This window comes from Pedobacter albus (assembly GCF_036324255.1).
GTDB lineage: Bacteria > Bacteroidota > Bacteroidia > Sphingobacteriales > Sphingobacteriaceae > Pedobacter > Pedobacter albus.
In genome coordinates this window covers 909,253-1,024,595 of the sequence record NZ_JAZDQT010000002.1, presented here as the reverse complement: position 1 = coordinate 1,024,595, position 115,343 = coordinate 909,253, and the positions used below count along the sequence as shown (strand labels likewise).

Sequence of the window (115,343 nt, the reverse complement as noted above, 5' to 3'; positions counted from 1 at the left end):
ATGGCTGAGAAGCTGCACGAAAATAACATCAAAATCATTGGTACGGCTTATAGCGATATGGATGTGGCCGAAGACCGTGGCCGTTTCTCAGACTTGTTAAAAGAATTGGATATTCCTTATCCGAAATATGGCGTAGCCGAAAATGCCGAAGAAGCCATTAAAGTGGCTAACGAGGTTGGCTATCCCGTGCTGGTACGTCCGAGCTATGTATTGGGTGGCCAAGGCATGAGCATCGTGATCAACGATGAGGATTTGGAGAAAGCGGTAGTAAAATTGTTGGGCGATTTGCCGGGCAACCGTGTATTGATCGATCACTTCTTGGACCGAGCCGAAGAAACCGAATCAGACTCGATTTGCGATGGCGAAGACGTACATATTGTAGGTTTGATGGAGCACATTGAGCCAGCGGGCATCCACTCGGGCGACTCGAGCGCGGTATTGCCCCCTTTCAGCTTGTCTGACAAGGTAATTGCCGATATGGAAGCCTATTCTAAGAAAATTGCGAAAGCCTTGAACGTCATCGGTTTGCTTAACATCCAGTTTGCGGTTAAGGATGATAAGGTTTATGTAATCGAAGCCAATCCAAGGGCATCGAGAACGGTTCCGTTCATTGCCAAAGCCTACGATGTGCCTTACATTAACATTGCGGCCAAAATCATGTTGGGTATCAATAAACTGAAAGACTTCAGCATTGTACGCAAGCTGGAAGGCTATGCCATTAAAGAACCGGTGTTCTCTTTCGAGAAGTTCCCTGAGGTAACCAAAGAGCTTGGCCCAGAAATGAAATCGACCGGCGAAGCCATCCGTTTCATCAAAGACTTGGAAGATCCTTATTTCCGCAAGCTTTACAAAGACAAGTCGATGTATTTGTCTAAATAGGCTAAAGGAGAAAGACCAAAGCATAAAAACAAAATCCCTTAACGTTAGCGTTGAGGGATTTTTTTATGGGATAGACTTTTAAGGCGCCGTCATCGTGACAACACTTGCGAAGTTTCTAAAACTTCGCAAGTGTAATCGAAAATTACTGTTTCGTCCAAATCCTGGTATTCAAATCGAGCTCTTGTACAATGGCATACATGAAATGAAGCACCGAAAGATCGTCGGTTAATACATCTGCGTTTAACAGACTCTTAAAAAGTGGGGCTTCGAAATAATTTTTGGCCAATGGAAAAGCGATGTACATGTTCGAGCTGACAAACGATACCGAAATGGCATAGGCCGCTCGTTGGTTCAGTTCGCAAAGGCGATCCATGAGGGCAGGCGTGAGAATGTACCGGGCTTCGATCTGGTCGGTGCTGTAAGTGACAAAATGATTGCTAAAAGCTTCGTTTTCCAGTTCCACTACGTTTTTATCGCCAAAGGAATAGATATTTTTGGAAAACCAGGCACCAATGCTCGCGCCGAAATCCTTAGGTCTGATAGCCGTAACGCCGTTAAAGTTTTTGTTGAAATCGGCTACGAATACAATGCCTTTTAAAATATCATGCCAATGCTCCTGTCGGCCGTTTTTGCCTTGGGTTTCGGTTTTGTATTCTGCATGCACCTCGGCAAAATAAATGCTGGTCTTGCCTATGGTTCCGCTAATCAGGTCTTCGGTACTGTAGCGATCGGGGGTGGTCGTAAAAAGTTGCGATTGCCTAAACTCACCTTCCGAGATGCCACTGCTGGGCTGTATGGTTAGGCTTTGGTTTACGTTGCTCAGCAAGGCGCCCACAACGTCCATTTTAAAACGGTTTTTGTAGTCGGTAGCGGCATCGCTGATGCGGAAGAGGATAACGCCTCCAAAAATAATAGCGCCTAAGCCAATCACAATGCCTGCCACCAAAAGTCCCATTATCGCCAGGGCCACAATCAAAACAATGCCTAATATAATGGCACCATAGCCTTGTGTATTGGCGGCTAAAACTTTTTTACGCTCAACTTCTAACGCTTCAAGTACGCTTTGTAGCTTGGCGTTTTGCGTATAATTGGCATCCATTAGCTATTGAAAAGCTCTTTTGCGCTGATGTTTTTGCGTTCTTCTTCGGTAGCGGCCAAAACCTGCATAGGCTGATAGCCCAACATGCCGGCAAACATATTGCCTGGAAACATCATAACGGCGTTGTTGTAAGTGGTTACGCTGGCATTGTAGTTTCTTCTGGCGGCGGCAATCTGCTCTTCGCTTTCGGTCCAGGTGCTCTGCAGGTTCAGGAAATTGGTGTTGGCCTTTAAATCGGGATAGTTTTCTACGCTTACCATCAGGCCTTTTACGGCTGCACCCAATTGCTGGTCTATGGCTAGCTTATCGCCTTCGGTAACATTGCTGCCCATGGCCTTGCCGCGCAGCTCGGTAATTTTGGTCAAGGTATCGCCTTCGTACTGGGTGTATTGTTTAACCACTTCAACCAGGTTGGGAATCAGGTCGAAACGTTTTTTTACCATCACGTCAATGGCCGAAAAGGCATTGGTTACCTGGTTCTTTTTGCTGATGAGCGAGTTGTAAATTCCGATGCCGAAAATGAGGACAAGCCCGGCAATAATAGCTACAATAATCATAATTCAATTTGTTGGTTAGGATAAATATAGAAATTTTAGCCTTTTGTACAGCTATAAAAAAAAGAACCCCGCTCCGGAGAGAGCAGGGTTCAACCAATCAATATTAAAAAGGAGAACCTTTCTAATTAGTTCAAAATTACGACTCCTTTTGCTTCAAACACAATTTCTTTTTTAGGTTCTGTAATTTTTGCTATTTCTTCTGCCGATTTCTTGGCATCTTCTGCATAATGTTTCAAGTCTTCAACCGAAGTTGTTTTTCTTTCGGCAAAGCCATCGATTACCACTTTTTTGCCGGCAATGTCTTTTGGCATAAAGAAAGCATAGTCTTTAAAGTTAACGAACATGGTTTCGCCGTTTGTTAATTTCAAGGTCATGAAACAGCCTTTTTTCTTGCAAACGGTTACTACTTCGCCACTTACTTTCATGTCGGCTTTGGTTTTGTCGCCCAACTTGGCATTCACTTCGGTTGCCGAAATTACGCCCCCTTTTTTAACGCCTTCTCCAAACGATTGGCCTTCAAAGGCATCTTGTGCAAAAGCAAATGCAGCAAATAGGCATAATGCCAAGCTTAAAACTAATTTTTTCATCTGTTATAATATTTGGTGTAAACTCTTATCTCTCACAAAAATATTTAAAATCTTTCTAAATAGTATAGGGTGCAGAGAGAAATTTTAAACCATAAAAAAACCCCACTGCTCTTAGCAGTGAGGTTAATCATCCCTATTGTTGTTTTACCCATTACTGGATAAGAACGATAAGAGTAATACAACAAGCTGTCCAATTTTAAGATTTTTTATTGTATGTTATTTAATTATTTGGTTTTCAGTATTTTACATCTTTTTATTTTTGGTGTGCCAAACTTTTTTTCTGCTTGGTGTGTAGAGAAAAATGCCAATTTACCATAAAAGTGTAGAGAAAATTGCCACCCCAGCATCAAGCTTGGGGGATTTTCAAAGCTTGGCAAGTGTTGCATAGGCTAGCCAAAGAGCAGCGCAAACACCTCTTCGATCTTGCTTACGGTAATCAGCTGGATCTTGAATTTATCTCGATCAACCCCTTTCAGGTTATAGTTGGAAACCACAATTTTCTCAAAGCCCAGTTTCTCGGCTTCGGCTATGCGCTGCTCGATGCGGTTAACGGCTCTGATCTCGCCCGATAAACCCACTTCGGCCGCAAAACATATTTTAGACGAAATGGAAATATCCTCATGCGAAGAAATGATAGCCGCCATGATGGCCAAATCGATAGCGGGATCTTCGACTTTGATACCCCCGGCAATATTGAGGAAAACATCTTTAACTCCGAGCCTAAAGCCACATTTTTTCTCGAGTACCGCCAGCAACATGTTCATGCGTCTGATATCGAAGCCCGTGGCCGAACGCTGTGGCGTTCCGTAAGCCGAAATGCTAACCAAAGCCTGGGTTTCGATAAGCATTGGTCTGGCGCCTTCTAAAGTGGCACCAATGGTAATGCCGCTCAGCTCCTCATCGCGTTGTGAGAGCAAAATTTCTGAAGGATTAGATACCTCCCTTAAGCCGTTGCCCTGCATGGCATAAATGCCCAATTCGGCCGTTGCCCCAAAACGGTTTTTAATGGAGCGGAGAATGCGGTAAATATGGTGCCTATCGCCTTCAAACTGCAACACGGTATCAACCATGTGTTCCAAAATTTTAGGACCGGCAATGGCGCCGTCTTTGGTGATGTGACCAATCAGAAAAACAGGGGTAGCGGTTTCTTTGGCAAAACGCAACAGTTCGGCGGTACACTCGCGCACCTGCGAAACGCTGCCAGGTGTTGATTCGATATGGGCCGAATGCAGGGTCTGGATCGAATCGACAATAACGATTTCGGGTTCCAGTTGTTCAATCTGCTTAAAAATATTTTGGGTAGCCGTTTCGGTCAGGATGTAGCAATCGGCTTTGGGACTGTTGGTAATACGCTCGGCACGCATTTTAATCTGCTGTTCGCTTTCCTCGCCCGAGATATACAGTATTCTTTTGTTGGGCATATTGAGGGCCAGCTGCAGCATCAGGGTCGATTTGCCGATGCCGGGTTCGCCGCCAATGAGGATCACGGAGCCAGCCACCAGGCCACCACCCAGCACACGGTCTAATTCGGCATCGCTGGTCAAGGTTCTTTCTTCGGTAGTAGCTTCAATCTGCTCTACTTTGCTGGGCTTGTTGAGGCGTTGCGTGCCACTGGCCGATTTCCAGGTGGGCACATTTAAAGCGCCTTTGTCGATAACCTCTTCCACAAAGGTATTCCATTGGTTGCAGGATGGACATTTGCCGAGCCATTTGGGCGATTCGTAGCCACAGCTCTGACAAAAATATGCTGATTTAGTTTTAGCCAAAGGATTTTAGATTTTGGATTGACGATTTTAGATTTTTTGTTCGAGCTAAGTTAGCTAAAATATTTAGCAAAATAAATTTTTAATCGATCTGTTTAACATGGGTGCGGTAAAAACGGTAATTGCAAGGGTATTTTCGCCCGCACGAAGCCAAAAGGTCTGTATTAACTTTAATCGTTGACCATTAAAATGACAACCAGCGAAGCCGAAAACTGCATATTGGAAGAGTAGGCAAAAACTTAATCACTATGGGATACGGACCAGACAACAATCTCCAAATCGATTGGGGAAGGACAATTCAATTAAAGGTGCCGAGATATGCACAAGTTAAACTTACTTTTTCTGCTGAGGCGGCTTGGGAAAATGCGATTTGTATCTACGATTCGGCATACAACAAGATTTTTGAAAAGGGAAACCAGGCGGGCAGAAATTTAAACCCGGAGGTTTATGGCCGAAACAGGGTAGAAGAACGCATGATTTTTATTACGGGTTGGCACAAGAACGGGCCTGCTGACGGCGGAAAGCCTTGGTACCAGTCGGCTTGCAGGTTTTCTCCCAATGCAGGCGATAATTTCGGTAGTGGCGTAATTGGCTTTGAAGATGGCGGCGATGGCGACTATAACGATATTATGGTTTCCTACGTATTCGAATAAAAACGAAAGGGAGTTTTTTCTGCTCAGCAACAAGCCGGATTCTCGTATTTGTCTTTGTATCAAATAATTATTAACTTAAAGTTAATTAAACAACCTAACCAAAACTTAAACGATGAATAAGGAAAACCTGCTCAGCAAGGCTGAAATGAAAAAAGTAATGGGTGGCGACGGGCCACCTCCCGAGTCTTGCCTTGGCAAGCCCGAATGCAAAGATTGTTGCAGATACACCGCTAATGTGGGTCGCTGCGAAATGTTGTGCGACATGAACCAAACTACTTAGTTGTTTGGGGCATTAAAAAAAGCCTGATTTCTATTGATGAAATCAGGCTTTTTAATGTTTTGAATAAGCGGGTTACAATTTAATTTCCTCATCTTTTGAAGAAAGAAAATGGAACTCGGTAAGGTGGTAAGAAGATACCGCTTTTACCTTAACGCGCTGGCCAAACTTGAAGAACCATTTCCACTGCAGGGAGAACAGTCCTTTTTTGATGAAGGCCGCTATATAGGGATGAACACACAAAGTGATGTTCTTCTCGTTTTGTTCCTGTAGGATATAGGTGAGGTTGCTCTCTATATCGTCCATCAGCACAATACTGGCTTTGATTTCGCCAGTACCATCGCAGGTTGGACATTTTTCTACCGTTACAATGTTCATTTCTGGCCTTACCCTTTGACGGGTAATTTGCACCAGACCAAATTTGCTCGGTGGCAAAATGGTATGCTTGGCACGATCGAGCAACATAAGCTCGCGCAGGTAATCAAAAAGCACTTTGCGGTTGGCCGGTTTGTGCATGTCGATAAAATCGATTACCACAATGCCTCCCATATCCCTCAGCCTCAGCTGGCGGGCAATTTCTTTAGCGGCTTCCTTGTTTACCTGAAGCGCATTTTCTTCCTGATTTTCCTTGCTGGCCGTTCTGTTGCCGCTGTTTACGTCTATAACATGCAGCGCTTCGGTATGTTCAACTACCAGATAAGCGCCACCAGCCAGATTTACGGTCTTGCCAAAGGCATTCTTAATTTGTTTCTCTACACCAAAATGTTCGAAAATAGGCTCTTTGTGCTTGTAATGCTTGACGATTTTCTCCATTTCTGGCGAAATTTCGTGCACATAAGACTTGATATCTTCGTACAGGTTCGCGTCGTTTACATAAACGTTGGCGAAATCGGTGTTTAAAATATCTCTGATTAGGGTAGAAGTACGATCCATCTCTCCCCAAACACGCTTAGAGGGCTCGGTATCGGGAAGCTTCTTGGTGAAGTTCTCCCATTTAGATACTGAATCCAATAAATCCTTTTGCAGTTCGGCAACGCCTTTTCCTTCTGAAACCGTTCTAATGATGACCCCAAAATTTTGAGGCTTGATACTTTCGATAATCTTTTTGAGTCGATTACGTTCGGTATTGCTCTTAATCTTTTTAGAAATCGATATAACGTTAGAAAAAGGTACGAGTACAATGTATCTTCCGGCAATCGAAAGATCAGAGCTCAACCTCGGTCCTTTAGTGGAAATAGGTTCTTTGGCAATTTGAACCGGCAAGATTAAATTTTTGCTGACGATTTCGGATATCTTACCCGCTTTGTTAATGTCGGCTTCTAATTTAAAATTATCTAATAAAGTGCCATTGACCGTGCCGTTACGCTTAATTTTAGTCAGCTTTATCAAAGACTGTACCTGTGGGCCAAGGTCGAAATAATGCAGAAATGCATCTTTTTCGTAGCCAACATCAACAAAAGCAGCATTTAGGCCTGGCATGATTTTTTTGATGCGGCCCAAATAAATATCGCCTACGGCGTAGTTATTGTTAACGTGCTCTTTATGGAGCTCGACGAGGTATTTGTCTTCAATTAAAGCTATGGTTACCCCCGTAGGAGTAGAATCGATTATTAATTCCTTTACCAAAAGCTACAGATTTTAAGGCAATTGAATGCCCTATTACACTTGGACAAAAAACACATAGAATCCAAAAATAAATACCGTTTAACATGGTATTTATTTTTGGCCAATACACAGATAGGAAAAACCTATTTTTTCTTGTGTCTGTTTTTTCTTAAACGTTTTTTGCGTTTGTGGGTAGCCATTTTATGTCTTTTTCTTTTTTTACCGCTTGGCATAATCTTAAGTTTTAAATGTTTTTATTAATCTGTTAATTAACGTTTATTTTTTAACTCGGCCACTTTCTTGTCTATAAACGACGACAAGGTTGGGTTGGCCGCTAATTTCTTGCTGTTCAAATAAGCGTCTATTGCTTCTTTGTTCTGGCCCAGGCTTTCGTAAGCCGTTGCCAGGTAAAAATAGGCATCTGGTGTTGCTTTAATTTGGCTAATGATATTGTTGAAGCGAACAATAGCTTTGTCAAACTGTCCAGATTTGATGGCGAACATGCCTAAATTCATGTTTGCCTTTAAGTTTTTTGGATCTTTCTCTACCACTTCCCGCAGCATGACAATGCCTTGCATCGGAGCGCCCAAGCCGTTTACGATGGTAATGCCCAATCCGGTTTTGGCATCTAAGCTGGTCGAATCAAGCGCTAAAGCCTTGGTAAACGCATTGTTGGCTTTCTGAAGCATGTTAGGTTGCAAAAGGCTATCCTGTGTATTATCGAAGGCCTTTAAAAACCTATTGCCTGCATTGAGCCAATTCGCTAAAGAAGATTCTCCATTGGCAACCACTTCGAGGTACAGGGCACTAGGTGCCGGCTGTTCCAAATCTTCCCATTTCTGGGCCAGCTTTTGCGCCTCGGCTAGTTTTTCGGCTCCAGAAGCACCTTTGTAGGTGTTTTCCAGTACCGTAATCTCTTTGCTGGAAGCGCTGCTGATCAAGTTTTTTGCAGTGGAAGATATTTCTTCTAGGCTGGGTTGTGCTGTGGCGGTTTGGTCAGCCATGGCAGCCGGTTTGGCCGCTTCTTCTTTGGGTTTGACCAAGCCTTTGATCGGTCTGGTAAACAAAAATCCTGTAAGCAATACAATTGCAACAATGATAAGCGCTTGTTTTGTACGGATATTGTTTGCCATGGCGATACGATTAAGCTTCTGCTTTAACTTTTTTAGAGTTGTTTTTCACTTTGTCAACAAAAACTTTTGCTGGCTTAAAGCTAGGAACAAAATGCTCTGGGATAATGATCGCCGTATTTTTAGAAATATTTCTAGCAGTTTTTTGTGCTCTCTTTTTTACAACGAAACTACCAAAGCCTCTTACGTAAACATTTTCGCCACCAATCATGCTGTTTTTGATCACTTTGAAAAATGCCTCTACTGTTTCTTGCACGTCTACTTTTTCAATTCCTGTCTTTGTTGATATTTCCGAAATAATATCTGCCTTAGTCATATTTTCTATTTATTAAGTTATTGAGTATTAAATATTATAACTGTTTTGGGGTTGCAAAAGTATTGCTTTTTAATGAGATAGGAAAATAAAAGATGATTTATTTACAATTGAACGTATCATGTAAATGCAAGTTTTACCAAAATGCTAGATTAAGGTTGTATTTTTGGCGAAATGAGCTTTCAGCAGGAAATTATAAAATGGTATAAAATCAATAAACGCAGCCTTCCCTGGCGCGATACAACCGATGCTTATGTGATCTGGCTCTCGGAAATCATCCTGCAGCAGACCCGGGTAGAGCAGGGGCTTCCCTATTTCAACAAGTTTCTGGAAAACTTTCCAACGGTAAGCGACTTTGCCAATGCCAGCGAAGTACAGGTGCTTAAACTCTGGCAGGGACTGGGTTATTATTCGAGGGGGCGCAACATGCTGTTCACCGCCAAACAGGTAATGGACGAGCATAGCGGCGTGTTTCCGGTTCGGTATGAGCAATTGGTGAAGCTCAAAGGGGTGGGCGATTATACCGCGGCCGCGATTTCTTCATTTTCGAACAACGAAGCCAAGGCCGTACTCGATGGCAATGTGTTTAGGGTTTTGGCCAGGTATTTTGGCATAGCAGAGCCTATCAACTCCACCCAAGGCAAGAAAACGTTTACGGCACTGGCGCAAAGCCTGATTGAAGGGCAGGAGCCGTCGATATATAACCAAGCCATCATGGAGTTTGGTGCTTTGCAGTGCAAGCCCAAGTCGCCGGCCTGCCAAATTTGCCCCCTGCAGCTTGGCTGTTATGCCCTGCAGCATCAAAAAGTAGAGGTTTTACCGGTTAAGCTAAAAACGGTAAAGGTAAAGGAGCGTTGGTTCAACTATTTTGTGGCGCTTAAGGATGGACATATCCTGACCAAGGAAAGAAAAGCGGGCGATGTATGGCAGCACCTCTACGATTTCCCGCTGATCGAAACGCCGCAAGCGGCTAGCCTTGGCGTCGAAAACTTTAGGCAGGAAATAGAAAATCTATTCGGCAAAGCGGCCAAAATCGGCCTTTTAATGCAAAAGAAGCATGTATTGACGCACCAAATTATATATGTACAATTTTTTGCTTTAGACAATTATATTGTTAACTTTAAGTTGCATACAGAAATTAAATCGGTTTTGCTCGAAGAATTTGAGGCTTTGCCCCACCCGAAAGTAATTAGCGAATTTATGGAACTGCATGTAAGGAACTAATCAAATAGAATATATGTCGGGTATTAACAAAGTTATTTTAGTAGGGCATTTGGGCAAAGACCCAGAAGTTAGGCATTTAGAAGGAGGCGTTACAGTAGCTAGTTTTCCGTTGGCTACGTCAGAGACTTTTAACAAGGATGGCAAGCGTGTAGAACAGACCGAATGGCATAACATTGTGTTATGGCGCGGCTTGGCCGAAGTGGCCTCCAAATACTTGCAGAAAGGCAAGCTGGTTTATATTGAAGGCAAATTACGTACCCGTTCTTTTGAAGACAAAGAGCGCGTTAAAAAATATGTAACAGAGGTTGTGGCAGAGAACTTTACCATGTTGGGCAGAAAAAGCGATTTTGAGGCTCCATCAAGCGGTCAGGAAAGCACCACCACCAAAACAGAAGACGATTATGTTAGTCCTGTAGACGAAACAGGCGATCTGCCCTTTTAAATCTAATATCAAACGCTGTTATGGAAAAGGGCCCGAATTTTCGGGCCCTTTTTCTTATTCTACGGTTACTGATTTAGCTAAATTTCTTGGCTGGTCTACATTGCAGCCTCTTAGCACGGCAATGTGGTAAGACAGCAGCTGCAGCGGAATGGTAGCCAACAAAGGCAAGAAAGCTTCGCTTGCGTCCGGAATTTCGATGCAGTAATCGGCCATTTTCTTCACGTCGGTATCGCCTTCGGTTACAATGGCAATCACCACGCCTTTTCTGGCTTTTACTTCCTGGATGTTGCTGATTACCTTTTCGTACGACGAGTTTTTGGTGGCGATAAAAACTACCGGCATTTCCTCGTCTATCAAAGCAATAGGGCCATGTTTCATTTCTGCTGCCGGATAGCCTTCTGCGTGGATATATGAAATTTCCTTCAGTTTTAAAGCGCCCTCCAAGGCCACAGGGAAACCACTGCCCCTGCCCAAAAACAGACAGTTTCTTGAATCCTTGAATTTTTCGGCTATGGTTTTGATCTGCTCGTTCGATTCTAAGGCGTGGTGGATTTTTTCAGGGATGCAATCCAATTCTGTTAAAAGCTCGACCAATTTCGAGTTAACAATGGTGCCTTTTTGTTGCGCCATATAGAAAGCCATGAGCGTAAGCACGGTTACCTGCGCGGTAAAGGCCTTGGTAGAAGCCACCCCGATTTCTGGTCCGGCGTGGGTATAAACACCCGCATGGGTAATCCGCGGAATAGATGCGCCTACTACGTTGCATACCCCGAATATGGTAGCGCCTTTTTCTTTGGCCATTTCAATGGCCGCCATGGTGTCGGCGGTTTCTCCAGATTGGGAAATGGCAATCACCACGTCTTTTTCGGTAATGATCGGATTTCTGTACCTGAATTCGGAGGCATACTCTACTTCTACCGGTATGCGCGCATACTCCTCGATCAGGTATTCGCCTACCAATCCGGCATGCCACGAAGTGCCACAGGCTACGATGATGATGCGGTCTATGTTTTTGAGCTTTTCTGCAAATTCCTTAATGCCTCCCAGCTGCACCTTTCCTTCGGCGGGATAAATACGACCACGCATACAATCTCTGATTGAACGTGGCTGTTCGTAGATCTCTTTCAGCATGAAGTGATCGTAACCGCCTTTTTCCAGCATTTCCAGTTGCAATTCCAGCTCTTGGATATAAGGTGTCTGCACCACGTTGTCGAGCCTTTTGATCAAAAGCTCTTCACGTTTGATGAAAGCGATTTCGTTATCGTTAAGGTAGATCACGTTTTTGGTGTATTCGATAATCGGCGTTGCATCAGAAGCGATAAAATACTCGCCTTCGCCAACGCCAATCACCATCGGACTTCCTTTTCTGGCTGCAATGAGCCGGTCGGGATGGTCTTGGTCCATAATTACAATGGCATAAGCGCCATTTACCTCGTTAAGGGCCAGGCGTACGGCTTCCAGCAAGTCCATTTTTTCGTTTTGATAGATGTCTTCTATCAAATGGATCAATACTTCGGTGTCGGTGTCGCTGTTAAAGGTGTGCCCTCTTCTCAAAAGCTCTTCTTTCAGCGTAGCATAGTTCTCGATGATGCCGTTATGGATGATGCTGAGCCTGCCGTTGTTGGAGGTATGCGGGTGAGAGTTTCTGTCTGATGGCGCTCCGTGCGTAGCCCAGCGCGTATGGCCCATGCCAATGGAGCCGTTCAGGTTTTTGTTCTCGGCAAAATTTTCCAGCTCTTGAACCTTGCCGGCCTTTTTATAGATGTTGAGGTTGTTATGGTCGATTAGGGCTATGCCTGCACTGTCATAACCTCTGTATTCTAGTCTTTTTAAGCCTTTAATGACGATTGGCCATGCCTCGCGAAAGCCAATATAGCCTACAATTCCACACATATAGTATTGTTTTAAAAAAATAAATCGCTCAAAAGTATTGCTTTTGAGCGATTTAATCAAACGTTTGCGTAGAATATATTTAGCTAGTTGATTTTCGTGTAATAGATGTTCAGTTTCATGACGTTATCGCCTGCAACCGGGTTCTTTTTAAATGATCCGATAACCGATCGTGCGCCTGAAGCCATGGATGGGTTAAGGCTAAATTGGTCTGTAGGCGTTGGAGCCAAAAACGTACCGTAATCTTGCGTCTTTCCGTTCAGCAAATCCTGGATGTAAGCCGTAACCACAAATACGTATTGTTTTTTGATGGCGTTGAAATAGCCTCCAAAAATTGCAGCGGTTTGTGTTACCCTAGGATCAGCCGGGGTAGTTAGGCTTCCCCTGTCGTTATCCGGAATGTTTTTGCGTTGCTCGGCAATATCGTATCGATAAAGGGCCAAACGTGGCGCCGCATTGAACGGAATAGGGTCGGTGCCGCTGCTCAAGTCAATCACCAATTCGGCCTTGTTTACTACCACTTTGCCCACATTGGCTACAAAGTTCTTCAAGTAAGGGAAAGAAATCTTGGTTTTTAAGCCAGATAGGGGTTGCAAATAAGTAACCGGGTATTGTTGGTTTGGATTAGACAACTGCGTGGTAACCGCTGTACTGTAGTTGTGTGTAACGGTAGAGGCCACCGGACTGCTCGAGTTTAAGATCGGGAAGTTAACCGCAATCGTATCTGGCTTGTTGGTGGTAGTATTTTGGTTTTTGTAGTACAGGTACAAGCCAGAGGTTGAGCCAGTAAATTCAAAGAACATCATGCTGCCATTGGTTGCCGCGGTACTGGCCTTAACCTGTAGTCCCCTAAAAAAGCGAACGAAGTTTTGGTTGTTTTTTAAGTTTTCGGCGTTAATGTTGATGATGTTGTTTTCAATAAAGGTTTTGTTCAGCTGAATCCTGATTTGTGGCGAGGCACTTCGGATGGTATCGGCTTTGCCGGTTACGATATCGGTTACCTTAACCCTGGTGTTAGGGTAAAGCTTGCCGCTTTTGCTTCCGATAACGGTGTTCGAGGCTAACCAGCTTTGGTTGCTTAAAAACGATTCGGATGCCGAAAGGTCGTCTACCAGCTGACGTACTTCCAAGTTGAAATTAGAAGTACTGTCGCCATAAAACTCGCCACCATAGTTAAGCACCAAAACAGCCGAGTCGAGGGTTGGTGTGGTGCCAAAGCTATAAGCATTGCTAGGTACGTTAACGGCCATTGACAGGTTGGCTTCGGTTTTGCCGAAAAGCGGATCTGTTAAAAGACCCAGCGGGTTTCGGGCAAGGCCGTTGCTAGAAACGATCTTGTCGCTCAATGTTCTCGAACTGATGGTAACCGTGTCTACCAATGATCCTTGTATGGCTGTATTTGGATCAATTTCTAAACCTATGGTTGAAGTCTTTTCGCATGAAGCGAAAAGAAAAAGACTTATTAACAGGGTCAATAAGTCTAATTTTAAGAATCTCATATTTATATTAAAAATAATGCTGTATTAAGCTACTGAAACCAATTCTTCATTAGAGATCTCTTCGTAAAAAGTAAAGAAGTTCTCGTAATTTTCGGTTAAATTAAAGGCTAAAGTCGGCTTATTAGAATCTTTAACAAATTTTAACACATCATTATCCAGCTTTTCGTCGGCTAAAACCACTGCATCTGAGTGGGTTACGGCGCCAATGTGCATGCTGTTGCAGTCGGCCTTGATAAAGGCTTTGGTGTCCTCTTCGGTCATGTTGCTCATTACCGCCTTTTTATGCAGGTCTGCATTTAAGGTTTCGGCAAAGCAGTTCTCGTAGATTGAATAAACCACTTTCGAGTTTTTGAACGTAGGATCGTTTTTGTAAGTAGTTTTGATATAAGTAGGCACTAGGGCAGTCATCCAGCCATGGCAGTGTACAATGTCTGGTGCCCATCCAAGTTTCTTAACGGTTTCCAAGGCGCCTTTGCAGAAGAAAATCGTACGCTCGTCGTTGTCGGCGTAAAACTTGTTCTCTTTGTCCCTGAAAACGTGCTTTCTTTGAAAATAATCTTCGTTGTCTAAGAAATAAACCTGCATGCGTGCCGCAGGGATTGAAGCTACCTTGATAATTAATGGGTTGTCATTGTCATCAATAATAATGTTCATACCCGATAAACGAATAACCTCGTGCAGCCTGTTTCTTCTTTCGTTAATGTTGCCGAACCTAGGCATCAAGATGCGGATTTCGAATCCTTTTTCCTGCATGGCCTGTGGCAGTTGACGTGTAATTTCAGAAATTTTAGTGAGTTCGAGGAAAGGCGACATCTCGTGGGTAACAATCAGTAGCTTCGTTTTTGCCATCTCCATATTATATATTAAATTATGTTAATTTAAAGATTATCAAGGGGCAAAGGTACGAATAATATTAATATTTATCAATAACTTATGCAAGAGGCTTTGTAAGTTTTGGATAAATGCTCAACTTAGCACCCTTAAAATTAAACCGACAACTTGGAAATTCTACATACCATAACTGCCTTGAAAGCCTGGTTGCAACCCCAACAGGATGCCTCTTCGAAAATTGCCTTGGTACCTACCATGGGTGCGTTGCATAAAGGCCATCTGTCGCTCATCGAAATTGCGCAGCAGCAAGCCTCGATCGTGGTGTGCAGCATCTTTGTGAACCCTACCCAGTTTACCGATCCCAAGGATTTGGAAAAATACCCGAGGCCCCTGGAGCATGATATCAAAATGCTACAGGAGGCAGGTTGCAGCGCAGTGTTTATGCCAACGGTTAAAGAAATGTATCCCCACTACCCAACGCCAGAAAATTGGCATATCGATTTGGGCAGTGCCGAGTTTTTGCTGGAAGGCGAATTTAGAAAAGGCCACTACCAGGGCGTAACCCAAATTGTAAAGAAGCTTTTTGATGCGGTGCAGCCGGATCTGGCCTTTTTTGGCCAAAAGGATTTTCAGCAGGTGCTGATGATCAAAAACATGGTCAAGTACTTTGACCTGCCTGTCGAGATCGTTTCGTGTCCCATTATCCGCGAAGACGACGGTTTGGCGATGAGCTCGAGAAACATCCATCTTTCGGCCAGCGATAGGCAAAATGCTTTGGTGCTGAGCCGTGCGCTACAGTTTGTGAAAGACAACTACCATCGATTGAGCCTCGAAGCATTGTTGGGCCAAGCCAGGCAGATGATCAGTACAACGCCCGGTGTCGAGCTCGATTATTTTACCATTGCCGATCAGGAAACCTTGTTGCCGATTGCCGATCAAACCAATAAAAATGCCATTGCCTTGGTGGCCGCCAAAGTTGGCGAAACGCGTTTGATTGATAATATGTTGTTGGATTAGATTTGCGTATTGCGTATTGAGATGTGAGATGGAAAAACCCTCAGCCTCATTACCTTCAACCCTCAACCTTTTAGCTTTGGTCTTTCAGCTTTCGCCTTCTACCTAAGATATGACCTACCTTTTACCCTAAACCTTTTCAACCCTCAACCTTTATTCCTAACTTTGCATCATGATTATCGAGATTTTAAAATCGAAAATACACCGTGTTAAAGTAACACAGGCAGAATTGAACTACGTAGGCAGCATTACCATCGACGAAGACTTGATGGATGCGGCCAATATCATTGCCAACGAAAAGGTGCAGATTGTGAACAATAACAATGGCGAGCGTTTCGAAACTTATGCCATTCGCGGCGAGCGCGGTACAGGTACCATTTGCCTGAATGGGGCAACAGCCAGAAAAGTACAGGTGGGCGATATCCTGATCATCATGTCGTACGGCTCCTTGCCTATGGAAGAAGCCAAGAAATACCAGCCTATACTGGTATTCCCCGACGATAACAATCACTTGCTTAAATAATAGCGGGCTTAATTAGCCCTGTTTTCCTCTTCGGTTTTTTTGCTTTCCCTGGCCTTGTAGGTCGAACTGCCAAAATTGTAGGTTAAGGCAAATACCAATCGCTGTGCACCAAAATAATGGTAGAAATCGTTGTTAAAAATGGTTTGATCCCTAAAAACCAACCTGCGCTTTAAATTGTCGAAGGCATCGTAAAGGGTAAGCTTGGTATTGACCCTGTTGCCGAACCAGGCTTTCTGCAGGCCGAAATCAATGCCGTAAACGGGTTTCATGAGGTAAAGCCCATTGCCGCTTTTTGATTCATAGCTATAACTTACATCCAATAACCAATCTTTTAAACTGAAAACCTGGCTGCCGTTAAGCGTGTAGCTGTAGATTGGTATTTGATAGCTGCGTCCAAAGTAAGGCCTGAGCTCTTTGTTGTAGTAGAAGCTCACATTGTTGTTCATCCGCCACCATTTGTTGAGGGTAATGGGCAGGCTTGCCAAAAGGTTGACGAAATTCCGATAAGGTATATTGCGTCCCAAAAAGATTAGCTCATTGGTGCTGGGGTTGTACTCGGGATAACGTTCCATAGGGTCGTTCTCGCGACCTGCATTGAGTGATATGTTGAGCGCTTTCCTGCTGTAGGATAGGGAAAGCAAACTGGTTGTGGAGGGCTGCAGGTAAGGGTTGCCTATCCAATAATGCCGCGGACTGTAATAAAACCTGAACGGATTGAGCATGGCGAAAGTCGGCCTGGTCATCCGGCGGCTGTAGCTCAGCGTCAGTTGCTCGGTTGGGTTGATGGCATAGGTGAGGCTTGCACTTGGCAACCATTTCAGGTATTTTCGGTCAGTAACCAAGCCAGTGGTGATAGAGTTGGCCTTGGTACTGGTATGTTCTGCCCTCAAACTGGCGTTGTATTTAAATTTATCCCATTGGCCGCTGTACGAAAGATAAGCTGCCGCAATGTATTCTTCATAGCGAAATTCATTGCTGCGGTTAGGGTCCAGGCTAAAAACGTTGTTGCCTAAGGTATCGTAGCGAAGCTTGTTTTGGGTAGTGGTATAGGCGAACTTGCCGCCAAAGTCTAATTTGCCTTGGCCTAGGTTTTGCGTGTAATCTGCCTGTGCGGTTCTGATCAGGATGTTGTTGCTCGAATTGGTTTTCCAATAGTTCATCAGCTGGTCGCTAAACACATTGCGGTTTTGGATGTCTTCGGTTTGGCGGTTGTCTATCTGGGCAACCGAAGCAATCACATGCAGTTCGCTGTGCCGAAATTGGGCATCGTAGTTAAGGCCGCCTGCGTAGTAGCGCTGCTTGGGCAAGGCATCGTTATCGCTCTTTACCAGCCCGATGGTATTGGCCAAATCGGCGGTTTGGGTAGTCAATAAATTCCGCGAAGTGGCTGTTCTGTCTATCTGGTAGGTACGTACAAAAGCCTCCAGGCTTTGCCCTTTTTGCAGCTCGTAGGCCACTTTGGCCTGTATGTTGTAATTCCGGTTGGCCGTAACGGTGCGTGTGTCGGTAATCATGGCATTGGTGCTGGGCAGAAACTGCAGGGCATGGTATTTATAAAAAGTGCTCCCGGTAGTATGGCCAAGCTTTACATCGTAAATAAACCGATTGCTTTTGTACACCAGCGACAGGTTATTGTCGAGCAGGCTGTAGTTGTTGCGTTGCAAACGAACGTTGTAGGTGCCCCGAAAGCCTAAAGACTGGTTTCTTTTGAGCTTTACATCGATAATGCCCTGATATTCGCCGTCGTATCTTGCCGAAGGCTGATTGATCATTTCAATCGATTCGACCATGTCTGGCGACAAGCTGCTGAGGTAAGTCAATATTTCGTCGTTGTTCATGTTCACGGGTTTGCCATCAACAAATAAGGTTGGCGCGGCGCGGCTGGCCATTTGCATGGTGCCGTCTTGGTTAACCTGCAGACCGGGAAGCTTCCGGAAGACATCCAGTAAATTAACCGACGATTTAAAAAAGGCATTATTGGCTACTCCAATCCTAAGCTGGCCATTTTGGGTGCTAAAGCTGGGCGTGCCACCGGTAATGGTTACTTCTTTCAGCAGGTTGGGATCTTCGGCCATCAGGATATCACCTAGTGCTAAAACCTTCGAGTCTTGTGCAGTGAGGTCGATTTCTCTTTGGATTTGCTGGTAGCCCATTAAAGTAGCCGATAAAAGATATTTTCCCAGTTCAACGTCCTTCAGCTCAAAGGAGCCGGTGCTGTCGCTGGCGGCATATTTAACGGCCTTGGACTGGTTTGGCTTGGTCAAAATCAAATTAACTAGGGGGATGCCTTGCCTGGTTTGGGCATCTATCAGTCGGCCCTTAATGGTTTGGGCGTTTAGCCATAGGCTGGTGCAGGCAAAAAGGCAGCAAAGTAATAACGGTTTCATCTTCGTGTGTTTGGATTTGATGTGATGATCCAAAACTAGAAGAGGGAAGCTGCCAAGAGGTTTTGATTCTCAGATTTGGGAGTTCGGAATTATAAAACAAGACCAGCTTAGCTTGCCACAACAGCCGATAGTTGTTCCTTATAAAGCGTTGGCGTGGTCTGCCGATGCTTTTTGAAAGCGGTATAAAAAGTAGATTTGGAGTTGAACCCAACCTCATAACCTATGGCCTCGAGCTTGATGCCCCTGTCGTTGGCAATAAGTTCGCAAGCCTCTTTGATTCGAAACTCGTTGATGTAGGCCGCGAAGCTTTGGCCCAGGTTATCGTTAAGCAATTGCGAAAGCTGATGCCCCGAAACATTGATTTTTTTGGCCAAATCGTTCAGTTTAAGGTCGGGGTTTTTGTAGAGCTGTTCTTCCAGAAGAATTTTTTGCAGTTTTTCGGTGAGAGCCGAGGCCTGCGCATCGGCAATCTTCTTGTTGGCATAGCGAGCCTGATCTGTTGCGCCCAATAGCAGATTGCCGGTTTTCCTTTGGCTCATAAAAAGGAAAATATTCAGGTAAAGCACGAGCGAGAAAAACAAGGCGCCACTGATGCAGGGGCCGTTAAAGAAATCAAAAATAGACAGTTTGAAAGCTGCGGGAACGATAATGTTGCCCACGTATACGGCCATCAATAGTTTTTCTGCCCTCGAAACTTTTTCCCTTGCGTTCAAGATTTTGAGAAAAGCTGTCCTGAGTAGCCAACCGGTCAATAAAATGCAAACTACTAGCTGCGCCGAAATAACCGTGCCGATAGATTTGTTCCAGAGGTCGGGCTGTTTATCATACGGAACAAGGATACTGGCCGTTGCAATGACCAATGTCCAAAACAGATAGACCCAAAGTTGCTTGCCGGTTATCTTTGTGTCTTGCGCCAGGGTTGCGCTGACAAAGTAGAAAAGCGAAGGCCCTACAAAAGCGCTTCCCCAAATACCTATTTCGATATAGATGCCCGGAAGCCGGGGATAGAAATAAAAAATAAAGGATTTCCCTATTTTCAGGCATACCGCCAACAACAATAAGCCCAGAAAAAAGAGAGATGGTGATTTCGGCTTTTTAAAAAACAAAAGGTAAAGGCTAATGATAAAGCCATTGAACACACCCAAGGCACTAAAGAAAAACAAGATTTGCTGACTCAGGTTCATTTAACAAAAATAATAATCTTGGCTTAACGGCAAACTCATTGCGCAAACCTATTTTGGTTCAGATGTATTAAAGTTGTGATACATGGCCTGCATTGGCTTTTGAGGGCGTTGCTAGATAAAAAATTGCTATGGTAGCATAGTAATTTCGACAAGAAGTACTAAATTTGGAAAATCTAACCAATTATAGACCATAATTATGCATTTTGAATTAAGTGAAGAACAATTGATGATACAACAGGCGGCTCGCGATTTTGCGCAGAACGAATTAAAGCCTGGGGTAATTGAGCGTGACGAACATCAGAAATTTCCGGCCGAGCAAGTTAAAAAATTAGGCGAACTCGGGTTTTTGGGAATGATGGTTGACGGAAAGTACAATGGCAGCGGCATGGATGCCTTGTCTTACGTACTGGTTATGGAAGAGCTTTCTAAAATTGATGCCTCTGCTTCGGTAGTGGTTTCGGTAAACAACTCTTTGGTTTGCTATGGTTTGGAAAGCTATGGTACCGAAGCCCAAAAAGAAAAATACCTGAAGCCCCTGGCTTCTGGCCAAATGATTGGCGCTTTCTGTTTGTCGGAGCCCGAAGCCGGGTCTGATGCCACCTCGCAGCAAACTACCGCCGAAGACAAAGGCGACTATTATTTGCTAAACGGCACCAAAAACTGGATTACCAATGGCAGCACCGCTGGTGTTTATTTGGTTATTGCCCAAACCCACAAAGAATTAAAACACAAAGGCATCAATGCTTTTATCATAGAAAAAGGAACACCAGGATTTACAGTTGGTCCTAAAGAAAATAAACTGGGTATTCGTGGTTCGGATACGCATTCGTTGATGTTCAACGACGTAAAAGTACCTAAAGAAAACCGTATCGGCGAAGATGGCTTCGGCTTTAAGTTTGCCATGAAAACCCTGGAAGGTGGCCGTATTGGTATTGCCGCGCAGGCCTTGGGCATTGCCGCAGGAGCTTATGAATTGGCTTTGGCCTATGCCCAGCAACGCAAGTCGTTCGGAAAACCCATTGCCGAGCACCAAGCTATTGCCTTTAAACTGGCCGATATGGCTACGCAGATAGAAGCTGCCCGTATGCTGGTTTATAAAGCGGCTTGGCTAAAAGACCAAGGACAATCGTATACCTTGGCGGGTTCTATGGCTAAGCTTTATGCAAGCAAGGTAGCCATGGACGTTACCGTTGAGGCCGTTCAGATACACGGAGGCTATGGATTTGTAAAAGAATACCATGTGGAGCGATTGATGCGCGATGCCAAGATCACTCAGATTTACGAAGGCACTACCGAAATCCAGAAAATGGTAATCAGCCGTAATATTTTAGGTTAAAAAGAGAATACACTTGCGAAGTTTTTAAAACTTCGCAAGTGTTAGCTAAAAATGTTTGGCGTTCGGCACCTTGCGCTTAATTCATCGCCATACGCCATACGCTCTACGCAATACGCATATCGCAATACGCTGTACGCCCTGCGCTAATCCCTATCCGTTCCAAATATCGAATCGAGGATCATTTTGATGACCGCAACGGCGATGGCCAAAATGGCAGCCGATAAGAAGCCTGAAGTGTTAAAGCCGGTCATAAAGTGGTCTACCAACAAGATCATCAAAACGGTAATGATGAAAGAAATGAGGCCAAGGGTAAGCACGTTGAGCACAAAAGTGAATACCCGCAGGATAAAGCCGATGGTGGCATTGGCCAAGGCAATCAACAAAGCGGCAATAATGGCGCTGCCAAAGCCGTCAACATGCACGCCCGGCACCAGGTAGGCGCCAGCCATCATGGCAACGCCCATCAATAAAATTTCTAAAATCAATCTCATACAAAAGCAATATTAGGGGTTAAACAATGTTATTTTTTGATAAATGTGATGATGGAATTTTCTTGAGAGGGTTGTAAAATAACGACAAAACGATTGTTTTCGAGCACTTTTTTTCCAAATTGTTCAAGTACCGGATTGCTGTCGACAGGATTGGTCCTTTTGTAGCCTTCCCCGCTCAGGAACTTGCCAAAGGTAATGTAGTCGGTGCCGGCACCAATGTAGCGCAACTGTCGTTTTGTGGCCAATATGGCTTGTTGGCTCCTTTCGTTAATCAAGGTCGAATCTTTGCTGTTCAGTTGCCATCCATAATTTATTTTGTTCAAGGCTTCCAATTTTTCGGTATTGGATCTGTCAAAAAGCAATATTAAATCGAAAGCATTCAGGGCGCGTTCTGCTGTTCCTTTCAGTTCTCTGATGTGTTCTTGGTCGATGAGCAGATCAATATTCTGCGGATTGTTTTTGGCATAGGCCAACTCGATTTTCTGGCCGTTGTAAAACTGTTTAAACTGCGAGCTAGACACGCTCTTGGTAGCGGTTATCGTTTGGCCCGATTTGGTTTCGAACAGAACCGTTATCGTGGCATATTCGTATCTTCTTCCAGAGGCAGCTGTACCCGAAATAACCGTGCCGATGGCGGTTTCCTGCATAACTTTTAATTGGTCGCGCGCAGCGCCCTCGTACATTTGGCTCAGCAAAAAACACAGGATGAAACCGGGAATAAGAAATATAACCCAAAAGCCGTAGTTGACTTTGACTGGGCCGTACTTTTGGAGATATGCTAAGGTCCAGGTCTTATAGTAGGCAATGACATTCATCAAAAAGTAAAGGAACAAAACGGTGCCGATAATGGGCATTACAATATCGTTGCTGGCCAAGGTAGTACTCGGAATGTAGAAAACAAACAGGGCGAAGCAAAGCACGGCAAGAGAGGTCCAGATAATGAAAGCCTTTTTGTGCCGCTGCGGCAGGTAAGAAAGCTTTTCTTCCAGATAGTTGGCTTCGGCGGTTGCTATAATCGATTGGAAATCACCTGGATCTACCCCCTTGCTTTGCAGAAAGGCTTCTATTTCGGCAACGGTGTATTTGTATTTCAAAAGATCAACAACTTCGGCTGTTATTTGTTCTGTGTTCAGGTATGGCATTAATTGGCAGTTTTAAGGTAGTGGCTGATTAAGGTTGAGTGTGGGGCCAAATTCCTAAAAAGAATTTCAGGCGTTAATTTCAATAATTGACTAATTTAGCAAGATGCGTAATAAAATTACATTTTTTGGGGCAATTTGTTTGGGCCTGGCGCTTTTGGGCTGCGGCAATACCGAGAGCAGGCCTTTGTCTATCCGCTTTTCGGCCGACAGTACAGCCATCGTCATTTCCGATATCGGCGAAACGGGTTTGTTCAGGCTCAAAACCAACCTCGAAAAAGATACGGCCTACCAGCAACTGGTTTCGGTGCTGCAAACGCCAGCCGAAGATGATTCGACCGGCATGGAAACCGATTGGCCCGGAAAGTTGCGTATGCAAGGCGATAGCCTATGGTTTGTGCCGGCAAATCCCTTTGTGAAAGGAAAAAACTACTTGGTCGAAACCATGCTCAATACCCAGTTTGCCAGTGGCGGCGATATTGTGCGGGCCAAAGTGGGCCATACGGTAAAGCCACAGCAACAAATTTTGGTGCGTTAGTAGCTCATTTGCAGCGCACTGTTGCATTTTGAAAAAATAATTCGTACATTTGCGTCGTAATAAAGGAAGAAGAGGGGACCGTGTCCCCTCTTTTCTTTTGCAAGAATTTAGGATATGCAGGTAGAAAACAGGGTTAGAGAACTCGTAGAAGAGAAGATTGCAGACAGGCCTGAGCTGTTTTTGGTAGAAGTGAAGATGTTGCCAAACAACAAATTGATCATCCATGTTGACGGCGACGAAGGCATCAACATTCAAGATTGTGCTGCCATCAGCCGCCATGTAGGCTTTCATTTAGAGGAAGAAAACGCCATCGAAAAAGCGTATAACTTGGAAGTCTCTTCGCCGGGAGTTGGCGAACCGCTCCAGCTCAAGCGCCAGTATCACAAAAACATAGGCCGAGAGCTGGGCATTAAGCTGGCCGATGGCACAAAAAAAGAAGGCAAGCTTTTAGAAGTTGGCGAAAATGCCATCGTGATTGAAGAGCAAGTAAAAGAAAAAGGAAAAAAAGCACAACTGGTAGAAACATCGGTTGAGTTTGAAAATATAACAGAAACTAAGGTTTTAATTTCATTTAAGTAGCAAAATGAGCAATATTAATTTAATCGATTCATTTCAGGAGTTTAAAGACTTCAAAAATATCGACCGCCCAACAGTAATCAGCGTACTGGAAGAGGTATTTCGCAGTATGTTGCGTAAAAAATATGGAACAGACGAGAACTGTGACGTAATTGTGAACCCTGATAACGGGGATTTGGAGATCTGGAGAACCAGAAGGGTAATGGAAGACGGGTTTTCTGAAGACGACGACCTGGAGATCGAGCTTGCCGAAGTAAAGCAGCTGGATCCGGATATGGAAGTTGGCGACGACTACATCGAGCAGATTACTTTAGAGAGCTTTGGCCGCAGAGCCATTTTGGCCGCTCGCCAAACTTTGGTGTCGAAGGTATTGGAGCTAGAGAAAGACGAAATCTTCAAAAAATATAAAGACAGGGTTGGCGAAATCGTAACCGGTGAGGTTTACCAGGTTTGGAAAAAAGAAACTTTGGTATTAGACGATGAAGGCAACGAATTATTGATGCCTAAAACCGAGCAAATTCCTGCCGACTATTTCAAAAAAGGAGATGCCGTACGTGCGGTGATTTCTAAAGTAGACATGGTTAATGCTACGCCAAAAATCATCATCTCTAGGATTGCGCCAGAGTTCTTGCAACGCTTGTTCGAGATCGAGGTTCCAGAGATTTTCGATGGTTTGATTACCATTAAAAAGATTGTTCGCGAACCAGGCGAGCGTGCCAAAGTTGCTGTAGAATCGTACGACGACAGGATTGATCCGGTAGGTGCCTGCGTAGGTATGAAAGGTTCTCGTATCCACGGTATCGTGAGAGAGCTTAAAAACGAAAATATCGACGTAATCAACTTTACCAACAATATTTCGTTGTACATCCAACGTGCATTGAGCCCTGCAAAAATCACTTCTATCAAGTTAGACGATGCCACTAAACATGCTTCGGTTTACTTGAAGCCAGATCAGGTTTCGTTGGCTATTGGCCGTGGCGGACACAACATCAAATTGGCGGGTAAATTAACCGGCTATGAAATCGATGTTTATCGTGAAGCAGGCGAGGAAGATGAGGATGTGGATATCGAAGAATTCTCGGACGAAATCGACAGCTGGATCATCGACGAGCTGAAAGCGATTGGCCTAGATACAGCCAAGAGCGTATTGGCCCTGTCTGTTGACGAGCTGGTGAAGCGTACCGATTTGGAAGAAGAAACAATTAAAGAAGTGATTGCCATTTTGCAATCGGAATTTGAATAACGCTTATGGCTTGAATAAGACAAGAATAAACGTTACTTTTGTATATAAACAGTAAAAAAAATAGGATAATAAATGTCAGACGATAAACCCATAATTTTATTTAAAGCAGCTAAGGAACTTAACATCGGAATTGCTACAGCCGTAGATTTTCTGGGTAAGAAGGGCTTTGCTGTGGAAAATAAGCCCACTACGAAACTTTCAAAAGATATGTACGATACCTTGTTGAAAGAGTTTCAGGGGGACAAAATCGTGAAAGAAGAAGCCAATCAGATAGTTATAGGTAAAATTCGTCGTGATGAACCCGAAGCAGCTGAGAGAGCTCCTGAGACGCCTAGAAAAAAACAAGATTTTGAAAACGAAGGTGTTTTAATCAAAAACCTTCATTCATATACTCCTCCCGCAGAAAAACCTGTGGCAGAGAAGCCTGTGGAGGCTCCAAAAGAAGAACCAGCTCCAAAAGCAGAGCCCGTTGAAGAAGGCGCATTGCCAGGCGTTAAGATTGTAGGTAAAATAGACCTCAACGATCTTAATCCTAAAAACCGTGCACCTAAAAAAGAGGAACCAGCTCCAGTAGTTGAAGAGAAAAAAGAGGCTCCGGTTGAGGCTCCTAAAGCCGAAGCGCCGGTAACGCCAGCGCCGGTTCAGGAAGAAAAACTTGTAGAAGCTCCAAAGGTAGAACCTAAAGCCGTAGTACAGCCTCCGGTTCAGCCGGCAGCTAAGCCGGTTGCGCCAGAAGACGAAGTCATCAAAGCACGCTCGGTTAAATTATCGGGACCAAACATTATTGGCAAAATCGAATTGCCGGTAACGCCTGATCGTAGAAACCAGCCTGTAGCTTCATCTGCCGATAGCGAAGCAGCTAAGCGCAAGCGCAAACGCAAGAAAACTGTTGGTGGCAACCCAAATGCTCCTGGTCAGCCAGGAGGCCAGCAAGGTCAAGGACAACCGGGACAACCCCGCAATCCGAATGCACCAGGCGGCAACAGGCCAGATTTTAGGAATAACCCTAACCACCAAGGCGGCAACCGCTCTAATTTTAGAGGCAACAAGCCAGGAGGTCCGGTAACCCCTAAAGAAGAGCCAACAGAAAAAGAAATACAAGACCAAATTAAGGCAACTTTAGCTCGTTTGAGCGGTGCCGGCAAGTCAGGTAAATTTGCCCAACGTGCAAAATTGCGTCGTCAGAAACGTGATGATGTAGCTTTGAATGCAGAAGAATTGGCAGCAGAAGAACAATTGCAGTCGAGGGTGCTAAAAGTTACCGAGTTTGTAACGGCAAATGAGTTGGCCAATATGATGGATGTACCGGTTACCAAAATTATAGGTACCTGTATGAGCTTGGGCATGTTCGTGTCAATCAACCAGCGTTTAGATGCTGAAACCCTGACCATTGTGGCCGACGAGTTTGGCTATGAAATCCAGTTTGTAAAACCAGACGAGGAAGAGGATAGGGTAATTGAAGAAGAAGATGCACCAGAAGATTTAGTGTCGCGTGTACCGGTAGTAACCATTATGGGTCACGTTGACCACGGTAAAACTTCATTGCTCGATTATATCCGTAAAGCAAACGTGGTAGCTGGCGAGGCCGGTGGTATTACCCAGCACATTGGTGCCTACAAAGTAACCACCAACTCGGGCAAACAAGTAACTTTCTTAGATACACCGGGTCACGAAGCGTTTACCGCCATGCGTGCCCGTGGTGCCAAAGTAGCCGATATTGCCATTATCGTAATTGCAGCGGATGATGCGGTGATGCCTCAAACCAAAGAGGCCATTAACCACGCTCAGGCTGCAGGCGTACCATTGGTATTTGCCTTCACCAAAATTGATAAGCCAGGTGCCAACACCGACCGTATCAAAGAGCAGCTTTCTACCATGAACATCTTGGTTGAAGAGTGGGGCGGTAAATTCCAATCGCAGGAAATTTCGAGCAAAAGTGGCTTAAACGTCGATTTGCTTTTAGATAAGGTATTGTTAGAAGCCGAATTGTTAGAGTTGAAAGCCAATCCTAATAAACGTGCTACAGGTACCGTAATCGAGGCTACATTAGATAAAGGCCGTGGTATTGTAACTACCGTTTTGGTACAAGGTGGTACCCTACGTGTGGGCGATCCGATCTTGGCTGGTAGCTACAGCGGTAAGGTAAAAGCCTTGTTTAACGAGCGTGGCCAAAAAGTGGCCGAAGCAGGCCCATCGGTACCGGTACAGGTATTGGGTATGCAAGGTGCACCAACAGCCGGCGATCGTTTCAACGCGTTGGAAAGCGAAGTTGAAGCCAGGGAAATTGCCAACAAACGTTTACAATTAATGCGTGAGCAAGGCTTGCGTACACAAAAACATATCACTTTAGATGAGATCGGTCGTCGTTTGGCTATCGGTAACTTTAAAGAACTGAACTTGATCGTTAAAGGTGACGTGGATGGTTCGATCGAGGCTTTGGCAGATTCATTGCTGAAACTTTCTACCGAAGAAATCCAGATCAACATCATCAGCAAAGCGGTGGGTCAGATTTCAGAATCAGATGTATTGCTGGCTTCGGCTTCAGATGCGATCATCGTTGGTTTCCAGGTACGTCCTTCGCCAGGTGCGCGTAAGTTGGCCGAGCAAGAGCAGATTGATATCCGCCTGTACTCGATCATCTACGATGCCATCAACGAAATCAAGGCGGCGATGGAGGGTATGTTGGCGCCAGAATTCGAAGAGAAGATTGTGGCCAATGTGGAAATCAGGGAAACCTTCAAAATTACCAAAGTGGGCACCATTGCCGGCTGTATGGTATTGGACGGCAAGATTTCTAGAAACAGCAAAATCCGCGTAGTTCGCGACGGTGTGGTAATCTACACCGGAGAACTGGCTTCGCTAAAACGTTTCAAGGACGACGTGAAAGAAGTATCTAAAGGTTACGAGTGCGGTCTGAATATCCAAAACTTCAACAACATCGAAGTGGGCGATATCGTAGAAGCCTACGAACAAGTAGAAGTAAAACGCAAACTGTAACAATTCTACAGATTTAATAAATAAAGGAGCGATTTTTGTCGCTCCTTTTTAATTTAAGTCCATCATCTAAATTAATTAATGTCAGACAACCTTATTTCGCAGCCCGCCAAGAAGAATTTCGATTTTATAGATTCCATCCGCTGCCTCTCTATGATGTGCATTGTATTTGAGCATGCCACCCACGTAGGGATTTACATTTTTCCGAGCGTCGATACCAAAAACATCGTGTATATGTGTCTGGTGCAGCTGGCCAAACTGGGCACTATTTCCTTTTTTGTCCTGGCCGGTTTTCTGATCGGAAGCAATTTTACCAAGTATACGCCACTCGAGTATTTTAAGCGCAGGCTGTCCAATACCTTTATCCCCTGGATCATTTGGTCGCTGATATTTGTGTTTGCCATGACTTATAAGTTCTATTACATCAGGCATGAGGACCCCAGCTTCAATTTGGGCCAAACCATTTCCGAATCGTTTATTACGGTATACTTTTATTCCAATTATTGGTTTATCATTAATTTTCTGATCTGTATCGGCGTGCTTTTGCTGTTTAGGAAACACCTTTATTCTTTATGGCTTGGAGCCATCCTGTTGCTGTTTACCTTAATCTATAGCGTTAACATCTATTTTAGCTGGTTTCCGCCCATGCATACCATGGCCATTTTTGGCTTTGTGTTTTTCTTGTGGCTGGGCGCGCAGCTCAATAAGCATTGGACGGCGGTTGCGGCCTGGATCAACAGCATTCCAAACTATATATGGGCCATTCTCTTCGTAGCCACCTTTGCATTGTCTGTTTACGAAACCATCAACCTTTATCAGCAACACAATATAGATCCCTATAATACCTTACGCTTTAGCAATATCCTTTATTCGCTGGTGTGTATATTGATTTTGTTAAAAATCAGGGATTTTGGTTTTACCAAATATTTTAAGCCCAGAGAAACCACTTTCGGCATTTACCTTATCCATTATATTATTGTGTTTAATGTGCTGCCCGAAATACTAAGGCCTTTCCACTTCCCCGAGCCTAAAGACATGTCTATATTTTTGATGGTTGCGCTATCGCTCCTAAGATTTATTATAGTATATTCGCTTACTTTTGGCCTGGTTGCTCTCCTCAACAAAACAAAACTGAAGTGGACTATTGGGCGTTAGCTAATCTATACTATGGGCTTAAGAACAATTCTCGGACTAAAAAAAGCAAAGAAACACGCGGTTGAAAAAATGGTAAAGGTAGGTAATTACAACCTGCTGGCCGATTACGAGCATAGCATCCAACTGCACCTGGAGCAGTTTAAATATTACTCGAGAAACTTTTCGCGCATAGCCAAATACATCGAAAGCAAGTATCCAAGCTACCAGATTATAGACGTAGGTGCCAATATTGGCGATACCGTGGCGCTGTTGCGTACGGAAAACGTACAACAGTTTGTGCACCTGATTGAAGGAGATCCGGTGTTTGTGGCCTTTTTAGAAAAGAACCTTCCCTTGTTTACCGACGTAAAAGCCTACGAAACATTTTTGGGCGAGGAGAGCATGGAGCAAACCATCGAGGTAGACAACACCAAAGGAACAGCCAAATTGAACGTTGGGTCGGGCAACCAGAAAATGGCCATCGTTAAACTCGACGATTTGGTGAAGCAAAACCAGATCGAAAATATCAAATTGCTCAAAACAGATACCGATGGTTTCGACTTTAAGGTGTTGCGAGGATCTTTTGAAACCATTAAAAGGGATAAACCGGTTTTGTTTTTTGAATATGATTCGGTTTTTCTGAAAGAGCAAAACGAAGACGGCTTGGCCATGTTCGAAGATTTTGTCAACTTGGGTTACAAAACGGCACTGTATTACGATAACTATGGCAAGTTTGTGGTATCGACCGCTATTGACAACAAGGCGCTTGTAGGGCAGCTTTATGCCTACATCAATAAAAAAGAAGGCGCTTATTTATACTACGATGTTTGTCTTTTCCATCAGGATGACGAAGATTTGGCCCAGGCCTGCATCCAAAAAGAAATGGAATTTTATAGCTAGCCTTAGCTTCTCTTCAACAACGTTTGATAAACCTTTACGGTATTTGCTATACAGCTTTGCATGGTAAAATGCGTAAGCCTTTCCTGTCCTTTTGCCCTAAGCTCTTTGGCATAGTCGGGCTCGCTGATGATTTTTTCGACGGTGTTTAATAAGGTGTCGCCTTGCGTAGGGTCGAAATAGCCAACGGCATCGCCGCCAATTTCGGGCAGGCATGAAGCATGGCTGCAGGCAATGGGACAATTGTTTCTGAAAGCCTCGAGCATAGGCAGGCCAAATCCCTCCTGCGACGATGGGTAAACAAAGACCAGGGCGCGTTGGTAAAGCAGCTTAAGCTCCTCGTCGGTAGCATCCAGCTGTTGGCATTGCTGGCTAAGTTGCAGGTTTTCCAAAAGCTCTTTTTCCTCAGCCGTAAACGCTCCGCCACCGGTGCAAAGCAGCATCAGGCTTTTGTTTTGATGCAATAGCGGGGCTAGTGCTTCGGCCATTGGGGCAAAGTTTTTATAATGGCTCCGGCCACCTACAAAAAGTATAAACCGTTCGGGTGTGCTGATGTCGGCTTTTTCTGTTTGTTCTTCGTTGGGCAGGCCATGGTACACCACGCTGGTTTTGCTGGCATATTGGGGGTAAATGCGCAAAATCTCGTTCAGCGTATAGTTGGAAATGGCAATGATCGCTCCGGCGGCATCCATCATCTGCTTCTTTTTCGAAATCACCTCGGCCGCATCGGCAAACATTTCGGGACTGTTTTCGTAAATCATATCGTGCACCGTAACCACCATGGGTTTGCGGTTGTAGGCCAGCGAATAGGTATCGTAATAAGTGGCATGAAAAATATCGTAATCGCCTTTTTTAAGTAGCGACTTGCTGTATTTCCTATTCCAATGATAGCGTTTGTGGGTTTTTCGGAGGAACCACTTGCCCAAAATAGTATTGAACGGCTGCCTCACGTTTCTGATGTAATAGTTTTTGACGTAGAGCACCGCAATTTTTACGCGGAGCGATTGGTCTTTGTTCATCTCGCTGGCCAGGTTGGCAAAATACCTCGAAATGCCGCCATAGCGCTGTTCGCTGAATATCTCGTGATCGAACAAAATCTTAATCATTCCTTTTTTTGGTTTTTATAGTCTATTTTTGGTGCACGTGCCTATGGGCTAAAGATAGAAAAATGACGACAAACAAACCCAAAATATCCATTATTACCGTCAATTACAACAATGCCGATGGACTAAGGGAAACCATCCGATCGGTAACGGAGCAAAGCTACGCTGCCATAGAGTATATTGTGGTTGATGGTGCATCTACGGATGGGGGCGTTGATGTTTTAGAGTCTTTTAGGCCAAACCTCGCACATGCCATCAGCGAAAAAGATACCGGTATTTATAACGCCATGAACAAGGGCATCAAGCTGGCCACGGGCGATTACCTGCTTTTTTTAAACAGTGGCGACAAACTGATCAGTCCCCAAATTATTGAAGAAGTGGTAGCGCAAGGCCTGCATGCCGATTTGGTGTATGGCGATTTGAAGTTCTTTGACGATGCCAAAGAATGGACTTGGAATTTGCCTGATGAATTGACTTTTCGTTTTTTTTATGATTCCACCCTGCCACATCCAAGTACTTTCATCAGCAGGGAACTGTTCGATACGGTGGGCCTTTATGATGAGGAACTGAAAATAGTTTCCGATTGGAAGTTTTTTATGTTGGCAGTGGCTAAGCACAATTGTAGCTATCAGCACATCGGCCAAATGATTTCGGCCTATAATTTTGATGGCATTAGTTCGAAACCCGAAAACGGGCAAGCCATCCAAGTCGAGCGGTCTAAAGTACTGGCCGAAACCTTTCCCTTGTTTTTGGCCGATTACGAAGAACTGGATCGGCTGAAAAAAGAGCTGAAAAAAATAAAGTACTTTATGAAAGTTCGGAAAGCTGTTAAAAAGATATTCAATTCCAAATAGAGCCTGCCCGATGAAGAAGAAAGTGCTATTGATTACCCCAAGTTTAGACCGTACCGGATCGGAAATGCTGTTGTGGTACCTGATTAATAATTTGGATCCCCAACGGTTTGAGCTTTATGTGTTTTCTTTGCGCAAGGGCGAGCTTTATCGCCAGCTTCCAGAAAGGATTGGCAAAAGCGCAGCCTATAGGGTAGGAAAATGGTACCATAAGATTTTCAGGGGCTTGCTTAAGCTGTTTGGTACAGAACCCATCGGTTATCAGCTTAAACAGATCCAAAAAAGCTTTAAGGCCGATTTGTGGTATGCCAACACTATCCTTATTCCGCAGGCGCCACCGGCCGCCAAAGCCATTGGGGTTAAAATGGCTACCCATTTCCATGAGTTTATGTATGCCTATGGTTTCATTAAATCAGCTGCCTTTAAAGCTATTGTTGAACATTCGGATGCCTTGGTTGGTTGTTCTCCCCTGGTATGCGAAAGACTGAAAGCCTTGGGCCACCCCAAAGTGCTGTTGCAAAATAGTTTTATCGATGCACAAAAAATCAAACCCGATGCGCAAAGGGTAGAAGCACTTAGGCAACAACATGGCTTAGCCGAAACAGATTTTGTTTGGCTTATTTCGGGTTCTATGGCCTACATGAAAGGTTTGGATATGGTATTGGCTATTGCCGAGCATTTTAAGGGCCAAGCGGTGAAAATAATCTGGGTGGGTGGCGATTTGCACAATGGATTGGATTATTACGTGAAGACAGTGGCCACGAAGCAAAATGGCCAAAACCTGATTTTTACGGGAGCCATTGCGGCAGATTATTACAATTATTTTGCCCTGGCCGATGCCTATTTATCGCTTTCGAGAGAAGAATGTTTGTCGCTGGCCATGCTCGAAGCCGCGAGCTTGGGCAAACCCATTGTAAGCTTCGATACCGGTATTGCCAAAGCTTTTGTAAAAGAAGGCATGGGTTTGGTGGTGGATAGCTTTAACGTGGCCGATATGATCAAGGCCATGGAAGCCTTTAGGCAAAACCCGAGTCATAACGCGCAGTTGCTTAAAGATGCTGCTGCGGTTTATACGGTCGAGCAGCAGCTGCCCCACTTCGAACAGCTTTTGGAAAGTATTTAGGCCAATAATTGTTTGAGCTTATAGCCCCAGGCATATTTGAGCATGAAATTAAACTTGCTCAGCTTCGATTTCTTTTGGATAAACAGGAGTTTGTCCTGATGCCTGTACATGAAGAAAAATAACGAAAACGAAAAATACGCCTTCATGCGTCGTTCCGTTAATTTTAACAGCCTGCTCTTAAAGGATTGGAAATTATTATGTGCATAGGCTTCGAAAACCTGTATGCGCTTATATTCTTTTTCAATTTGCAGCAAAGCATTCCGCTTTTTAGCCTGCCCTCTGTCCAACCTTAAAATATTGGTATTCGCCTGGGTATGTTGACGGTATTTGACCAAGCAATCGTTTATAAAGCCTACGCTGCCGTTGCAGGCGGCCATGTAAACAATCCACCAGTCGTGGAAACTGTTGGTATCAAAGGCACTGAAAAAAGAAACAAGTTCTTTCTTAAACAACATGGCATGGCCCGAAACGCAATTTTCCATCAAGAATACCCGCGAATCGTTGCCGGCATAAAAATTCCTGATATCGCTCATTTTGCGTCCCATGCTTAGGCCTTCTTCGGTAATAAATTCGGAGTTATGGTACAGCAACAAATTGTCCTTGATTTCGCCCACCATGAGGCTGATTTTGTGCAGCTCCCAGATATCGTCTTGGTCGGCCAGGGCAATCAATTCTCCTTGGCAAAGCGAAATAGCCTTTTCAAAATTCCTGATGTAACCCAGGTTTTGTTCGTTTTGGTAGACTTTGAAAAATGGATAGCGAGCCTCGTAAGTCCTTAAAATCGCCAGGGTATTGTCCTTAGAACCATCGTCGAGCGCCACAACCTCCAGGTTCGGATAGTCTTGCCCAACCAGGGTGTCTAACTGCTCGGCCAGGTATTTTTCGCCGTTATAGGTGCACAAGGCAATAGAGACAAGCTGCATCGGCAATTAATCGTTAAAGGTTTGCATGTCGATCAATCGCTTGTACAGGCCGTTGTGGGCCATCAGCTCCTGGTGCGTGCCGCTTTCGGCTACCTGCCCTTTGTCTATCACCACAATTTTGTCGGCCTGCTGGATGGTGCTCAAGCGGTGCGCAATCACAATCGAGGTTCTGTTCTGCATCAAGTTGTTTAAGGCCTCCTGAACCAGTTTTTCCGATTCGGTATCAAGGGCAGAAGTTGCTTCGTCTAAAAGCATGATTGGCGGATTGGCCAATACAGCTCGGGCAATACAGATGCGTTGCCTTTGGCCGCCAGAAAGCCTGTTGCCCCTGTCGCCCACGGTCGATTGATAGCCTTGGTCTGTATTTAAAATGAATTCGTGCGCGTTGGCAATCTTGGCCGCGGCAATTACTTCCTCTTCGGTAGCGTCGGGTTTGCCAAAGGCGATGTTGTTGAATATGGTGTCGTTAAACAAAAACGATTCTTGGTTAACTGTACCCATTTGCGCCCTGATGCTTTCTACGGTCAGGTCTTGGTAAGGATGGCCGTCTATTTTCAGCGTGCCCGATTTAGGGTCGTGAAAGCGAGGAATCAAATCCATCAGTGTGCTTTTCCCTCCACCCGAAGGCCCTACCAAGGCCAGGGTTTTTCCTTTGTCGATACTCAGGTTGATATTGTTGAGTACCTGCTTTTCGCCATAGCTGAACGATACGTTTTCCAAAACAATAGCATTGCTAAATTGGTCGAGGGTTTTGGCATCGGGTTTATTGGTCAGTTCTGGTTTGGTGTCGATGAGGTCGAGCACCCTTTCGCCGGCAGAGATACCTGAGTGGATGCCGCTGAACGAATCGGTCAATGCCTTGATTGGTTGCATAATCTGCGAAAAAGTGGCAATGTAAACCACGAACTTATCTGGGCTCAATTCGCCTTGTCCGCTTAAGATCATGGTACCGCCATACAGCAAAATGAATACCACCACCAAAACACCCAAGGTTTGCGAAACCGGCGAAGCCAATTGTTGCCTGCGCACCATTTTACGGTTCAGGAAAGAATAGAATTTGTTCTCTTCGTTAAACTTATCTTTTGTTCTTTCGGTAGCGTTAAAGGCCTTGATGATTTTGATGCCACTTAAAGCCTCATCTAAAAAGCCGATCATTTTGGCGAAAGATTCGTGGGCCTGTGTAGCCTGCTGTTTGAGGCGTTTTACAATTTTGCTGATGATAAAACCCGATACCGGAATAACCAGCAAAGAAAAAAGCGTAAGCTTAACCGATATAGAAAGCAGTACGCACACCCAAAATATCAACTGTAAAGGCTCCTTAAAAACAACCTGTAGCGTGTTGGTTACGGTAAACTGCACCACTTGCACATCGGAAGCCACTTTAGAAATCACATCGCCTTTGCGCTCGTTGTTAAAATAGCCTACATGCAGGTTCATCACATTGTTAAAAACCGCTTTTCTGAAGTTTAATAAAGTGTGTACCCTCAAATCTTCCATGTAGCGCTGCGAAAAATAGCGGAAGAAATTGGATAGGAATACCGTAACCGCAATAGCCAGGCTGATCAGTTTTAAGGCGTAAACGCCATCGTGCTGTGCAATTATTTGATGGATATAGTCGCTAAACTTACCTACAATGTCGATTGCCGACCTGTCGCTTACCACTTTGGCCAGACTGTTTTTGCCCGTTGGCAAGAACAAGGCGGTCATTAATGGGCCAAGCAAAGTGAACAATAAGGTATTGAAAACGGTGGCAAACAAGGTTGCGATGATATAGGGAATCGCAAATTTTTCGATAGGTTTTGCGAAGGATAATAATCTGAAATAGGTTTTCATCTAAATATATAAAGGATACAAAGTTACGTTTTTTGTTCTTTGTTTAGGAGGGCAGGATTTTTAGGCCGTTAATATTACATGGAGCAAACGGAAAGCGCGCGCCTAAAGTATACTGAGGCAGAATTGATAAAAATATGTTTCTTTGTAAAGAATAGTTAGCCCATGAATTCGTATTTGACGCTTAAAGAAGGTATAGAAAAAGGAGATTTCAGGATATTGGCCAGGGCCTTAACCTTGGTAGAGAACAATATTGAGCCATCTTTAGCCTTGCTCAAAGCCATTCGGGTTAAAAATGAAATTCCGGTTTTGGGCATTACCGGCCCTCCGGGTGCAGGCAAGAGTACCTTGGTGAATGCCATAACGGCACATTTTGTGGGCCAAGGTAAGAAGGTCGCCATTTTGGCCGTAGATCCTACCTCGCCATTTAATTTTGGTTCCTTGCTGGGCGATCGGATCAGGATGGTGCAACAGTTCAACAACCCCAATGTGTTTATCCGCTCTATTGCCACCCGTGGCGCCTTGGGCGGTATCTCAGTCAAAACCCTGGAAATGGTAGATGTGATGCGTTCGGCCAATTTCGATCTGATTTTGGTAGAAACTGTGGGTGTGGGCCAGTCGGAAGTGGAGATTGCTGGCCTTGCCGATAAAACCTTAGTGGTGTTGGTCCCCGAATCGGGCGACGAAATACAGCACATCAAATCGGGATTGATGGAAATTGCGCAGGGTTTTGTAGTGAATAAGGCCGATAGGGAGGGGGCCGATATGTTTGCCAACAAACTGAAGAAGCTCGTGAGTCAGCAACATCAGGATATCCCGGTTTTTAAAACGGTGGCCGACAAAAACGAAGGGTTGGCCAATTTGTGCAAGTGGATTGCCAAAACAGACAAACCCAACAACGAGCGCCGTAATTTTCTGATGGCCGAAAAAGCTTTTCAGCTTATCCAGCATCGTCGCATGTTGGATATCGATAAAACAAAGCTCCGTCAGGCAGTTGACGAAGCTTTGGTAAAATCAGATTTTAATATTTACAAATTTGCCGAAGATTGGCTTAAGCATTCATAAGCGCCTCAATTTCTTCAACCGCAATCGGAATATTGGCCATCAGGTCGATGTTGCCACCTTCGGTAATCAGGATGTCGTTTTCTAGCCTTACGCCAAAACCTTCTTCCGGAATGTAGATGCCCGGTTCGCAGGTGAGGATATTGCCCACTGCAAAAGGCGTGTACCTGCCCGCAAAGTCGTGCACATCAATGCCCAGGTGATGGGAAGTGCCGTGCATAAAATATTTTTTGTAGGCCGGATAGGCAGGGTTTTGGTTTTTAACCTCTGTAGCGGTAATGAGTTTGAGTTTCAACAGCTGTTCGGTCATAATTTCGCCAACCTGTTCGTGGTAAGTATTCCATACGGCACCGGCAACCATCAGCTTTTTGGCTTCGTGCATCACGTGCAACACGGCATTGTATACCTCCTTTTGACGGTTGGTAAATCGGCCGTTTACCGGAATGGTGCGGGTAAGGTCGGCATTGTAGTTGCCATATTCGGCGCCAAAATCCATTAAAATCAGTTCGCCATCTTGGCAGGTTTGGTTATTGTCGGTGTAATGGAGGATGTTGGCGTTTTGTCCGGCCGCAATAATTGGCGAATAGGCATGCCCCGTGGCGCGTTGCCTGATAAATTCATGGATGATTTCGGCCTCAATTTCATACTCCGTTACACCCGGCTTTACAAATTGAAGCACCCTTAAAAAGGCATCGCGGGTAATGTCGCAGGCTTTTTGGGTCAGTTCTACTTCTATAGGCGATTTGATGGCTCGAAGCTCACGCAATAAAGGCGCCGCGCGTTCAAACTGGTGCAACGGGTAGTTTTGGCGCAGCTGTTCGATAAACCTGATGTCGCGGTAGCTTACCGTATGCAGGTAACGGTCGTTCTCGTTCAGGTTGAGGTAAACCTGATCGGCATAGTTGATAATGCTGTGCAGGATGTTTTCGAAATCGCCCAACCAGTAAATGGCAGTGATGCCAGAAGTCTGACTTGCTTGGTCTTTGGTATATTTATGGCCTTCCCAAACCTTAATGTGGTCATTTGTCTGTCTTAAAAACAGGACTTCTCTGTATTGAGGATTAGGACAGTCGGGATAAATCAATAAAATTGATTGTTCCTGATCGATGCCAGAAAGGTAAAAAAGATCGGCATTTTGCTTGAATTGAAAGTTTTGGTCGCCGCTTCTGGGAAATTCATCATTCGATTGAAATATGGCTATTGAATTGTTTTTCAGTAGTTTACAGAAATTTTTTCTGTTTTCAACGAACAAAGAGTTGTTTATTTGATGATACTTCATACATTTACTGATTTGAATTTGGGTAGTTAGTCCAAATGTAATAAAATACGAACATTTTAGGAAGTTTGGAACGGAGTTTGTAAGGTGTTTTGAGATTATAAAAATTTGTTTAATTTTGTATTGCAAAAAATTATACAATTAATATTTGTTTAACCTTAAAAAAGAAAAATTATGAATTATTCTACTTTAAAGAAAGGTGTTGCGGCCTCTTTAGTAGCATTATTAGGAGTAACAACTCTTGCTAGTGCTCAGGATGCTCCTGCATCATCTTCTGCCAAAGTGTTTGGTGGAAGAGGACAGTACAGAACGTGGTCTTTCGGTATCAACGGTGGTGTTTTGGCGCCAGTTGCTGTTATCGGTGGTACTAACGACTTTACTAACTGGGATGTTAACTTAGGTTACGGAATTTCATTGCGTAAACAACTAGGTCATGCTTTTGGCTTAGAAGGTAACATCTTCCGTGGCAAACTATCTGGCACTAACAAAGATGCTGTAGGTGGTATTAAAAACGGAGTTAAAGAATTCGAAACGGATATTCAATATGCCGCTGACATCAGAGGTGTTGTGAATGTTGCTACTGTAGATTTCTTACGTCGCGAAAATTCAGTTAACTTCTTCGTTACTGCTGGTTACGGTTTAATGGCTTACAATCCAAAAGTAACCTTAGCTAACGGTACTGTTGTTAACAACAAAGGTAAATTTGGTGACAACCACGATAAAGACTTCATCAAAGAAGCTTATATCCCTGTAGGTGCTGGTATCAAATTCAAAGTTTCAGACCGCGTATCTTTCAACTTGGCTTACACCATGAACTTTGTTGATGGCGATAATGTTGATGGAGTTTATGCTGGTGGTACTTCAAAAGATAAATTCTCTTACGGTTCTGCTGGTTTAGAATTCTCTCTAGGTTCTAAAGCTAAACCTAACTTGGATTGGGTTAACCCAGTAGCTATGATGTATGATGAATTGAAAGATCCTTCATTACGTCAAGAAGTTGAAGCATTGAAAAACCGTGTTTCTAACGTTGAGAAATCAGTTGAAGACTTGAAAAAAGATTCTGATGGCGACGGTGTAGCTGATCAATTCGATAAATGTGCTGGTACTCCAGCTGGAACTAAAGTTGATGGTTCAGGATGTCCACTTCCTCCTCCACCAGCTCCTCAGCAAATCGTAACTCCAACTACTTCTACAGTATCTGGTTTCGAGCCAATCCAATTCGAATTCAACTCTTCAGTTTTGAAAACCGAATCTTATCCAATCTTAGATAAATTATCTTCAGTATTGCGTGAAAACGGTGGTAAAGTAACTTCTAAAGGTTATGCTTCTAGCGAAGGTACTGCTGCATACAATTTGAAATTATCTAAAGACAGAGCTAACTCTGTTAAAACTTACTTAGTAAACTCTGGCGTTAACGCTAGCCAAGTAACTGTTAAAGGTTTCGGCGAAGCTAACCCAATTGCTTCTAACGACACTGAAGAAGGTCGTATCCAAAACCGTCGTGTTGAGACTTCAAGAAACTAATCTTGCTTAACTCGATAAGAAAAGAGCCCCGAAATTTCGGGGCTCTTTTTTTTTATCCTTACATTTGTATATGTACTTCTTTAGAAAGAATAACCCAGACAGACCAAAAAATACCAATATCAAGATTATGCATGCTATCAATGCCATAGCCATTATCTTGTTTTTGGGTGGCATTATCTGGAAACTGGTACAGTGGTTTATCCTGAAAAAATAACCAGTCGACTATTCACGCGATCGATAAAAACCAATAGATGAAAACAATAATCAATACCAGTAATGCCCCGGCCCCAATTGGTCCCTATAGTCAGGCCGTAATGGCCAATGGATTTCTGTTCGCCTCTGGCCAAGTGGCCATCAATCCGGAAAACGGAGAACTTAACCAGACCTCTATTGCCGAAGAAACACATCAGGTGATGCGCAATATCAAAGCCGTGTTATTAGAAGCTGAGTACGATTTTGAGCATGTGATTAAAACCACCATCTTTCTGTCGGATATGAGCCTGTTTGCCGAAGTGAACGAAGTATATGGCTCTTACTTCCAGTCGGAATATCCTGCCCGCGAAACGGTTGCCGTAAAAGGCCTGCCTAAAGGCGTCAATGTAGAAATATCGGTAACCGCCTATAAGGCCTAAGCCATTGCAACAGGCTAAGACCAAATATCTGCTGGCCGGATTTCTTTCCGTAGCCATTTGGGGCTTCTTTGCCATTCCGCTCAGGAATATCAAGGCGTTCCCTTCGCAGGAAATCCTCTATTACCGCATATTTACTTCTTTGGCGGTGATATGGCTGGTTATTCTCTTGTTCAGAAGAAAATCGATGGCGCGAGATATCCAATATTTCAAGTCGGCCTTGCCCAAAGAAAAACGAATCATCGTTTACCAAATATTAGGGGCCACGGTGCTGCTTTCGCTCAATTGGTATACTTATATCTATGCAGTTAACAATGTGAGCCTTAAATCGGCGGCATTCGCTTACATGGTATGCCCACTGATTACTGCCTTTGGTGGATTTCTGATTTTGAAGGAAGAGCTTTCGAAGCTCAAGCTGATTGCTTTGGGGGTTGCCTTGCTCAGCATCGTAATGTTGGCCACTGGCTCATTGATAGAAGTAACCTGGTCGGTAATTATTGCGGCGCTATATGCGTTTTACCTGATTATCCAGCGCAAAATGCAACACTTGGATAAACTCAATGTATTGGCGGTGCAGATTGCCATTGCGGTATTGTTGATGCTGCCTTTTTATTTAAGTAGCCATCAAGACGTTCCTACAAGCGTTTGGTTTTGGGGCAACATCGTGGTCATTGCCGTGCTGTTTACCATCATCCCATTGTTTTTGAGCCTTTATGCACTAATCGGTATTCCTTCTTCTACTTTGGGCATTATCATTTATATCAATCCCATTATTGCCTTTACGGTGGCCATTGTTTACTTTGGAGAACGGATAGACCTGCACCAGTTGCTGGCCTACCTCTTGTTGCTGTTTGCCGTTTTGCTATTTAATTGGAACTTGATGAAAGATATTTTTACTTTTAAGAGAAAATAGGTTCATTTTGCAGGCTTCAAATTTAGATACACCTCTTGTTTACCTTAAGGGCGTAGGCCCTAAGCGTGCGGAGCTTTTGCAAAAGGAATTGGGCATGGCCAGTTATAAAGACCTGCTTTACCATTATCCTTTCAGGTATATCGACCGCACCCGTTTTTACCAGATCAGAGAGCTCGATCCCGAAATGCCCTTGGTGCAGGTGGTGGGGAAAATACTGAGCAAGGAAGTAATCGGTGAAAAGCACAAAAAACGCTTGGTAGCCAAATTTGCCGACGAAACGGGCGCCATTATGGAGCTGGTCTGGTTTCAGAGCATTAAATGGGTAGAAGACCATGTAATGCGTGGCAGTACCTACATCGCCTTTGGCAAACCTACTTTTTTTAATGGAAGCTTTAGTATTTCGCATCCGGAGCTTGAAAATTATCCCCGTCCGCCAGGCTTAACGGGTAACCTTACCCTACAGCCGATTTATAGCTCTACCGAAAAACTTAAAAAGAATTTTCTCGACAGCAAAGGACTGCAGAAGCTGATCCAACATGTTATCGAACTGCATATTAACGAGGTGCGGGAGACCATGCCTGCTTATGTGCTCGAAAAATATAAGCTCATCAGCCGGAAAGAAGCTTTGGTGCATATCCATTTTCCTGCCAACCAGGCCAAGCTGCAACAGGCCGAAAGGCGGCTGAAGTTTGAGGAACTGTTCTTTATCCAGCTGCAATTGCTGTACAACAAACAGGTCCGTAGCCTCAAGTTTAAGGGGCTTTTGTTTGATACGGTTGGTGAGCGCGTCAATACTTTTTACAAGGAAATGCTGCCTTTTGACCTGACCAATGCCCAGAAACGGGTGATTAAAGAAATCAGGATCGATACGCAGAAAGGCAGTCAGATGAACCGTTTGGTGCAAGGCGATGTGGGTAGCGGCAAGACCGTGGTGGCCCTCATTAGCATGTTGTTGGCCAATGATAATGGCTATCAGGCCTGTATGATGGCGCCAACCGAGATTTTGGCTAGGCAACATTACGAATCGCTGGTTTCGCTGTTAAAAGGCGAGCTGGTCAATATCTCCATCTTAACAGGCACGACCACCAAGAAACAGCGTACGGTTTTGCATCAGCAATTAGAAAATGGCGAAATCGATATTCTTGTAGGCACTCACGCGCTGATTGAAGACAAAGTAAAGTTCAAGAATTTGGGATTGGTGGTTATTGATGAGCAACATCGGTTTGGTGTAGAACAAAGGGCCAAACTGTGGAGGAAGAACACAATTCCTCCTCATATTTTGGTGATGACGGCTACGCCTATTCCGCGCACCTTGGCCATGACTCTGTACGGCGATTTAGATGTATCGGTTATAGATGAACTTCCGGCTGGCAGAAAGCCTATTGAAACGCGACATTTGCTCGAAGGACAACGCCTACGGATGTTTGGTTTCATGAAACAGGAGATTGCCAAAGGCCGGCAGGTTTATGTGGTTTATCCATTGATTAAGGAAAGCGAAAAGCTCGACCTGATGCATTTGGAGGCGGGCATAGAACAGTTCCGATTTGAATTTCCGTTACCTAATTATCAAATCAGCATCGTACACGGACAAATGCCCAATGCCGATAAAGAGTTTGAGATGCGCCAGTTTATTGAGGGCAAAACACAGATCATGGTAGCCACAACCGTAATCGAGGTGGGGGTTAACGTGCCGAATGCCTCGGTGATGATTATCGAGAACGCCGAGCGATTTGGGCTTTCGCAATTGCACCAGTTGCGCGGACGTGTAGGTCGTGGGGCCGAGCAATCTTATTGTATTTTGATGTCGAGCAATAAACTCAGCGAAAATTCCAAGTTGCGCCTCAACACCATGGTGAAAACCAACAATGGATTTGAAATTTCGGAGATAGATTTGCAGTTGAGAGGACCTGGCGATATTACCGGAACACAACAGAGTGGCGTACTCGAACTGAAGGTAGCCAACTTGGCCAAAGACCAAATTATTCTGCAAGAAGCCCGAAATACGGTAATCGAAATATTTGAGCGCGACCCGATGGTAAACCTGCCAGAAAACAGCCTGCTTAAAACCTATCTCGACAGAAAAAATCAAGGGATTGCTTTTGACAAGATTTCGTAAAAGCCGAAATGTTTAATATCGGTTAAAATGTTCACCACCTAAGACACCTAAGTGCCTGTTTCGTGAGCTTTGTCCCTGCATCTCCAAAAAATAATCCTTTTTTAACTTAAGCTAAGGGTTCTTAGGTGGTTGAACAGATAGGCCACCAATAACCGTTGCTCGGATTCCATAATAGCCGAAGTGTTTTAATGCTAATTAAAATGTGCACCACCTAAGACACCTAAGTGCTTATTTTACTAGGTTTGTAGCCGTATTTAAAAACAACTCTTTTTTAGCCTAGCCTAAGGTTTTTGTGGTGGTTGAATAGATAGACTGTAAAACCCAAGGCTTATCAGTAAGGCTATGGCACTATTAATCCTCGTCGCTTCCTGGCAACGAACCAGCGCCGGTATAGGCTCCTTTGCGGATGATCGGCATCTTTAGGTATTTATACAGATCGTCTAGGTGCATTAAGCTGCCATTGGTAAGGTTGCCCAAAAATATCACCACAACATCCTTATCTAAATCGCGTACATAAATGTGGCGGAAACCATGCCACCAGCCAGTGTGGTAAACCACTTTGTCCATGCCTTTGCCATCGAACATGCGCCAGCCATAGCCGTAGTTGAAATGGCCATTTACAGGCTTGTTGCGACCTACATAAGCCGAATCGAGGCTTTTTTGGCTCAACAATCGGCCGTTTTTAAGGTATTTGTCGTACAGTACCAAATCGTGCAAAGTGCTATAAATCCCTTTGTCGCCCACAGGGCCATCCAAAAAATTCTGAACCACCGAATAGCGCCAGGTACGATCGTGGCCAACTACATCAACCGGAATTTTTTCGTATTCTGTGGTCGAGTAAACATGGGTATGTTTCATTCCTGCCGGCTTAAAAATATGCTCCATCATGTACTGCGAATACCTTTGCTTGGTTACTTTCTCTATAATGGCACCCAATACCATAAAGTTGGAATTGTTGTAGTGGAAAACCTTGTTGGGTTTGGTGTAAGGGTTAGGTTTTTTATCGGCTATAATGTCCATTACCTCTTGGTTGGTCACACCCTTTTTCATGTTGAGTTTTTCCTTGCGGTAAATATCATCGATGAAATACACATAGTTCATCATGCCGCTGCGGTGCGATAGCAACAGCTCTATGGTAATGCCGTCGTAAGGGAAATTCGGGAAGAACTTTTTCACATCGTCGGTCAGTTTAAGCTTGCCTGCCTCTACCAATTGCATAATGGCCACGCCGGTAAAGGTTTTGCTAATAGAGGCCAACTCAAATTCCGAATTGATTTTCAAACTGTCGCGATGCAGGTAATCGGCCCAGCCAATGGCTTTTTCGTAAAGGATTTTTCCTTTGCGGGCCACGAGCATATTGCCGTTAAATCCGTATTTTTTGTGCAGGTTCTGTACAAAATCGGCAATCCATGGATCTCCTTTTTTAGGGTCGTAGGCAATGAGCAGGCTATCGGCCTTATCGTCTTCCTTGGTTCTTATTTTCTGTTGCGCAGCCGCTTTTTTGGCTTTTTCTTCTTTGCTGGTACAGGCCGAAACCGTGATGAGAGAGAGCGCAACGGCGGTTAGGAGTAGACGAAACTTCATGTAATAAAATATACGGGTTTAAAAGCCAGCAAAATAACGATAATTGGGTTTTTAAACCTAAAAGAGTTTTAAACATTGCCTTAATACTGGCTTAACCTGATCAAGCTGTTGCTTTTAACCTTCCTTTTTGAGCAGCGCAATGCCATTCGAATCATTGTCTACATCGCCCCTAACCATGGCCTTGATGATAAACGAGGCACCAGTTTCGTATTCCTTGATATTGAACTTGTAAACATTGTCTTTTTGCGCCGAGCCCGTACTTCCTTCGTGTATGTCTTCAGCGATTTTTACACCGTTTTTCCATACGGTAATCGATTGGATTTCGAGCTTGGTACTGCCTCCAGTATACATAAAGGTAAGGGCATAGTTGCCGTTTGCGTTGATTTTTCCAGTGGCATTGATTTCAAACGTACCGAAATCCTTGCCTTTGATCTTGTTGGGATTCCACTCGGCCACTACTTCGCCGTATTTTTTAAATTGCTCATATTTTTCTGGAAAATAAAGGGGCAATGAAAACTGTTCCCTGTTCAGCACGGTAATGGCCATCAGGTCTTTAAGTTCGCCAACGGTTACGCTTTGGTTATACACCGGAGAATAAGGATTAGGATAGGTACCATCGGTGGTATAACGAATTTGGGCGCCATCAACCACGTTTTTGAGCTTAACCAAATAGCCCTTGTCGGTTTTTTCGGCACTGATTAATTTAGGTTGTGGCAAGCGGAAACCATAGCCCGCATTTTGGTAGCGCAGGTAATGGCTGGCCAGTCTTTTTTCAAAATCCTCCCAGTTTTGCTGGGCAAGGGGTGTCCACACTACCTCGGCCAATGCCGATAGGCGTGGAAAAGTAAGGTAATCGAAATATTTCTCGGAACGGTTTTCGTTCAGCGGGCCTATTTCCTGCAAAATGGTGCCGTGTATAAACTGATCGGCCCAAAGCGTAGCCGAAGCACCCAATACCTGTTTGCGGTATTTCTCGTCAAGACCCGGTACCAGCGGATTGAGCTGGTAAACTTTTTCGAGCGGAACAAGGCCAACCCAGGTAGCGGCTTTTACTTCGCCCGGAATATTGCTTTCGGCCATATCAAAATAACAGAATTTAGTTAGCGACATTACCACATCGTGGCCGTTTTCTACCGCCTTGAATGTTTTTTTAGGATCGTGCCAAACCATGCCTACCACTTTTTCTTTCAAGCCATCCTCAATAATTTCGTCCCAGCCCACAATGGTTTTTCCATAAGGCTTTACCATATTTTGTACGCGCTGGTTAAAATAAACCTGTAAAGCAGCCTCGGTTTTCAGGCCCAGATCAGTTTTGCGTTTTTGACAATAGGGACAGGCCGCCCATCTGGTATAAACAGCTTCGTCGCCACCGATGTGCACATACTTAGACGGAAACAAGGCAAATACTTCCTTAAAAACATCGGCCAAAAAATCGAAGGTGGTTTCCTTGCCTACACAATACAATTCTTTGCTGATGGAGTGCTGCGTAGGCATTTCGAACTGCTGCCCCGTACAGCCGAGGTAAGGATAGGCCACTACTGCGGCCAAAGTATGGGCCGGAAGCTCTATTTCTGGTATCACTTCTACATTTCGAGCCGAAGCGTAGGCTACAATTTCCTTAATGTCTTCTTGGGTATAGTAGCCTCCGGTACGTTCGGCCCCTTTGCCGCGCCAGGCACCCATGGAAGTGAGCTTAGGGTATTTTTTGATTTCCAATCGCCAGCCTGCATCGTCAATGAGGTGGAAGTGCAGCATGTTCATTTTGTACATGGCCATGATATCGATAAACCGGAGCACATAAGCTTTGCTGAAAAAGTACCTCGATACGTCGAGCATCATGCCTCGCCAAGGGTAAAGTGGCGCATCTTGAATGTCGGCTCCCTTAACCGTCCAGGTTTTGCCTTTTTGGCGTTGCGGATTATAGATTTCGGCAGGCAACAACTGTAGCAACGTTTGTATGCCATAAAATACACCCTTACTGGTATTGCCCACAATGCTAACCTGATTGGCACCAACCGTTAGGCGGTAGGCTTCTGGGTTTGCAGCTGCTGTTTTGCCCAAAGTCAGCCATATTCCATCCTTGGCCGATTGGGCTTCCAGCAACTTAAAATCATAGCCTGTGGCAGGCGATAAAGCCGATGCCAATAATTCGGCCTGTGCTTTAAGCCCTTTTTGGTAGTAGATGTTGGTTTGAGGCTTAATGATAAAAACAGTTCCGTTTGCTTTGACCGTTTGTGGCAAAGGAATGATGTTGAGTTGCGAAAATGAATTCAATGTCCCAGCAAACAGGCATAAGAATAAAAGACAGGCGACTTTGGTACGCATAAAAATAGTTTTGGTTGGCTACAGTTTCCGATTTTAGCCTTAAAGTAAGGATAGCAGGCCAGCTTTTAAGGCTTTAACAGTGCGCAAACGTTTGTTCATGTGGCAGTAATGTTGCAAATTATCTAGGTTAAAAGAAGGCTCGTTTAATCAAAAAACTTAAATTTGCCAAAAAAACAGCAAACATCATGAGTTTCAGAATAGAACACGATACCATGGGCGAGGTACAAGTGCCCGCCGATAAATATTGGGGCGCTCAAACCGAACGTTCGCGTAATAATTTTAAGATTGGACCAGAGGCTTCGATGCCAAAGGAAATTATACATGCTTTCGGCTATTTGAAAAAGGCCGCGGCTTTGGCCAATACCGAGCTGGGTGTTTTGCCACAAGATAAAGCCACTTTGATTGCAAAAGCCTGCGACGAGGTGATTGCCGGTCAGTTGGATGCCGAGTTTCCTTTGGTAATTTGGCAAACCGGATCGGGTACCCAAAGCAACATGAACGCCAACGAGGTGATTGCCAACCGTGGCCACGTGATTAACGGAGGCAGTTTAGGCGATGACAAAAAAGTGTTGCACCCGAACGATGATGTAAACAAATCGCAATCTTCAAACGATACTTATCCAACCGCGATGCACATTGCCGCCTACAAACAAGCGGTAACCGTAACCATTCCGGGATTGGAGAAACTAAGAAATACCCTGGCACAAAAGGCTGCTTCGTGGAGCGATATCGTAAAAACCGGTCGCACGCACTTTATGGACGCTACCCCGTTAACCTTGGGCCAAGAGTTTTCTGGTTATGTACAGCAAATCGATAACGGCATCAGGGCGATTAAAAACGCTTTGGAAATGATCAAGGAATTGGCATTGGGCGGTACTGCAGTAGGCACCGGCTTAAATACGCCAAAAGGTTATGATGTATTGGTGGCCCAAAAAATTGCCGAATTGACCGGTCTGCCTTTCGTAACGGCTCCAAACAAATTCGAAGCTTTGGCCGCGCACGATGCCATGGTTGAATTGTCAGGTGCGTACAAGCGTGTTGCCGTTTCCTTAATGAAAGTGGCTAACGATATCAGGATGTTGAGCTCAGGCCCACGTTGTGGCATTGGCGAAATCATTATTCCTGACAACGAACCAGGATCATCGATCATGCCGGGCAAGGTAAACCCAACCCAGCCAGAAGCCTTAACCATGGTTTGCGCACAGGTAATGGGCAACGATGTAGCCGTAAGCGTAGGCGCTAGCAACGGCCATTTCGAACTGAACGTATTTAAACCGGTTATTGCAGCTAACGTATTGCAGTCGGGCCGTTTAATTGGCGATGCCTGCGTTTCGTTTAACGACAAATGTGCCGAAGGTATCGAGCCAAACAGGCCGGTCATTAAACAGCACATGGAAAACTCATTGATGCTGGTTACGGCTTTAAATCCGCATATCGGTTACGAAAACGCTGCTAAAATTGCCAAAAAGGCACATAAAGAAAATAAAACTTTGCGCGAAGCTGCAATTGAACTGGGCTTGCTAACCAGCGAGCAGTTTGACGAGTGGGTTCGGCCAGAAGATATGGTAGGAAGCTTGAAATAAGGTTGAAGGCGGAAGGTTAAATGTGTAAGGGTGATTAGATTTAAAAACTAATTGAAATAATAAGAAATCTATGTATTCGTATTTTCGGCGCTTGTACCTTCTGCCTTTTACCTTCTGCCTCATTGCCTTATGGAGTGCCTGTACCCGCTTGCCCAATGTACAAGGTAGGGGCGAAACCATGTTGCAGGGCGTATGGAACCAAGACAGCGTGGCCAATGCCAAAGACCTGCTTTCGTATACGCAGCACCATTTCAAAATCAGTTGCGATTCGTTTTATGTAGACCTCACTACACATTCGAAAGTAAACTACTATTCTGATTCGTGCTTTAACAATGGCGTTTGGAAAGAATACGCAAAAGGTACTTATGCCGTTAAGGGCGATACCCTGATTTTGAACGGAACTTTTACCAAAGCCAATTACAAGCAAAAGGTTTCGGGCTGTTATCGCAGCGGACGCTACCTGAACAATTTTAAAATCATATCATCCAGTGGAAGCAGATTGGTACTTGAAAACCTGGCCGACCAACGCGAATGCGTATTGGAGCTAAAACAAGCCATTACCTGTGTCCCTAAAGAATTGTAATCCTAAACAGATGAAAAAATTAAACCTATTCAAAAAATTAGCCATTGCTTTTGCCTTGGCTTATGTTCCTTTCACCGCTGGTGCATGGGGCGTATTGGGCCATCGTATTGTTGGCGAAGTAGCCGATTATTACCTCAGCCCTAAGGCGCGCAAAGCCGTGCAGCAGATTTTGGGAACCGAAAGCATGGCCATTACGGCCAACTGGGCCGATTTCATCAAATCGGATACAAGCTACAACTACCTGAGCAATTGGCATTATGTGAATTTGCCTGAAGGATTGTCGCAAAACGATGTGTTCAGCTTTTTAGACCATCAACCTGGCCCGAATATCTATAACAAAACCAATGAAATGATCGAGGTGCTTAAAAACCCGAAAAGCACAGCCGAGCAAAAGAAATTGGCCTTAAGAATGGTGATCCATTTGATGGGTGATATGCACCAGCCAATGCATACTGCCAGAAAAGACGATTTGGGTGGCAACAAGATTTTGCTGACCTGGTTTGGCGAAAAATCTAACCTGCACCGGGTATGGGACGAAGGATTGGTTGATTTTCAGCAACTGAGCTATACCGAATACACCAAAGCCATTAACCATCCTACGGCATTGCAGCTGGGTGCTTGGCAAAAAGCCAGTTTAAAAGATTGCGTTTACGAATCGTACCAAATCTGCAACAAGATTTATGCAACCGGCGTTAAAAACGACGACAAATTAAGCTATAAATACAATTTCGATTGGATCAACACCGTAAACGAACAATTGTTGAAAGGCGGTATTCGTTTAGCCAAAGTTTTAAACGATATTTATAAGTAGTTTAAAACTTAACCGGAATACCATGAAAAAATTATTGTTGTTGGCTTTGGTCTGTATGGCCTTGGCTTGTAAAAAAAGTGCTTCCGATAACATGACGAAGTATAATTGGACAATCAGTTCGGCTGTAGTAACGCCGGCAATGACCATTGATGGAAAAACGTCTACCGATTTCCTAGCCATAGGCAATGCAAGTACCTGTTTAACCGGACTTACCTACATTTTTAACGAAAATGGAACCTTTGTAACCAGTAGCAACGGTCCGCTATGCGACAGGGCTCCAGAAAGCCCGAGTCAGAAATGGACTCGCAATGGCAATATCGTTAAATTGAATTATGGTGGTGGCGGTAGAGAAGCAGCGCTAAACGGAGATAAGCTGATTATTGTCGACAAAAGCACCAAGGATAATGTAGAGTACACCATCGTAACTACCCTAATAGCCAAACAAAAATAAGTGAGAATTTTAATGGTTTGTCTGGGCAATATTTGTCGTTCGCCTTTGGCCGAGGGCATCATGCGCCATTTGGTCAACGAACAGCACCTGGGCTGGCAAATTGCTTCGGCAGGTACAGGTAGTTGGCATGTGGGGCAAGCGCCAGATAAGAGAAGCATCGCCATTGCCCAAAACTTTGGCTATGATATTTCAACCCAACGTGCCCGTCATTTTACCAAAGCCATGTTCGACCACTTTGACCATATTTTGGTGATGGACAGGAATAACCTGAAAGATGTACTTGCCCAAGCCAGCACGACGGCGCAACGCCAAAAAGTGAAGCTGTTCCTAGATGATGATGAAGTAGTCGACCCTTATTACGACAATGCACTTTTCGAGCCTGTTTGTGCACAGATTGAAAAACGGTGCAAAGAATTGATAACTATATTTAAAGCCTAGTACACTTGCGAAGTTTTTAAAACTTCGCAAGTGTATTCCTATCAAACTTCGCAAGTGTACTTCCCTTACCTTTGGTCTTTAAGCTTTCACCTTTAGCCTTTCTGCCCTTGTTTCCTGCGTTAAATAAATATAATTGAACATGCAGAACGAGGCGATGGCACCAAAGGTATGCCACAAAAAGTGTGTTCCCGTGCTTAGCCATTCCCATTTATCGGCTATGCGAAACGTAAGCGCAACGACAAAGGCCAATAAAGCCATGCCTACCCATTTGCCGTTTTTCCAATGGGTGCTGATCAGGTAACCCCATACCGGTAACAGTACCAAGGCGGCCATCATGGCGTAGTTGATGTTGATGAACAATTGGATGTTATTGTGGGTAACCATGCTCCTGAAAAAGAACTGCAAAGCCACATAGGCCAGCACCAGGAGCACCGCATAATACCATTTGAACAGCTGTGCCAAAAAATAAACCCCAGCCGATACACACAGCAACATAATGGGCATCCAATCCATCATGATAAACATCCGCCACTGCCTAAAAGCATGGTAAGTGGTGCCCCCAATGCCTCCAATATAAAGCAGCACCAGACAGTAAGTCAAAAACACATGCGATTTATAGTCTTTCCACAACCTAATGGTCCAGTAAAAGGCAATGGCCAGAAAAAAGCAGGAAGTAATGGCATTGAGCGGTTCCGGAAAAAAGTGCTGCAGGTTGGTTTCTGTGTAAAGCGTTCCGCCGTCGGGCGGGCGTTGAAGTGCTAGCATAACAATGATGGATTTCTTTTAGAAACGCAGCGCGATTCCAAATGTTTTGATTTATTTTTATGAACGCGTACAATTGACAAAATTGTGCCTTTAAAATACTCAATCGCTCAAGCAAATGCAAAACCCACAGCTGTTTATGGTTCTTTTGGGTTGTCGGCCGGCCAAGAGGCATACCGAACAACACGATGTTTTTTTTGGCATTGCCAACTCCCTGAAAGAGCTGGTTCCTGAAATGGTAGAATTTTGGCCCGAAGCAAAAGGCAAAATCCACATCGATGCCTGGCGCGTAGTGAGCAAGGTGGGCAACTATAAGGTAGAAGTAGTTGAAAAAGGCCATCCCAAAACAGACCTGAACAGCCTGTTCTTCCTCAACCTAGGGGGCTATCGCAAAAACGAATTCGACGAACTGCATTATAAAATGCTGGTCGTATCAGATCAAAAGGCAGTAGCCATTGCAACAGCCAAGGAAACGGCTTTTTATAAACACACCTGGTTCGATGGGGCCTCATCGCACATTGACGACAAGTATGGCGTAGATGTAGACGATATTTTCGAAATAGAAGATATCCTGAGTTCGGCCACCAAAAAGAGATACAGCCTGAAATTTACGCCAGGCAATATCGAAGCCGAAGACGAGATAACCTTAGGCTATTTCCCTTTGGCTAAAATTGTAAAAGGAGAAATTTAGGGTAGCTAAATATATTTTGTTGTTTCTTGAATTGAGCTAGTCCTTTTGTCTTGAAACAAAAGTGACCAAAAATTCAAGGCGTTGCATCTTCGTTGTGCTAGCCGTGTTGATTTTTGAAGGCGCAATATGGAGACGCGGTACTATTGTGCCAGCTGATGGTTTATGCTCTTTGCTTCGGCCATCTTGCTTGTATCTGCTAGGACCAGGTAATTGCTAAAAATAAACCCGCTATCACTACCGAACCTGCAAAGGCCGTTGTTGGAGTATCAAGCCTATTGTATCTGAGCAATTATGAACTAGCACTTGCGAAGTTTGCGAGACTTCGCAAGTGTAGCTTATCTATTCTGCAGGTTGCAAATGAGTGCTGATGGCAATTCTGTTCCAGGCATTGATGGTAACAGCCACCATAATTAGCTGGGCAATGTAATGGTCGTCAAACAGGGCTTTGGCTTTTTGATAGGTTTCTTCCGAAAGTCCGCCATTGGCAATCAGTGCCATTTCTTCGGCCAAGGCCAAAACAACCCTTTCCTCTTCATTAAACAAATTGGTTTCGCGCCAGGCATTTAAAAGATAGATGCGTTGCTCGGTTTCGCCATATTTGCGGGCATCTTTGGTGTGCATATCAATGCAAAACGCACAACCGTTGATTTGAGAAGTTCTGATTTTGATCAGCTCCTTGTGCATTTTGTCTAGTTTGGTCGTAGCGAGGTAGCTTTCTAAACCAAGCATGGCTTTATAGCCTGCTGGTTCTAATGTTGCCATATTAAATCGTGGGTTCATAACTTTATTTTTTAAATGATGAACCAAAGTTAGGCGGGTTTATACAGCAAAAACTTAAACCAGTTTAAGAAATGAAAAAAGGCTACTGTTTTTTGCGAAGCTCGCTGAGGTATTCGGGGGTGATGCCCAAATAGGAGGCCAGCATGTATTGTGGGATGCGTTGCGCGAAATCGGGAAACATACGGATGAAATGCAGATAGCTTTCTTCCTTGGTAAAATCGTGGAAGAACTTGACCCGCATTTGTGCTGCCGCGTAAGCTCGTTGCATCATGATCCTGAAATAGCGCTCCAGTTGTGGCAATTGCTTAAAAAGCTCATCTTGCTGACTGTACGCAAGGCCAACAATTTGGGAGGTTTCTACCGCCTGGATAGAAAAGTTGGATGGACGCTGCATGCCGAAGCTCATGTAGTCGGCAATCCACCAGTTTTCGAGCGCAAATTGTACAATCTGTTCGGTGCCTTTATCGTTCACAAAAAACATGCGCAGACAACCTTGCTCCACAAAATAATTATACCTGCAAACCTGGCCTTCCTGCAAAAGAAATTCCTTCTTTTTAGGCGTTAAAGGTTTTATTTGTTGCAGCAAGAGGGAAGTTTCATCGTCGGTTAGCGATACATAACGTTTAATATGCCGGATAAAGTTGGGATACATGGCCGTAAATATATCAAAGCTTTCCCAATTTGAACCCATTCCTAAATGCGCTAAGCTTATTTAAACTTTTAACGTCAGGGCTCTGTTGTTTAACTACGCCAAAAGCAGTAGGATTATGGTTGAGGCAATCGCACGACGAAATTAAAAGATGGAAAGACTCCCAAGCGTAGTTTTGAAAACTCCCTAGAATCACAAAGTCCCGATGTTGTATCGGGACTCTGTTTTTTATTTTTGCTCCAGTTCCTTGTCCAGGTAATGGGTTACTTTTTTAATCGCGTTATCGATGGTATCGCTTAAAATGGTAATGAAAGAACCCGGTGTGGCGGTATTGATCAGGTTTTTCAGGCAGTCGTCGCCATGGTTGTTAATGTCGATCTGCATGTCTGGTTTGACTTCCCTCAAGCCTTTCAGCAACAAATCAATAAGCTCCTGTTGCTTGCGGCCACGGAGGTATTTCTCCTGACAAATGACTACCCTGTCAAACATCTGCGCGGCAATGCGGGCCGTTTCGATAATGTCTTCGTCCCTTCTGTCGCCGGTACCCGAAATTACGCCCACATGCTCGCTTGCCTCCACGGTTTGCAGGTAGGTTTTTACGCCGTTAAAGCCATCGGGATTATGCGCAAAATCGACCAGCACCTTAAATTCCTTGAACTTGAAAATGTTCATCCTGCCTGGCGTAAGTGCCGCCGAGGGAATAAAGGTTTCTAGCGAGGTGCGGATATCTTCGGTTTTATAGCCCCACAAAAAGGTGGTGAGCGTAGCGGCCAATACATTTTGGATCATGAAATCGACCGTGCCGTTAAAAGTAAGCGGAATATGCGTGGCTTTTTCAACGCGAATTTTCCAATCGCCTTTTTTAATGGTCACAAAACCGTTTTCGTAAATGGCGGCAATGCCCCCTTTTTTGCAGTGCTCCTTAATCACCGGATTTTTTTCGTCCATGCTAAAGTAGGCCACATTGCAATCGGCGCTGGCCGCAATCTTCAGGCAATAAGCATTATCGGCATTGAGCACCGCCCAACCGTTTCTTTTGACGGCACCGATAATTACCGCTTTCACTCGGGTCAAATCGTCGAGATTGTGGATATCTGAAATACCCAAATGGTCTTCCTGAATATTGGTCACCACGCCAATATCACATTTGTTGAAGCCCAGTCCCGAACGTAAAATGCCACCACGGGCTGTTTCGAGTACGGCTACTTCAACCGTTGGATCTTTCAGGATAAACTCTGCGCTAAAAGGCCCAGTGGTATCGCCTTTCATCAACATGGTATTCTGTACATAGATGCCATCAGAAGTGGTAAAGCCTACGCGGCTGCCGTTGTTTTTTACAATGTGCGCAATGAGGCGGGTAGTGGTGGTTTTACCATTGGTGCCCGTTACCGCAATAATTGGAATACGAGCGTCTTTGCCCGGTGGGTACAACATATCAATTACCGGTGCAGCCACATTGCGGGGCAGGCCTTCGCTTGGTGCGAGGTGCATCCTGAAGCCAGGCGCGGCATTGACTTCTAAAATCACACCGCCGTTTTCGGTTAGGGGTTCCGTAAGATTCTGTGCCATAATATCGATGCCACAAATGTCCAGGCCTATAATTCGCGAAATACGTTCGCAATTGAATACGTTTTGTGGATGCACCTGGTCGGTTACGTCGATGGAAGTACCACCGGTGCTCAAGTTGGCCGTCGATTTGAGGTAAACCACTTCGCCTTTCGGAGGTACGGTTTCCAAGGTATAGCCTTTCTTTTCGAGCAAGTCTAAAGTATCACGGTCTACATTGATTTCGGTGAGCACGTTTTCATGGCCATAGCCACGGCGCGGATCGGCGTTTTCTTCATCAATAAGTGCCTGGATGGTCTGTTTGCCATCGCCTTTGACATGGGCTGGCACGCGCAATGCGGCGGCTACCATTTTATGGTCGATCACCAATACCCTAAAGTCGTGGCCGGTAATGAAGCGCTCTACAATAATTCTCCGCGAATGTTCTTTGGCATAATGGAAAGCGGCAATGGCGGCCTCTTCGGTTTTAACGTTAATGGTGGCCCCCCGTCCGTGGTTGCCATCCAAAGGTTTAAATACCAAAGGGAAGCCCACTTTTTTAATGGCTTCGTGCACATCGTCGAGGGTGGTAACCGTAACGCCTTTGGCCACCGGAATGGCGGCATCTTCCAACAAGCGCTTGGTTTCGTCTTTGTTGCCGGCAATATCAACTGCAATGCTGCTGGTACGCTCGGTCATGGTGGCGCGGAAACGCACCTGGTTCTTGCCATAACCCAATTGCACTAAAGAGCCTTTGTTGAGCCTGATCCACGGAATATCGCGCGAAATGGCCTCATCAACAATAGAGCCGGTACTTGGTCCGAGGCGTTCCGATTCGCGCAGTTCGCGCATGCGGTGGATATCATGTTCCAAATCATATTCCTTATTGTCGATCAAGGCTTCGGCAATGCGCACCGAGGCTTCGGCGGCATAAACCCCTGCCTTTTCTTCCAGGTAACTGAACACCACGTTGTAAATGCCCTCGGTTTTGGTCTGTCGGGTGCGGCCAAAGCCTGTATCCATGCCCGCCAAGGTTTGTATCTCGAGCGCAATATGCTCAATCACATGTCCCATCCAGGTTCCCTCTTCAACACGGGCCAAAAAGCCACCCGGAGCACCCTTAGAGCACCTGTGGCTGTGCAAGGTGGGAATCAGCTTTTCAATACGTTCCCTAAATCCGTCGATGAGGTTGGTGGGCTTCTGCTCCATATCTTCGAGGTCCAGGCGCATCTGGATCAATTTTTTTCTATTCACCGACCAAATATTTGGTCCCCGTAAAACCTGTATGCCTAATATCTTCATTTATTGTATAAAATTGTTTTTTTTGAATGCGTTGTTGGGGTGGGGAGATTATCGGTTTCGGGCGAGCCCGGGAAACCTTAGCTTAAAGTATAAAAAAAATTTCAAATTAACTGTGGCCCCCTGCAATTAAACTTGTTCATCAAGCTTCCAAATTCTGCTTTGATTGTTAATTAAAAGTATAATATTGATAAAAATACTGTTAAATATTAGGCTAATGCGCATATATTTGGCATTTTAGCAACATTTACACAGGTACGATGGCTCCAAAAGGAAAATTAATCATCATAGGCGGCGCAATAGATACGGGAAGCTTTGCCGAAACGCAATTCGGATTGCCGCAGAACATGAACTTTTTTGAGCGTGGAATTTTAAAGCGGATTACCACTGAATCAATTAAAGGGAACGATTCGCGTTTCGAAATCATGACCACGGCATCGCTTATTCCTGAAAAAGTTGGCGAAGAATACATCAAGGCATTTGCGCAGCTCGATGTGCATAACATCGGCGTGCTGAATATAGGCAGCCGCGAGGAGGCCAACAATCCCGAAAATGCGGCCCGTATTAAACAAGCCGACGTTATTATTTTTACCGGTGGCGATCAATTGCGCCTATCGTCTATTTTTGGTGGCACCGAAATCCACCGTATTTTGCTAGACAAATACGAAAACACCGATTTTGTGATTGCCGGAACGTCGGCAGGTGCGGCAGCCAGTTCTAAGAACATGATTTACCAAGGCAGCAGCAAAGACGCACTGCTGAAAGGCGAAGTAAAGATTACCGGAGGCCTGGGCTTTATTGACGATGTGATTGTAGATACCCATTTTGTGCAGCGTGGCCGTATTGGCCGTTTGCTGTACGCTACGGCCAGCAACCCGGGTATTTTGGGCATTGGCTTGGGCGAAGATACCGGACTGTACATCCACAACAATACCATGGAAGCCATTGGTTCGGGTATGGTAATTTTGGTGGATGGCCGTTTTATGGCCGATACCAACCTCACCGACGTAGAAATGGGACAGCCGGTTTCGATCAAGAACATGGTGGTGCATGTGATGTGCGACGGCGATATTTACGATTTGGTAAGCCATCAATTGGTTATCCATCATCCAAAAGTTATACCTACGGCCTAGCGTTTCGCGTTTAAGCGATTAGCGTATGGCGTGAAGCATTTTAATCCAAGCGCATACGCAATACCCAATACTCACTACGCAATACTCCAATGAAACTAATCATACACGGCGGATTTTTCAGCGAATCGGCCACCAACCAGGAAACCAAAAAAGCCAAGCAAGATGCCTTGGCCCAGATTGTAACCCAAGCGCATCAGTTTTTGGCCAATCACACGGCTTTAGAAACCGTGGTGTATGCTGTTGGCCTCTTAGAAGACAATGAACTTTTTAATGCGGGCATCGGTTCGCAGATCCAAAGCGATGGCAAAGTGAGGCTCAGTGCCGCTTTGATGGATGGCCAGACCCAAAAATTTAGTGGTGTCATCAATTTAGAGGATGTAAAAAACCCGATTGAGGTAGCCGAAAAATTATTGGCCTATGATGATCGCGTACTGAGTGGCGAAGGGGCGCAAGCCTTTGCAAGAGCCAACAACTTCGAATATTTTAACCCCATTACCCCGCAACGCCAAGCCGAATATGAGGCTAAACTCAACCAACAGGGCCGAAAAGGAACGGTAGGTTGTGTAGCTTTAGATGCCAACGGAAATTTGGCTGCGGCCACTTCAACTGGTGGCAAAGGTTTCGAAATTCCTTGCCGGGTGAGTGATTCGGCCACGGTAGCCGGTAATTTTGCCAACAGTTTTGCCGGAATTTCCTGTACCGGTGTGGGCGAAGACATTGTAAGCGGTGCCCTGGCGGCTAAAATCGTGACCCGCGTTACCGATGGCTTTAGCCTGAAAGAGGCCTGCGACAAATCTTTTACCGAACTGCAGGCATTCGACGGCTTCGCCGGTGTTATCGGAATCTCGGCCAAAGGCGAAATTTACCATTGCGACTCTCATCCCTATATGGTTTGGGCAGCTTTTGATGGTAGTTTACAGGTGTTTAACTAAAAAATAGTTACCTTTATCAGATGAATAAGATTCACCTGGCTCTCGCATCCCTATTTTTTGCTTCTGCCGCCTTTGCCCAAAATGTGAATTCTGGGCCTCAGGAAACACAAAATGCGGTAGGGAATGCTATTAATATCGCGGTTTCGCTCAAAGACGAAACGGATGGAGATGAATTTTTTGCCGATGCCGAACGCAACGAAAGGCAAGGCGACCTGAACGAGGCGCTTACGCTGTTTGGCAAAGCAGCCTTCGAATACAACAACGACCGTAAATTTAGCCGTTATGGCGCTGCGCTATTGCGCATGAGCAACATTCACCTATTGCTTTCGCATTATACCGAAGCCGAACAGGTGGTGTTGAATGCCGCGCTTAAAACCTATGCCAAAATAGGCAGCAAGGTAGGCCAGATGGCGGCTTACAACCAGCTGGGCAAAATCTATTTTGCCGCCAACAAATTAACCCAATCGCTTTGGTTCTATACCCAACAGGGCATTTTGGCGCAGCAGCTTCGCAACAATACGTCCTACATCGATTCGGTGCTGGGCATTGCCATGGTCAAGATCAAAAAGAAAGAATACGTATTGGCAACCAAAGATGTGAACCGTGCCGAACTGCTAGCCAAAAACGCTAAAATTACCCAGTTCAGTCAGCAGATAAAAAACAGCAGGACACTGATTACCGAAAAAACAGGCGTTAAAAAATAAACAAGCTAACTAGCTGAATAATAAAGTTTACAAAAAAGATACAGATAATTGCTGTATCTTTTTTGTTTATTTAAGAAATTGGTATCATATTGGATGATGATTTTATAAGAATGGATTTTAAAACTGTTAAAGAGATGTTGAGAAGAGTATTGATGATTACGTTTACAGCCGCGGCCTTGGCCTGTAGCGCATCGCCAAAACCACAGAAAATGGTTGATGGCGTACAAAATATTAAGCCAGATGAGCAACAAAGCCTGGTGCTAAGGCAAGTGGTTAACCTGATCGAAAGCTATAACTATAAGAAGTTGGAAATCAACGATTCGATTTCTTCTATCATTCTAGACAGGTATATCAAGGCCTTGGACCCTTCCAAATATTATTTCTTGGCCAGCGATATCAAAGACTTTGATAAGTTCAGAACCGAGCTCGACGACGATTTCAGGATCGGCGACTTGAGCGCTCCTTTCTACATCTTTAACGTTTACCTGAAAAGATACAACGAACGCATCAATTATTCGATAGCGCAAATCAAAGGCAAATACGATTTTAACCAAAACGACACCTACGTTTACGACCGCGAAAAAATGCCGTGGATTACCACAACTGCCGGTTTAGACGATGTGTGGAAGAAAAGGGTGAAATATGAGCTGGTAAACCTGAAAATTGCAGGTACGCCTGATGCCAAGAACATAGAAACGCTAACCAAAAGATACGAAAACCTGAAGTCGCAGGCCGCCAAGTTCAACAACCAGGATGTTTTTCAGATCATCATGGATGCCTTTACCGAAGCCATCGATCCGCATACCAATTACTTTAACCCTAGAAATGCCGAGGTGTTTAACCAAGAAATGTCGCGCTCTATCGAAGGTATTGGTGCTACTTTGCAATTGGAAAACGAAGTAACCAAAATCGTTTCTATCGTACCTGGCGGACCTGCTTTTAAAAGCAAACAGCTGAATGCCGGCGATAGGATTGTGGCAGTTGCCCAAGGTGCCAATGGCGAATTTGAAGATGTAATTGGCTGGAGGATCGACAATACCGTGTCGAGAATCAAAGGCCCTAAAGGCACGACCGTAAAATTGAAAGTAATTCCGGTAGGAAAAGAGCTTTCTTCAAAACCTGTAATTATTACCTTGGTGCGCGAGAAAGTGATTTTGGCCGATCAGTCTGCCAAAAAATCGGTAAAAACCATTCAATCTGATGGTAAACCTTATAAAATCGGAATTATCCAGGTGCCAGCTTTTTATGCCGACTTTAAAGCGGCCAATGCAGGCGATCCAAATTATAAAAGCACCACCCGCGACGTGCGTTTGTTGATTGATACCCTTAAAAATACCGATAAAGTTGATGCCATTATCATGGACTTGAGATCTAACGGCGGTGGTTCGTTGGTAGAAGCCATCGACCTGACCGGCTTGTTCATAGACAAAGGTCCGGTTGTACAGGTAAAAGACTTAAGAGGCAGTGTTGAAGTTGACGAAGACAAAAATGCAGGCGCCGCTTGGACTGGTCCAATGGGGGTAATGGTTGACCGTTTGAGCGCATCGGCTTCAGAGATTTTTGCCGGTGCGATACAAGACTACGGCAGGGGCATTATCATGGGTACCCAAACCTATGGCAAAGGAACCGTGCAGTCGTCTATAGACCTTAACCGTTTGGTTAATCCGTCTATCCTGCAAAAAATGGCAGCGCTGTTTAAAAGAGATAGCAAAGGCGTTATTGTATCGCCTCAGGGCAGCAATGCAGTGCTCGATAAGGATGGTATTCCGCAGTTGGGTCAAATTAATTTGACCATGGCAAAATTCTATCGTGTAAATGGCAATAGCACTCAACATAAGGGTGTAATTCCTGATATCAATTTCCCATCGGTTTATCCATTGGATAAAATTGGCGAAGATACAGAGCCATCGGCCTTGCCATTTGATATGATTAAGCCGTCTAACTACAGGGCTGTGGCCGATTTGACTGACATTAAAGCCAATTTGCTTAGGTTGCACGAGCAAAGGATGAAGAGCTCTTTAGACTATAAAGTGCTGAATGAAGATATTGCCGATTCTAAAAAACGCGATGGCGAAACTTCAATTACTTTGAACGAAACCAAGCTCAAAGCAGAAAGAGATGCTTTGGAAGCCAAAAACCTGACCCGCTTAAACGAATTGAGGGCATCGAGAGGTTTGGCGCCAGTTAAAAAAGGCGATAAAATTGCGAAAGATGAAAACTACGACTTGGTGGAAGACGAAAGCATTAAGGTGATGATCGATTTGATGAAAATGACCGAGGGTAACCGATTAACCAACGTACCCAAAACTTTTGAGAAATAGAAGATCTTGATTCGATAATCATGAAAAGCCTCGGCCATTTGGTCGGGGCTTTTTTTAAGTTGCGAATTTAAGTTTTACCATTAATCTTAAACGCTACACGCCTACCGCCATACGCCTAACAAGTTTAACCATTGAGGCATTAAGAAAATTAAGTTGGTTGTTTCCAAAGATGCGAGTTAATCCGTGGCTCTCAGTGTGAACGTTATATGCCTAACGCTAAGCGCAAACAAATATGGTAGAATAGCAGTACTCATAAACGAAAAAGAGCAATCCTAACCAGCTGGTCAAGACTGCTCTTTTATCCATCCCTCATTATTAGGAGGGAAAATGGCGATGGTTTATTTTTTCCCTTTATTCGGGTCTACTTGCATGGCCATCATTTCTTTCATGGTTTTGTTCATCCCTTCGGTGCTACCATCCAAGAAAATTACGTTGCCTTCGCTGTATTCGGCAAATTGTTTAATGGCTTCTGTCCACATGGTAAACAAAATAACCGAAGTATCGAGATTGGCCTGTTGCATTTCGTGGGCGGCATTGGTCATACCCTTGGCCACCTCTTCCCTAAACAGGGCGATACCTTGTCCACGCAATTGAGCAGCCTCGCGCTCGGCGGTGGCCGCAATTTTAATGGCATTACCATCGGCCTCTGCGGCTTTGGTTTTGGTGATCAATAAAGCCTGGCCTTCGTTTTCGGCAGCCGCTTTCAAGTTGTTCGAAGCTACCACGCGGCTCATCGAGCGCATAATTTCTTCGTCGAAAGTGATATCGTTTAGCTGTAAGTCCTGTAGATGGTAGCCCCAGCTTTCCAATACCTGGTCTATCTGGTGTTTTACGTGCTCTACAATTTCGTTTCTTTGCGCCAATACGTTGGCTTGTTTTTGGGTGGCCACATAAGCCCTGATCGAACCTTCGATGGTACGGATCAAAGCCTGCATCAGGTTGCTGGCATCCACAAATTTAAAGGCTACGTTTTTAATGGTTTCCTCGTCGTGGTTCAGTACCGAATAAAGCAGCATGGCCTTGAAATATACATTGGCCTGGTCTTGCGTAACCGCTTGGAAAGAAAGCTCTACCGAGCGGTTCTGTATCGAAATTCTGGAATGGATCTGTTCAATCAATGGGATTTTTAAATTCAAGCCTGGGCGCAATTGCCTGCGGTATTTCCCGAAAATGGTAATCACGGCAATGGTGCCTTGCCTTACGGTAACAAAAGAGCTTAGAAGGATAATGAATCCGAAAAAAAGCAGTCCATAAAAAAAATAGTCCATAGAATTTGATTTAAATTATAGTCAATATTACTAATAAATTGATTTTCTGTGTAGCTTTATTTTAGATATTTTATAATCAATCATTTATGAAACTGAAATTAGGTTTACCATTAATTGGTCTGGCGCTACTGGCGGCCTGCCAAAATAAAAATACCGAAACCGATACACGGACGGTATTTTTAGACAAAGCCGGAATGGACACAACGGTTAATCCCGGAGACAATTTTTTCGAATATGCCAACGGTAAATGGATGAAAGCCACGGTTATTCCAGACGACCAGAGCGGCTGGGGCAGCTTTTATACTTTGTACGAAGATAACCTCAAAAAACTAAAAGGAATTGTAGAAGATGCCGAAAAGGCAAATGCGCCAAAAGGAAGCATCAAGCAAAAGGTTGGCGATTACTATGCCAGTGGCATGGACACGGTAACCATCGAAAAATTGGGGGCCGAACCTTTGAAGCCGGTATTGGCCAAAATTGATGGTGCCAAAAGTTATAAAGAATTGGTGAGCCTATTGGCCGAATTGGCAAAAACCAACGAAGCCGGCCTATTGGGTATGGGCGTAGGCGCCGATGAAAAAAACAGCGTGAAAAACATTGTTTCTTTTTACCAATCGGGATTGTCGCTACCAGAAAAAGACTATTATTTTAAAACAGACAGTACTTCTAAAGTAGCCCGTGAAGGTTTTGTAACCTATGCAACCAAACTGTTTAGCCTAACCGGTGCCGATGCCGCTACGGCAGCTAAAAATGCGAATGCCATTTTGGCCTTGGAAACAGAAATTGCCAAATCTCACCGTAGCCCTGAGGAGCTGAGAGATCCGCAAAAGAACTACAACAAAATGAGCGTAGCCCAGCTGTCGCAGTTGGCTCCAAATTTGGATGTGCCTTCGCTTTTTACGGCCATGCAGATCAAAACCGATAGCGTTAACGTAGGTCAGCCGGCTTATTTCAAAGCATTGAGTACCTTATTGGCCAGTCAGCCCATAGAAGTTTGGAAAACGAAGTTCAAATACGATTACATGGCCAGAAATGCAGGTTTGTTGAGCAAGGCTTTTGTGGATGCTTCGTTTAACTACAACAAAATCTTCAATGGCCAGAAAAAACAATCAGAAAGATGGAAGAAACTGGTTAATGGTATCGACGCCAATATGGGCGATCTTTTGGGCCAGCTTTACGTAGAGAAATATTTTACGCAAGAAGCCAAACAAAGAATGGACGAGTTGGTAAACAACCTGCAAAAAGTATTCGCCACCAGGATTTCGAAACTGGATTGGATGAGTGCCGAAACCAAGGCAAAAGCCACCGAGAAACTGAACGTCTTTTTAAAGAAAATCGGCTACACCACCAAATGGAAGAACTTTGACGATGTAACCATCAACAAAGGCGATTACTTGGGCAATGCGCGCAGTGCTAGGATGCATGCCTACAACGAAGAAATCAGCAAAATCGGCAAGCCGGTTGATAAAACAGAATGGGGTATGACTCCGCCAACGGTAAACGCCTATTACAATCCAACGTTTAACGAGATTGTGTTCCCGGCAGGTATTTTACAGTTTCCATTCTTTGATGCCAAAGCCGACGATGCCATCAATTATGGCGCTATTGGTGCGGTAATTGGCCACGAAATGACCCATGGTTTCGACGATCAGGGTCGTCAGTACGATGCAACGGGCAACATGAAAGACTGGTGGACCAAAGCCGATGCCGACCAGTTTAAAACCAGGGCGGATAAAGTAGCTAAATTGTACAGCAGCTTTACCTTGTTGGGCAACGAGCATGTAAACGGCAACTTAACACTGGGCGAAAACCTGGCCGATATTGGCGGTTTGGCCATTGCCTACGATGCTTTTAAACTCACCAAGCAAGGTCAAGACAACAGTCAAAAAATAGATGGCTTTACTCCAGATCAACGTTTCTTTTTGAGCTTTGCGCAAGTTTGGCGTATCAAAGACAGAGATGAAAACATGCGCGTTCGTATCAAAACAGATCCGCACTCTCCAGAAATGTTCAGGGTAAATGGCCCGGTTTATAACATGGAAGCTTTTTACAAGGCATTTAACATTCCGAAAACAGCCAAAATGTACGTAGCCCCAGAAAACAGGCTCGGCGTTTGGTAAGCATTATTGCATTAACAGATCTAAAGGCGGCATCATTAAATTGGTGCCGCTTTTTTTTGAAACAAAACGGCCATTGCCATGTTTTAATGCTACAACATTGCTTTATGAACGTAAAAAGGATTTTTGGTACCCTGTTAACCCTGCTGGGTGTGGTTGGGCTGGTTTATGCGGGAATAGGTTTTGTAAATCATAGCCAGAATTCGCGCGGCCTGATTGTTTATGGAATTATCGGCTTGATTTTCTTTGTTTCGGGCATCGGATTGATCAAAAATACCAAAGACGAATCATAGCGGAGCTATTTAAGCTTGCGCTTATGTTTGATGATCATGAACTGGCTGATGCCTACAAAGGCTCCGGCAAAAACAACAATCAGCTTAGAGTTCAGGTTCTCGTCGGGATCGGTGGTAATGAGGTAGGCGGCTACCGCAGCCAGTGCAAGCCCGGCAACAAATAAAATATAATGAACCGTTAAGCCTTTCTTCATCGTACTAGTTTTTTAACCTGATTTGATTGTTTTCAAAGATAAGGTTATGTCCGGCAAAATCGATATCGGTTAAAGTCTTCATTTTGTCAAATGCAGTATGGTTTTCGTCTAAGGTTAGGCGATTAACCTTGTCTTGTTTAACCGAAACGACATCGGCATACAGAAAATCACCCTTCCGGTTAATTTTTAGCTGTAAAAGCGGCGCAAAGCCATTCGGGCCCTTCAGGCTAAACATGCCATAGGTACAGAAATTGCCCAGGCTATAGGCGATAAATTTATTGCGATACACTTCAACGGCGCGGGTTACATGTGGCCCATGGCCCAGCACCACATCGGCACCAGCATCTATTACCGCATGTGCAAAAGCATAAACATTGCCTCGGTTTTCCTTGAAAAAGACTTCGGTTTTGCGCGTTACATGTTCAAAACGGGCGCCCTCGCCACCACCGTGAAAAGACACGATCACGATATCGGCCTGTTTTTTCAGTTCGGCTACCAAAGCCTTGGCGCTATCGATGTTCTTGATAGAAACCGTATTCTCATTGGGTGCAAAGGCACAAAAGGCATACTTAATGCTGTCTATCTCAAACAAATCGAAAGGCTTGTTCAGTTGACCGGCATAATGGATTTGGAGCGAGTCTAACAGTCTGGCCGTATTTTTTCGCCCCTTGGCATCAAAATCGCCTACATGGTTGTTGGCAATGCTCAGCACGTTAAAGCCCGCCTTTTTGTAGATGCTGGCATAACGATCGGGCATTCTGAAGGCGTAGCAGTTGTTGGGATTGATGCCTTTGCATTTGTTGGAATTGCCCGAATTGAGAAAACAGCCCTCCAGGTTGCCGAATACAATATCGCCCTTTAAAAAAGTATCGACCGCGGCAAAGCTGTTTACCGCATCATCGGGTGGCAGGTTCAGTTTGCTCGGAAAGGCAGAGCCCAGCATCATATCGCCCACAGCGGTTATGCTCAAAGTATCCTTTAGTAATTTGACTTTTGGCGTGTCTGTTTTAACCTGTTTTACCTCTGCCTGGGTTTTGTTTTGGCAACTCATCAGGGTATAAGCGGCCAAGCCGGTTAAAAAAGCGATGCTGAGGAGTTTTTTCATGGGTGTTTGTAAAAGATGCAAGTTTAATGGAAGCAAATTTAAGCCTAAGCATGAGAAACAAAACCATTTAAGAAATAATAATACATTAAGGCGAGGCACTTAGTTTAACTTATTTGTCTTATATGGTAAAGGAATTCCATTTAATCCTAACAAAAAATCCCTCCCGGTTTTATGGGGAAGGATTGGAATATTTTTAATCGGATGCCAGAGGCTATTCTTCGATGAATTCTTTGTTTGCCGGATCTAAAATCCGTCCGCCCTTATAAAAATAGCGGCTGTAGTAAGGTTCGTTCAGGTTGCTGATGCGTACGCCTTTTACCGAGGCATGTGCAAAGCGGTTATCGCCCAAGTATACGCCCACGTGCGAAATGCTGCGGCTTTTGATCTTGAAGAAAACCAAATCGCCTTCTTTCAGTTCGTCTCTCGATAAAGGATCAACCATGCTGAAAATATCGCGCGAGTTGCGCAAGATGTTGGTGTTAAAAACCTTGTCGTAAATGGCTTTGGTAAAGGCCGAGCAATCAATCCCTTTTTTGGTATTGCCGCCGTAGCGGTATGGGGTTCCAATCCACTCGTAAATAAACTTGTATAGCTTCAGGTTCGATGTCGCATCTACGGCTACACCCATTACCTGCGAGAAATATTGCGACGCTAAGTTGTCAGGATCTTCTAGTTTGGCTTCTTTGGTCTTATTGCTTTGTGCGAATGTAGCGGTGTAGCTACCGAGAACGATAAGAGTAGAAAACAAAATCTTTTTAATCATGTTATGCTGTTAAGTTTGGGTAAACGGGCACTTACACTTAAACGTACACCACAAGGGCTTATTGTTAGGGTAGCAAAAATATGTCTTTTGCAAATGTTATCCAAATGAATCTCAGTTAAATGTAAAAGTTATTAACATTTTGCGCGTTCTAAGGCGCTGAAGCTACTTTCCTGAAGTCACATTTGTTGATAAATCGTTTAAGCCAAGGCGAATGATCCGGGTTTGGTTCATGAGGACTTGACCTGTGGAAAACGTAAGGCGCTTTCGATGAGGTGCAGACAATCCTCATTTAATTTTCCTTTTCTCTTCATTTCTTTGCTTGCCCAAAGAAACGAAGCAAAGAAAAGGCCCCGCTGACCCGAGGTGCCTTTTGCTCAAGCCCTATGCTCAACTGTAAAAGCGGATCGCTTTGTGCTGCTGATTCGGTTTTGCTTTAAAGCAAGTGCGCAAGTGATGCAGCACCGCTTCGCTTCAGGCTCGGCATTGCAAAATTAAGGGCTACTGCTTCGCTTTTTCCGTTTTTCCTGGCACTGGCCAGCGGATGGCGTGCTATCAATGAGATTGCACCATGAACATTAGCTAGTTCAGTGACTGTAAAAAAGAACAGGAATTTAGGCCACAGCACAAGTATTGTAACTTCGCCATACGGCCTTTGCAAATTAGGCAGGGATAGCGGGTCGATCTTTTGCAGGTCATCTCACATTGCATCGCACAAGCAAGATGGCCGAAGCAAAAAGCATAAACGATAACCCAGCACTACAGCATCGCGTCTCCATATTGCGCCAATTAAGATTGGCACGGCTAGCGCAACGAATATGCAAAAGCCTTGAACTTTTGGTCACTTTTGTTTCAAGACAAAAGGACTAGCCCGCAGGCTAGGAGACGAAAAACAAGTTTCTTTGTTTGCCCAAAGAAAAACCACCCCGCCCTTCGGGCACCCCTCCAGCGGAGGGGAATAGCTAAAAATCTTTCGAAAACACCTTATTTTTCAAAATCCTTTCGCCCTTTATAGCCAACAGAATAAAATTTTTTTGTTTTTGCCAATCGAGCATCAAAAAATGGGGCTAAGTTATCGGCAGAAAAATATTAATGCCCACTTAGACCTCCTTACAGTCTATATTAGTGTAATTCAGACACTAAAACGGTGCTAAATCCCTTGTGTTTAGTGCTCGGCACGGATAATTTTACATACGATGATGTAAGAAAATATAATAAAAAAATTAAATTTGTTCCCGTAAATAAAAATCAATACCCAAACATGAGTGCAGTAGAAATAAATAAGGATACCTATTTGAAGTGGTTTGAGTCGATGTTGCTGATGCGCAAGTTCGAAGAGAAGACCGGACAACTTTACGGACAGCAAAAGATACGCGGATTTTGTCACCTTTATATTGGTCAGGAAGCAGTAGTTGCCGGTGCCATTTCAGCAATGGAAAAAGGCGACTCGATGGTTACCGCTTATCGCGACCACGCCCATGCCTTGGCTCTTGGCGTTAGTGCCGACAGCATTATGGCCGAAATGTACGGCAAAGCTACAGGCTGTTCAAAAGGTAAAGGCGGTTCTATGCACATGTTCAGTAAAGAACATCATTTTTACGGTGGCCACGGTATCGTAGGCGGTCAGATCCCGCTTGGAGCTGGTATCGCTTTTGCCGAAAAATACAAAGGCACCAAGCACGTAAATATTTGCTACATGGGCGATGGAGCCGTTCGTCAAGGCGCCTTGAACGAAGCTTTCAACATGGCTATGCTATGGAAATTGCCGGTAATTTTTGTTTGTGAGAACAATGGTTATGCCATGGGTACTTCGGTAGAACGTACCACCAACATGACCGATATCTATAAAATTGGTTTAGGTTTCGATATGCCATGCGCACCGGTTGACGGGATGGACCCAGTTGCGGTTCACAATGCCATGGACGAGGCCATCCAACGTGCCCGTGCAGGCGAAGGCCCAACTTTCTTGGAAATGAGGACTTACCGCTACCGCGGACACTCGATGTCTGACCCGGCAAAATACCGTACCAAAGACGAGTTGGAAGAATACAAAGCTAAAGATCCAATCGAAAGCGTAAGGGAAACCATTTTGAAAGAGAAATATGCCGATGAAAACTGGATCGCCGAAATCGAAGAGAAAGTAAAAGGCATTGTAGAAGATTCTGTAAAATTTGCAGAAGAGTCGCCATGGCCAGATGCATCGGAACTTTACACAGACGTGTACGTGCAAACCGACTACCCTTACGTAAAAGATTAATTTTTAGAACGCATTTCATTAGATTTATATAGATGGCTGATATAGTAAGAATGCCTAAGATGAGCGACACCATGACCGAAGGGGTAATGGCAAAGTGGCATAAAAAAGTAGGCGATAAAGTAAAAAGCGGCGATGTTTTGGCCGAAGTGGAAACCGATAAGGCAACCATGGACCTAGAATCCTATTGGGATGGAACATTATTATACATCGGAGTTGAAGAAGGCAAAGCTGTTCCAATCGACGCGGTAATTGCCGTTATTGGCAAGGAAGGCGAAGACTACAAAGCTGCCCTGGAAGCCGAAGGAGGCAATGCAAAAGCAGATGCGCCTAAAGCCGAGGCTCCAAAAGAAGAAGCCAAAGCCGAAGCACCAGCCCAAGGCGGTGGCTTAAGCGAAGAAGAATTGAGCAAAAAAGGCGTTACGGTAATCCGCATGCCTTTGTTGAGCGATACCATGACCGAAGGCGTAATTGCCGAGTGGCATAAAAAAGTAGGCGATAAAGTAAAAGACGACGATATCCTGGCCGACGTAGAAACCGATAAGGCTACGATGGAGGTAATGGGTTACGCTACCGGTACTTTGTTGCACATTGGCGTAAACAAAGGCGAAGCCGCCAAAGTAAACGGCATTATTGCTATTGTTGGTCCAGAGGGAACAGATATTTCTGGGATTTTGACTCAAGGCGATGCTCCTGCGAAAGCAGCCAGCGCAGCAGCTGATGCACCAAAAGCAGCCGAAGCCCCTCAAACAGAAGAAAAAGCACAAGCCGTTTCAAACGCTAACGGTGGCCGTATCATTGCGTCGCCATTGGCTAAGAAAATTGCAAAAGATAAAGGTATCGACTTAAGCCAGGTTGCGGGTAGCGCAGAAGGCGGTCGTATCATCAAAAAAGACGTAGAAAACTTCAAGCCAAGCCAAGCAGAAAGTGCCAAATCGAAAGACCAAAGCGCTCCTGCCGCAAGTGCAGCTCCGGCGATCCCTACTTTTGTTGGCGAAGAGAAATTCAGCGAAAGACCAGTTACGCAAATGCGCAAGGCCATCAGCAGACGTTTGTCTGAAAGCTTGTTTACCGCACCGCATTTCTATGTAACCATGAGCATCGACATGGATCAGGCTATTGCAGCCCGTGCCAAAATGAACGATTTTGCTCCGGTTAAAATCTCTTTCAACGACTTAGTGGTAAAAGCTGTGGCTATTGCCCTGAAACAACACCCTGCCATTAACTCGTCGTTCCAAGGCGATACCATCCGTACCAACGAACACGTACACATTGGCGTAGCCGTTGCAGTTGACGAAGGTTTATTGGTTCCGGTAATCCGTTTCGCCGATGGCAAATCGTTGAGCCATATCTCTGCCGAAGTAAAAGACTTTGCCGGAAAAGCCAAAGCCAAAAAACTGCAACCTGCAGAAATGGAAGGCTCTACCTTTACCATCTCTAACTTGGGTATGTTTGGCGTTGACGAGTTTACAGCCATTATCAATACACCAAATGCTTGTATCTTGGCCGTAAGTGGCATTTCGCAGGTGCCGGTAGTTAAAAACGGTGCAGTGGTTCCAGGAAACATCATGAAAGTAACCCTAAGCTGCGATCACCGTGTGGTTGATGGCGCTACTGGTGCCGCTTTCTTGCAAACCTTAAAATCGTTGCTGGAAGAACCGGTAAGATTGTTGGTTTAAAATCAGAAACGTATTGTCCACAAAGTTTTGGAGCGACAATCTAAAATAGTAAAAGGCTACCTGAAAAGGTGGCTTTTTTTGTTGGCTGGATTGGCCGGAAGCTCAGAAGGCCTTGCTCAAAATTTAATATCTTTAACCGCTTACCCCAGAAATTAATGGAATAGCTGACAAAGAGAGAACCAGATGATTTTAGCTTTCGATACCTATTATTTTGACGATAAAGGCAAAACCGTGTGCGTGGCTTTTGAAGATTGGAGTGCCAGCGAAAAATTCGAGGTGTATACCGAAACGCTCGAAAATATAGCCGAATACGAATCGGGCGCCTTTTACAAAAGAGAACTGCCCTGTATTTTAAGCCTGCTCAGCAAAATAGACTGCCAAACGGTTGAAGCCATCATTGTAGATGGTTTTGTGTACCTCGACGATGAAAACAAGCCTGGCCTAGGCGCCTATTTGTTCGAAAGCCTCCACAAAAACATTCCTGTTATTGGTGTGGCCAAATCTAATTTCGCAACCCTCCAAAAAAACAAACGAGCCTTGCTAAGAGGCGAAAGCCAAAAACCGATTTTTATAACGGCTATTGGAATGGAATTGGATAAGGCCGCCGAGCAAATTAGGCAGCTTTCGGGCCCCTATCGAATGCCAAGCATCCTCAAAGCGCTTGATCGGTTTACCAAAGAGCTATAAACCGGGTTGGGCAATTTGACCCGAAAAACATTATCTTTAGGTTAATCAACCTATTGAAGATGAACGACCTTTCCAGCCAATCCCTCCAGCTTAGCCAGCGCACCGTAATTGTTGATATATTAAGAGGATGGGCGCTTTTCGGCGTAGTGCTCATGAACTATTACGATTTCTTTACCATTGGCAGAAACTGGGAAACTTTTAAGCCCGATCTGCTGACCAACATCATCATGTATACCGCAGGCTTTGTTTTCGCTGCCAAATCGTGGACCATGCTCAGCATGCTTTTTGGCTATGGCTTTGCGGTTTTAATGAACAATGTAAGCAACAAAGGGCATAATCCTTATGGCTTTTTTGCAGGGCGGATGTTCTGGTTATTGGTGCTTGCATTTATAAACAGTGCTATCTTTTTTGGCGATATTTTAAAGGATTATGCACTCCTGGGATTGTTGCTCCTGTTGTTTTACCGTAGCTCGGCCAAAACTAGCTTTACGGTCAGCATCATCTTGCTACTGATTATTCCTGGTTTAAATTCTTTTATCCACTCGCTGGGCGATAGTGGCTGGAAACACATGACGGCTATACTTCCCCTCTATCAAAGCCACAACCTCTTGGATGTGCTTTATTTTGGGCTAAAAGGCACCTATTTGGCGCAGATGATCAGCAAACCTTATTTGTACACCGTGCATGTGGTTATGTTTTGCTGTTTCCTTTGGGGCTTTACGCTCTATCGCATCAACTTTTTCAGCCAATTAGCCACCAAGGTAAAATACGTTAAAAAAGCTTTCTGGATTTCGCTGGGAGCCAGCTTGTTGTTCATGGCCATTTTGATACTGGATCAGCACCTTAAATGGAATATGCTGAACCGTTACTATAATATTACTTATTGGGTGGTACTGAGCACCATGCTTTTCATTAGTTCGGCTATTTGTTGGCTGTATGTGGCGGGCAAGTGCAACCGTTTTTTTGCCAGTCTGGCCATTATGGGTAAAATGACGCTGACCAATTACATGGTGCAGAACCTCATCGGGATGCTTGTTTTTTCTGGTTTCGGCTTAGGTATATTTAATTCGATGCCTATTTGGTTTTATTTGTTGCTGGCCATAGTGGTGTATACGGTACAGGTATATTTGAGCCATTGGTGGCTATCGCGCTATAACTATGGCCCTATCGAATGGATTTGGCGCCAACTCAGCTACCGAAAACGATTGCCGTTGAGAAAGTAAGGCCATGTTGGCGAAAAACACCTACAACAACGTTACTTGGATAATGTAAACCGAAAGCAGTAAATTAGTTTGTAAATAACCAATCCTACACCAAATGAAATTGATAAACAAAAGATTAGCCATCGCCCTTGTGGCTATTGGCGCACTCCATGCCTGCAAGCCATCAGGCCAAGCGACAGGCAATGCCGAAAACAAGAACTTTGCTGCGCTTTGCGAGCAGTATTATCAGGAAGGCCTTAAACTATCGCCTTTGGACGCCACCTTTGCCGGCGACGACCGCTACAACGATTTGCTGCCCAACACGGGTTCAGAGGCTTTTATTGCCGAATCGAAAAAATTCAACGAACGCTTTTTGGATAGTTTGGGCCACTACGACCGCGAAAAACTGAACGATAACGACAAGCTGTCTTACGATTTTTTGAAAGACCAGCTCAACATGAATATCGAAGGCTTTAAATACCACCAAGAGTATTTGCCTTTTAACCAGATGTTCGCCCTGCCGTTAACCATCGGCCAGTTTGGTTCGGGAACGAGCGCACAGCCTTTTAAAACGGTAAAGGATTACGCCGATTGGCTGAAAAGGGTTTCGGCCTTTTCGGTATGGGCCGATACGGCCATTGGCAACTTCAAAAAAGGAATGCAGACAGGCATTGTGCTCCCTAAAGCCCTGGTGGTTAAAATGATTCCGCAAATGCAGAGCATGGTTGTGGCCAATCCTGAGCAGAGCTTGTTTTATGGGCCGGTAAAACTGATGCCAAAGGATTTTAGCGAAGCCGACAAAAAGAAAATTACCGAAGAATACAAACAGGCCATCACCAACGTAATCGTACCAACCTATAAAAAGCTGGGCGATTTCCTGCAAAACGAATACCTGCCAAAGGCAAGAACCACTGCTGGACTTTCGGCACTGCCAGGAGGCAAAGCCTGGTACGAATATCTGGTGAGGCAGCAAACGACCACCAACAAAACGCCCGAAGAGATTTATCAGACAGGCTTAAAGGAAGTAGCCAGGATTAAAGGCCAAATGGACAGCATCAAAAATTTGGTAGGTTTTAAAGGCGATTTGAAGGCCTTTTTCGAATACATGAAAACCGACCCTAAATTTATGCCTTACAAAACACCAAAAGAGGTATTGGATGCTTTCGAGAACATTCACGAGCGCATGAAGCCAAACCTGAAAAAAATGTTCGATCACGAGCCTAAAACGCCTTTCGAAATCAGGCAGACCGAGGCTTTTAGGGCGGCTTCGGCCAGTGCCGAATACAACCAGGGCTCGGCCGATGGCAAACGTCCGGGTATATTTTATGTGCCTATTTTAGATGCTAAGAAATTCAATACCACTTCGGGCATGGAATCGCTGTTTTTGCATGAAGCTATTCCGGGTCACCATTATCAGATTTCGCTTACCCAAGAAAATACTTCTTTGCCAAAATTCCGCAGGTTTGGTTTCCACAATGCCTATGTGGAAGGCTGGGCCTTGTATTGCGAGTCGCTAGGCAAGGAGTTGGGGCTTTACCAAGATCCTTACCAGCACATGGGTGCCTTGGGCGACGAAATGCACCGTGCCATCCGTTTGGTGGTTGATGTGGCCATCCATACCAAAAACATGACCCGCGAGCAGGCCATTAAATACATGATGGACAACGAGGCCATTAGCGAAGAAGGAGCCACTGCCGAAATTGAGCGCTACATGGGTATCCCTGCACAAGCCTTGGGCTATAAAATCGGGGCCATGAAAATACGGGAATTGAGAAGCAAATATGAAAAGGAATTGGGCGCTAAATTCAAACTATCGGCTTTCCATACCGAAGTGCTTAAAGACGGCTCGTTGCCGTTGAGCGTTTTCGAAGCCAAAATGGATGCCTGGGCGGCGAAGCAGTAGTTTTGCGACAACACTTGCGAAGTCTTTAAGACTTCGCAAGTGTCCCTGGCCAACGGCTAACTGTCGACTGAAAACCGGCTTTGGCCTTTAGTCTTTAAGCTTTGGTCTTTAGTCTTAATGACTATGGACTATTGACTCTGTTTTCGTACTTTTGCGACATGTCTATTACCAAGCCAAGCCTACCCAAAGGAACCAGGGATTTTTCGCCACAGGAGATGGTGAAACGCAACTATATTTTCGATACCATTAAAACCGTATTCAAGAAATATGGCTATGCCGAAATACAAACACCGAGCATGGAAAACCTGGCTACTTTAACCGGTAAGTATGGCGACGAAGGCGATAAGCTCATCTTCAAAATCTTAAACAGTGGTGATTTTTTGGCTAAGGTAGACGAACAGTTGTTGGCCAATAAAAACTCGCAGCTGGCCACTTCAAAAATTTCTGAAAAAGCCCTCCGCTACGATCTGACGGTGCCTTTTGCCCGCTACGTAGTGATGCACCAAAACGATATCGCCTTTCCTTTCAAACGCTTTCAGGTACAGCCGGTTTGGCGTGCCGATAGGCCCCAAAAAGGGCGTTACCGCGAATTTTACCAATGTGATGCCGATGTAGTGGGTTCGCCATCGTTGTTGAACGAGGCTGAGTTTGTGCTCATCTATCATGAAGCGTTAAGCAGCTTGGGCTTGAAAGACTTTAACATCAAAATCAACAACCGTAAAATCCTGTCGGGTATAGCCGAAATTATTGGCAAGCCGGAACTGATTGTCGACATGACCGTGGCTATTGATAAGCTCGACAAAATCGGTTTGGATGGCGTAAGTAAAGAATTGTTGGAGCGTGGCTTTACCGAATCTGATATCGAGCAATTAAAACCGGTGATTTTATTGGAAGGTTCGAACGTGGAGAAGCTGGAGAGCCTGAAAAAAGTGTTGGCCAATTCGGCCACAGGCCTAAAGGGTATCGAAGAAATCGAAACGGTTTTCAATTATGTAGCCAAACTGACAACCAATAGCGTGGCCTTATCAACAGTACTCGAATTAGACATCACTTTAGCTCGAGGTCTAAACTACTATACCGGCTGTATTTTCGAGGTTAAAACCAACGAAGTAGCCATGGGCAGCATTGGCGGTGGTGGCCGTTACGACGACCTGACAGGTATGTTTGGTTTAAAAGACCTCACTGGCGTAGGCATCTCTTTTGGTGCCGACCGTATTTACGATGTTCTCGAAGAATTAAATCTTTTCCCTGAAACTGCTGCGCAAGGTACCAAAGTACTAATTAGCAACTTTGATGAAGCAGCCGAATTATTTGCTTTGCCTATTTTGCAACAACTAAGGGCTGCAGGTGTAGCTGCCGAGCTTTATCCATCGGCGGCCAAGCTTAAAAAGCAATTGGGCTATGCCGATTCGAAAAATATTCCTTTTGTGATCTTAATTGGTGCAGATGAAATGCAAAGTGGCCTACTTACACTCAAAGACATGAAAAGCGGCGAACAACAACAGCTTGATGTAATCTCATTAATCGAAAAATTAAGATAGAAGGTTTACCACCTTAGACACCTAAGACAAAAAGAGACATTTACAGGCTAAGATTTCTGAGGTAGTGAAACCCTATAAACGATTTGCTGGTTATAAATCTTTAAGGTTGCCTTGTTACTTGAAAAGCCAAGCTGGAAAAGGTTTTACCACCTTAGACGCCTAAGGCAAAAAGAGACATTTACAGGCTAGGGTTTCTTAGGCGGTGAAACCCCATAAACTATTTACTCGCCATAAACTTGCTCAGGCGTTGTCCATAGCTTGCTTTAAGGTTGCCTTGTTACTTGAAAAGCCAAGCTAGAAAAAGGTTTACCACCTTAGACGCCTAAGACAAAAAGAGACATTTACAGACTAAGGTTTCTTAGGTGGTGAAACCCCATAAGCTATTTACTCGCCATAAACTTGCTCAGGCGTTGTCCATAGCTTGCTTTAAGGTTGCCTTGTTACTTGAAAAGTTAAGCTAGAAAAAGGTTTACCACCTTAGACACCTAAGACAAAAGAGATAGTTACAGACTAAGGTTTCTGAGGTGGTTAAAAGGCCATAGGTTATTTACTCGCCATAAACTTGTTCAGGTTGTCCATGGCTTGCTCCCTTACTTTTTGATGCAGATAGCCTGTCCAGCCCAACAACCAGCCGCTAAAACCCAGCGCCTGCCTGGCCCAGGTATAAAAATCGAACTTGTCGGTATGTTTGACTATCTTGCCATCAGCCAATTCAAAACTGGCATTGATGCGGTTTACCACGTTGCGTCCGGTGGAAGAAAAGACATAATAAGCATCCCAATGTGCCTTTCCATGGCCATCATCAGCACTTACTTCGCTAAATTCGATGTTAAAGTCCTTCGCTCTCGACAGCAGCATTTCCCACATGGCCTTTACCTGTTCGGCATTGAGGTTTTGAAATACGGGATCGCTAAAAACAGCATTATCGGCATAGCAAGCCTGCATGCCTTTGTAATCCTTGCGCTTAAAGCAAGTATAAAAATGCTCGATTAATTGTTGGTTGGGATGATTCATTAACCTAAGTTACGGAAAATGAACCAGCGAAAAAACTAATAGGTTTTGCCCGCCAATATGCCTTCAATCTTGTCGAGCAACTCGTCTATATCGAAAGGCTTGGCCAAAAAGCCATTGGGTTTATAAGCACCATGCTGAATGGTTTTGTCGGTATATTTGGCCGAAATCATCAAAACCGGAATATGCGCTGTGGCTTCGTTGGTGCGCAACTGTTCCAAAAGTTCTCGGCCATCGGCATCGGGTAGCATAATGTCCAGGATCATCATGTCCGGCTCAAATGCTTGGATGTGTTCCATCATGTGGCCGCCTTTGCTCAATCCCGACACTTTGTAGGCCTCGCTCTGCAAAATTAAGGTAATCACGTCTAAAATAGCGTGGTTGTCCTCTATAACCAGTACTTTTTTGTATCGCTTATTACTTGTTGTCAACGTTTGATTAGGGATAAGGATGATTAACAAAGATATTAATGTGCTGCATATTTCCAGCATAAATAGTTGCAGAAAATATGGTAAATTTATTGTCAGATCAGTGGCAGGGGCAAACATTTGAGCGCGAAATCATCTTTATTAAAAAAACAATCGATATGAAAAGAAATGCAACAGCCGTTTGGAATGGCACCGGAAAAGACGGAAAAGGTACCCTGACCACGCAAAGTGGCACCTTGAACCAAACCCAATACTCTTTTAAAAGCCGTTTTGAAGAGGGAATAGGAACCAACCCCGAAGAACTGGTAGCTGCCGCACATTCGGGCTGCTTTACCATGAAACTGAGCTTCAACATCTCGGCCGAAAATATTACGCCCGACGAAATTACCACCAAGGCTACGGTCGACCTTAACCCCGAAAAAGGCGAAATCGTAAACATCCATTTAGAGGTAAAGGTAAAAGCCGATAGCCTGTCGAAAGAGAAATTCGACGAGCTGGTTGCCGATGCCAAGGCCAACTGCCCGATCTCTAAATTGTTGAACACCAACATCACCATCGAAGCCACTTTGCTTTAACATAAACAGCTAAAAACCTAAAGCCATTTCTCTAATTGGGAAGTGGCTTTTTTGTTAAAGAATGTTAAATTCGGCCCAGCACAACTCTACACGTAGTGGTCCAGATTAGGATGCGAAGCAAATATTGTTAACTTTGGTTCTACACCATAGAATTATGAAGAAAATCTTTACCCTCTCGTTGTTTTTATTGTTCAGTACAGTTGCCTTTTCGCAAAATGTAATCAGCCTTTTTGGTAAGGCGGGCCAGTTTTTCGACCTATTGGAAACACAGAAATATACCGAAGCTCATCAGTTTTTTTCTGAAACGGAGCAGGCTAAAATTACAGCCGATAACCTGAAGGACCTTTGGGCGAATATTAAGACTAAGTTGGGTGCCGTAAAATCAATCGATCCGATCCGCAGCAAGGTGCAGGGCGATTACTATACCGTAACCTGCGATGGCCAATTTGAAAAAGACGAACAGGAATTTCTGTTGGTGTTTGATAAAACCGAGAAACTGGTAGGTATTTTCATGCCGCCAAAAGCAGCGGCCTATACTTTGCCAACTTACGCCGCAGATACCACTTTATATCACGAAAAACAAGTTTACCTTACTTCGGGCAAGCACCAATTGGCTGCCGTTATTACCACCCCTAAAAAAGCCGTGAATTTTCCGGTAGTGGTATTGGTACATGGTTCGGGCCCGAGCGATATGGACGAAACCGTTGGCCCCAACAAGCCATTAAAAGACATTGCACTTGGTTTAGCGGCCAAAGGCATTGCCTCGGTGCGTTACGTAAAGCGTACTTTGGTTTATCCAGGCGAATTTAATGGCGCTTTTACGGTAAAAGAAGAGGTAGCCGACGATGCCTTGGCTGCGGTGGCATTAGCCAAAACAGTTAAGGGTGCCGACCTTAAGAATATTTACCTGCTGGGCCATAGCCTGGGTGGCATGCTGGCCCCTCGTTTAGGTGCCCAGTTGCCAGACCTGAAAGGCATTATCATGCTATCGGCGCCATCGAGAAAGCTAACCGATGTCATCGTAGAACAAAACAACTATATGTTCTCGCTAGCCAAAGACACCACGGCCGCTAGCAAGAAAAGCCTCGACGAAGTGCTTAAAGCGGTAGGACAGACCAGGATAACCAAACTGGATAAAATGAAACCCGATTCGCTTATTTTGGGCTTGCCGGCATCTTATTGGATAGACCTGAACAATTATAACCAGATAGAAACCGCCAAAAAACTAACCAAGCGTATGTTTATCGCACAGGGTGGAAACGATTTTCAGATTACCCAAAACGACTACAACTTGTGGAATGTGGCTTTGAATAAAAAACCAAACGTACGCTTAAAATTTTATCCAGAACTGAATCATCTGCTAAGCCCGCAAACGGCCAAGGGAGATATGTCGCAATACCAAGTTCCGGTGAATGTGTCTGAACAGTTGGTTACGGATATCGCCACGTGGATTAAAGGCAAGTAAGTGTAAGGCGCTAAGCGATTGGCGATCAGCGTTTGAGGTTATCTCACTTCTCAAATCTACAAAATCGTTGTTAGTCGGCCATTTTTGCTGTCCATTGTTCCCAATCGGCAACCTTAAAAACGTAGTTTAATTGGGCTGGTAGCTTGATGCTCTCTATTTGTTTCCAAGCTGTTTTTTCCGACAGAAATTCGGGGCTTTCTAAGCCATTAACCAAACAGGCTTGGGTGTAAAATTCGGCTCGGCTTGGATGAAAGGGCGATACTCCGTGATAAATATGCCCGAATGCTTTTTGTTTGATCAGTTCGAGGCTAATTTGAATGCAATCGTCCAGGTGGATGAGGTTAATCGGTGCCAAGCCATTGGCGATAGCCTTGCGCCCTGCAAAATGTTTAGCCAGGTTTCTGTTGGGACCAAATAATCCTCCAAACCGGATAATGGTCGTGGTAAAGGCTAAACTGTTTTTGAAAAGTTCTTCTGCGCCCAGCAAGGCCTTTCCCGCTGGGCTGTCGGGTTGGGGATTAACAGTTTCATCCACTATAAAATTCCCATCCTCAAATACCCCTGTCGAGCTGATGAAAACTACCTGTTGCACCTGCGATTTTTCAGCAGCCAGTTTAATAGCTTCCATTTTGCGAAGGTAGTCTTCGGGTTGGGGCAAATTGCGCTTAGGCGGAATGCTGATGAACAAAACATCGCTTGTAAAGAAATCTTGATGATCAGGTAAAGTAGGCCCATCAAAGTTGATCAGGTAAGACGCAATGCCTGCTTCTTCCAAAAGTTTCAACTTGTTTTCGCTGGTGGTAGAGCCTTTTACGCGGTAGCCTTCGGCAAGCAGGGCTTTACTCAAAGCCAAGCCGTACCAGCCACAGCCCAAAATGCTGATGGTTTCTTGTTGGCTATGCAATGGATTTGGTTTGATCATGGTAACCAAAGGTAAGGCATTCACTGCTGTGCTGTAGCCGTTGATGCTGAATTGATTTTTGGCTGACAAAGATTCGCCTGGCAAACATCGCTTTGTGTAGGGATATGTTTAATTTTATCCAGAAAACTTAAAACAAAAAAGAGATGAAATTTACAATCAAATCGGCATTGTTGCTTTTGCTGGCCATCGGACTGTATGGACAGGCCAACGCGCAAGGCATTAAATTGCCTCAGGCCAGCAGTGGCCAAACCATTGTGCAAGACTTTGGTTTGGGCAAAATTACCCTAACCTATTCGCGACCAAATACCAAAGGTCGCAAGATTTTCGGTGCATTAGAACCTTACAATGTGGTTTGGCGTACCGGTGCCAACAGCGCCACGACCATTAAATTTACCGATGCGGTAAAAATTGAAGGCAAAGATGTTCCGGCCGGCGAATACGGTTTGTTTACCATTCCGGGTAAAAATGAGTGGACATTTATCCTCAACAAAACAGCCAAACAATGGGGTGCCTACGATTACAAAGAATCTGATGACGTTTTGCGCGTAAAAGTAAAACCGATGGCCACCAAAGGCAAAGTAGAAACCTTTACCATGCAGTTTGCCGATGTAACGCCTACCGCGGCTCAATTGCACATCATGTGGGAAAATACGGCAATTGCGATTAACATCACCACCGCAATCGACGCCCAGGTAATGGCCAATATTGCCGAAGCCATGAAAGGCGACAAAAAGCCTTATATGGCCGCTGCACAGTATTATTATGAAAACGGTAAAGACCTGGCCACCGCATTGAGCTGGATGAACGAAGCCGAAAAAGCCGATCCGAAAGCCCCTTGGGTTAAGTTATGGAAAGGTCGCGTGCAATTGAAAATGGGCGATAAGGCCGGTGCGCAAGCCAGCGCCAAAGCAGGCATTGCCATTGCTACCGAAACCAAGAACGACGAGTATGTTCGTTTAAACTCAGAACTTTTGGCGCAAGCCTCGAAATAATGCCTTTGCCAACACCTGCGAAGCTTCCAAACTTCGCGGGTGTTTAGCTTATCGTGCTTTTCTCCCTAATGGCAATTTGGATCAGGTAAGCCAGTGCCACTACCAACAGGCAGCCAATTACGTTTAGCCATAAATAAGCCACCACTTCGTTAAAGCCCAAAATACAGACTATAAACTCTGCTAAAATCGCAGCGATAAAAACAGCCATTCCGCGTACTTTTTTCAGGTAAAAAGCCACGAGGAAAACGCCTAAAATGGTACCGTAGATGTACGAACCCAAAATGTTAACCGCTTCAATCAGGTTGCCGATCTTGCTCGTATACAAAGCCATCAGGATGCAGACGCTGCCCCAGCCAATGGTGGCCCAGCGCGAAGCTTTGACGTATTGCTGGTCGTCGGCATTTTTGTTGATGAGCCTTTTGTAAATGTCGACCACACTGGTTGAGGCCAAAGAATTCAAGGCACTGGCGGTAGAGCCCATCGATGCCAGGAAAATGATGGCAATCAGCAAGCCGATCAATCCCTTGGGCAGGTATTGCGTTACAAAACTCAAAAAGATATAGTTGTTGTCGTTGGTGCTGGCTTTTTTGTCGTTTTTCAGCATTAGCTCCTTTAAATCCTCGCGGATTTTCTTGCTCTCATCATCTGCCTTTTTTACCGCTATGCGTTGCTGATCGATGGCTGACTGATCGTGGTTGGCCAGGGCACGGTCTAATTTCTCCACCTCTACTTTCTTGCTTTCGAAACTTTGGTCGTAAGCCGATTGGATTTGTTGCAGTTCGGCTTTGTAAGGACTTTCCTGCAGCTTGTTCAGCTCGTAACTGTTAAAAAACAGAGGGGCTTTATTGTATTGGTAAAAGGTAAAAACCAATACGCCGATCAATAAAATCAAAAACTGCATCGGGATTTTAACCAAACCATTCATCAGCAGGCCCAGTCTGCTTTGTCCAACCGACGAGCCCGTAAGGTAACGTCCCACCTGACTTTGGTCTGTTCCGAAATAAGAAAGCTGCAAAAAGAAGCCCCCAATCAGGCCACTCCACACGTTGTACTGGTTGTTCCAATCGAAATGGAAATCGATGGCATTGGTACGGCCCATTTTGCCTGCGATGGAAATAGCCTTGCCAAAGCCTACGCTGTTGGGCAACAGGTGCACCACCATAATGCCCGCCGCAAACAAGCCGCAAAAAATAATGCTCATTTGCAACAGTTGCGTATAAGATACAGCTTTGGTGCCACCGTAAACGGTATAAAAAATTACCAAGCCACCAATAAAAAGTGTGGTATAGGTGGTGTCGATGTTCAGGATGGTGGATAGGATGATGGAAGGCGCATAAATGGTAATTCCGGTCGATAAACCCCGTTGTACCAAAAATAAAAATGCGGTGAGCGCCCTTGTTTTGAGGTCGAAACGTTGTTCAAGATATTCGTAGGCCGTATATACTTTGAGCCGGTGAAAAATCGGAACGAAAGTAATACAGAGCACAATCATGGCCAAGGGCAACCCAAAATAGAACTGCACAAAGCTCATGCCCGACGAATAGGCCAATCCCGGTGCCGAAAGAAAGGTAATGGCGCTAGCCTGTGTAGCCATCACCGAAAGACAAACCGTATACCAAGGCAGGCTTTGATTGCCCAAAAGGTAGGCCTGCATGCTCTGTGCGCCACGGCTTTTGTAAACGCCGTAACCTACAATAAGCAACAAAGTGCCCAGCAATACCATCCAATCTATCGCGCTCATTTAAAATATTGGGTAAAGGCGTAAAACAAAGCGATAAGCACAAGCAACCAAACCGCCAGCAAGACATAGAACTGTTTCCAGGTTTTAACAAAAGGAGGAAGGTCTTTTTGTTCTTCTTTCATGTTAAGGCTGTTTTGGAGCTAATAAATTGGCAAATAGGCGATAGGCACCCGGAACACCCGCCGGCAGCTCTCTAAAGAAAACCAGCGAAGTATAAACGAATTTGCCTTTGCCATAATCGGCTACCAGCAAAGAACCATCGCTGGCGCTTTCGCCTGGATCGTTCATGCTTAAAATCGTGGCATATTGAGGGGCTATATCGGTAGCGAAGTAAATGCCCCTTTCCTGCACCCAGCCTTCAAAATCCTTCCCGGTAATTTTATTGGGATAGTTGAGCGCCGGATGGTTTGGCGCAATAAATTTAACCGGAGCATTTTCGTCGGTTACGCGTTTGTTGGCCAGCTTAAACGGGTATGGTCCTAAATTATTTAGCTTTAAATTGGTATTTACATTGTATTGAACCACCAAAGTGCCTCCATTTTGTACATAGGCCATTAATTTGGGTTGCAGACTTTTGGCTTCGTCGTTGATATTGTAAAGACGTACGCCGGTTACAATGGCATCGAAAGCCGAAAGATCGTTGTTCAAAACCTGTGTGGTGTTAAGGTGTGTTACTTCGTAGCCGATTTGTTTCAGGGCATCGGCAACCAAATCGCCTGCGCCATCAATGTAAGCAATACGTTTGCCCACCATTTTAAGGTCTACTTTTTCTAAACGTGCACTGGCTTCTGGAAAGAGCGTAATGCTTGGAATATGTTCGTAGCTGATGGTTTTAAGCCCTTTGGCCTTGGTGTTGTTTAGCTCCATGACGATTTGGCCGCTAGTCGTGGTGTCGGCAGGCGTAATGGTAAAGCTGATTAGCTGTTCGTCGCCTTTTTTGTCGAGCTTAAAGTTAATGGCTGCCGGACTGCTTTGCCAACCTGCTGGCAGTTGAGGTTTAATGGTGCCCGTGCTGTTGCTGCGGAAGCTTTTGAGCTGTACGGTAATGGTTTTGGGCGTATTGCCGTTAAAAATATAGGCTTTTTCGCTCAGCGTAGCCGTAACGGCCGGCGCAATCACCAGGTTTTGGTAAACTTCGCCACGTATGGGGTCGGTCGATTTAAAAGTTACCGGCGTATTCAGGTTAAATTTTTCGCCACCTAGTTCAATTACCGTATTTACCGCCAGTTTTTTAGGATTTTCGGGATAACCCACCTCATCTTGCGAAGCAATATGATATTGCCCTATCGGATGGTTTTCGGCCAGCCAATAAGGTTGCGTAAGGTCATCATTAGTGGTGGCTAGTTTAAAGACCAGATTAGTGGCTTTGTTCGGCTCAAGCTGACGCGATTGATTGCCTACCATAATCTTTATAGGCATGGAAGCATTACTGCGGTAAATGGCCGTATAATTGACGGCAACACTGTCGCCGGCAGCATAGGTGTTCTCGGTCGCGTTGGCATCAATCCACAAGCCGGCGCAGGCAAAAATCAGTTCATCGAGCAATTGATGGTTAAAAGGCTTATCCTGGGACAGTTTTTTGAGCTTGAGCAATTCGGGCAGCGATTTAGAAGGCGCATCAACCTGATAGTTTTTTTGGATTTGTGCCAGCAGCGCTAAAACGGCCTGGTCTTGCACCAGGATATCGATGCCATCAAACAGGCCTGTTTTGGCAGGTTCGCCAGCGGTTGGACTAAAATATTCGATGGCCTCGCCACGCTGCAAAGTAGAGCCGAAACCTTGGCTTTTGTGGTTGGTGCGACTAATGGCCGCAATTTCGCCGTAGCTTTTGCCCAGCAGCGGATTAAAAAGGCCTACATCTATTTTAAGCTGATCAGGGGCGGTGGTATTGGTACTTCCAAAGTTGAAGGTATTCCAAAGGATACGCTTGGCTTGCCACACTTTTACATACTTGAGCTGTTCTGGAAAACGTTTGGGGTCGGCAGCGGCACTAAAGGCCTCACGAGCCAAAATGGCCGAACCCGAATGGTGTCCATGCCCAGCTCTCGAATCTTCCGGAAAACGGGTAATGATAACATCGGGTCTGAATTTTCTGATGGTCCAAACCACATCGGCCAAGATTTGTTCCTTGCCCCAAATCTGAAAACTTTCTTCGGGTGTTTTAGAAAAGCCAAAGTCGTTGGCCCGGGTAAAAAATTGTTCCGCCCCATCAATGCGACGGGCGGCCAACAGCTCCTGGGTTCTGATGAGGCCCAGCAATTCGGCCTGCTCATTGCCGATCAGGTTTTGTCCGCCATCGCCTCGGGTCAGCGACAAATAGCCGGTTCGCACCTTGACTTCTTTAGCCAGGTAGGCCAAAAGGCGGGTATTTTCATCGTCGGGATGCGCAGCAATGTACAATACGCTTCCTTTTACATTCAATTTGCTGAGGCCCAAGGCAATTTCGGCCGAGTTGGGTTGGGGCATTTGTGCTAAGCCCATAAAAGGCCATGCCAAGAGTAAAAGTAGAGATGCTCTTAGGTTCATAAGGGTTTGGTTGTCGGTCTAAATTAGTGAAATTTTCTAGATGTGGGGCGCAAGTGGCGAGATGTGAGATTGCGCTGATGGTTTTTAGGACCGAATGCCTACAAATTAAGGCCATGAGCGCATACATTGGCCCAAGTTTATACCTTTGGCATCAAATATGCGTTAAATCAATCATGAACAAAATAAGTTTCTTCTTGCTTTTGCTGCTGGGCCTTTCTTCTTGCAGCATCAATAAACAGGCGCAACAAATCAAGGCCCTCGAAAAATGCGACTACCGATTGGTCAATGCTACGCAGGTGAGTTTGGCGGGTACCGATATCAGGAAGCTCATGAACGAGCAATCGATAAATTTGGTTAATCTGCCAGGCTTGGCTTTAGGCTACCTGAGAAAAGATATTCCGTTGAGGGCAACCCTCAATCTCGAAATCAGCAATCCATCGTCTACCCTGGCGGCCATTAATAACTTCGAGTACAAAATACTGGTCAATCAACAAGAGGTTGCCACCGGAACGGTCGATCAACGGGTTAGCATCGATGCCGGCCAGCGCATCCAAGTGCCAGTACAGGTCAATGCCAATGTGTACCAATTTGTTTCAAACAACAAGGTGCTGAGCGATATCGGCGATTTTTTGTCGAGCGCAGGTAAAGGCGAAGAAAAGAAGGGTATGGTTACTCTAAAAATCAAGCCTTCTATCCTGGTAGGTGGCAATTTGGTTAAATACCCGGGCTTCATTACCATCGACAAGCAAGTGAGCAGCAAGATTTTGTTGTAGCCAGAAAATAGGTTGAATCGGAAGCAGTAGATTAACCATTGGTTAAACTACCCAAATTGATTATATTTATTTAACTAAAAACTAGTTATATGAAAATAGTCAAAACCATTATCTGCGTGCTTTTTGGACTGATGTTCATTAACGCGGGACTTAACAAGTTCTTCAATTACATGCCTACGCCTAAGCTTAGCCAGGAACAACTGGATGTTTTTGGCGCCTTTATGAAAATTACTTGGCTGATGCCTTTGGTAGGTACTATTGAGGTGCTGGGTGGTTTGTTGTTTGCCATACCGAAAACCCGCGCTTTGGGTGCCCTTGTAATTTTGCCCGTCATGGTTGGCATTTTGGTCCACAGCATGACGATGGACCACTCGGCTTTGGCCATGGTTTCGGTGCTGGCACTTATCAACCTCTGGATGATTGCCGATAATTGGAATAAATATAAGCCGATGGTAGCTTAGCGCACTGTCGCAGCCGTTTTTAGTGCCCTTGCTGGCGGTTAAAGTCTTTTTGGCTCCATACTGTTGTCGGGTGTGAAACTGTTTTGCCAAAATTTTTTATCTTGTGGTGCAAATCTAATCCCGATGAAAACAATCCAAAAATTGAGGCTAGGCGCGGTGCTGTGCCTTTTGATAACCAACCTGCAGGCACAAACCAATACTTGGGTTACGCTAAAAGGCCAACTGAAAGGCTTTAACAACCAAGTAGAGGTTCAAGACATGTCCGAATTTCAATACCTGTTGCCTCCAAGCACTACGCGTATGATCTTGGCCGATTCTATGGGCCATTTCAGCATCAGGTTCAAAGTAGCCAGCCCTAATTATTTCCGCCTGGGACGGAACCAGCTCTACCTTTCGCCGGGCGACGACCTCGAGGTTTTCATCGATTACGGCGACCCTAAAAAAGCAAGCTTTAAAGGCAAAGGCGCCGAAGCCAATGCCTATTTAAAGGCAACTCCCTTTCCAAAAGGTGGCTCGTTTATAGAAGCCGGCAGTCAGGTAAAGCCAATGATGGAAGAAACCTTTACCGCGATAGAAGCCATGGCTGCACAACGCGGACAGGAACTGGCTAAGCTGAGCAAGGTTTCGCCAGAGTTTTTGCGTTTGGAAAAGGCACGGGTCAAAGCCGATCTCATTAACAGTTACCAGAGCGGCAAATTTTACAGCACCTATAAGCTTAAGCTGAAAGACGAGAAAGCCAAGGAATTTGAAGCGCAATATGAAAAAGCCATCGAGCCCAAGGTAAAAGCCCTCAGCCAAAATTTTACCGATGCCTCCCTGATGAAACTGGTGGTTTACCGCGACGTGGCCGAGGATGTGGTGAAACAAGGTGGCAAACCAGCTGATATCCAAGCCATAACCGATTGGTACAAGGCAAGCGACTTGGTGAATGCTATGCAAAAGGTAAAAGACAAGCAACAGCTCGAAGCCTTCAAAACCCAAATAGCCACCCTGAAAACAACGGCCTTTAAAGAAGCTGCCAATGCCTCGCTCAAGCAACTGATGGCTTTTGGCAAAGGCGATTTGGCCGTTGATTTTGTGGCTACCGACCTCAATGGCAAAGCTGTAAGCCTAAGCAGTTTGAAAGGCAAAGTCATTTATGTTGATCTTTGGGCAACCTGGTGCGGACCTTGCATGCAGGAAATGCCACATTTCGAAAAGCTAAAGGCGCTGTATAAAGATAACCCCAATGTGGTGTTGCTTTCGTTGTCTATTGATGATGATGCCTCGTTATGGAAAAACAGCGTGAACGAACGCAAGGCCAACGGTTACCAATGGCTCATTAACCGAGCCAAGCTGCAGGCCTACAACATCGTGGGCATTCCGAGAAGCCTCTTGATTGATAAGAACTTTAAAATGGTAGAAATGTCGGCGCCCATGCCGTCTGAAGCCAATGCGGCCAAAGCCATCAATGCCTTGCTTGAGTAGAGTAGATCCTGAAATGGGGTATAAATGTCGTATCCGTCACATTTAAAAGAGGGTTCATCACATTTTCGAAAATCTCTTTCTGCTATTCTTCATTTTTGGTTAAATGTTAAAAATTTGGAATTGTAATTATTTACGAATATTTTCGTAATACGAATTATTTCGTAGAATAAGCCAACAATTTTGATACACTACTATTTTTTTAGTTTTTGTTGCAACATTTAAACGAACTGCCCGTCTTATCCGTACTTAAAACTCTTATGAAGAAAACCCTACTTATTGCCATTTTTACCTGTCTGGCTACACTTGCTTTTGCCCAAAAGGGAAGCATTAGTGGCGTATTGGTTGATAGTGTAAACCAAAAAACCACCTTAAATTATGCCACGGTATCGGTGTATAAAGCCAATGATACCGTATTGCACACCTACCGTTTGTCTGACGATAAAGGGGTATTCAAAATCCCTGGCCTCGAAACGGGCATCAAATACCGTTTGGTGGTGAATGCTTGGATGTACAACATTTTGCGCAAGGAAGTGATGCTTACCGCCGAAACGCCCAATTTAAATTTGGGCAACCTCTTGCTGAACGAAAAACACAACAATTTGAACGAGGTGGTGATTTTGTCGGAGCGCCCGCCCATTATGGTGCGGAAAGATACCATCGAGTTTAATGCCGAGTCGTTTAAAACGCTGCCTACGGCTGTGGTTGAAGATTTGCTGAAGAAACTGCCTGGCGTTTCCATCGCCTCTGATGGCTCCATACAGGTGAACGGCAAAACGGTTAGCAAGATTTTGGTGGATGGCAAAGAGTTTTTTGGTGGTGACCAGCAAATAGCGACCAAGAACCTGCCAGCCAATATTATTGATAAGATCCAGGTAAACGACGATCCCGAAGCCAAACGCCGCGATCCCGATCTGTTGGCTGCCAATACGCCTCAGATCATCAACCTCAAACTGAAGAAAGCCATTAAAAAGGGAGCGTTTGGCAAGCTGTATGCGGGTGGAGGCCCCAAAGAAATGTACGAAGCCGGTGCCATCATGAACTTTTTTAGAGATACCACACAGGTAAGTGTTTTGGCTTATGGCAACAACATCAACAAACCCGGCTTTAGCATTGGCGATGTATCGAGGATTGGCGGCTTTTCGAGATCGGGCATCAACTCGGTTATGATCAATACCGACGGCGGCTTTTCGTTGAACAACATCTCTTTTGGGGGTACTTCTAATGGCGTGCAGACTTCGGCCGGTGCCGGCGCCAACTTCAATACGCTGACCAAAAACGGCATCAAAATAAATGGCAAGTATTTCTTCGGCCAAAGCAACACCTTAGCCGAACAGCTGATTAATGTAGAACAGAATTTGGGTAGCAACAAACTGTTTACCAACAATAACCTGAACCAGCGCAACAAGGCTTATAACCATAACATCGGCGCCAGACTTGAATGGAAAATAGATACATTGACCACGCTGACCATCGAGCCTACGGTTACGCTTAACCTGTTGCGCAATAGGGGCCTGCAACTGACCCAAAGCAAAGACGGCAGCGGAAACCTGCTTAACGACGGGGTAAACAACACGCACTTAAAAGGCGACAATACAGAGTTTAACCTGAATTCGTACTTGTGGAAGGACTTTAAAAAACGCGGACGCTCGCTCAATACCAGTATCAACATCACCAAGCGTCAAAACCTGAGCGATAATTTTAACACCACGGTCAATAATTTTTATTCGCCTTCGGCCAGTACCACCAACCTTGATCAGTTACGTGATAACAACATCAAGAACCTTAACTTGTATGCCAGTTCCAATTACAACGAACCGATCAGCAAAAAGCTCAACCTTAATGTGAGTGTAAATGCCAATTATCTCGACAATGAGAATGCCTTGGTTACTTTTTATAAAAATCCTTTAAACCAGGCTTACGATGTTGAAGATGCAACCTTGTCTGAAACAGTTAACCAAAGCGGTTTTAAAACCAATACGCGTGCCAGCCTGCGCTGGAAAATAAGCGATAGTTGGGGCATACAGCCGGGGCTTGTGTTTAACACCATCGATTTAAAAAACAACTTCCGCAACTACCCTTCGTTTGAGCAGCATTACCAGTTTATAGCGCCTTCGTTAATGATTAAATATAAAGACCTGACCATTACCTACAGCCCGTCGTTTAGGGAGCCTGATGTCAAATACATCCAGCCGGTGGCCAACAATACCGACCCGCTGTTTGTACAAAAGGGCAATGCCAATCTGTTGCCGGCCAAGTCGTACCAGGTCAACGCCAATTTATATAAATACGATACCAAGCGATCGTTGAACTACAACTTTAACGCCAGTGGCAGCGTGCAAGAAAATGCCGTGATCATGTCGCGTACCATTTCTACCAGCGGTGTGCAAACCAATACACCGATTAATGCCAACGGGATTTGGCAGTTTTATGCGGGTGCCAACATTGGAAAGGATTTCAAGAACGGAAAGAACCAGTATTCGGTTGGTGTAGGCTTCTGGTCTAACTATACCCGTAGCTTGGTGATGGTGGATAACATCAAGAGCGATTACAATAATATTTCCTTCTCGCCATCATTTAGGGGCAGGATTAACCTGAACGACAAATTCGAACTGGGCGAAACCTATTACCTGTCGATCAACAAAAGCACCTACAAAAATAATTTCTACAATAACCTGAATACCTTAACGCACAACAGCGAAACCGAACTGATTTTGCGTTTGCCGAAGAAAATGGTTTGGGAAAGCACCTATCGTATCCAGCACAACAACCAAACGGTGGGTGGCTATAGCAACAACATTCAGATTTGGAATGCGGCGCTTACCTTCCTTTTCATGAAGAACGACAGAGCGCAGCTGAAATTTGCAGTGAACGATATCTTGAATACCAATACCAGAAGATACATCACCATCAACGAAAACTTTATCCGCGATATGCAAACCAATAACCTGGGTCGCCATGGCCTGATTACCTTAACCTACAATATCCAGAATTTTGGTGGCAAAGTAGGAGGCAAGGACACTTTCTTTAGGTTTTAGGGGATACACTTGCGAAGTTTTTAAAACTTCGCATTGTTTGTTGGAATCTAAAACTTCGCAAGTGTACATGTTCAAAACAAAAAAGCCTGACGAATTTCGCCAGGCTTTTTTGTTAGTCTATTTTTTCTCCTTTTTGTAGTTTTTCACGGCGATGCTCCTGCCATAAATAGTGGAGCAGGGTGTTCAGCACTACGGCATTCCAATTATCGTGCAGGCTTAGGGTGGCAATTTTGTTGTAAGAGCCAATACCTTCTAAATGCAGGTTGCCTTTTTTCTGGAAGTACCTCACGTCAGACCAAGGAATGATTGCGGTTTTGGTTTTGCCAAAGAACCAGGCCTTATAGTTAACGGTAAAACCTTCGAAGTTGAATTTGGCTGTACCCAATTCTATGGTTTGTTGTTCGTTCAGCGCGTCGATATAATCGTTTACCAAGCGTTTTTTCACATATTGCCATAAACCCGACATGATGTAGTAATACGTATGGTCTTCGGCCAACAGCTCGCCAACCTGGTTGCTGTTAAACTGAATGCTCAGCGTGCGTCCGTCTTTGGCTTTAACATCGATGGTGTATTTTTTGTATTTCGGGTTCTTTACAGCGCCAATCAACGAAACACCATATTTAATGGCAGCTACGTCTGCACATGCAATTTTGGTCTGGTTTACTTCAATAAAATCTGCATTGATCTTCACCTTTTGGCCAGAAGAAGGAACGGTAATATCTACGTCGAAATTATGGTTTTGCATGGAGCCGAAAATAGGAGATTTAGATTAAAAAATTATAAAATAATAGCTTTTCTTTTAAACAGTTGTGTCGTCAAATTGATTTAGACTTTGCCAATTAATCGTCTAAGCCCAATCGATGTTTCCTCAAGGTGTCTTTGGCAATATCGTAGCCTGCATCGGCATGCCTGATTACGCCCATGGCCGGGTCGTTGTGCAATACCCTTTTTATGCGTTTGGCTGCATCGTCGGTTCCGTCGGCCACAATCACCATTCCGGCATGGATAGAATAGCCTATGCCTACGCCACCACCATGGTGCAGCGATACCCAGCTGGCGCCACCTGCGGTATTGATCAATGCGTTTAAGATCGGCCAATCGGCTACGGCATCAGAACCATCGAGCATGGCCTCGGTTTCGCGGTTTGGCGAAGCTACAGAGCCTGTATCAAGGTGGTCGCGACCAATTACAATCGGTGCTTTTACTTTTCCTTCGGCCACCAATTGGTTAAAGGCCAAGCCTGCCTTTTCTCTTTCGCCTTGGCCTAGCCAGCAGATGCGGGCAGGCAATCCCTGAAAAGCAATACGCTCTTGCGCCATGGTAATCCATTGGCGCAGGCTCTCGTTTTCTGGGAAAAGCGAAAGAATGAGTTTGTCGGTTTCGTAAATGTCTTGCGGATCGCCACTTAAAGCCGCCCAGCGGAAAGGCCCTTTGCCCTCGCAAAACAGCGGGCGGATATAAGCCGGAACAAAGCCCGGAAAATCGAAAGCGTTTTGCACCCCAACTTCGAGGGCACGGCCCCTGAGGTTGTTGCCGTAATCGAAAGTGATGGCGCCGCGCTTTTGCAGTTCGAGCATTTGGGTTACGTGCTTGGCCATGGTGGCATAAGAACGTTTTACATATTCGTCGGGATTGCTGGTACGCAGGTCGGCTGCTTCGGCTACGCTCAATCCTTCCGGGAAATAACCAATCAACGGATCGTGTGCCGATGTTTGGTCGGTTAAGGTGTCTGGCGTAATGTTGCGGTCTAGCAGTCTTTGCAACAGTTCAACCGCATTGCAAACTACACCGATGGATAAGGCCTTGTTCTCTTTTTGATATTGCAAAGCGCGGTCTATGGCTTCATCTATATCGTAGGCAATTTCATCAATATAGCGCGTTTCCAAACGTTTTTGAATGCGCCATTCTTCTACATCGGCGGCCAAACAAACACCCTGGTTCATGGTAATGGCCAAAGGCTGTGCGCCTCCCATGCCGCCCAAGCCAGCGGTAACGTTCAGTTTGCCTTTCAAGTTGCCATTAAAATGCTTTTTGGCTAAGGCCGCATAAGTTTCGTAAGTGCCCTGCACAATACCTTGCGAACCGATATAGATCCAAGAACCGGCGGTCATTTGGCCGTACATCATCAGGCCTTTGTCCTCCAGTTCGTCAAAATGCTGTTGGGTTGCCCATTTTGGAACCAGTTGCGAGTTAGAAATCAGCACGCGAGGTGCATCTTTATGGGTGGGCAGTACGCCTACCGGCTTGCCCGATTGGATGAGCAGCGTTTCGTCTTCCTCTAAATTCTGAAGCGCCTTCACAATGAGGGCAAGGGCTTCCTTGTTGCGTGCCGCTTTGCCTCGGCCGCCATAAACGATGAGGTCTTCGGGACGTTCGGCAACTGCCGGATCAAGGTTGTTCAACAACATACGCAAGGCGGCTTCCTGCACCCAGCCTTTGCAATTCAGTTCACTTCCAGTTGGTGTTTGACTTACTTTTAGGTTTAAACCTTCTATTTTGTTTGCGGTCATATCAAGGCAATGTTACAATTTCAAATGTAGGAATTTTATGTTATTTGCTTAGGTTTGTCACGAAATTGAAAAAGAAGCGCCAACATATCCATCAAATCCTGTCCTTGGCAATGCTATGGGTATTTTCCCTGGCCATTACGCCTTGGAGCGCTTTGCATCACCACGAACAAGCACCCGAAGTTGCCGTTGAAAAGCACTGTACCCACAAGGTCCATGTGAAAACGCAGCAGGAAACCTGTTTGATTTGTGCAGCCCATTTCGAAAAAAACTACACCACTACGGAGAATACTTACATCACTTACCTGAGCAGTAAGCTGATGAGCAAAAATATTTCTTCAGTCAGCAGTTCTTATGCCGAGCTGATTGCCACATCGCTTCGCGGGCCTCCGGCTTTTTCATAAACATCTACCTGTAGCATCAACTTCGGCTGATGCAATTTACATTTCAATTTACGGATCCATAAATGGCTGATCGGCTTTGCCTGTTGCTGTTTGTAAAAATAGATATTATGAAAAAGATACACCTTTTACTGGTTGTACTGTTAGCTTGTTTTACGGCCCCTGCCTTGGCCGCAAATTTGGCAGATTTTAAGGGAAAGGTACTTGATGCCAGCACCAAAGAACCGCTTTCTGGAGCCACGGTTTATATTTCCGACCTGAAAGCCACCACAACCACCAACGCCAATGGCGAATTTAGTTTTAGCAATATCCCATCGAGGGGCAAGTTTTTGGTAGAGGTACGTTATGTGGGCTATAAAACCGCCTCGCAACAGGTAGACCTGGCTGCGGGAGCCCAAATTGTTTTCGCTTTGGAGGCCTCGGTCATCGAAAGCGCCGAAGTAGTGATTACCGGTACGCCATACAGTGCCAACAACAAAACCAACAGTTTGGCGGTAGTTTCCATCAGTCGCGAAAAACTGGCACAGGCGGCGGGAACCAACATTGTTGATGCGATTGCCAAAGTGCCTGGGGTTTCGCAGGTCACTACTGGTGGTGCCATTTCAAAGCCTTCTATCCGTGGTTTGGGCTATAACCGCGTGTTAACCATTGTTGATGGAGCACGTGAAGAAGCCCAGCAATGGGGCGACGAGCATGGCGTGGAGGTCGATCAGTTTTCGGCTGCACGTATCGAGGTGCTCAAAGGTCCGGCCAGTTTGCTTTACGGTTCTGATGCTTTGGGCGGGGTAATCAACATTATCGACGACCTGGTGCCTGCTGCTGGCGATTTTAACGGCAATTTTACCACTAACTACAATACCAACAACGGCTTGACGGCTTCTTCGTTAATGCTGCAAGGCAATAGCGATGGCTTGGTTTATCGCGGACGTGTTTCGTATAAAAATGCCTATGGCTTTGGCTATAAAGACCATACTGTGCCTAATTCGGGCTTTAACGAAACCAATGTAAGCGGGATGATTGGCCTGAACAAGACCTGGGGCTATGCGCACCTGAACCTGTCGAGGTTTAACACCAACATTGGCCTAGTAGAAGAGGGGCCAGATGACAATGGCGATTATTTAGACGATGACGGCAACGTGATTTCGAACAGCGAGGCCAAAAAGAGGAAGCTGAACTTGCCGTATCAGAATATTAACCATTATCGCGCGGCGCTAAACAGCAATATTCTTTTGGGTGGCGGACAATTGAAAACCACTTTGGCTTTTCAGCGTAACGTAAGGAAAGAGTTTCAAGAAAGCGCAACCGAACCAGGTTTGTACCTCAACCTGAATTCTTACACCTACGATGTAAAATATTCTTTTGCCAACAATGGAGTTTGGGAACCGACCATCGGGGTGCAGGGTATGCACCAAACCAATGCCAATAATGGCGACGAGTTTTTAATTCCGGATTATACCAGCGATAACATCGGTGCTTTTGCCTACCTGAAACGCAACTTTGCCAAAGGAGCCATTAATGCAGGTATTCGCTACGACCATAAAAATATAGATGGTCGCGATTTGGTTGATGCCGATGGCAAGCAGGTGTTTACAGCATTTAACAATAAATTCTCTAACGTTTCGGGATCGATTGGTTTTGCTTTCGAAATTGCCAAAAACCTTAACCTGAAAGGAAATGCAGGTTCTGGCTTCAGGGCACCTAACATTGCCGAGCTGGGCGCCAACGGCCGTCACGAAGGTACATTCAGGTACGAAGTGGGCAACAGCAATTTGAAACAAGAAACCAGTTTGCAGTTTGATTTGGGCTTAGAATACAATGCCGAAAAGGTTACGCTTGGCTTAAATGCTTATAGCAACAAAATCTACAATTATATCTATCCGGGCAATTTCAATAACGAAACCATCAATTTTCAGGAAGCAGACGGAAGCACTACCGTATTGCCCTTGTACCGCTATGTACAAACCAATGCTACTTTGATGGGTGGCGAGGCTTCTATCGATTTCCATTTGGTTAAGGCTTTACACTTTGAAAATACTTTTGCCTATGTAAAAGGAACGAATAATGCTACCAAGGCACCACTTCCTTTTATTCCGGCCGCCAGCCTAAACAACGAGCTTCGTTTCGAACCACAAATTAAGGGCTTAAGCGATAGCTATATTAAAATTGGCTTAACCAATGTGTTTAAACAAGACCGTTTTGATAGCTTCGAAACCGAAACCAATGGTTATACGTTAATAGATGCAGGCATTGGTACGTCTGTAAAAGTGAAGAAAGGAAAAATCAACTTATGGATTACAGGTCAGAACCTGGGCGATAAGCTATATTTTAATCACCTGAGCAGGTATAAACCGGCAGGTATTTACAACCCGGGACGCAATTTGAGTTTTGGTATCAGCGTACCGCTATTATAAAGGATTAGGTTTAGGTTAATCACCCACCCCAGTTGAGCGAAAGCAGGCTGGGGTTTTTTATTGCTGGTTGTTTTCAGTTACCAATTAATCGTTTTCAGTTTCCGAGATGCTTAGGCGCGCTGAGGTGTCTAAGGTGGTAGTATTTATGTTTTCCACCATTTAAGACATATAAGTTCACCTAAGTTGTTTGTCGCATTGCTTGGTTTTATGAATATGTTTGCTGGTTAACAATATGCTTAGGCGCTCTAAGGCGTCTAAGGCGGTTAACACTTTATGTTTCACCATTTAAGACATATAAGCTCATTTAAGTTGTTTGTCGCATTGCTTGGTTTTATGAATACGTTTGCTGGTTAACAATATGCTTAGGTGCTCTAAGGCGTCTAAGGAGGTTAATACTTTATGTTTTTCACCATTTAAGGCATCTAAGTTCATCTAAGCTGTTTGTCGCATGGATTGGTTTTGTGAATGGGGGCGCTGATTTTCTATATCCCTTAGTTGGTCTTAGGTGTCTAAGGTGGTTCGCGCTTTAGGTTTTCACCATTTAAGACGTATAAGTCCATTTAAGCTGTTTGTCACACTAATTGATTTGTAGATGGTTGCTAGTTTCCAATATATCTTAGTTGGTCTTAGGTGTCTAAGGTGGTTCGCACTTTAGGTTTTCACCGAACAATTCAGCCATTAAAAATCATTTTGACTAAAAACTGCCTTCACGTTCTTTAAACCCGCTTTTGGAAAAATAATTGAAAATAAATTTGGAGTCGATTACCTGTATCAATAATTTAGTGTATTATTTAACTAATACAGTAGAATATGATAAAGATAAACAACCTGAATTTTGGCTATAGCAAGAACCGACCATTGTTCAGTGATATGAGCATGCAGCTCAGCTTTGGCCACATCTATGGCCTGTTGGGCAAGAATGGTGCAGGCAAATCGAGCTTGCTAAAAAACCTGGCCGGATTGGTCTATGCCCAAAGCGGCCAGCTGGATGTGTTAGGCTTTGACCCTGCCAAAAGACAGCCGGCCCTGCTGCAACAGATTTGCTTCATCCCGGAAGAGTTTTACCTGCCGGCGGTAAAAGTAGATGCCTATGTAAAGGCAAATGCGGCTTTCTATCCTAACTTCGACCACAACTACTTCGCCTCGCTATTGGCCGAATTTGATATCCCGGTTGGACAGAAACTCATCAACATGTCTTACGGACAAAAGAAAAAAGTGATCATCTCCTTTGGCTTGGCCACACAGGCCAAATTGGTCATCATGGACGAACCAACCAACGGCTTGGACATCCCATCAAAAGCGCAGTTCCGTAAAATTATGGCCTCGGTACTTACCGACGAACGTTGCATCATCATCTCTACCCACCAGGTGAGGGATTTGGACAACCTCATCGATACCGTAATTATGCTCGACGAGAACAAAGTAGCCTTAAAGGCATCGGTTGACGAGATTACCGACAAACTTTGCTTCAAACGCGTAAAAGAGCTAGACGAAACGGTAATTTATGCCGAGCCTTCGCTTGCTGGCTATAATGCCGTAATGCCAAACTATCACCAAGAAGACAGCAAGCTTGACATTGAGCTGTTGTTTAACGCCGTGTTGGCAGAGAAAAACAAATTGAAACCCATTTTTAACTAAAACTTAAGCAACATGAACAATACTTTTAATCTACATCGTTTTGGGCTATTGCTTAAAAGACAATGGCTAGAGTTTGGCAAGATCTTTTTGATCACCCTCTTGGTGGTACTAGGCGTTTTTATTGCCTTTTACGGTTATAACCTCTTGCCGGTGAGCGATAGCCTGGGTTACAACGTGCTCAATTTCAGAGAGCCGCTATTCATGGTCTTTGGCTTTTTGTTTATCAGCATTATTGCCAGTACCTATTTTGCCCACTTGGGTCAAAAATCGAGAGCGGTAATCGATTTGATGATTCCGGCTTCCGTTTTCGAGAAGTTTTTGGCAGGGGTATGCTTTACCGGAATTTTGGCTTCGCTCAGCTTCATCATCCTGTTTTATTTAACAGATTTGGCCTTTGTGTCTTATGTAAAAGGCCATCTTCACGATATGGGCGCCACAACAGATAGCGCGACCTACTTTTTTACCAGAAACAACCCTAACCAATTCAAGCCACTTTACCTGGCACCGTTTTTTATAACCAGCGTGTTCTTATTGGGCTCTGTTTATTTTAACCGCTTCCATTATATCAAAACGGCTATTTCGGTGATGGTTTTCTCGGGCATCTGGACCTACATCATCGTAAAGGCAACCAAAGCACTGCTATCGGGCAAAGTGCCTATCCACGAAAACGCGAACAATGGCAAAGAAACGGCAGAGTTCTGGGTATTTATAGGACTATCGGTACTCACGCTCATTATCTGGAGCATCACCTATGTGCGCCTAAAAGAAAAAGAGGTTTAATATTAATCGGTATAGACATGGAATTTAGAGACAACAAGGCAATATACCTTCAGATTGCAGAATACGTTTGCGAACATATCCTGTTGGGCAAATGGCAAGCCGATCAAAAAATACCTTCGGTAAGGGAAATGGCCGTAGAGCTCGAGGTAAATCCTAATACGGTAATGCGTACTTACGAGCTGCTACAGAACAAAAATATAATCAACAACAAAAGGGGCATTGGTTTTTTTATTGCCGATGATGCCATAGGTAATGTAAAAGCCTACAGAAAAGGCCAGTTTATGGACGATGAATTGCCATCGGTTTTCAGGAACATTTATTTGCTGGGCATCGGCTTCGATGAGCTGCAATCCCGCTACAACACTTTTGTTAAAGAAACTTTTAATGCTTAAAACAGATGAAAACAAGTAATAAATTATTAATCGCATTTGCGGCCTCGCTGATCCTGTTGCCAATTTTAGGCATGGTGTATAGCTCGCAGGTATTGTATACCGATGCCAAAAACTGGAAGGCGGAAGCCAGAAAAGACGACAGCTTTAGCCAAGCTTCGGCCAATATGGAGAGCAAGACATTGTCGGCCTTCCAATCGGTAAATATTGCCAACGGAAAAGGCATGTATTTCAATATCCGTTTGATTAAGGATGACAAATACGGCGTAAAAATCCCAAACAACGATAAAGATCTGATAAAGTTGGAAGTTGATGCACAAGGCAAGCTACAGGTAACGCTTAACGATAAGGGCAACGAAAACAGGTACGTTACCCTGCTTATTTATGCGCCCGATACGAAAAGCATCAGTTTAGAAGAAGCTGATGGCGTAGCTCTTAATGCCAAAGCCGATTCGCTGGCCATTAGCCTTAAAAAAGTAAACCGATTGGTTTTCGACGGCGAAACAGCCATCAGCAAATTGAGTGTAGCTACCGAAGACGTAAGCGAAGTGAACATAGAAAAAGAGATAGCCAAATCTTTATACCTCAATCTTAAGAATACGGCATTTACCAGCGAGTGGGCCTCTTATCAAGACCTAAACATTACAACTGCCGGAAATTCGACCATTACCGTAAAAGGCGACGATCGCCAGGCAAAAGGATATAGCATCCAAAACCTGACCTTAAATACGACAGAAACCGCTAAGATAAACTTAGAAAACATGACCGTTAGCAATTGCAAGGGCTCGCTTTCTGACCAAACCTTGGTGAGCATGCCTGCCGTAAACCTGAAGCAGTTGTTTAACAAGTAATAACCGCCAAATAAACTAATCAAAGCTAGGCTTGCCACAAGCAGGCCTGGCTTTATTTAAAACTAAACAAAATGATTTTTCTGCTGCTCATCATCATTATCATCTGCCAGTTTTTGTAACTACAAGGCAGCTTGGCGCATGAAAAGGATAGAGGCCTGGATATCTTTGGCCAACAATCTATCCGCATCGTTAAAGGCAACAGTCTGACGATAGGCGCTTACCAGTTGCTCCACCTTGGGCGATGACTGTTCAGGTCGCCTTAAATCGAGTGCCTGACTTGCGGTAAGTAGTTCTATCGCTAAAATTCTTTCCAAATTATCGCAAACACGCAGGCACTTGGTAGCCGCATTGGCACCCATGCTCACGTGGTCTTCCTGGCCGTTGCTGCTCACAATGCTATCAACAGAAGCAGGTGTACACAGCTGTTTATTCTCGCTGGCAATAGAAGCCGCGGTATATTGCGTAATCATCAATCCCGAATTTAATCCGGCATTTTTTACCAAGAAAGGAGGCAAGCCTCGTGTGCCCGAAATCAGCTGGAAGGTTCTTCTTTCCGATATCGAGCCTATTTCGGCCAGGGCTATGCACAGAAAGTCGAGGGCCAGGGCCAAAGGCTGCCCGTGAAAGTTTCCGGCAGAAATGATCATGTCTTCGTCTGGAAAAACATTGGGATTATCGGTCACCGAATTGATCTCTGTTTCGAAAACAGAAGTTACATAATTGATGCTGTCTTTACTGGCGCCATGTACCTGGGGTACGCAACGGAAAGAGTAGGGGTCTTGGGTTTGTTTGCCTTTTCTGGCCATCAACTGACTTCCTGCCAACCAATTTTGAATGTTTTTGGCGGTGTCTAGCTGACCTTGATGTGGCCTGATCTGATGGCTGAGGTTTAAGAAAGGATCAAGTCGACAATCGAAAGCATCCAGGGCAATCGCAGTAATGGCATCGGCCCAAGCCGTCATGTTTTGAGCTTTTAACAGGCAATAACAGCCATAGGCACTCATAAATTGCGTTCCGTTAATCAGGGCCAATCCCTCTTTGCTTTGCAGGGTAAGGCTGGTCCAGCCCAATTCCTGATAAAGGGCTGTCGTGCTTATTTTCTGGTTCTTGTACCAAACTTCTCCCTCGCCAATTAAAGGCAGGGCCAGATGGGCCAAAGGCGCCAAATCGCCAGAAGCACCCAAAGAGCCTTGGGTATAAATAACCGGTAGTATGTCGTGGTTGTAAAAATCGACCAAACGCTGTACGGTTGACAAGGCTACTGCCGAATGGCCATAGCTTAATGATTGGATTTTGAGCAACAGCATTAATTTAACGATCGGCTGCGGTACTTCGGCACCGGTACCACAAGCATGCGAAAGCAACAGGTTATGTTGCAGCTGGGTTAAGTGTGCCGAATCTACCTTGACGTTTTGCAGGTAGCCAAATCCGGTATTGATGCCATAAATCGGGTCTTCGTTATCATTCAGTTTATCGTCCAGGTATTTGCGGCATTTTTCAATGCGGGCAATCGCCGTGTGAGAAAGGCTGATGTTTTTTTGCGCGTTAACCAGTTGTTGGATAACGGCCAATGATAGCGGTTGTACGCCGATTTCGTAATTTGCCATGGGTCTTATATTTGGTGCCCAAAAGTATAAATAATGCTTAATTTAACACAATTGGAGCGTATGATTTTTCGAGTTGGGTTGGAAATGCTAACACTTGCAAAGCTTTACGAACTTCGCAAGTGCTGCAGGGGCTTAGTGCTCCAAAATCTCTAATTGGGTAATAATATCGGCTTCGGTTATTGGATAAGGCACATCGTTTACAATGTTCTGGTAAACCGCTTCAAACAAGCCTGTGTAATCTCCTTTTTGAGAAGGGATTAAAGAAGTTTCGCGGTCTCCATCGGCGGTTACTACCGTGAGCTTGCCTTCGTTGTTCGGATATTCCCAGCCATATTGCACATCGGTAGGTTTGATGCCTTTTAGCAACTGTTCCTCCTGTACGTCGGCATGGTTCTTTAAAAACGAGCCCTGCATACCATTGAGCACAAAGGCTGGTTGGATGTCGGCGACCAGCATGCTGGCCGTTAAAAAAACATTGAGCTCGTTGGGATAACTGAGCTGGATGGCAAAATAATCGTCCACCTTGGTGTTTTCCCTGTTGTGGCTCAATACCTTATGAAAACTCTTCGGTTGGCCAAATAAACTGATGGCCTGATCAAGCAAGTGCGGTCCCAGGTCGTATTGCAGGCCGCTGGCGGCCATAGGTTCTTCTTTAAAGGTTTTGGGACCAATTTCGTTGCGGTAACGGTCAAAACGGAAATGTACTTCAACCAACTTGCCCAGCATGCCACTTTCTATGATTCTTTTTACCGAATTGAAGCCGCTGTCGTACCTTCTGTTCTGGTAAACCAAGGCTTTTTTGCCCTGGCTTTTGGCCAGCTCGAACAGTTCTTTGGCCTGGGCACTGGTTGCGGTAAAAGGCTTCTCTACCAAAATATGCTTTCCGGCCAATAAAGCCTGCTTGGCATAGTCGTAATGCGTATAGTTTGGGGTATTGATGATAACCAGTTCAATCGAATCGTCGGCAATGAGTTCGGCTACGCTGTCGTAGCTTTTTACTGTCGGATAATCGAGTACCGCCTGTTTTTTGTTGCGTTCGGTAACGGCCGATAGCTGAAAGCCGGGGTGCGTGCTCACAAATGGGGCATGAAAAACCTTGCCCGACATGCCATAGGCCAAAAGGCCGGTGTTGATTTTACGGTTCATAACACAAAGCTAAAAAATTGACGTAGATGTGCGTTAACGATGGCGAGGTAAACGCCTATAAATGTATATTTGTGACATGAAACCAGCAGAAACACATGCCAAATGGAAAGTTTTGCAGGAAAGGATCGCCAAAGAGTTTGATTCTGAATTACCAGATCTAAAAGTCGTACTCTTTTTAATCGGCGTTCAGGAGCTGGGTCAGGGACCAAGGAAATACAGCAAGAGGCAAAAAGAAGAGCTGATGCATATTGCCACCTGTAGGCTGCTGAGCGAGATGGGCTTTTACGAGCTCGAGGGCCTGGACCAAGACGGCTGGCCGCATTGGAAACTGGTTAAGCCGGTTCCGTCTTATGCCATGATGGAACAGGAGCTATTGCTCAAATCGCTGGCGATCGGCTATTTTGCAGACATCTATGAGTAAAACTCAAGAAGGCAACAAATAAAAAGTCCCGATTTTGTCGGGACTTTCTGTTATATAGGTAAATAGAACTCGCTATGATTAACCTGCTTTTTGGGCTTCTTTTTTCAATTGGTCGTTAGCTACGATTACAATCTCTACCCTACGATTGGCGGCTCTGCCAGCATCGGTTGCGTTATCGGCAATCGGCTCAGAGAAACCTTTACCCACTGTAATTAAACGAGCAGGAGGAACACCTTGTGAAACGGCATAAGCTTTAACGGCTGCAGCTCTTTTTTCTGAAAGGGTCATGTTATATTGCTCGGTACCACGGCTATCGGTGTGGCCGATTACCTTGATGTCGGTACCTGGATATTGGTTGATCGAAGCGGCCAAGCTTTGAACGTTTTGTTTGGCGGCGTCTTTAAGGTCAAATTTGTCGAAATCGAAAAGAATACCGCTGTCAAATTTCACAATGATACCTTCGCCTTCGCGGATTACTTCTGCATTTGGAATAGCATTTTGGATTTCGGCAGCTTGTTTATCCATACGCTTGCCAATAAAACCACCGGCAGTACCGCCAACAGCTGCACCAATAATGGCACCTACAGCAGTATTACCTGCTTTTTTACCAATAATACCACCAATTACGCCACCTGCTGCCGCGCCAATACCTGCACCTTTTTGCGTATTGGTTAAACTGTCGCAACCTTGAAAAGTCATTGCGCCTATAGCAAAGGCTACACTTAATGTTGCTATTTTGAATCTTGAAGTCATCATTTTATTACAATTTTGATTTAATGTTTGTTATTTATTCAAAGGTAATGCCAATTCTGCAATCTTGCTTAAAATAAAAGCCAATTTGCGGGTTATCGACTGTAATACCGTATTTTAATTGTATCACCCAAGGCATTAGCCTTAAGGAAACTTGGTCAACCTCTACCTCAGGCAAGGTACAGATTGACCATATTTGTATACATGTTTGTTACATGCAGTCGATTTATTCCGAGAAGTAGGCTTCCAGTTCTTTCAGCGTATTTTCGTCGGTTTTAAAGTCTTTGATGACTACGCCTTTTTCCAGCAGGATAATCCTGTCGCATACATCGGTTACGTGGTTCAGGTCGTGGCTTGAGATCAAGGTGGTAAGGCGATGCGTAGCCTTTAGCGATTTAATCAGTGTTTTGAGCCTAATCTGCGTTGTAGGATCGAGGTTGGCAAAAGGCTCATCAAGTATCAAGAGCTCCGGTTTTTGCATCAAGGCGGCTGCTATGCCTACTTTGTTCTGGTTGCCTTTCGAAAAATCGCGGATATATTTGCCACGGTTCAGGATTTCGCCGTTAAAAAACTCTTCGTATTGTTTAAGGTAATCGGCCACGTGCGCTGCGCTCAGGTTGTGCAGGCTGCCAATAAACATGAAATATTCTTCAGGTGTCAGGTAATCAATCAAAAAGCCTTCGTCCAGGTAAGAAGCGGTATAGTCTTTCCATTTGTCTGTAGAGGCCACGTTTTCGTTTTTTGAAAGCACCTCGCCGGCATCGGGTCTGATCAAATCGAGCAGCATCCTGAAAAGCGTGGTTTTACCAGCGCCATTGTTGCCAACCAGGCCAATGGTTTCGCCATCGCGGATGGTCAGGTCCGGAATATTAACTACGGTGCGGCCACCATAATGTTTCTGTAAATTTCTAATTTCTAACATATATCTTATTCTCTAAAGCCTTCGGCTATTTTGTAACGTTGTTTTTCAAATCTTTTAACAATATAATTAACCCAGAATCCGCGCATCAGCAACATGATGAGGCCGAACAAAGAAACGACGATCAGTCCGAGGTAAGGCTTGTTCATGATGCCGAATGGAACATAAAGCAAAATCGGGGTCAACACATAAGGGAACATCAGCAGCCATTGGGTTGCGCCTGTGCCCTGATAATTGAAACTGGCGGCTTTGGTAATATCCAGTCGCTTGTAATTTAAAGTGGCCAGGTAAAGCACGATCACCGTTCCGAAACCAATATTATACAGGTAGGCGGCCAGGTGCAACAGCAACAGTTTCGGACTGATGAAACCATAAAAACTGGCCAACAGGGTAATAATGGTACAAGAAATGGTAAAGAGCAGGAATTTGGCCTTTATAAAATCCTTGAAGTTGATTTTGTTGCTCAAAATACCGTCAAAATGGGCGCTTTGCCAAGCAAACATGAACTGCCCGTAAATAATGATGGAGATACCTGTCATAAAAATGGCGGCAAACATCATTTGTCCGAAGGCATTTTTGGCAATCACGGGTTCCTTGTAAAAGATAAAGCCATAGCACAAAAACAAAAAGCTCATGAAAAGCGCCGAACGCGGGCGTTTATGGCGCAAAATTAGTTTCAGCTCTAAAGCCGCCAATTCGCCAACACGGCCAAAACGGTTCAGGAAAGCATAATCGGTACTTACCTTTTTCTCTTGTCCGCTGCTCAGCTCTTCGGCATACAGGTTGTTGCGCAGGTAGGTGGAGTTGATTTTGAAGATGACAAAGGCCAGCAACGTAAAAACAAAACCGATATAAGGATACAAAGCCAATTTGGAGAAAACAAAGTTACTGGCCGCCATTACCGAAATCACCTTGTAGTATTCCAAAGCTGCAAATCCGGCAAAAATGGCCAGGCCTACCACCGTAAACCAGATGTTGGCAATCGATTTTCTTTTAATGTACAGCACCAGGTAGTTGTTGAATACTGCCAACGATAGCACGGAAACAATGTACATCAGTAGGGTAAACACGCCGTAGGCTGGTGCAATCTTGATAAAGAAAAACGGAAAAAAGATAAAGAACGGCCAAAGGTTAAAAGCCGAAAACAGCGCCTTGATATTGAGGAACTGAATGATTTTACTTTTCGAAATCCGGAGGTGCAGGTAGGGAATAATACTCAGCGTAGGCAATTCCTGTAGCTGTAGGCGCATGATGAAATCGAAGGCAAAATAATAAAGGATCAGCCCGTTAAAACTGACAATGACATCTTGGCCAGGAAAGAATTTGGGCAGAAACTTGGTCATGCCAAAGCCAACGCCAATAGCTATGGCCAAGAAATAGAGCATAAAAAAGACCAGTACAATTTGTGCCGCAATGCTGCCAGCCTTGTTTCGGCTGCGCCAAAAGGCCTTCCTTTGATGGTCTAAAAAAATAGTTAGCATAGATTAGTAGTTATATTTGTTTTTCCAATTCTGTTTTAGTTTTTCCCGCAGTTTTTCTTCTGCCGGATTTTTGCCCGGATCGTAAAGCTTGGTGCCGCTCAGTTCTTCGGGGAAATATTCCTGTTCGGAGAAATTGCCTTCGAAGCCGTGCGAATATTGATAATCCTTGCCATAACCGATGTTTTTCATGAGCTTGGTTGGCGCATTGCGGATATGCAGGGGTACGGGCAGGTTGCCGGTTTGCTTAACCAAGGCCTGCGCTTTGTTGATGGCTTCGTAAGAGGCATTGCTTTTGGGCGATGAGGCCAGATAGGTTACGCATTGCGATAAAATAATCCTGGCTTCGGGATAGCCGATTACATTGACCGCGGCAAAGCAGTTGTTGGCCAGCAACAAGGCATTGGGGTTAGCATTGCCAATATCTTCCGAAGAAAGAATAACCAGCCTGCGGGCAATAAACAGTGGATCTTCGCCACCTTCTATCATCCTGGCCAGCCAATAAACCGCGGCATTGGGGTCGCTGCCTCTAATAGATTTGATAAAGGCCGAAATAATATCGTAGTGTTGCTCTCCGGCTTTGTCATACAGCGCCAGGTTCTGCTGGGCATGCGCCAATACGTTTTCGTTAGTGAGCGTAATTTTGTCACCACCAATGCCGTTAATGGCAATTTCGAGTACATTGAGCAGCTTGCGAGCATCGCCACCCGATAGGCGGATGAGGGCTTCGTGCTCCTTGATTTTAATCTGCTTTTTTTGAAGGATTTCGTCCTTTTTGATGGCAGTTTGCAATAAAGAAACCAGCTCTTCTTCGGTCAGTGCCTTTAAGATATAGACCTGGCATCGCGAAAGCAAAGCCGAGATGACCTCGAAGGAAGGGTTTTCGGTGGTGGCGCCAATCAGCGTAACCAAGCCCCGCTCAACTGCCCCCAGCAAACTGTCTTGTTGCGATTTGCTGAAACGGTGGATCTCGTCAATAAACAAGATGGGCAGGCCCATGAAACTGTCTTTCAGCGCAGCTGCACGGTCAATCACATCGCGAATATCTTTTACCCCCGAATTGATGGCGCTGAGGTTAAAAAACGGCCGGTCTAGGTTTTGCGAAATGATAGAAGCCAAAGTGGTTTTGCCTACGCCCGGAGGCCCCCAAAAAATCATGGAGGGCAATTGTCCGCTTTCAATGGCTTTGCGCAAAACCGCATCTGGACCAACCAAATGCTTTTGTCCCACATACTCGTCCAAATTTTGTGGACGCATCCGTTCTGCTAAAGGAGGGAGGTTCTGCATAGCCTAAAGGTATAGAATTTGAACCAAAAATTAGCAAGCAATTGGCATATTGCAAGTGCTTTTCTATTTTTTTAGCTGGCTGCAGGCTTCGGTTTTTTCTTGAAGAACTTCTTTTTCTTTTTGTAAGGTTTCTTCTCGGCCATGGCCTCTTCTTTGGGTGCTTCGCCCAGGTGCTCGGGTAAAGGCATGCGGTCTATCTGGCGTTCAATCAGTTTTTCGATGTTGGCCAATTTGCGTTTGTCTTTGCCGTTAACCAGGGTAATGGCGGTGCCGGTGGTGGCTGCCCTTGCGGTTCGGCCAATCCGGTGGATATAGTCTTCGGCATCGTGCGGCGCATCGTAATTGATAACCAGGTCTATGCCAGTTACATCAATGCCGCGGCTCAGCACATCGGTGCCGATCAATACGTTCAGCTTGCTGTTCTTGAAATCGAGCATGATGGCTTCGCGCTCCTTTTGCTCCAAATCGCTATGGAACGAGGCGGCTTTTAGGCCCATTCGTTTAAACACCTTGCCCAGTTCCTTTACTTTTTCCTTGCGACCGGCAAAAACAATGATGCGGTTGTAAGTGGCCGATTTTAATATTTCGGTCAGCAAAGGCACTTTTTGGTCGTCGTGTATCAGGTAAACCTGTTGGTTGATGCCTTCGGCAGGTTTAGATATCGAGATGTTGATCTGCTCGGGTTCGGTTAATAAATTGCTGGCCAGTTTCCTGATTTTGGGAGGCATGGTAGCCGAAAACATTACGGTTTGACGTTCTTTGGGCAGATAGCCTACAATTTTCATGATGTCTTCGTAAAAGCCCATGTCCAGCATCCTGTCGGCTTCGTCAAGCACCAAATATTGCAATTGGTCCATTTTAAGCAGGCCCGACGAGAGGTGCGCAATTAAACGGCCCGGGGTGGCAATAATAATGTCTACGCCTTCGCGCATCGATCTTTTTTGCTGTTCGTAGGCAATGCCGTCGCCACCGCCATAAACGGTTAGCGAACTGATATTGGTAAAATAAGAAAGCGCTTCTACCTGAAGGTCTATCTGCTGTGCCAATTCGCGGGTTGGGGCCAATATCAATGTGGTATTGTGTCGCTCATGCTTTTCGGTCAGCATGTGCATAATCGGCAAAAGATAGGCGCCGGTTTTCCCGGTGCCGGTTTGGGCACAGGCAATCAGGTCTTTTTTTGCTAAAATTAGTGGAATGGCCTGTTGCTGTATGGGCGTTGCATTGCGGAAGCCCATGGCCAATAAACCCTCTAAAAGCTCGGGGTTGAAGTTAAAATCCTTAAAATCCAAATGTTTATCTGTAAAATACTCGATAAAAGTACCTCAAATAAAAGCCAAAAACAAATTAAACGCCCGTTCGAATTGTTGTTTTTCTGTTAATAATCACTTTATACGGATTGGGTTTCTTTGTAAAAATTGCAAAGGTAACCAGATTAATATCATCGAAGCCGGGCCGAGAGGCCTGGCTTTTTGGTATCGGTACATGTGGCCGTGGACATAGACAATCATAAAAGAATGGCCAAAACATAAAAAAGCGTCCCAATTTTGTCGAAACGCTTTTCTTTAACTGTTGGTTAGGTATGCTTTGCCTGCCCTACACGGATCGCCCGTTCACAGGACTTTTTTTCGTTGATTGTTGTTGTTTTTTCTATAGGTGGCTTCTTCTTTTTTTGATAGAACAAGCTAGCAAGAATTTGGTTTTAATTGGTGAAATTTTTATTAACAAATCAACAATTTATGGGTGGCAGAAAGCGTAGCCCCAATAGTTGTACTTTATTTCTTTTTATTGTCGGCGTAGCCAAATACCTTTTGCAGCAAAGTGGTAGAGCGGGCATTGAGGTTGTCCCTAATCTTAAGCTCTTCTTGCGCTACTTGAATAAACATGCCGTCAATAGCTTTTTGTGCCACATAGTTCGATAAATCGGTATTTACCGGTTTCACCAAAGGCAGTTTGTTGTAGGCCGTAGCAGCATCGCCCCAGTATTTGGTAGCCCCTACCTTGCCTAGGCTGTTGTTGATTACCGGCTTGAATTTTTCCATCAGCTGTGCAGTGGTTACGCGTTTAAAATATTGCGTAGCTGCATCTTTGTCGCCCAGCAGAATGTTGGTGGCATCGGCAATGGTCATTTGCTTAACCGCCGAAAGGAAAATAGGCTTGGCTTCCTTGGCAGCATCTTCGGCTGCGCGGTTAATGCTCAGGATTACATTGTCGGCCAAAGCATTTAAGCCTACGCTTCTCAGTGTTTTTTCAACTTTTTGTGCTTCAGGCGGAAAAAGGATCTTAACGGCCAAGTTGCCAAAAAAACCGTCTTTCGCCGAAAGCTTGTCGGCTCCCTCCGAAGTTCCGATTTCGAGGGCCTGTTTAATGCCCTGCCCGATTTCTAAGGAGGTAGGGGTACCACCAGTAGGAATTTGTTTTAAAATGTTGCCGATTTTCGATTGGCTCTGCACGTCGCAGCTGCTGAGGCACAATATCGCTCCAGCGGTAAAAAATAAACCTAGTTTTTTCATCATCATCTTTTCAATGGTTAAAGAGCGGAAAAGACGGATGGCTAGCGTTTATGCAGTGCCCTCCTCATCGCCGTTTCTATCGGCAATATTAAGCAAATCTTTTGCCAAGATAAATACTCGCCAGATTTTTAAATAATATAGCTCGAAATGGTGCTATTTTGTGACGGTTGCCAAGCGTAGCTAAATAGATTCCTGCCTATTTTCCGCCTACAATTATGGTATGCTTGGGGTCAATCGGGTTGGGCTCGAGTTTGATTTCGATCTTTTTCTTTCTGGTTAAAGTAAGGGTCTGTGTTTTGTAGCCGAGGTAAGAAACCACGAGGATTTTATCCCGTTTGTCGATGTCGAGCTTGAATTGGCCGTTGCGGTCGGTTGCTACTTGGGTTTTGCTGGGCATGGCCTTCACGCTGGCCGAGGGGATCCCAGAACCATCTGATTTGTCGATTACCGTTCCAGTAATGGTTTTGGTAGTCGAAGTTTTAAACCCAAACAGGATGAGCAGGATTAAAATAGGGAGTAATAATTTTTTCATGAGCCTCAGGTTTTAGGAGATGATGGCAGCTTTCTCAGATTTCCATAGCCACAACGGAAAATATTTTTTATAATTGGATAAGATTTAGCAGCGGCCCACATTGAAGTTTATCAAAAATACCACCAAGATTAATCAGCACGACGATTCTGAACTGATTGCAGCCTATCAGAAAAGCGGTGATTTGGAGGCATTGGGCTCGCTCTACAACAAATACATGCACCTGGTTTTTGGGGTTTGCTTCAATTATTTTAAAGACGAAGAGCAGAGCAAAGACGCCGTGATGCAGATTTTTGAAGAACTGGTCTTGAAACTGAAGCTGCACCAGGTACAGAACTTCAAAAGCTGGCTCCATGTGCTTACCCGAAACCACTGTTTAATGGCCTTGCGCAAGTCTGCAAAAAATCCTACCGTAACTTTGGAAGATAATTTTGTGGAAAACGAGGATTTTGTGCATCTAGCTATTGACGATGCAAAAGAAACGCAGCTTACCCTGATGGAAAAGTGCATGGAAACCCTGTCTGAAGAGCAAAGGAAGAGTGTTGAGCTGTTCTACCTGCAGGAGAAATGCTATAAGGAAGTTGCCGATATAACCGGTTACGATATGCTCAAAGTGAAGAGCTATATCCAAAATGGGAAAAGAAATTTGAAAATTTGCATAGAAAAGAACAGTGAGCTATAACGAGTGGATAGATATTGAAGTATTGGAAGATTACCTTGATGGTAAGCTCGATGCCAAAATGATGCATCAGGTGGAAAAACTTTCGCTTGAGGATCCCTTCGTGGCCGAAGCCCTAGCCGGCTTGAGCCAATCGCCCAAACGTGCCCAGTCTTTATCCCTGCTCCAAAAACAATTACAGGAGCGCATTGCCCAAAAACCGATTGAACAAAAAAGATGGCGCCTAACTTCGCAACGCTTAAGTATTGCGGCTGCCGCTGCCGTACTTTTTGTGGTGGCTAGCCTCTTGTTTTGGATGAGGGAAAGCAACAACCGCGAACAATTGGCCAAGCAGCAGCCTAAGCAGGTAGAAGTGAATGCCGCGCCTCAAGTTGCCGATAACAAAGCCGAAAAACCTGTTGCGCCAGTCGCCGATGTTGCCGTGGCAACCGAAATTGATAAAGCCTTGGCCACTGTCAAAACCAACAGCCTCGCCAAACTCAACGCCAAGGAGAAAGCCATTGCCAAAGCCAATGCAGCTGATATGTTGGCCAAAAAAACGGTTGCAGAGGCAAGTGACAGAAGCGAAGCAAGCGTAGCGGCAGCTGCGCCAGCGCCAGTGGCTATGCAGGCCCGTGTGCTTAAAGTAGATAGCCTGAGCAACGTGGCCGTGGCCAAAAGAGAAGCCAGGCCTTTAAACCAAACCCTGAGTGGCCGGGCACCGGGCATTACCTTTGCCCCTGATATTTTTAGTGGCAAGGTCATTTCCAAAATAGATGGTTTGCCAATTCCGGGTGCCGATGTGAAGGTACTGAACACCAACATCAGAACCCTGACGAACAGCAAAGGCGAATTTAGCCTGCGCCTTGACAGCAGCAACAGCCAAAGCCTAACCGTTAATTATTTGGGCTTTAATGCCAAAGAAGTAAGTACCAAAGCCAATAAAGCCATCATCGAATTGGAGCCGAGCGACAAAGCCCTGCAAGAAGTAGCGGTGGTTGTTGGCAAGGCTAAAATAGAGGCGCCTACGCCAGTCGATAGCTGGGCCAAGTATAGAGAATACCTGAACAACAACAATAAGCTTTACAAAGGTACGGTGGCCAATAGAAACGTATTGCTCAGCTTTGAGGTCGATACCAAAGGCAGGCCAAGCAACATCAAAGTGGTAAAGGGTTTAACCAAGGCCGAAGACGATGAAGCCATCCGTTTGGTTAAAGAGGGGCCAAATTGGGTCCGGCATCATCCTTCAGATTCCAAAGTAGAATTGAGCATCGAGTTTTAGTTGCTGCAATTTCTGGTCTGTTGTTCATGCAAATCCCCCTTTAAAATGTACAAAAGTTCTAAGTTTGAAGAAAAAGATGCCCAAAAAGTAGGGGCGTTTATGCAGGCGCATCCTTTTATCACCTTAATCGGTTTTGATGGAATTTGCCCTGTAGCTACCCAAGTACCGGTTCAGGTTTATCAAGATGAGCAAGGCCTGCGCATTGTTGGCCATGTGATGAAAAAAACCGACCATCACGAAGCTTATGCCCGAAATGAAAACGTGTTGGCCTTGTTTACGGGTGCTCATGCCTATGTAAGTGCCTCGGTTTACGAAAATCCGGCAGTGGCCTCCACTTGGAACTATAGCTCGGTGCAGGCCAAAGGCAAAATCAGGCTGATGGACGAAGCCGAAACCCGAGAGGTGATTAAACAGCTAACCAACAGCTACGAAGATCCGGCAACGAGCAAAGCGGCGTTTCACCGCATGACAGATGATTACATTGAGAAGAACCTCAAAGCCATCAGTGGTTTCGAAATCAGGGTAGAGCACTTGGCCAATGTTTTCAAGCTGAGCCAAAACCATACGGAAACCAACCGCAAACAGATCATCGAAAACCTGGAACAGCATGGCGATGCCGATGCGCAACAGGTAGCCCTTGAAATGAAAAAAAGGCTTTAAGTTAAATCTTAAAGCCTTTTTATATTAGTGGATAAATATGCTTAACAGGTAGTAGACCAGTGCCGCCAATACCGCCGAAACAGGTATGGTGAGTATCCAGGCCCAAATCAGTTTTACGGTTACGCCCCATTTTACCGCCGATACGCCCTTGGTTAAGCCAGAACCGATAATTGAACCGGTAATGGTGTGCGTAGTACTTACCGGAATTTTAAGATGCTCGGTAAAATATAAGGTTAAGGCACCTGCAGTTTCAGAAGTTACACCCTCGAATGGCGTTACCTTGGTAATTTTAGAACCCATGGTTTTTACAATCTTCCAACCGCCGCTCAGTGTTCCGGCTGCAATGGCGCTGTAACAGGCCAATGGAATCCAATCAGGCATTTGTCCGGCAATTTCTTCGCCGTTGGCTCCTTTTGAAGGCAGGATTACGTGTAGCCATGAAGGCAGGCTGTCCATAGATACGCCGCTGGTATGGATGTAAACCACTACGGCAGCTGCGATAATACCCATTACTTTTTGCGAGTCGTTGCCACCGTGGCCCAAACTAAACGAGGCTGATGACAAGAGTTGCATC

Annotated in this window: 103 protein-coding genes (2 of these 103 only partly in view); 57 read left to right on the top strand and 46 right to left on the bottom strand. The window is 44.8% G+C overall.

Annotated features, from left to right (window positions below):
• On the top strand, window positions 1-879 hold the final stretch of the coding sequence (gene carB, locus VRU48_RS14260) for a carbamoyl-phosphate synthase large subunit (RefSeq protein WP_330108589.1). Its footprint begins 2,019 nt before the window's first position; 879 of the gene's 2,898 nt are visible here — the last part of the coding sequence; its start codon lies beyond the left edge, outside the window; the stop codon is at window positions 877-879.
• A 142-nt stretch (window positions 880-1,021) separates the two neighbouring features.
• Here carB and VRU48_RS14255 read toward each other — a convergent pair whose 3' ends face one another.
• From VRU48_RS14255 to radA, 4 genes are all read right to left on the bottom strand, one after another.
• Window positions 1,022-1,978, bottom strand: a complete 957-nt coding sequence (locus VRU48_RS14255; RefSeq protein WP_330108588.1) for a DUF3137 domain-containing protein — start codon at window positions 1,976-1,978, stop codon at window positions 1,022-1,024.
• Window positions 1,978-2,535 (bottom strand): LemA family protein, encoded by a 558-nt coding sequence (locus VRU48_RS14250; protein ID WP_330108587.1) that lies wholly within the window; start codon window positions 2,533-2,535, stop codon window positions 1,978-1,980. Before VRU48_RS14250 ends, VRU48_RS14255 begins: the two co-directional genes overlap by 1 nt.
• Before the next feature lie 125 nt (window positions 2,536-2,660).
• Complete coding sequence (locus VRU48_RS14245) at window positions 2,661-3,122, bottom strand: DUF4920 domain-containing protein (RefSeq protein WP_330108586.1); 462 nt, start codon at window positions 3,120-3,122, stop codon at window positions 2,661-2,663.
• 389 nt (window positions 3,123-3,511) lie between these two features.
• Window positions 3,512-4,888 carry a DNA repair protein RadA gene (gene radA, locus VRU48_RS14240; protein WP_330108585.1) on the bottom strand — a complete coding sequence of 459 codons (1,377 nt, stop codon included), beginning with the start codon at window positions 4,886-4,888 and terminating at the stop codon, window positions 3,512-3,514.
• Window positions 4,889-5,133: 245 nt separating this feature from the next.
• Between radA and VRU48_RS14235 the strand changes: the two genes are divergently transcribed.
• Both VRU48_RS14235 and VRU48_RS14230 read left to right on the top strand, forming a co-directional pair.
• Window positions 5,134-5,538 carry a hypothetical protein gene (locus tag VRU48_RS14235; protein ID WP_330108584.1) on the top strand — a complete coding sequence of 135 codons (405 nt, stop codon included), beginning with the start codon at window positions 5,134-5,136 and terminating at the stop codon, window positions 5,536-5,538.
• 112 nt (window positions 5,539-5,650) lie between these two features.
• Complete coding sequence (locus VRU48_RS14230) at window positions 5,651-5,818, top strand: hypothetical protein (protein ID WP_330108583.1); 168 nt, start codon at window positions 5,651-5,653, stop codon at window positions 5,816-5,818.
• A gap of 72 nt (window positions 5,819-5,890) precedes the next feature.
• On the opposite strand, the gene VRU48_RS14225 is transcribed toward VRU48_RS14230, so the two are convergent.
• The 3 genes from VRU48_RS14225 to VRU48_RS14215 form a co-directional block, all read right to left on the bottom strand.
• Entirely contained in the window at window positions 5,891-7,441 is a 1,551-nt protein-coding gene (locus tag VRU48_RS14225) for an Rne/Rng family ribonuclease (RefSeq protein ID WP_330108582.1), read from the bottom strand.
• Window positions 7,442-7,689: 248 nt separating this feature from the next.
• Complete coding sequence (locus VRU48_RS14220; RefSeq protein WP_330108581.1) at window positions 7,690-8,553, bottom strand: tetratricopeptide repeat protein; 864 nt, start codon at window positions 8,551-8,553, stop codon at window positions 7,690-7,692.
• Between the two features lie 10 nt (window positions 8,554-8,563).
• Entirely contained in the window at window positions 8,564-8,866 is a 303-nt protein-coding gene (locus tag VRU48_RS14215) for an HU family DNA-binding protein (RefSeq protein WP_055133196.1), read from the bottom strand.
• Between the two features lie 171 nt (window positions 8,867-9,037).
• On the opposite strand from VRU48_RS14215, the gene mutY reads away from it, so the two are divergent.
• Both mutY and VRU48_RS14205 read left to right on the top strand, forming a co-directional pair.
• Complete coding sequence (mutY, locus tag VRU48_RS14210; protein ID WP_330108580.1) at window positions 9,038-10,087, top strand: A/G-specific adenine glycosylase; 1,050 nt, start codon at window positions 9,038-9,040, stop codon at window positions 10,085-10,087.
• 13 nt (window positions 10,088-10,100) lie between these two features.
• A complete protein-coding gene (locus VRU48_RS14205; RefSeq protein WP_330108579.1) occupies window positions 10,101-10,529 on the top strand; it encodes a single-stranded DNA-binding protein in 429 nt (142 codons plus the stop codon).
• A gap of 54 nt (window positions 10,530-10,583) precedes the next feature.
• On the opposite strand, the gene glmS is transcribed toward VRU48_RS14205, so the two are convergent.
• The 3 genes from glmS to VRU48_RS14190 form a co-directional block, all read right to left on the bottom strand.
• Window positions 10,584-12,422: a glutamine--fructose-6-phosphate transaminase (isomerizing) gene (gene glmS / locus VRU48_RS14200; RefSeq protein ID WP_330108578.1), complete on the bottom strand. Its 1,839-nt coding sequence runs from the start codon at window positions 12,420-12,422 to the stop codon at window positions 10,584-10,586.
• An 83-nt stretch (window positions 12,423-12,505) separates the two neighbouring features.
• Entirely contained in the window at window positions 12,506-13,894 is a 1,389-nt protein-coding gene (locus VRU48_RS14195; RefSeq protein WP_330108577.1) for a DUF4270 domain-containing protein, read from the bottom strand.
• Window positions 13,895-13,942: 48 nt separating this feature from the next.
• Entirely contained in the window at window positions 13,943-14,767 is an 825-nt protein-coding gene (locus VRU48_RS14190) for a glycogen/starch synthase (RefSeq protein WP_233165844.1), read from the bottom strand.
• A gap of 150 nt (window positions 14,768-14,917) precedes the next feature.
• On the opposite strand from VRU48_RS14190, the gene panC reads away from it, so the two are divergent.
• Together panC and panD are read left to right on the top strand one after the other, a co-directional pair.
• Window positions 14,918-15,766 carry a pantoate--beta-alanine ligase gene (gene panC, locus VRU48_RS14185; RefSeq protein WP_330108576.1) on the top strand — a complete coding sequence of 283 codons (849 nt, stop codon included), beginning with the start codon at window positions 14,918-14,920 and terminating at the stop codon, window positions 15,764-15,766.
• 169 nt (window positions 15,767-15,935) lie between these two features.
• The gene (panD, locus tag VRU48_RS14180; protein ID WP_330108575.1) at window positions 15,936-16,286 is read left to right on the top strand and encodes an aspartate 1-decarboxylase; all 351 of its coding nucleotides are present in this window, start codon (window positions 15,936-15,938) and stop codon (window positions 16,284-16,286) included.
• A gap of 8 nt (window positions 16,287-16,294) precedes the next feature.
• On the opposite strand, the gene VRU48_RS14175 is transcribed toward panD, so the two are convergent.
• Together VRU48_RS14175 and VRU48_RS14170 are read right to left on the bottom strand one after the other, a co-directional pair.
• Entirely contained in the window at window positions 16,295-18,673 is a 2,379-nt protein-coding gene (locus VRU48_RS14175; RefSeq protein WP_330108574.1) for a TonB-dependent receptor, read from the bottom strand.
• Between the two features lie 107 nt (window positions 18,674-18,780).
• The gene (locus VRU48_RS14170; protein WP_330108573.1) at window positions 18,781-19,857 is read right to left on the bottom strand and encodes a helix-turn-helix domain-containing protein; all 1,077 of its coding nucleotides are present in this window, start codon (window positions 19,855-19,857) and stop codon (window positions 18,781-18,783) included.
• A 196-nt stretch (window positions 19,858-20,053) separates the two neighbouring features.
• Here VRU48_RS14170 and VRU48_RS14165 point away from each other — a divergent pair, with 196 nt between their 5' ends.
• Entirely contained in the window at window positions 20,054-21,193 is a 1,140-nt protein-coding gene (locus VRU48_RS14165) for an acyl-CoA dehydrogenase (RefSeq protein ID WP_330108572.1), read from the top strand.
• A 143-nt stretch (window positions 21,194-21,336) separates the two neighbouring features.
• Here VRU48_RS14165 and VRU48_RS14160 read toward each other — a convergent pair whose 3' ends face one another.
• Window positions 21,337-21,684, bottom strand: a complete 348-nt coding sequence (locus VRU48_RS14160) for a phage holin family protein (RefSeq protein WP_330108571.1) — start codon at window positions 21,682-21,684, stop codon at window positions 21,337-21,339.
• A gap of 29 nt (window positions 21,685-21,713) precedes the next feature.
• A complete protein-coding gene (locus VRU48_RS14155) occupies window positions 21,714-22,826 on the bottom strand; it encodes a DUF3592 domain-containing protein (protein WP_330108570.1) in 1,113 nt (370 codons plus the stop codon).
• Between the two features lie 103 nt (window positions 22,827-22,929).
• Here VRU48_RS14155 and VRU48_RS14150 point away from each other — a divergent pair, with 103 nt between their 5' ends.
• The 6 genes from VRU48_RS14150 to VRU48_RS14125 all read left to right on the top strand — a co-directional run bounded on the left by VRU48_RS14150 (window position 22,930) and on the right by VRU48_RS14125 (window position 30,208).
• Entirely contained in the window at window positions 22,930-23,361 is a 432-nt protein-coding gene (locus VRU48_RS14150; protein ID WP_330108569.1) for a hypothetical protein, read from the top strand.
• A 114-nt stretch (window positions 23,362-23,475) separates the two neighbouring features.
• Window positions 23,476-23,940 carry a ribosome assembly cofactor RimP gene (rimP, locus tag VRU48_RS14145; protein WP_330108568.1) on the top strand — a complete coding sequence of 155 codons (465 nt, stop codon included), beginning with the start codon at window positions 23,476-23,478 and terminating at the stop codon, window positions 23,938-23,940.
• Window positions 23,941-23,944: 4 nt separating this feature from the next.
• Window positions 23,945-25,180 (top strand): transcription termination factor NusA, encoded by a 1,236-nt coding sequence (nusA, locus tag VRU48_RS14140; RefSeq protein ID WP_199139972.1) that lies wholly within the window; start codon window positions 23,945-23,947, stop codon window positions 25,178-25,180.
• A gap of 72 nt (window positions 25,181-25,252) precedes the next feature.
• Window positions 25,253-28,177 carry a translation initiation factor IF-2 gene (infB, locus tag VRU48_RS14135; RefSeq protein ID WP_330108567.1) on the top strand — a complete coding sequence of 975 codons (2,925 nt, stop codon included), beginning with the start codon at window positions 25,253-25,255 and terminating at the stop codon, window positions 28,175-28,177.
• Window positions 28,178-28,255: 78 nt separating this feature from the next.
• Complete coding sequence (locus tag VRU48_RS14130; protein WP_330108566.1) at window positions 28,256-29,329, top strand: acyltransferase; 1,074 nt, start codon at window positions 28,256-28,258, stop codon at window positions 29,327-29,329.
• A 12-nt stretch (window positions 29,330-29,341) separates the two neighbouring features.
• Window positions 29,342-30,208 (top strand): FkbM family methyltransferase, encoded by an 867-nt coding sequence (locus tag VRU48_RS14125; RefSeq protein ID WP_330108565.1) that lies wholly within the window; start codon window positions 29,342-29,344, stop codon window positions 30,206-30,208.
• A gap of 2 nt (window positions 30,209-30,210) precedes the next feature.
• Here VRU48_RS14125 and VRU48_RS14120 read toward each other — a convergent pair whose 3' ends face one another.
• A complete protein-coding gene (locus VRU48_RS14120) occupies window positions 30,211-31,311 on the bottom strand; it encodes a glycosyltransferase family 4 protein (protein WP_330108564.1) in 1,101 nt (366 codons plus the stop codon).
• 62 nt (window positions 31,312-31,373) lie between these two features.
• On the opposite strand from VRU48_RS14120, the gene VRU48_RS14115 reads away from it, so the two are divergent.
• Window positions 31,374-32,162, top strand: coding sequence for a glycosyltransferase family 2 protein (locus tag VRU48_RS14115; RefSeq protein ID WP_330108563.1), 789 nt, complete (start codon window positions 31,374-31,376; stop codon window positions 32,160-32,162).
• Between the two features lie 10 nt (window positions 32,163-32,172).
• Window positions 32,173-33,282: a glycosyltransferase family 4 protein gene (locus tag VRU48_RS14110; protein ID WP_330108562.1), complete on the top strand. Its 1,110-nt coding sequence runs from the start codon at window positions 32,173-32,175 to the stop codon at window positions 33,280-33,282.
• On the opposite strand, the gene VRU48_RS14105 is transcribed toward VRU48_RS14110, so the two are convergent.
• Both VRU48_RS14105 and VRU48_RS14100 read right to left on the bottom strand, forming a co-directional pair.
• Complete coding sequence (locus VRU48_RS14105) at window positions 33,279-34,205, bottom strand: glycosyltransferase family 2 protein (protein WP_330108561.1); 927 nt, start codon at window positions 34,203-34,205, stop codon at window positions 33,279-33,281. The genes VRU48_RS14110 and VRU48_RS14105 overlap by 4 nt on opposite strands.
• A 6-nt stretch (window positions 34,206-34,211) precedes the next feature.
• On the bottom strand, window positions 34,212-36,038 hold the full coding sequence (locus tag VRU48_RS14100; RefSeq protein ID WP_330108560.1) for an ABC transporter ATP-binding protein: 1,827 nt from the start codon (window positions 36,036-36,038) through the stop codon (window positions 34,212-34,214).
• 162 nt (window positions 36,039-36,200) lie between these two features.
• Between VRU48_RS14100 and meaB the strand changes: the two genes are divergently transcribed.
• A complete protein-coding gene (gene meaB / locus VRU48_RS14095) occupies window positions 36,201-37,100 on the top strand; it encodes a methylmalonyl Co-A mutase-associated GTPase MeaB (protein ID WP_330108559.1) in 900 nt (299 codons plus the stop codon).
• Here meaB and VRU48_RS14090 read toward each other — a convergent pair.
• The gene (locus VRU48_RS14090) at window positions 37,087-38,376 is read right to left on the bottom strand and encodes an aminopeptidase P family protein (RefSeq protein ID WP_330108558.1); all 1,290 of its coding nucleotides are present in this window, start codon (window positions 38,374-38,376) and stop codon (window positions 37,087-37,089) included. The two genes, meaB and VRU48_RS14090, sit on opposite strands and share 14 nt — an antisense overlap.
• 171 nt (window positions 38,377-38,547) lie before the next feature.
• On the opposite strand from VRU48_RS14090, the gene VRU48_RS14085 reads away from it, so the two are divergent.
• The 5 genes from VRU48_RS14085 to recG all read left to right on the top strand — a co-directional run bounded on the left by VRU48_RS14085 (window position 38,548) and on the right by recG (window position 43,555).
• A complete protein-coding gene (locus tag VRU48_RS14085; protein WP_330108557.1) occupies window positions 38,548-39,897 on the top strand; it encodes an OmpA family protein in 1,350 nt (449 codons plus the stop codon).
• Between the two features lie 70 nt (window positions 39,898-39,967).
• Window positions 39,968-40,111: a DUF6728 family protein gene (locus tag VRU48_RS14080; protein WP_330108556.1), complete on the top strand. Its 144-nt coding sequence runs from the start codon at window positions 39,968-39,970 to the stop codon at window positions 40,109-40,111.
• A 37-nt stretch (window positions 40,112-40,148) separates the two neighbouring features.
• Entirely contained in the window at window positions 40,149-40,529 is a 381-nt protein-coding gene (locus VRU48_RS14075) for a RidA family protein (RefSeq protein ID WP_330108555.1), read from the top strand.
• 4 nt (window positions 40,530-40,533) lie between these two features.
• Window positions 40,534-41,439 carry an EamA family transporter gene (locus VRU48_RS14070; RefSeq protein ID WP_330108554.1) on the top strand — a complete coding sequence of 302 codons (906 nt, stop codon included), beginning with the start codon at window positions 40,534-40,536 and terminating at the stop codon, window positions 41,437-41,439.
• Between the two features lie 7 nt (window positions 41,440-41,446).
• Window positions 41,447-43,555 (top strand): ATP-dependent DNA helicase RecG, encoded by a 2,109-nt coding sequence (recG, locus tag VRU48_RS14065; protein ID WP_330108553.1) that lies wholly within the window; start codon window positions 41,447-41,449, stop codon window positions 43,553-43,555.
• Window positions 43,556-43,906: 351 nt separating this feature from the next.
• Here recG and VRU48_RS14060 read toward each other — a convergent pair whose 3' ends face one another.
• Window positions 43,907-45,139 (bottom strand): serine hydrolase domain-containing protein, encoded by a 1,233-nt coding sequence (locus VRU48_RS14060; protein WP_330108552.1) that lies wholly within the window; start codon window positions 45,137-45,139, stop codon window positions 43,907-43,909.
• A gap of 114 nt (window positions 45,140-45,253) precedes the next feature.
• Window positions 45,254-47,464 (bottom strand): beta-N-acetylhexosaminidase, encoded by a 2,211-nt coding sequence (locus tag VRU48_RS14055; RefSeq protein WP_330108551.1) that lies wholly within the window; start codon window positions 47,462-47,464, stop codon window positions 45,254-45,256.
• A gap of 185 nt (window positions 47,465-47,649) precedes the next feature.
• Between VRU48_RS14055 and fumC the strand changes: the two genes are divergently transcribed.
• The 5 genes from fumC to VRU48_RS14030 all read left to right on the top strand — a co-directional run bounded on the left by fumC (window position 47,650) and on the right by VRU48_RS14030 (window position 51,330).
• A complete protein-coding gene (gene fumC, locus VRU48_RS14050; RefSeq protein WP_330108550.1) occupies window positions 47,650-49,047 on the top strand; it encodes a class II fumarate hydratase in 1,398 nt (465 codons plus the stop codon).
• A gap of 70 nt (window positions 49,048-49,117) precedes the next feature.
• Entirely contained in the window at window positions 49,118-49,630 is a 513-nt protein-coding gene (locus tag VRU48_RS14045) for a fumarate hydratase (RefSeq protein ID WP_330108549.1), read from the top strand.
• 10 nt (window positions 49,631-49,640) lie between these two features.
• Window positions 49,641-50,441: a S1/P1 nuclease gene (locus VRU48_RS14040; protein ID WP_330108548.1), complete on the top strand. Its 801-nt coding sequence runs from the start codon at window positions 49,641-49,643 to the stop codon at window positions 50,439-50,441.
• A 22-nt stretch (window positions 50,442-50,463) separates the two neighbouring features.
• Window positions 50,464-50,892, top strand: coding sequence for a hypothetical protein (locus VRU48_RS14035; protein ID WP_330108547.1), 429 nt, complete (start codon window positions 50,464-50,466; stop codon window positions 50,890-50,892).
• On the top strand, window positions 50,893-51,330 hold the full coding sequence (locus VRU48_RS14030) for a low molecular weight protein-tyrosine-phosphatase (protein WP_330108546.1): 438 nt from the start codon (window positions 50,893-50,895) through the stop codon (window positions 51,328-51,330).
• Between the two features lie 78 nt (window positions 51,331-51,408).
• Here the strand turns inward: VRU48_RS14030 and VRU48_RS14025 are convergent, their stop codons facing one another.
• Entirely contained in the window at window positions 51,409-52,095 is a 687-nt protein-coding gene (locus tag VRU48_RS14025) for a hypothetical protein (protein ID WP_330108545.1), read from the bottom strand.
• Between the two features lie 115 nt (window positions 52,096-52,210).
• On the opposite strand from VRU48_RS14025, the gene VRU48_RS14020 reads away from it, so the two are divergent.
• Window positions 52,211-52,783 carry a DUF1543 domain-containing protein gene (locus VRU48_RS14020; protein WP_330108544.1) on the top strand — a complete coding sequence of 191 codons (573 nt, stop codon included), beginning with the start codon at window positions 52,211-52,213 and terminating at the stop codon, window positions 52,781-52,783.
• A 339-nt stretch (window positions 52,784-53,122) separates the two neighbouring features.
• On the opposite strand, the gene VRU48_RS14015 is transcribed toward VRU48_RS14020, so the two are convergent.
• The 3 genes from VRU48_RS14015 to cphA form a co-directional block, all read right to left on the bottom strand.
• Entirely contained in the window at window positions 53,123-53,545 is a 423-nt protein-coding gene (locus tag VRU48_RS14015) for a carboxymuconolactone decarboxylase family protein (protein WP_431311636.1), read from the bottom strand.
• Window positions 53,546-53,645: 100 nt separating this feature from the next.
• Entirely contained in the window at window positions 53,646-54,254 is a 609-nt protein-coding gene (locus VRU48_RS14010) for a Crp/Fnr family transcriptional regulator (protein ID WP_330108542.1), read from the bottom strand.
• Window positions 54,255-54,440: 186 nt separating this feature from the next.
• Complete coding sequence (gene cphA, locus VRU48_RS14005) at window positions 54,441-57,011, bottom strand: cyanophycin synthetase (protein ID WP_431311635.1); 2,571 nt, start codon at window positions 57,009-57,011, stop codon at window positions 54,441-54,443.
• 305 nt (window positions 57,012-57,316) lie between these two features.
• Here cphA and VRU48_RS14000 point away from each other — a divergent pair, with 305 nt between their 5' ends.
• From VRU48_RS14000 to VRU48_RS13985, 4 genes are all read left to right on the top strand, one after another.
• A complete protein-coding gene (locus tag VRU48_RS14000) occupies window positions 57,317-58,189 on the top strand; it encodes a cyanophycinase (RefSeq protein WP_330108540.1) in 873 nt (290 codons plus the stop codon).
• Window positions 58,190-58,278: 89 nt separating this feature from the next.
• Window positions 58,279-59,121, top strand: a complete 843-nt coding sequence (locus tag VRU48_RS13995) for an isoaspartyl peptidase/L-asparaginase (RefSeq protein ID WP_330108539.1) — start codon at window positions 58,279-58,281, stop codon at window positions 59,119-59,121.
• A gap of 20 nt (window positions 59,122-59,141) precedes the next feature.
• On the top strand, window positions 59,142-59,825 hold the full coding sequence (locus VRU48_RS13990) for a tetratricopeptide repeat protein (protein WP_330108538.1): 684 nt from the start codon (window positions 59,142-59,144) through the stop codon (window positions 59,823-59,825).
• Between the two features lie 134 nt (window positions 59,826-59,959).
• A complete protein-coding gene (locus VRU48_RS13985) occupies window positions 59,960-62,146 on the top strand; it encodes a carboxy terminal-processing peptidase (protein WP_330108537.1) in 2,187 nt (728 codons plus the stop codon).
• Between the two features lie 338 nt (window positions 62,147-62,484).
• On the opposite strand, the gene VRU48_RS13980 is transcribed toward VRU48_RS13985, so the two are convergent.
• Window positions 62,485-63,414, bottom strand: a complete 930-nt coding sequence (locus tag VRU48_RS13980) for an SPFH domain-containing protein (RefSeq protein ID WP_330108536.1) — start codon at window positions 63,412-63,414, stop codon at window positions 62,485-62,487.
• An 86-nt stretch (window positions 63,415-63,500) separates the two neighbouring features.
• Here VRU48_RS13980 and VRU48_RS13975 point away from each other — a divergent pair, with 86 nt between their 5' ends.
• Together VRU48_RS13975 and VRU48_RS13970 are read left to right on the top strand one after the other, a co-directional pair.
• Complete coding sequence (locus tag VRU48_RS13975) at window positions 63,501-65,534, top strand: M13 family metallopeptidase (protein WP_330108535.1); 2,034 nt, start codon at window positions 63,501-63,503, stop codon at window positions 65,532-65,534.
• Between the two features lie 104 nt (window positions 65,535-65,638).
• Window positions 65,639-65,824, top strand: a complete 186-nt coding sequence (locus VRU48_RS13970) for a hypothetical protein (RefSeq protein ID WP_330108534.1) — start codon at window positions 65,639-65,641, stop codon at window positions 65,822-65,824.
• Between the two features lie 5 nt (window positions 65,825-65,829).
• On the opposite strand, the gene VRU48_RS13965 is transcribed toward VRU48_RS13970, so the two are convergent.
• From VRU48_RS13965 to VRU48_RS13955, 3 genes are all read right to left on the bottom strand, one after another.
• Complete coding sequence (locus tag VRU48_RS13965) at window positions 65,830-66,018, bottom strand: hypothetical protein (protein WP_330108533.1); 189 nt, start codon at window positions 66,016-66,018, stop codon at window positions 65,830-65,832.
• 4 nt (window positions 66,019-66,022) lie between these two features.
• Entirely contained in the window at window positions 66,023-67,123 is a 1,101-nt protein-coding gene (locus VRU48_RS13960; protein ID WP_330108532.1) for a CapA family protein, read from the bottom strand.
• A 211-nt stretch (window positions 67,124-67,334) separates the two neighbouring features.
• Entirely contained in the window at window positions 67,335-67,886 is a 552-nt protein-coding gene (locus VRU48_RS13955) for a C40 family peptidase (RefSeq protein ID WP_330108531.1), read from the bottom strand.
• A 1,258-nt stretch (window positions 67,887-69,144) separates the two neighbouring features.
• Here VRU48_RS13955 and pdhA point away from each other — a divergent pair.
• The 6 genes from pdhA to hisS all read left to right on the top strand — a co-directional run bounded on the left by pdhA (window position 69,145) and on the right by hisS (window position 77,149).
• Window positions 69,145-70,140, top strand: a complete 996-nt coding sequence (gene pdhA / locus VRU48_RS13950) for a pyruvate dehydrogenase (acetyl-transferring) E1 component subunit alpha (RefSeq protein ID WP_330108530.1) — start codon at window positions 69,145-69,147, stop codon at window positions 70,138-70,140.
• A 32-nt stretch (window positions 70,141-70,172) separates the two neighbouring features.
• On the top strand, window positions 70,173-71,816 hold the full coding sequence (locus VRU48_RS13945; RefSeq protein WP_330108529.1) for a dihydrolipoamide acetyltransferase family protein: 1,644 nt from the start codon (window positions 70,173-70,175) through the stop codon (window positions 71,814-71,816).
• A gap of 183 nt (window positions 71,817-71,999) precedes the next feature.
• Window positions 72,000-72,503, top strand: coding sequence for an endonuclease V (locus VRU48_RS13940; RefSeq protein WP_330108528.1), 504 nt, complete (start codon window positions 72,000-72,002; stop codon window positions 72,501-72,503).
• A 59-nt stretch (window positions 72,504-72,562) separates the two neighbouring features.
• Window positions 72,563-73,726, top strand: a complete 1,164-nt coding sequence (locus VRU48_RS13935) for a DUF418 domain-containing protein (protein WP_330108527.1) — start codon at window positions 72,563-72,565, stop codon at window positions 73,724-73,726.
• A 94-nt stretch (window positions 73,727-73,820) separates the two neighbouring features.
• On the top strand, window positions 73,821-75,608 hold the full coding sequence (locus VRU48_RS13930; protein WP_330108526.1) for a DUF885 domain-containing protein: 1,788 nt from the start codon (window positions 73,821-73,823) through the stop codon (window positions 75,606-75,608).
• A 158-nt stretch (window positions 75,609-75,766) separates the two neighbouring features.
• Window positions 75,767-77,149 carry a histidine--tRNA ligase gene (gene hisS / locus VRU48_RS13925; protein ID WP_330108525.1) on the top strand — a complete coding sequence of 461 codons (1,383 nt, stop codon included), beginning with the start codon at window positions 75,767-75,769 and terminating at the stop codon, window positions 77,147-77,149.
• 543 nt (window positions 77,150-77,692) lie between these two features.
• Here hisS and VRU48_RS13920 read toward each other — a convergent pair.
• The gene (locus VRU48_RS13920; protein WP_330108524.1) at window positions 77,693-78,163 is read right to left on the bottom strand and encodes a nuclear transport factor 2 family protein; all 471 of its coding nucleotides are present in this window, start codon (window positions 78,161-78,163) and stop codon (window positions 77,693-77,695) included.
• Between the two features lie 35 nt (window positions 78,164-78,198).
• Window positions 78,199-78,591, bottom strand: a complete 393-nt coding sequence (locus VRU48_RS13915; protein WP_330108523.1) for a response regulator transcription factor — start codon at window positions 78,589-78,591, stop codon at window positions 78,199-78,201.
• A 155-nt stretch (window positions 78,592-78,746) separates the two neighbouring features.
• Between VRU48_RS13915 and VRU48_RS13910 the strand changes: the two genes are divergently transcribed.
• Together VRU48_RS13910 and VRU48_RS13905 are read left to right on the top strand one after the other, a co-directional pair.
• Window positions 78,747-79,163 carry an OsmC family protein gene (locus VRU48_RS13910; RefSeq protein ID WP_330108522.1) on the top strand — a complete coding sequence of 139 codons (417 nt, stop codon included), beginning with the start codon at window positions 78,747-78,749 and terminating at the stop codon, window positions 79,161-79,163.
• 154 nt (window positions 79,164-79,317) lie between these two features.
• Window positions 79,318-80,628 carry a DUF3887 domain-containing protein gene (locus tag VRU48_RS13905; RefSeq protein WP_330108521.1) on the top strand — a complete coding sequence of 437 codons (1,311 nt, stop codon included), beginning with the start codon at window positions 79,318-79,320 and terminating at the stop codon, window positions 80,626-80,628.
• 70 nt (window positions 80,629-80,698) lie between these two features.
• On the opposite strand, the gene VRU48_RS13900 is transcribed toward VRU48_RS13905, so the two are convergent.
• Window positions 80,699-81,619: a Rossmann-fold NAD(P)-binding domain-containing protein gene (locus tag VRU48_RS13900; protein ID WP_330108520.1), complete on the bottom strand. Its 921-nt coding sequence runs from the start codon at window positions 81,617-81,619 to the stop codon at window positions 80,699-80,701.
• A gap of 74 nt (window positions 81,620-81,693) precedes the next feature.
• Here VRU48_RS13900 and VRU48_RS13895 point away from each other — a divergent pair, with 74 nt between their 5' ends.
• Complete coding sequence (locus VRU48_RS13895; RefSeq protein ID WP_330108519.1) at window positions 81,694-82,542, top strand: DUF2911 domain-containing protein; 849 nt, start codon at window positions 81,694-81,696, stop codon at window positions 82,540-82,542.
• A 43-nt stretch (window positions 82,543-82,585) separates the two neighbouring features.
• Here VRU48_RS13895 and VRU48_RS13890 read toward each other — a convergent pair whose 3' ends face one another.
• From VRU48_RS13890 to VRU48_RS13880, 3 genes are read right to left on the bottom strand one after another with little or no spacing between them, the layout of a single operon-like run.
• The gene (locus tag VRU48_RS13890; protein WP_330108518.1) at window positions 82,586-84,283 is read right to left on the bottom strand and encodes a sodium:solute symporter family protein; all 1,698 of its coding nucleotides are present in this window, start codon (window positions 84,281-84,283) and stop codon (window positions 82,586-82,588) included.
• Window positions 84,280-84,405 (bottom strand): hypothetical protein, encoded by a 126-nt coding sequence (locus VRU48_RS13885; RefSeq protein ID WP_330108517.1) that lies wholly within the window; start codon window positions 84,403-84,405, stop codon window positions 84,280-84,282. Before VRU48_RS13885 ends, VRU48_RS13890 begins: the two co-directional genes overlap by 4 nt.
• Window position 84,406: 1 nt before the next feature.
• Window positions 84,407-86,809 (bottom strand): PIG-L family deacetylase, encoded by a 2,403-nt coding sequence (locus tag VRU48_RS13880; protein ID WP_330108516.1) that lies wholly within the window; start codon window positions 86,807-86,809, stop codon window positions 84,407-84,409.
• Window positions 86,810-86,982: 173 nt separating this feature from the next.
• On the opposite strand from VRU48_RS13880, the gene VRU48_RS13875 reads away from it, so the two are divergent.
• The 4 genes from VRU48_RS13875 (at window position 86,983) to VRU48_RS13860 (ending at window position 92,545) form a co-directional block, all read left to right on the top strand.
• Window positions 86,983-87,582, top strand: a complete 600-nt coding sequence (locus tag VRU48_RS13875; RefSeq protein ID WP_330108515.1) for a hypothetical protein — start codon at window positions 86,983-86,985, stop codon at window positions 87,580-87,582.
• Between the two features lie 89 nt (window positions 87,583-87,671).
• The gene (locus tag VRU48_RS13870) at window positions 87,672-88,043 is read left to right on the top strand and encodes a MauE/DoxX family redox-associated membrane protein (RefSeq protein ID WP_330108514.1); all 372 of its coding nucleotides are present in this window, start codon (window positions 87,672-87,674) and stop codon (window positions 88,041-88,043) included.
• 123 nt (window positions 88,044-88,166) lie between these two features.
• Complete coding sequence (locus VRU48_RS13865; RefSeq protein WP_330108513.1) at window positions 88,167-89,510, top strand: TlpA family protein disulfide reductase; 1,344 nt, start codon at window positions 88,167-88,169, stop codon at window positions 89,508-89,510.
• A gap of 257 nt (window positions 89,511-89,767) precedes the next feature.
• Window positions 89,768-92,545, top strand: coding sequence for an outer membrane beta-barrel protein (locus VRU48_RS13860; RefSeq protein WP_330108512.1), 2,778 nt, complete (start codon window positions 89,768-89,770; stop codon window positions 92,543-92,545).
• A gap of 112 nt (window positions 92,546-92,657) precedes the next feature.
• On the opposite strand, the gene VRU48_RS13855 is transcribed toward VRU48_RS13860, so the two are convergent.
• Window positions 92,658-93,290: a hypothetical protein gene (locus VRU48_RS13855; RefSeq protein ID WP_330108511.1), complete on the bottom strand. Its 633-nt coding sequence runs from the start codon at window positions 93,288-93,290 to the stop codon at window positions 92,658-92,660.
• A gap of 94 nt (window positions 93,291-93,384) precedes the next feature.
• Complete coding sequence (gene hutU / locus VRU48_RS13850) at window positions 93,385-95,055, bottom strand: urocanate hydratase (RefSeq protein WP_330108510.1); 1,671 nt, start codon at window positions 95,053-95,055, stop codon at window positions 93,385-93,387.
• 110 nt (window positions 95,056-95,165) lie between these two features.
• Between hutU and VRU48_RS13845 the strand changes: the two genes are divergently transcribed.
• The 6 genes from VRU48_RS13845 to VRU48_RS13820 all read left to right on the top strand — a co-directional run bounded on the left by VRU48_RS13845 (window position 95,166) and on the right by VRU48_RS13820 (window position 101,522).
• Window positions 95,166-95,456 (top strand): hypothetical protein, encoded by a 291-nt coding sequence (locus VRU48_RS13845; RefSeq protein ID WP_330108509.1) that lies wholly within the window; start codon window positions 95,166-95,168, stop codon window positions 95,454-95,456.
• A gap of 107 nt (window positions 95,457-95,563) precedes the next feature.
• Window positions 95,564-97,864 carry a TonB-dependent receptor gene (locus tag VRU48_RS13840; protein ID WP_330108508.1) on the top strand — a complete coding sequence of 767 codons (2,301 nt, stop codon included), beginning with the start codon at window positions 95,564-95,566 and terminating at the stop codon, window positions 97,862-97,864.
• A gap of 810 nt (window positions 97,865-98,674) precedes the next feature.
• Window positions 98,675-99,502, top strand: coding sequence for an ABC transporter ATP-binding protein (locus VRU48_RS13835; RefSeq protein WP_330108507.1), 828 nt, complete (start codon window positions 98,675-98,677; stop codon window positions 99,500-99,502).
• A 12-nt stretch (window positions 99,503-99,514) separates the two neighbouring features.
• Window positions 99,515-100,282 (top strand): hypothetical protein, encoded by a 768-nt coding sequence (locus tag VRU48_RS13830; RefSeq protein WP_330108506.1) that lies wholly within the window; start codon window positions 99,515-99,517, stop codon window positions 100,280-100,282.
• Between the two features lie 17 nt (window positions 100,283-100,299).
• Window positions 100,300-100,674, top strand: coding sequence for a GntR family transcriptional regulator (locus VRU48_RS13825; protein WP_330108505.1), 375 nt, complete (start codon window positions 100,300-100,302; stop codon window positions 100,672-100,674).
• 5 nt (window positions 100,675-100,679) lie between these two features.
• Complete coding sequence (locus tag VRU48_RS13820) at window positions 100,680-101,522, top strand: head GIN domain-containing protein (RefSeq protein ID WP_330108504.1); 843 nt, start codon at window positions 100,680-100,682, stop codon at window positions 101,520-101,522.
• Window positions 101,523-101,641: 119 nt separating this feature from the next.
• On the opposite strand, the gene hutH is transcribed toward VRU48_RS13820, so the two are convergent.
• The gene (gene hutH / locus VRU48_RS13815; protein ID WP_330108503.1) at window positions 101,642-103,129 is read right to left on the bottom strand and encodes a histidine ammonia-lyase; all 1,488 of its coding nucleotides are present in this window, start codon (window positions 103,127-103,129) and stop codon (window positions 101,642-101,644) included.
• A gap of 132 nt (window positions 103,130-103,261) precedes the next feature.
• Window positions 103,262-104,275 carry a Gfo/Idh/MocA family oxidoreductase gene (locus VRU48_RS13810; RefSeq protein WP_330108502.1) on the bottom strand — a complete coding sequence of 338 codons (1,014 nt, stop codon included), beginning with the start codon at window positions 104,273-104,275 and terminating at the stop codon, window positions 103,262-103,264.
• Between the two features lie 76 nt (window positions 104,276-104,351).
• On the opposite strand from VRU48_RS13810, the gene VRU48_RS13805 reads away from it, so the two are divergent.
• The gene (locus VRU48_RS13805; protein WP_330108501.1) at window positions 104,352-104,696 is read left to right on the top strand and encodes a hypothetical protein; all 345 of its coding nucleotides are present in this window, start codon (window positions 104,352-104,354) and stop codon (window positions 104,694-104,696) included.
• A gap of 78 nt (window positions 104,697-104,774) precedes the next feature.
• On the opposite strand, the gene VRU48_RS13800 is transcribed toward VRU48_RS13805, so the two are convergent.
• From VRU48_RS13800 to VRU48_RS13770, 7 genes are all read right to left on the bottom strand, one after another.
• Window positions 104,775-105,452 (bottom strand): YiaD family glycine zipper/OmpA-like lipoprotein, encoded by a 678-nt coding sequence (locus VRU48_RS13800; RefSeq protein ID WP_330108500.1) that lies wholly within the window; start codon window positions 105,450-105,452, stop codon window positions 104,775-104,777.
• Between the two features lie 220 nt (window positions 105,453-105,672).
• Window positions 105,673-106,368: an ABC transporter ATP-binding protein gene (locus tag VRU48_RS13795; protein ID WP_330108499.1), complete on the bottom strand. Its 696-nt coding sequence runs from the start codon at window positions 106,366-106,368 to the stop codon at window positions 105,673-105,675.
• Window positions 106,369-106,373: 5 nt separating this feature from the next.
• Complete coding sequence (locus tag VRU48_RS13790) at window positions 106,374-107,846, bottom strand: DUF5687 family protein (protein ID WP_330108498.1); 1,473 nt, start codon at window positions 107,844-107,846, stop codon at window positions 106,374-106,376.
• 3 nt (window positions 107,847-107,849) lie between these two features.
• Entirely contained in the window at window positions 107,850-109,130 is a 1,281-nt protein-coding gene (locus tag VRU48_RS13785) for a replication-associated recombination protein A (RefSeq protein WP_330108497.1), read from the bottom strand.
• A 71-nt stretch (window positions 109,131-109,201) separates the two neighbouring features.
• On the bottom strand, window positions 109,202-110,419 hold the full coding sequence (locus VRU48_RS13780; RefSeq protein WP_330108496.1) for a DEAD/DEAH box helicase: 1,218 nt from the start codon (window positions 110,417-110,419) through the stop codon (window positions 109,202-109,204).
• 483 nt (window positions 110,420-110,902) lie between these two features.
• Complete coding sequence (locus VRU48_RS13775; protein ID WP_330108745.1) at window positions 110,903-111,640, bottom strand: DUF4197 domain-containing protein; 738 nt, start codon at window positions 111,638-111,640, stop codon at window positions 110,903-110,905.
• Window positions 111,641-111,836: 196 nt separating this feature from the next.
• Window positions 111,837-112,172 (bottom strand): carboxypeptidase-like regulatory domain-containing protein, encoded by a 336-nt coding sequence (locus VRU48_RS13770; RefSeq protein WP_330108495.1) that lies wholly within the window; start codon window positions 112,170-112,172, stop codon window positions 111,837-111,839.
• 100 nt (window positions 112,173-112,272) lie between these two features.
• Here VRU48_RS13770 and VRU48_RS13765 point away from each other — a divergent pair, with 100 nt between their 5' ends.
• The 3 genes from VRU48_RS13765 to VRU48_RS13755 are packed head-to-tail and all read left to right on the top strand — an operon-like array spanning window position 112,273 to window position 114,769.
• Entirely contained in the window at window positions 112,273-112,851 is a 579-nt protein-coding gene (locus VRU48_RS13765; protein WP_330108494.1) for an RNA polymerase sigma factor, read from the top strand.
• Window positions 112,841-114,109 (top strand): carboxypeptidase-like regulatory domain-containing protein, encoded by a 1,269-nt coding sequence (locus tag VRU48_RS13760; protein ID WP_330108493.1) that lies wholly within the window; start codon window positions 112,841-112,843, stop codon window positions 114,107-114,109. Before VRU48_RS13765 ends, VRU48_RS13760 begins: the two co-directional genes overlap by 11 nt.
• Before the next feature lie 45 nt (window positions 114,110-114,154).
• Window positions 114,155-114,769: an FMN-binding negative transcriptional regulator gene (locus tag VRU48_RS13755; protein ID WP_330108492.1), complete on the top strand. Its 615-nt coding sequence runs from the start codon at window positions 114,155-114,157 to the stop codon at window positions 114,767-114,769.
• A gap of 24 nt (window positions 114,770-114,793) precedes the next feature.
• Here the strand turns inward: VRU48_RS13755 and VRU48_RS13750 are convergent, their stop codons facing one another.
• Window positions 114,794-115,343 carry the final stretch of an inorganic phosphate transporter gene (locus VRU48_RS13750; protein ID WP_330108491.1) on the bottom strand. Its footprint extends 752 nt past the window's final position, so 550 of the gene's 1,302 nt are visible here — the last part of the coding sequence; its start codon lies beyond the right edge, outside the window; it ends in the stop codon at window positions 114,794-114,796.

Bases quoted from the DNA above. Each gene is read 5' to 3' on its own strand.
- VRU48_RS13985 (WP_330108537.1), top strand. From the start codon at position 59,960: ATGTTGAGAAGAGTATTGATGATTACGTTTACAGCCGCGGCCTTGGCC.
- VRU48_RS14170 (WP_330108573.1), bottom strand. From the start codon at position 19,857: ATGAACCTGAGTCAGCAAATCTTGTTTTTCTTTAGTGCCTTGGGTGTG.
- VRU48_RS13805 (WP_330108501.1), top strand. From the start codon at position 104,352: ATGAAACCAGCAGAAACACATGCCAAATGGAAAGTTTTGCAGGAAAGG.
- VRU48_RS14060 (WP_330108552.1), bottom strand. From the start codon at position 45,139: ATGAAGTTTCGTCTACTCCTAACCGCCGTTGCGCTCTCTCTCATCACG.
- hutH (WP_330108503.1), bottom strand. From the start codon at position 103,129: ATGGCAAATTACGAAATCGGCGTACAACCGCTATCATTGGCCGTTATC.
- VRU48_RS14110 (WP_330108562.1), top strand. From the start codon at position 32,173: ATGAAGAAGAAAGTGCTATTGATTACCCCAAGTTTAGACCGTACCGGA.
- VRU48_RS14010 (WP_330108542.1), bottom strand. From the start codon at position 54,254: ATGGGTTCAAATTGGGAAAGCTTTGATATATTTACGGCCATGTATCCC.
- VRU48_RS14040 (WP_330108548.1), top strand. From the start codon at position 49,641: ATGAAAAAATTAAACCTATTCAAAAAATTAGCCATTGCTTTTGCCTTG.
- VRU48_RS13990 (WP_330108538.1), top strand. From the start codon at position 59,142: ATGAATAAGATTCACCTGGCTCTCGCATCCCTATTTTTTGCTTCTGCC.
- nusA (WP_199139972.1), top strand. From the start codon at position 23,945: ATGAGCAATATTAATTTAATCGATTCATTTCAGGAGTTTAAAGACTTC.
- VRU48_RS13800 (WP_330108500.1), bottom strand. From the start codon at position 105,452: ATGATGACTTCAAGATTCAAAATAGCAACATTAAGTGTAGCCTTTGCT.
- VRU48_RS13970 (WP_330108534.1), top strand. From the start codon at position 65,639: ATGAACGTAAAAAGGATTTTTGGTACCCTGTTAACCCTGCTGGGTGTG.
- VRU48_RS14155 (WP_330108570.1), bottom strand. From the start codon at position 22,826: ATGCCATACCTGAACACAGAACAAATAACAGCCGAAGTTGTTGATCTT.
- VRU48_RS14175 (WP_330108574.1), bottom strand. From the start codon at position 18,673: ATGAAACCGTTATTACTTTGCTGCCTTTTTGCCTGCACCAGCCTATGG.
- mutY (WP_330108580.1), top strand. From the start codon at position 9,038: ATGAGCTTTCAGCAGGAAATTATAAAATGGTATAAAATCAATAAACGC.
- VRU48_RS13965 (WP_330108533.1), bottom strand. From the start codon at position 66,018: ATGAAGAAAGGCTTAACGGTTCATTATATTTTATTTGTTGCCGGGCTT.
- VRU48_RS14220 (WP_330108581.1), bottom strand. From the start codon at position 8,553: ATGGCAAACAATATCCGTACAAAACAAGCGCTTATCATTGTTGCAATT.
- VRU48_RS14165 (WP_330108572.1), top strand. From the start codon at position 20,054: ATGCATTTTGAATTAAGTGAAGAACAATTGATGATACAACAGGCGGCT.
- glmS (WP_330108578.1), bottom strand. From the start codon at position 12,422: ATGTGTGGAATTGTAGGCTATATTGGCTTTCGCGAGGCATGGCCAATC.
- VRU48_RS13795 (WP_330108499.1), bottom strand. From the start codon at position 106,368: ATGTTAGAAATTAGAAATTTACAGAAACATTATGGTGGCCGCACCGTA.
- VRU48_RS13855 (WP_330108511.1), bottom strand. From the start codon at position 93,290: ATGCAAAACCATAATTTCGACGTAGATATTACCGTTCCTTCTTCTGGC.
- VRU48_RS14115 (WP_330108563.1), top strand. From the start codon at position 31,374: ATGACGACAAACAAACCCAAAATATCCATTATTACCGTCAATTACAAC.
- pdhA (WP_330108530.1), top strand. From the start codon at position 69,145: ATGAGTGCAGTAGAAATAAATAAGGATACCTATTTGAAGTGGTTTGAG.
- VRU48_RS14085 (WP_330108557.1), top strand. From the start codon at position 38,548: ATGAATTATTCTACTTTAAAGAAAGGTGTTGCGGCCTCTTTAGTAGCA.
- VRU48_RS13845 (WP_330108509.1), top strand. From the start codon at position 95,166: ATGCTATGGGTATTTTCCCTGGCCATTACGCCTTGGAGCGCTTTGCAT.
- VRU48_RS14255 (WP_330108588.1), bottom strand. From the start codon at position 1,978: ATGGATGCCAATTATACGCAAAACGCCAAGCTACAAAGCGTACTTGAA.
- VRU48_RS13920 (WP_330108524.1), bottom strand. From the start codon at position 78,163: ATGAATCATCCCAACCAACAATTAATCGAGCATTTTTATACTTGCTTT.
- hutU (WP_330108510.1), bottom strand. From the start codon at position 95,055: ATGACCGCAAACAAAATAGAAGGTTTAAACCTAAAAGTAAGTCAAACA.
- VRU48_RS14215 (WP_055133196.1), bottom strand. From the start codon at position 8,866: ATGACTAAGGCAGATATTATTTCGGAAATATCAACAAAGACAGGAATT.
- VRU48_RS13865 (WP_330108513.1), top strand. From the start codon at position 88,167: ATGAAAACAATCCAAAAATTGAGGCTAGGCGCGGTGCTGTGCCTTTTG.
- VRU48_RS14205 (WP_330108579.1), top strand. From the start codon at position 10,101: ATGTCGGGTATTAACAAAGTTATTTTAGTAGGGCATTTGGGCAAAGAC.
- VRU48_RS14000 (WP_330108540.1), top strand. From the start codon at position 57,317: ATGGCTCCAAAAGGAAAATTAATCATCATAGGCGGCGCAATAGATACG.
- VRU48_RS13980 (WP_330108536.1), bottom strand. From the start codon at position 63,414: ATGGACTATTTTTTTTATGGACTGCTTTTTTTCGGATTCATTATCCTT.
- VRU48_RS13890 (WP_330108518.1), bottom strand. From the start codon at position 84,283: ATGAGCGCGATAGATTGGATGGTATTGCTGGGCACTTTGTTGCTTATT.
- VRU48_RS14230 (WP_330108583.1), top strand. From the start codon at position 5,651: ATGAATAAGGAAAACCTGCTCAGCAAGGCTGAAATGAAAAAAGTAATG.
- VRU48_RS14075 (WP_330108555.1), top strand. From the start codon at position 40,149: ATGAAAACAATAATCAATACCAGTAATGCCCCGGCCCCAATTGGTCCC.
- VRU48_RS13770 (WP_330108495.1), bottom strand. From the start codon at position 112,172: ATGAAAAAATTATTACTCCCTATTTTAATCCTGCTCATCCTGTTTGGG.
- VRU48_RS13935 (WP_330108527.1), top strand. From the start codon at position 72,563: ATGAACGACCTTTCCAGCCAATCCCTCCAGCTTAGCCAGCGCACCGTA.
- panD (WP_330108575.1), top strand. From the start codon at position 15,936: ATGATTATCGAGATTTTAAAATCGAAAATACACCGTGTTAAAGTAACA.
- VRU48_RS13870 (WP_330108514.1), top strand. From the start codon at position 87,672: ATGAAAATAGTCAAAACCATTATCTGCGTGCTTTTTGGACTGATGTTC.
- meaB (WP_330108559.1), top strand. From the start codon at position 36,201: ATGAATTCGTATTTGACGCTTAAAGAAGGTATAGAAAAAGGAGATTTC.
- VRU48_RS13905 (WP_330108521.1), top strand. From the start codon at position 79,318: ATGAAGAAAATCTTTACCCTCTCGTTGTTTTTATTGTTCAGTACAGTT.
- VRU48_RS13775 (WP_330108745.1), bottom strand. From the start codon at position 111,640: ATGAAAAAACTAGGTTTATTTTTTACCGCTGGAGCGATATTGTGCCTC.
- VRU48_RS14080 (WP_330108556.1), top strand. From the start codon at position 39,968: ATGTACTTCTTTAGAAAGAATAACCCAGACAGACCAAAAAATACCAAT.
- VRU48_RS14055 (WP_330108551.1), bottom strand. From the start codon at position 47,464: ATGCGTACCAAAGTCGCCTGTCTTTTATTCTTATGCCTGTTTGCTGGG.
- VRU48_RS14160 (WP_330108571.1), bottom strand. From the start codon at position 21,684: ATGAGATTGATTTTAGAAATTTTATTGATGGGCGTTGCCATGATGGCT.
- VRU48_RS13835 (WP_330108507.1), top strand. From the start codon at position 98,675: ATGATAAAGATAAACAACCTGAATTTTGGCTATAGCAAGAACCGACCA.
- VRU48_RS13955 (WP_330108531.1), bottom strand. From the start codon at position 67,886: ATGATTAAAAAGATTTTGTTTTCTACTCTTATCGTTCTCGGTAGCTAC.
- VRU48_RS13995 (WP_330108539.1), top strand. From the start codon at position 58,279: ATGAAACTAATCATACACGGCGGATTTTTCAGCGAATCGGCCACCAAC.
- VRU48_RS13860 (WP_330108512.1), top strand. From the start codon at position 89,768: ATGAAGAAAACCCTACTTATTGCCATTTTTACCTGTCTGGCTACACTT.
- VRU48_RS14235 (WP_330108584.1), top strand. From the start codon at position 5,134: ATGGGATACGGACCAGACAACAATCTCCAAATCGATTGGGGAAGGACA.
- VRU48_RS14150 (WP_330108569.1), top strand. From the start codon at position 22,930: ATGCGTAATAAAATTACATTTTTTGGGGCAATTTGTTTGGGCCTGGCG.
- VRU48_RS13790 (WP_330108498.1), bottom strand. From the start codon at position 107,846: ATGCTAACTATTTTTTTAGACCATCAAAGGAAGGCCTTTTGGCGCAGC.
- VRU48_RS13825 (WP_330108505.1), top strand. From the start codon at position 100,300: ATGGAATTTAGAGACAACAAGGCAATATACCTTCAGATTGCAGAATAC.
- VRU48_RS14105 (WP_330108561.1), bottom strand. From the start codon at position 34,205: ATGCAGCTTGTCTCTATTGCCTTGTGCACCTATAACGGCGAAAAATAC.
- VRU48_RS13945 (WP_330108529.1), top strand. From the start codon at position 70,173: ATGGCTGATATAGTAAGAATGCCTAAGATGAGCGACACCATGACCGAA.
- VRU48_RS14100 (WP_330108560.1), bottom strand. From the start codon at position 36,038: ATGAAAACCTATTTCAGATTATTATCCTTCGCAAAACCTATCGAAAAA.
- VRU48_RS14130 (WP_330108566.1), top strand. From the start codon at position 28,256: ATGTCAGACAACCTTATTTCGCAGCCCGCCAAGAAGAATTTCGATTTT.
- VRU48_RS14035 (WP_330108547.1), top strand. From the start codon at position 50,464: ATGAAAAAATTATTGTTGTTGGCTTTGGTCTGTATGGCCTTGGCTTGT.
- VRU48_RS13840 (WP_330108508.1), top strand. From the start codon at position 95,564: ATGAAAAAGATACACCTTTTACTGGTTGTACTGTTAGCTTGTTTTACG.
- VRU48_RS14250 (WP_330108587.1), bottom strand. From the start codon at position 2,535: ATGATTATTGTAGCTATTATTGCCGGGCTTGTCCTCATTTTCGGCATC.
- VRU48_RS13820 (WP_330108504.1), top strand. From the start codon at position 100,680: ATGAAAACAAGTAATAAATTATTAATCGCATTTGCGGCCTCGCTGATC.
- VRU48_RS13910 (WP_330108522.1), top strand. From the start codon at position 78,747: ATGAAAAGAAATGCAACAGCCGTTTGGAATGGCACCGGAAAAGACGGA.
- VRU48_RS14020 (WP_330108544.1), top strand. From the start codon at position 52,211: ATGCAAAACCCACAGCTGTTTATGGTTCTTTTGGGTTGTCGGCCGGCC.
- VRU48_RS14125 (WP_330108565.1), top strand. From the start codon at position 29,342: ATGGGCTTAAGAACAATTCTCGGACTAAAAAAAGCAAAGAAACACGCG.
- VRU48_RS13885 (WP_330108517.1), bottom strand. From the start codon at position 84,405: ATGAAAGAAGAACAAAAAGACCTTCCTCCTTTTGTTAAAACCTGGAAA.
- VRU48_RS13930 (WP_330108526.1), top strand. From the start codon at position 73,821: ATGAAATTGATAAACAAAAGATTAGCCATCGCCCTTGTGGCTATTGGC.
- VRU48_RS13895 (WP_330108519.1), top strand. From the start codon at position 81,694: ATGAAATTTACAATCAAATCGGCATTGTTGCTTTTGCTGGCCATCGGA.
- VRU48_RS14190 (WP_233165844.1), bottom strand. From the start codon at position 14,767: ATGGCAAAAACGAAGCTACTGATTGTTACCCACGAGATGTCGCCTTTC.
- VRU48_RS13830 (WP_330108506.1), top strand. From the start codon at position 99,515: ATGAACAATACTTTTAATCTACATCGTTTTGGGCTATTGCTTAAAAGA.
- VRU48_RS13880 (WP_330108516.1), bottom strand. From the start codon at position 86,809: ATGAACCTAAGAGCATCTCTACTTTTACTCTTGGCATGGCCTTTTATG.
- VRU48_RS13875 (WP_330108515.1), top strand. From the start codon at position 86,983: ATGAACAAAATAAGTTTCTTCTTGCTTTTGCTGCTGGGCCTTTCTTCT.
- VRU48_RS14120 (WP_330108564.1), bottom strand. From the start codon at position 31,311: ATGATTAAGATTTTGTTCGATCACGAGATATTCAGCGAACAGCGCTAT.
- hisS (WP_330108525.1), top strand. From the start codon at position 75,767: ATGTCTATTACCAAGCCAAGCCTACCCAAAGGAACCAGGGATTTTTCG.
- rimP (WP_330108568.1), top strand. From the start codon at position 23,476: ATGCAGGTAGAAAACAGGGTTAGAGAACTCGTAGAAGAGAAGATTGCA.
- VRU48_RS14015 (WP_431311636.1), bottom strand. From the start codon at position 53,545: ATGGCAACATTAGAACCAGCAGGCTATAAAGCCATGCTTGGTTTAGAA.
- VRU48_RS13810 (WP_330108502.1), bottom strand. From the start codon at position 104,275: ATGAACCGTAAAATCAACACCGGCCTTTTGGCCTATGGCATGTCGGGC.
- infB (WP_330108567.1), top strand. From the start codon at position 25,253: ATGTCAGACGATAAACCCATAATTTTATTTAAAGCAGCTAAGGAACTT.
- VRU48_RS14090 (WP_330108558.1), bottom strand. From the start codon at position 38,376: ATGAAGTATCATCAAATAAACAACTCTTTGTTCGTTGAAAACAGAAAA.
- VRU48_RS13960 (WP_330108532.1), bottom strand. From the start codon at position 67,123: ATGAAAAAACTCCTCAGCATCGCTTTTTTAACCGGCTTGGCCGCTTAT.
- VRU48_RS14025 (WP_330108545.1), bottom strand. From the start codon at position 52,095: ATGCTAGCACTTCAACGCCCGCCCGACGGCGGAACGCTTTACACAGAA.
- VRU48_RS13940 (WP_330108528.1), top strand. From the start codon at position 72,000: ATGATTTTAGCTTTCGATACCTATTATTTTGACGATAAAGGCAAAACC.
- fumC (WP_330108550.1), top strand. From the start codon at position 47,650: ATGAGTTTCAGAATAGAACACGATACCATGGGCGAGGTACAAGTGCCC.
- VRU48_RS14245 (WP_330108586.1), bottom strand. From the start codon at position 3,122: ATGAAAAAATTAGTTTTAAGCTTGGCATTATGCCTATTTGCTGCATTT.
- VRU48_RS13785 (WP_330108497.1), bottom strand. From the start codon at position 109,130: ATGCAGAACCTCCCTCCTTTAGCAGAACGGATGCGTCCACAAAATTTG.
- VRU48_RS14045 (WP_330108549.1), top strand. From the start codon at position 49,118: ATGTATTCGTATTTTCGGCGCTTGTACCTTCTGCCTTTTACCTTCTGC.
- VRU48_RS13755 (WP_330108492.1), top strand. From the start codon at position 114,155: ATGTACAAAAGTTCTAAGTTTGAAGAAAAAGATGCCCAAAAAGTAGGG.
- VRU48_RS13975 (WP_330108535.1), top strand. From the start codon at position 63,501: ATGAAACTGAAATTAGGTTTACCATTAATTGGTCTGGCGCTACTGGCG.